Origin of the sequence: Mesorhizobium neociceri (assembly GCF_013520985.1) — a bacterium.
GTDB classification, from domain to species: Bacteria; Pseudomonadota; Alphaproteobacteria; order Rhizobiales; family Rhizobiaceae; genus Mesorhizobium; species Mesorhizobium neociceri.
On record NZ_JACDTY010000011.1, the window covers coordinates 54,783 to 163,959 of the forward strand.

General features: G+C 63.5%; 115 protein-coding genes and 3 pseudogenes (2 of these 118 only partly in view). 59 read left to right on the plus strand and 59 right to left on the minus strand.

Annotated elements, in window-relative coordinates:
* Positions 1-422, plus strand: the 3' portion of a protein-coding gene (locus H0241_RS21405) for a TetR/AcrR family transcriptional regulator (protein WP_181059832.1). Its footprint begins 211 nt before the window's first position; 422 of the gene's 633 nt are visible here — the last part of the coding sequence; its start codon lies beyond the left edge, outside the window; its stop codon occupies positions 420-422.
* A 49-nt stretch (positions 423-471) separates the two neighbouring features.
* Here the strand turns inward: H0241_RS21405 and H0241_RS21410 are convergent, their stop codons facing one another.
* On the minus strand, positions 472-969 hold the full coding sequence (locus tag H0241_RS21410; protein WP_181059833.1) for a MarR family winged helix-turn-helix transcriptional regulator: 498 nt from the start codon (positions 967-969) through the stop codon (positions 472-474).
* A gap of 95 nt (positions 970-1,064) precedes the next feature.
* Here H0241_RS21410 and H0241_RS21415 point away from each other — a divergent pair, with 95 nt between their 5' ends.
* A complete protein-coding gene (locus H0241_RS21415; RefSeq protein ID WP_181059834.1) occupies positions 1,065-1,232 on the plus strand; it encodes a hypothetical protein in 168 nt (55 codons plus the stop codon).
* Positions 1,233-1,515: 283 nt separating this feature from the next.
* Here H0241_RS21415 and H0241_RS21420 read toward each other — a convergent pair whose 3' ends face one another.
* From H0241_RS21420 to H0241_RS21430, 3 genes are all read right to left on the minus strand, one after another.
* Entirely contained in the window at positions 1,516-2,955 is a 1,440-nt protein-coding gene (locus H0241_RS21420; protein ID WP_181059835.1) for a GMC oxidoreductase, read from the minus strand.
* Positions 2,952-3,122 (minus strand): hypothetical protein, encoded by a 171-nt coding sequence (locus H0241_RS21425; protein ID WP_181059836.1) that lies wholly within the window; start codon positions 3,120-3,122, stop codon positions 2,952-2,954. The genes H0241_RS21420 and H0241_RS21425 overlap by 4 nt, the downstream gene beginning before the upstream one ends.
* 178 nt (positions 3,123-3,300) lie before the next feature.
* A complete protein-coding gene (locus tag H0241_RS21430; protein WP_181059837.1) occupies positions 3,301-4,062 on the minus strand; it encodes a GGDEF domain-containing protein in 762 nt (253 codons plus the stop codon).
* A gap of 175 nt (positions 4,063-4,237) precedes the next feature.
* Here H0241_RS21430 and H0241_RS21435 point away from each other — a divergent pair, with 175 nt between their 5' ends.
* Positions 4,238-4,957, plus strand: coding sequence for a pyrimidine 5'-nucleotidase (locus H0241_RS21435; protein WP_181059838.1), 720 nt, complete (start codon positions 4,238-4,240; stop codon positions 4,955-4,957).
* A gap of 93 nt (positions 4,958-5,050) precedes the next feature.
* Here H0241_RS21435 and H0241_RS21440 read toward each other — a convergent pair whose 3' ends face one another.
* Complete coding sequence (locus H0241_RS21440; protein ID WP_181059839.1) at positions 5,051-5,896, minus strand: LOG family protein; 846 nt, start codon at positions 5,894-5,896, stop codon at positions 5,051-5,053.
* A gap of 144 nt (positions 5,897-6,040) precedes the next feature.
* Between H0241_RS21440 and dapD the strand changes: the two genes are divergently transcribed.
* From dapD to H0241_RS21460, 4 genes are all read left to right on the plus strand, one after another.
* A complete protein-coding gene (gene dapD, locus H0241_RS21445) occupies positions 6,041-6,895 on the plus strand; it encodes a 2,3,4,5-tetrahydropyridine-2,6-dicarboxylate N-succinyltransferase (protein ID WP_181059840.1) in 855 nt (284 codons plus the stop codon).
* Positions 6,896-6,967: 72 nt separating this feature from the next.
* Positions 6,968-7,330: a DUF805 domain-containing protein gene (locus tag H0241_RS21450; RefSeq protein ID WP_181059841.1), complete on the plus strand. Its 363-nt coding sequence runs from the start codon at positions 6,968-6,970 to the stop codon at positions 7,328-7,330.
* Positions 7,323-7,700, plus strand: a complete 378-nt coding sequence (locus tag H0241_RS21455) for a DUF805 domain-containing protein (RefSeq protein ID WP_181059842.1) — start codon at positions 7,323-7,325, stop codon at positions 7,698-7,700. The genes H0241_RS21450 and H0241_RS21455 overlap by 8 nt, the downstream gene beginning before the upstream one ends.
* 12 nt (positions 7,701-7,712) lie before the next feature.
* A complete protein-coding gene (locus H0241_RS21460) occupies positions 7,713-8,483 on the plus strand; it encodes a hypothetical protein (protein ID WP_181059843.1) in 771 nt (256 codons plus the stop codon).
* A gap of 53 nt (positions 8,484-8,536) precedes the next feature.
* On the opposite strand, the gene H0241_RS21465 is transcribed toward H0241_RS21460, so the two are convergent.
* The gene (locus H0241_RS21465) at positions 8,537-9,556 is read right to left on the minus strand and encodes a 2-dehydropantoate 2-reductase (protein ID WP_181059844.1); all 1,020 of its coding nucleotides are present in this window, start codon (positions 9,554-9,556) and stop codon (positions 8,537-8,539) included.
* Between the two features lie 115 nt (positions 9,557-9,671).
* On the opposite strand from H0241_RS21465, the gene dapE reads away from it, so the two are divergent.
* Complete coding sequence (gene dapE / locus H0241_RS21470) at positions 9,672-10,865, plus strand: succinyl-diaminopimelate desuccinylase (RefSeq protein WP_181059845.1); 1,194 nt, start codon at positions 9,672-9,674, stop codon at positions 10,863-10,865.
* 2 nt (positions 10,866-10,867) lie between these two features.
* Positions 10,868-11,473, plus strand: a complete 606-nt coding sequence (locus H0241_RS21475; protein ID WP_181059846.1) for a transporter — start codon at positions 10,868-10,870, stop codon at positions 11,471-11,473.
* Here the strand turns inward: H0241_RS21475 and truA are convergent.
* The 4 genes from truA to def all read right to left on the minus strand — a co-directional run bounded on the left by truA (position 11,470) and on the right by def (position 14,346).
* Positions 11,470-12,225, minus strand: coding sequence for a tRNA pseudouridine(38-40) synthase TruA (gene truA, locus H0241_RS21480; RefSeq protein ID WP_181059847.1), 756 nt, complete (start codon positions 12,223-12,225; stop codon positions 11,470-11,472). The two genes, H0241_RS21475 and truA, sit on opposite strands and share 4 nt — an antisense overlap.
* Before the next feature lie 130 nt (positions 12,226-12,355).
* Complete coding sequence (locus tag H0241_RS21485; protein ID WP_181059848.1) at positions 12,356-12,862, minus strand: GNAT family N-acetyltransferase; 507 nt, start codon at positions 12,860-12,862, stop codon at positions 12,356-12,358.
* The gene (fmt, locus tag H0241_RS21490) at positions 12,859-13,809 is read right to left on the minus strand and encodes a methionyl-tRNA formyltransferase (RefSeq protein ID WP_181059849.1); all 951 of its coding nucleotides are present in this window, start codon (positions 13,807-13,809) and stop codon (positions 12,859-12,861) included. Before fmt ends, H0241_RS21485 begins: the two co-directional genes overlap by 4 nt.
* A gap of 6 nt (positions 13,810-13,815) precedes the next feature.
* On the minus strand, positions 13,816-14,346 hold the full coding sequence (gene def, locus H0241_RS21495; RefSeq protein WP_181059850.1) for a peptide deformylase: 531 nt from the start codon (positions 14,344-14,346) through the stop codon (positions 13,816-13,818).
* Between the two features lie 103 nt (positions 14,347-14,449).
* Here def and H0241_RS21500 point away from each other — a divergent pair, with 103 nt between their 5' ends.
* The gene (locus H0241_RS21500) at positions 14,450-15,700 is read left to right on the plus strand and encodes a DNA recombination protein RmuC (RefSeq protein ID WP_181059851.1); all 1,251 of its coding nucleotides are present in this window, start codon (positions 14,450-14,452) and stop codon (positions 15,698-15,700) included.
* Between the two features lie 4 nt (positions 15,701-15,704).
* Here H0241_RS21500 and H0241_RS21505 read toward each other — a convergent pair whose 3' ends face one another.
* The 4 genes from H0241_RS21505 to H0241_RS21520 form a co-directional block, all read right to left on the minus strand.
* Entirely contained in the window at positions 15,705-16,511 is an 807-nt protein-coding gene (locus H0241_RS21505) for a class I SAM-dependent methyltransferase (RefSeq protein ID WP_181059852.1), read from the minus strand.
* A gap of 80 nt (positions 16,512-16,591) precedes the next feature.
* Positions 16,592-16,996 carry a GFA family protein gene (locus H0241_RS21510; protein ID WP_181059853.1) on the minus strand — a complete coding sequence of 135 codons (405 nt, stop codon included), beginning with the start codon at positions 16,994-16,996 and terminating at the stop codon, positions 16,592-16,594.
* A gap of 163 nt (positions 16,997-17,159) precedes the next feature.
* On the minus strand, positions 17,160-18,113 hold the full coding sequence (locus tag H0241_RS21515; protein WP_181059854.1) for a cation diffusion facilitator family transporter: 954 nt from the start codon (positions 18,111-18,113) through the stop codon (positions 17,160-17,162).
* Between the two features lie 121 nt (positions 18,114-18,234).
* Complete coding sequence (locus tag H0241_RS21520) at positions 18,235-19,044, minus strand: transglutaminase-like domain-containing protein (protein WP_181059855.1); 810 nt, start codon at positions 19,042-19,044, stop codon at positions 18,235-18,237.
* Between the two features lie 213 nt (positions 19,045-19,257).
* On the opposite strand from H0241_RS21520, the gene H0241_RS36145 reads away from it, so the two are divergent.
* Complete coding sequence (locus H0241_RS36145) at positions 19,258-19,383, plus strand: hypothetical protein (protein WP_006200611.1); 126 nt, start codon at positions 19,258-19,260, stop codon at positions 19,381-19,383.
* Between the two features lie 211 nt (positions 19,384-19,594).
* The gene (gene sugE, locus H0241_RS21525) at positions 19,595-19,909 is read left to right on the plus strand and encodes a quaternary ammonium compound efflux SMR transporter SugE (protein ID WP_181059856.1); all 315 of its coding nucleotides are present in this window, start codon (positions 19,595-19,597) and stop codon (positions 19,907-19,909) included.
* Between the two features lie 84 nt (positions 19,910-19,993).
* Here the strand turns inward: sugE and H0241_RS21530 are convergent, their stop codons facing one another.
* On the minus strand, positions 19,994-20,422 hold the full coding sequence (locus H0241_RS21530) for a DUF6481 family protein (RefSeq protein ID WP_181059857.1): 429 nt from the start codon (positions 20,420-20,422) through the stop codon (positions 19,994-19,996).
* Between the two features lie 324 nt (positions 20,423-20,746).
* On the opposite strand from H0241_RS21530, the gene H0241_RS21535 reads away from it, so the two are divergent.
* The 6 genes and pseudogenes from H0241_RS21535 to H0241_RS21560 all read left to right on the plus strand — a co-directional run bounded on the left by H0241_RS21535 (position 20,747) and on the right by H0241_RS21560 (position 26,726).
* On the plus strand, positions 20,747-21,808 hold the full coding sequence (locus H0241_RS21535) for an LLM class flavin-dependent oxidoreductase (RefSeq protein WP_181059858.1): 1,062 nt from the start codon (positions 20,747-20,749) through the stop codon (positions 21,806-21,808).
* Positions 21,809-21,920: 112 nt separating this feature from the next.
* Positions 21,921-23,090 (plus strand): AI-2E family transporter, encoded by a 1,170-nt coding sequence (locus H0241_RS21540; RefSeq protein WP_181059991.1) that lies wholly within the window; start codon positions 21,921-21,923, stop codon positions 23,088-23,090.
* Positions 23,091-23,170: 80 nt separating this feature from the next.
* Complete coding sequence (locus tag H0241_RS21545) at positions 23,171-23,998, plus strand: arylamine N-acetyltransferase family protein (RefSeq protein ID WP_181059859.1); 828 nt, start codon at positions 23,171-23,173, stop codon at positions 23,996-23,998.
* 5 nt (positions 23,999-24,003) lie between these two features.
* Positions 24,004-25,002: an LLM class flavin-dependent oxidoreductase gene (locus H0241_RS21550; RefSeq protein ID WP_181059860.1), complete on the plus strand. Its 999-nt coding sequence runs from the start codon at positions 24,004-24,006 to the stop codon at positions 25,000-25,002.
* Positions 25,003-25,174: 172 nt separating this feature from the next.
* Positions 25,175-25,687: pseudogene (locus H0241_RS21555) on the plus strand (inositol monophosphatase family protein); the annotation flags it as partial.
* A 103-nt stretch (positions 25,688-25,790) separates the two neighbouring features.
* On the plus strand, positions 25,791-26,726 hold the full coding sequence (locus H0241_RS21560; RefSeq protein ID WP_235984401.1) for a class I adenylate-forming enzyme family protein: 936 nt from the start codon (positions 25,791-25,793) through the stop codon (positions 26,724-26,726).
* Between the two features lie 4 nt (positions 26,727-26,730).
* On the opposite strand, the gene H0241_RS21565 is transcribed toward H0241_RS21560, so the two are convergent.
* The 3 genes from H0241_RS21565 to H0241_RS21575 all read right to left on the minus strand — a co-directional run bounded on the left by H0241_RS21565 (position 26,731) and on the right by H0241_RS21575 (position 30,790).
* Positions 26,731-27,735: a Bug family tripartite tricarboxylate transporter substrate binding protein gene (locus tag H0241_RS21565; RefSeq protein WP_181059862.1), complete on the minus strand. Its 1,005-nt coding sequence runs from the start codon at positions 27,733-27,735 to the stop codon at positions 26,731-26,733.
* A 111-nt stretch (positions 27,736-27,846) separates the two neighbouring features.
* Positions 27,847-29,814, minus strand: coding sequence for a tripartite tricarboxylate transporter permease (locus H0241_RS21570; RefSeq protein WP_181059863.1), 1,968 nt, complete (start codon positions 29,812-29,814; stop codon positions 27,847-27,849).
* 7 nt (positions 29,815-29,821) lie between these two features.
* Positions 29,822-30,790, minus strand: a complete 969-nt coding sequence (locus tag H0241_RS21575) for a Bug family tripartite tricarboxylate transporter substrate binding protein (protein ID WP_181059864.1) — start codon at positions 30,788-30,790, stop codon at positions 29,822-29,824.
* Positions 30,791-31,114: 324 nt separating this feature from the next.
* Between H0241_RS21575 and dnaK the strand changes: the two genes are divergently transcribed.
* The 7 genes from dnaK to H0241_RS21610 all read left to right on the plus strand — a co-directional run bounded on the left by dnaK (position 31,115) and on the right by H0241_RS21610 (position 37,192).
* On the plus strand, positions 31,115-33,031 hold the full coding sequence (gene dnaK / locus H0241_RS21580) for a molecular chaperone DnaK (RefSeq protein ID WP_112559044.1): 1,917 nt from the start codon (positions 31,115-31,117) through the stop codon (positions 33,029-33,031).
* Positions 33,032-33,058: 27 nt separating this feature from the next.
* On the plus strand, positions 33,059-33,355 hold the full coding sequence (locus tag H0241_RS21585) for a hypothetical protein (RefSeq protein WP_181059865.1): 297 nt from the start codon (positions 33,059-33,061) through the stop codon (positions 33,353-33,355).
* Positions 33,356-33,560: 205 nt separating this feature from the next.
* Positions 33,561-34,691 (plus strand): molecular chaperone DnaJ, encoded by a 1,131-nt coding sequence (dnaJ, locus tag H0241_RS21590; RefSeq protein WP_181059866.1) that lies wholly within the window; start codon positions 33,561-33,563, stop codon positions 34,689-34,691.
* 140 nt (positions 34,692-34,831) lie between these two features.
* Positions 34,832-35,437 (plus strand): phospholipid N-methyltransferase PmtA, encoded by a 606-nt coding sequence (pmtA, locus tag H0241_RS21595; protein WP_181059867.1) that lies wholly within the window; start codon positions 34,832-34,834, stop codon positions 35,435-35,437.
* A gap of 149 nt (positions 35,438-35,586) precedes the next feature.
* Positions 35,587-36,177, plus strand: coding sequence for an NADPH-dependent FMN reductase (locus H0241_RS21600; RefSeq protein ID WP_181059868.1), 591 nt, complete (start codon positions 35,587-35,589; stop codon positions 36,175-36,177).
* The gene (pyrF, locus tag H0241_RS21605; protein WP_210285025.1) at positions 36,174-36,890 is read left to right on the plus strand and encodes an orotidine-5'-phosphate decarboxylase; all 717 of its coding nucleotides are present in this window, start codon (positions 36,174-36,176) and stop codon (positions 36,888-36,890) included. Before H0241_RS21600 ends, pyrF begins: the two co-directional genes overlap by 4 nt.
* 14 nt (positions 36,891-36,904) lie before the next feature.
* Positions 36,905-37,192, plus strand: coding sequence for a DUF1330 domain-containing protein (locus tag H0241_RS21610; protein WP_181059869.1), 288 nt, complete (start codon positions 36,905-36,907; stop codon positions 37,190-37,192).
* 12 nt (positions 37,193-37,204) lie between these two features.
* Here the strand turns inward: H0241_RS21610 and H0241_RS21615 are convergent, their stop codons facing one another.
* From H0241_RS21615 to H0241_RS21650, 8 genes are all read right to left on the minus strand, one after another.
* Positions 37,205-38,461, minus strand: coding sequence for a low temperature requirement protein A (locus H0241_RS21615; protein WP_210285026.1), 1,257 nt, complete (start codon positions 38,459-38,461; stop codon positions 37,205-37,207).
* 83 nt (positions 38,462-38,544) lie between these two features.
* Positions 38,545-39,612 (minus strand): D-alanine--D-alanine ligase family protein, encoded by a 1,068-nt coding sequence (locus H0241_RS21620; RefSeq protein ID WP_181059870.1) that lies wholly within the window; start codon positions 39,610-39,612, stop codon positions 38,545-38,547.
* Between the two features lie 123 nt (positions 39,613-39,735).
* The gene (locus H0241_RS21625; protein ID WP_181059871.1) at positions 39,736-40,611 is read right to left on the minus strand and encodes an SMP-30/gluconolactonase/LRE family protein; all 876 of its coding nucleotides are present in this window, start codon (positions 40,609-40,611) and stop codon (positions 39,736-39,738) included.
* Positions 40,611-41,252 (minus strand): 2-dehydro-3-deoxy-6-phosphogalactonate aldolase, encoded by a 642-nt coding sequence (locus H0241_RS21630; protein WP_181059872.1) that lies wholly within the window; start codon positions 41,250-41,252, stop codon positions 40,611-40,613. Before H0241_RS21630 ends, H0241_RS21625 begins: the two co-directional genes overlap by 1 nt.
* A 28-nt stretch (positions 41,253-41,280) precedes the next feature.
* A complete protein-coding gene (locus H0241_RS21635; protein ID WP_181059873.1) occupies positions 41,281-42,210 on the minus strand; it encodes a 2-dehydro-3-deoxygalactonokinase in 930 nt (309 codons plus the stop codon).
* A gap of 20 nt (positions 42,211-42,230) precedes the next feature.
* On the minus strand, positions 42,231-42,998 hold the full coding sequence (locus H0241_RS21640; RefSeq protein ID WP_181059874.1) for an SDR family NAD(P)-dependent oxidoreductase: 768 nt from the start codon (positions 42,996-42,998) through the stop codon (positions 42,231-42,233).
* A gap of 170 nt (positions 42,999-43,168) precedes the next feature.
* A complete protein-coding gene (locus H0241_RS21645; protein ID WP_181059875.1) occupies positions 43,169-44,518 on the minus strand; it encodes a putative bifunctional diguanylate cyclase/phosphodiesterase in 1,350 nt (449 codons plus the stop codon).
* Between the two features lie 101 nt (positions 44,519-44,619).
* Positions 44,620-46,413, minus strand: a complete 1,794-nt coding sequence (locus H0241_RS21650; RefSeq protein WP_181059994.1) for a GtrA family protein — start codon at positions 46,411-46,413, stop codon at positions 44,620-44,622.
* A 130-nt stretch (positions 46,414-46,543) separates the two neighbouring features.
* On the opposite strand from H0241_RS21650, the gene H0241_RS21655 reads away from it, so the two are divergent.
* The 3 genes from H0241_RS21655 (at position 46,544) to gshB (ending at position 49,269) form a co-directional block, all read left to right on the plus strand.
* A complete protein-coding gene (locus tag H0241_RS21655) occupies positions 46,544-47,548 on the plus strand; it encodes a glycosyltransferase (protein WP_181059876.1) in 1,005 nt (334 codons plus the stop codon).
* A gap of 4 nt (positions 47,549-47,552) precedes the next feature.
* Positions 47,553-47,927: a GtrA family protein gene (locus H0241_RS21660; protein WP_181059877.1), complete on the plus strand. Its 375-nt coding sequence runs from the start codon at positions 47,553-47,555 to the stop codon at positions 47,925-47,927.
* A 400-nt stretch (positions 47,928-48,327) separates the two neighbouring features.
* Entirely contained in the window at positions 48,328-49,269 is a 942-nt protein-coding gene (gene gshB / locus H0241_RS21665) for a glutathione synthase (protein ID WP_181059878.1), read from the plus strand.
* A gap of 33 nt (positions 49,270-49,302) precedes the next feature.
* Here the strand turns inward: gshB and H0241_RS21670 are convergent, their stop codons facing one another.
* Entirely contained in the window at positions 49,303-50,445 is a 1,143-nt protein-coding gene (locus tag H0241_RS21670; RefSeq protein ID WP_181059879.1) for a S1 family peptidase, read from the minus strand.
* A 268-nt stretch (positions 50,446-50,713) separates the two neighbouring features.
* Between H0241_RS21670 and H0241_RS21675 the strand changes: the two genes are divergently transcribed.
* Positions 50,714-52,246: a YifB family Mg chelatase-like AAA ATPase gene (locus tag H0241_RS21675; RefSeq protein ID WP_181059880.1), complete on the plus strand. Its 1,533-nt coding sequence runs from the start codon at positions 50,714-50,716 to the stop codon at positions 52,244-52,246.
* A gap of 222 nt (positions 52,247-52,468) precedes the next feature.
* Here the strand turns inward: H0241_RS21675 and H0241_RS21680 are convergent, their stop codons facing one another.
* On the minus strand, positions 52,469-54,640 hold the full coding sequence (locus tag H0241_RS21680) for a malate synthase G (RefSeq protein WP_181059881.1): 2,172 nt from the start codon (positions 54,638-54,640) through the stop codon (positions 52,469-52,471).
* Positions 54,641-54,919: 279 nt separating this feature from the next.
* On the minus strand, positions 54,920-56,941 hold the full coding sequence (locus tag H0241_RS21685; RefSeq protein ID WP_181059882.1) for a hydantoinase/oxoprolinase family protein: 2,022 nt from the start codon (positions 56,939-56,941) through the stop codon (positions 54,920-54,922).
* A gap of 199 nt (positions 56,942-57,140) precedes the next feature.
* Between H0241_RS21685 and H0241_RS21690 the strand changes: the two genes are divergently transcribed.
* The 4 genes from H0241_RS21690 (at position 57,141) to H0241_RS21705 (ending at position 59,682) form a co-directional block, all read left to right on the plus strand.
* On the plus strand, positions 57,141-58,118 hold the full coding sequence (locus H0241_RS21690; RefSeq protein ID WP_181059883.1) for a threonine/serine dehydratase: 978 nt from the start codon (positions 57,141-57,143) through the stop codon (positions 58,116-58,118).
* 8 nt (positions 58,119-58,126) lie between these two features.
* On the plus strand, positions 58,127-58,507 hold the full coding sequence (locus H0241_RS21695; RefSeq protein ID WP_181059884.1) for a nuclear transport factor 2 family protein: 381 nt from the start codon (positions 58,127-58,129) through the stop codon (positions 58,505-58,507).
* A 129-nt stretch (positions 58,508-58,636) separates the two neighbouring features.
* On the plus strand, positions 58,637-59,062 hold the full coding sequence (locus tag H0241_RS21700; RefSeq protein WP_181059885.1) for a hypothetical protein: 426 nt from the start codon (positions 58,637-58,639) through the stop codon (positions 59,060-59,062).
* A gap of 5 nt (positions 59,063-59,067) precedes the next feature.
* Positions 59,068-59,682 carry a DNA-3-methyladenine glycosylase gene (locus H0241_RS21705; RefSeq protein WP_181059886.1) on the plus strand — a complete coding sequence of 205 codons (615 nt, stop codon included), beginning with the start codon at positions 59,068-59,070 and terminating at the stop codon, positions 59,680-59,682.
* Positions 59,683-59,685: 3 nt separating this feature from the next.
* Here H0241_RS21705 and H0241_RS21710 read toward each other — a convergent pair whose 3' ends face one another.
* Genes H0241_RS21710 through H0241_RS21725 form a run of 4 tightly spaced genes read right to left on the minus strand, consistent with a single transcriptional unit; the run spans position 59,686 to position 63,360 of the window.
* Positions 59,686-60,822: an ABC transporter permease gene (locus tag H0241_RS21710; protein WP_181059887.1), complete on the minus strand. Its 1,137-nt coding sequence runs from the start codon at positions 60,820-60,822 to the stop codon at positions 59,686-59,688.
* Positions 60,819-61,739, minus strand: a complete 921-nt coding sequence (locus H0241_RS21715; RefSeq protein WP_181059888.1) for an ABC transporter ATP-binding protein — start codon at positions 61,737-61,739, stop codon at positions 60,819-60,821. The genes H0241_RS21710 and H0241_RS21715 overlap by 4 nt, the downstream gene beginning before the upstream one ends.
* Positions 61,736-62,689, minus strand: coding sequence for an HlyD family secretion protein (locus H0241_RS21720; RefSeq protein ID WP_181059889.1), 954 nt, complete (start codon positions 62,687-62,689; stop codon positions 61,736-61,738). Before H0241_RS21720 ends, H0241_RS21715 begins: the two co-directional genes overlap by 4 nt.
* On the minus strand, positions 62,686-63,360 hold the full coding sequence (locus tag H0241_RS21725) for a CerR family C-terminal domain-containing protein (RefSeq protein WP_235984403.1): 675 nt from the start codon (positions 63,358-63,360) through the stop codon (positions 62,686-62,688). The genes H0241_RS21720 and H0241_RS21725 overlap by 4 nt, the downstream gene beginning before the upstream one ends.
* Positions 63,361-63,475: 115 nt before the next feature.
* Here H0241_RS21725 and H0241_RS21730 point away from each other — a divergent pair, with 115 nt between their 5' ends.
* The 3 genes from H0241_RS21730 (at position 63,476) to H0241_RS21740 (ending at position 65,865) form a co-directional block, all read left to right on the plus strand.
* Complete coding sequence (locus tag H0241_RS21730; protein WP_112559067.1) at positions 63,476-63,949, plus strand: CYTH domain-containing protein; 474 nt, start codon at positions 63,476-63,478, stop codon at positions 63,947-63,949.
* Positions 63,946-64,890: a CHAD domain-containing protein gene (locus tag H0241_RS21735; RefSeq protein ID WP_181059891.1), complete on the plus strand. Its 945-nt coding sequence runs from the start codon at positions 63,946-63,948 to the stop codon at positions 64,888-64,890. Before H0241_RS21730 ends, H0241_RS21735 begins: the two co-directional genes overlap by 4 nt.
* A 147-nt stretch (positions 64,891-65,037) precedes the next feature.
* Positions 65,038-65,865, plus strand: a complete 828-nt coding sequence (locus H0241_RS21740) for a C40 family peptidase (RefSeq protein WP_181059892.1) — start codon at positions 65,038-65,040, stop codon at positions 65,863-65,865.
* A gap of 87 nt (positions 65,866-65,952) precedes the next feature.
* On the opposite strand, the gene H0241_RS21745 is transcribed toward H0241_RS21740, so the two are convergent.
* On the minus strand, positions 65,953-67,332 hold the full coding sequence (locus H0241_RS21745; RefSeq protein ID WP_181059893.1) for an adenylate/guanylate cyclase domain-containing protein: 1,380 nt from the start codon (positions 67,330-67,332) through the stop codon (positions 65,953-65,955).
* 272 nt (positions 67,333-67,604) lie between these two features.
* Positions 67,605-68,405: a helix-turn-helix domain-containing protein gene (locus H0241_RS21750; protein ID WP_181059894.1), complete on the minus strand. Its 801-nt coding sequence runs from the start codon at positions 68,403-68,405 to the stop codon at positions 67,605-67,607.
* Between the two features lie 115 nt (positions 68,406-68,520).
* On the opposite strand from H0241_RS21750, the gene H0241_RS21755 reads away from it, so the two are divergent.
* Positions 68,521-69,378: an SMP-30/gluconolactonase/LRE family protein gene (locus H0241_RS21755; RefSeq protein WP_181059895.1), complete on the plus strand. Its 858-nt coding sequence runs from the start codon at positions 68,521-68,523 to the stop codon at positions 69,376-69,378.
* Between the two features lie 18 nt (positions 69,379-69,396).
* Here the strand turns inward: H0241_RS21755 and H0241_RS21760 are convergent, their stop codons facing one another.
* The 4 genes from H0241_RS21760 to H0241_RS21775 form a co-directional block, all read right to left on the minus strand.
* Complete coding sequence (locus H0241_RS21760) at positions 69,397-71,142, minus strand: SulP family inorganic anion transporter (RefSeq protein WP_181059896.1); 1,746 nt, start codon at positions 71,140-71,142, stop codon at positions 69,397-69,399.
* Between the two features lie 80 nt (positions 71,143-71,222).
* A complete protein-coding gene (locus H0241_RS21765; RefSeq protein ID WP_181059897.1) occupies positions 71,223-71,492 on the minus strand; it encodes a helix-turn-helix domain-containing protein in 270 nt (89 codons plus the stop codon).
* Positions 71,493-71,778: 286 nt separating this feature from the next.
* Positions 71,779-72,495 (minus strand): phosphatase PAP2 family protein, encoded by a 717-nt coding sequence (locus H0241_RS21770; protein ID WP_181059898.1) that lies wholly within the window; start codon positions 72,493-72,495, stop codon positions 71,779-71,781.
* Positions 72,496-72,502: 7 nt separating this feature from the next.
* Positions 72,503-72,844, minus strand: coding sequence for a hypothetical protein (locus tag H0241_RS21775; RefSeq protein WP_181059899.1), 342 nt, complete (start codon positions 72,842-72,844; stop codon positions 72,503-72,505).
* 141 nt (positions 72,845-72,985) lie between these two features.
* Between H0241_RS21775 and H0241_RS21780 the strand changes: the two genes are divergently transcribed.
* Positions 72,986-73,255, plus strand: coding sequence for a hypothetical protein (locus H0241_RS21780; RefSeq protein ID WP_181059900.1), 270 nt, complete (start codon positions 72,986-72,988; stop codon positions 73,253-73,255).
* Between the two features lie 134 nt (positions 73,256-73,389).
* Entirely contained in the window at positions 73,390-73,614 is a 225-nt protein-coding gene (locus H0241_RS21785) for a hypothetical protein (RefSeq protein ID WP_181059901.1), read from the plus strand.
* Between the two features lie 12 nt (positions 73,615-73,626).
* On the opposite strand, the gene H0241_RS21790 is transcribed toward H0241_RS21785, so the two are convergent.
* From H0241_RS21790 to H0241_RS21800, 3 genes are all read right to left on the minus strand, one after another.
* The gene (locus tag H0241_RS21790; protein ID WP_181059902.1) at positions 73,627-74,307 is read right to left on the minus strand and encodes a GNAT family N-acetyltransferase; all 681 of its coding nucleotides are present in this window, start codon (positions 74,305-74,307) and stop codon (positions 73,627-73,629) included.
* Positions 74,304-74,789, minus strand: a complete 486-nt coding sequence (locus H0241_RS21795) for a MarR family winged helix-turn-helix transcriptional regulator (RefSeq protein ID WP_181059903.1) — start codon at positions 74,787-74,789, stop codon at positions 74,304-74,306. The genes H0241_RS21790 and H0241_RS21795 overlap by 4 nt, the downstream gene beginning before the upstream one ends.
* Positions 74,790-75,075: 286 nt before the next feature.
* Positions 75,076-76,278 (minus strand): flavin-containing monooxygenase, encoded by a 1,203-nt coding sequence (locus H0241_RS21800; RefSeq protein ID WP_328824781.1) that lies wholly within the window; start codon positions 76,276-76,278, stop codon positions 75,076-75,078.
* Between the two features lie 119 nt (positions 76,279-76,397).
* Here H0241_RS21800 and H0241_RS21805 point away from each other — a divergent pair, with 119 nt between their 5' ends.
* Together H0241_RS21805 and H0241_RS36455 are read left to right on the plus strand one after the other, a co-directional pair.
* The gene (locus H0241_RS21805; RefSeq protein WP_181059905.1) at positions 76,398-77,429 is read left to right on the plus strand and encodes a phosphatidylglycerol lysyltransferase domain-containing protein; all 1,032 of its coding nucleotides are present in this window, start codon (positions 76,398-76,400) and stop codon (positions 77,427-77,429) included.
* Between the two features lie 75 nt (positions 77,430-77,504).
* Positions 77,505-77,634: pseudogene (locus H0241_RS36455) on the plus strand (GIN domain-containing protein); the annotation flags it as partial.
* A 36-nt stretch (positions 77,635-77,670) separates the two neighbouring features.
* Here the strand turns inward: H0241_RS36455 and H0241_RS21810 are convergent.
* Both H0241_RS21810 and H0241_RS21815 read right to left on the minus strand, forming a co-directional pair.
* Positions 77,671-78,450, minus strand: coding sequence for an ABC transporter permease (locus tag H0241_RS21810; protein WP_181059906.1), 780 nt, complete (start codon positions 78,448-78,450; stop codon positions 77,671-77,673).
* Entirely contained in the window at positions 78,447-79,391 is a 945-nt protein-coding gene (locus H0241_RS21815; protein ID WP_181059907.1) for an ABC transporter ATP-binding protein, read from the minus strand. Before H0241_RS21815 ends, H0241_RS21810 begins: the two co-directional genes overlap by 4 nt.
* A gap of 249 nt (positions 79,392-79,640) precedes the next feature.
* Between H0241_RS21815 and H0241_RS21820 the strand changes: the two genes are divergently transcribed.
* The gene (locus H0241_RS21820) at positions 79,641-81,002 is read left to right on the plus strand and encodes a cytochrome ubiquinol oxidase subunit I (protein ID WP_181059908.1); all 1,362 of its coding nucleotides are present in this window, start codon (positions 79,641-79,643) and stop codon (positions 81,000-81,002) included.
* A gap of 1 nt (position 81,003) precedes the next feature.
* Positions 81,004-82,008 (plus strand): cytochrome d ubiquinol oxidase subunit II, encoded by a 1,005-nt coding sequence (locus tag H0241_RS21825; RefSeq protein WP_181059909.1) that lies wholly within the window; start codon positions 81,004-81,006, stop codon positions 82,006-82,008.
* A gap of 244 nt (positions 82,009-82,252) precedes the next feature.
* Here the strand turns inward: H0241_RS21825 and msrA are convergent, their stop codons facing one another.
* From msrA to H0241_RS21845, 4 genes are all read right to left on the minus strand, one after another.
* Complete coding sequence (gene msrA, locus H0241_RS21830) at positions 82,253-82,984, minus strand: peptide-methionine (S)-S-oxide reductase MsrA (protein WP_181059910.1); 732 nt, start codon at positions 82,982-82,984, stop codon at positions 82,253-82,255.
* A gap of 124 nt (positions 82,985-83,108) precedes the next feature.
* Entirely contained in the window at positions 83,109-83,405 is a 297-nt protein-coding gene (locus H0241_RS21835; RefSeq protein ID WP_181059911.1) for a hypothetical protein, read from the minus strand.
* A 77-nt stretch (positions 83,406-83,482) separates the two neighbouring features.
* On the minus strand, positions 83,483-84,184 hold the full coding sequence (locus H0241_RS21840; protein WP_181059912.1) for a DUF1223 domain-containing protein: 702 nt from the start codon (positions 84,182-84,184) through the stop codon (positions 83,483-83,485).
* A gap of 262 nt (positions 84,185-84,446) precedes the next feature.
* Positions 84,447-84,818 (minus strand): endonuclease domain-containing protein, encoded by a 372-nt coding sequence (locus H0241_RS21845; protein ID WP_181059913.1) that lies wholly within the window; start codon positions 84,816-84,818, stop codon positions 84,447-84,449.
* A 146-nt stretch (positions 84,819-84,964) separates the two neighbouring features.
* On the opposite strand from H0241_RS21845, the gene lepA reads away from it, so the two are divergent.
* The gene (gene lepA / locus H0241_RS21850; protein ID WP_181059914.1) at positions 84,965-86,770 is read left to right on the plus strand and encodes a translation elongation factor 4; all 1,806 of its coding nucleotides are present in this window, start codon (positions 84,965-84,967) and stop codon (positions 86,768-86,770) included.
* Between the two features lie 209 nt (positions 86,771-86,979).
* Here the strand turns inward: lepA and H0241_RS21855 are convergent, their stop codons facing one another.
* Both H0241_RS21855 and H0241_RS21860 read right to left on the minus strand, forming a co-directional pair.
* On the minus strand, positions 86,980-87,633 hold the full coding sequence (locus tag H0241_RS21855) for a hypothetical protein (RefSeq protein ID WP_181059915.1): 654 nt from the start codon (positions 87,631-87,633) through the stop codon (positions 86,980-86,982).
* Positions 87,605-88,510: a DNA-processing protein DprA gene (locus H0241_RS21860; protein ID WP_181059916.1), complete on the minus strand. Its 906-nt coding sequence runs from the start codon at positions 88,508-88,510 to the stop codon at positions 87,605-87,607. The genes H0241_RS21855 and H0241_RS21860 overlap by 29 nt, the downstream gene beginning before the upstream one ends.
* A gap of 185 nt (positions 88,511-88,695) precedes the next feature.
* On the opposite strand from H0241_RS21860, the gene H0241_RS21865 reads away from it, so the two are divergent.
* From H0241_RS21865 to H0241_RS21890, 6 genes and pseudogenes are all read left to right on the plus strand, one after another.
* Complete coding sequence (locus tag H0241_RS21865; protein ID WP_181059917.1) at positions 88,696-89,208, plus strand: hypothetical protein; 513 nt, start codon at positions 88,696-88,698, stop codon at positions 89,206-89,208.
* A gap of 40 nt (positions 89,209-89,248) precedes the next feature.
* Positions 89,249-89,998 carry a hypothetical protein gene (locus H0241_RS21870; protein ID WP_181059918.1) on the plus strand — a complete coding sequence of 250 codons (750 nt, stop codon included), beginning with the start codon at positions 89,249-89,251 and terminating at the stop codon, positions 89,996-89,998.
* Between the two features lie 112 nt (positions 89,999-90,110).
* Complete coding sequence (locus H0241_RS21875; protein ID WP_235984404.1) at positions 90,111-90,518, plus strand: hypothetical protein; 408 nt, start codon at positions 90,111-90,113, stop codon at positions 90,516-90,518.
* A gap of 71 nt (positions 90,519-90,589) precedes the next feature.
* Positions 90,590-91,219, plus strand: a complete 630-nt coding sequence (locus H0241_RS21880) for a CDGSH iron-sulfur domain-containing protein (RefSeq protein ID WP_181059919.1) — start codon at positions 90,590-90,592, stop codon at positions 91,217-91,219.
* Between the two features lie 290 nt (positions 91,220-91,509).
* Positions 91,510-91,881, plus strand: coding sequence for a hypothetical protein (locus H0241_RS21885; RefSeq protein WP_181059920.1), 372 nt, complete (start codon positions 91,510-91,512; stop codon positions 91,879-91,881).
* 87 nt (positions 91,882-91,968) lie between these two features.
* Positions 91,969-92,335 (plus strand): annotated as a pseudogene (locus tag H0241_RS21890) (endonuclease domain-containing protein).
* 118 nt (positions 92,336-92,453) lie between these two features.
* On the opposite strand, the gene H0241_RS21895 reads toward H0241_RS21890, so the two are convergent.
* Positions 92,454-92,774, minus strand: a complete 321-nt coding sequence (locus tag H0241_RS21895; RefSeq protein ID WP_181059921.1) for a hypothetical protein — start codon at positions 92,772-92,774, stop codon at positions 92,454-92,456.
* A gap of 167 nt (positions 92,775-92,941) precedes the next feature.
* Between H0241_RS21895 and mbfA the strand changes: the two genes are divergently transcribed.
* Positions 92,942-93,925: an iron exporter MbfA gene (gene mbfA, locus H0241_RS21900; protein ID WP_181059922.1), complete on the plus strand. Its 984-nt coding sequence runs from the start codon at positions 92,942-92,944 to the stop codon at positions 93,923-93,925.
* 160 nt (positions 93,926-94,085) lie between these two features.
* On the opposite strand, the gene H0241_RS21905 is transcribed toward mbfA, so the two are convergent.
* From H0241_RS21905 to H0241_RS21915, 3 genes are all read right to left on the minus strand, one after another.
* Positions 94,086-94,430: an antibiotic biosynthesis monooxygenase family protein gene (locus tag H0241_RS21905; RefSeq protein WP_181059923.1), complete on the minus strand. Its 345-nt coding sequence runs from the start codon at positions 94,428-94,430 to the stop codon at positions 94,086-94,088.
* Positions 94,427-94,783, minus strand: coding sequence for an NIPSNAP family protein (locus tag H0241_RS21910; protein ID WP_181059996.1), 357 nt, complete (start codon positions 94,781-94,783; stop codon positions 94,427-94,429). Before H0241_RS21910 ends, H0241_RS21905 begins: the two co-directional genes overlap by 4 nt.
* Before the next feature lie 86 nt (positions 94,784-94,869).
* On the minus strand, positions 94,870-95,073 hold the full coding sequence (locus tag H0241_RS21915) for a DUF1127 domain-containing protein (protein WP_181059924.1): 204 nt from the start codon (positions 95,071-95,073) through the stop codon (positions 94,870-94,872).
* 69 nt (positions 95,074-95,142) lie between these two features.
* Between H0241_RS21915 and H0241_RS21920 the strand changes: the two genes are divergently transcribed.
* Positions 95,143-95,817, plus strand: a complete 675-nt coding sequence (locus tag H0241_RS21920) for an ArsR/SmtB family transcription factor (RefSeq protein ID WP_181059925.1) — start codon at positions 95,143-95,145, stop codon at positions 95,815-95,817.
* Between the two features lie 231 nt (positions 95,818-96,048).
* On the opposite strand, the gene ligD is transcribed toward H0241_RS21920, so the two are convergent.
* Complete coding sequence (gene ligD, locus H0241_RS21925) at positions 96,049-98,562, minus strand: DNA ligase D (protein WP_181059926.1); 2,514 nt, start codon at positions 98,560-98,562, stop codon at positions 96,049-96,051.
* Positions 98,563-98,574: 12 nt separating this feature from the next.
* The gene (ku, locus tag H0241_RS21930; protein ID WP_181059927.1) at positions 98,575-99,441 is read right to left on the minus strand and encodes a non-homologous end joining protein Ku; all 867 of its coding nucleotides are present in this window, start codon (positions 99,439-99,441) and stop codon (positions 98,575-98,577) included.
* 353 nt (positions 99,442-99,794) lie between these two features.
* Here ku and H0241_RS21935 point away from each other — a divergent pair, with 353 nt between their 5' ends.
* The 6 genes from H0241_RS21935 (at position 99,795) to H0241_RS35755 (ending at position 105,223) form a co-directional block, all read left to right on the plus strand.
* Positions 99,795-99,935, plus strand: a complete 141-nt coding sequence (locus H0241_RS21935) for a hypothetical protein (RefSeq protein ID WP_023672040.1) — start codon at positions 99,795-99,797, stop codon at positions 99,933-99,935.
* Positions 99,936-100,114: 179 nt separating this feature from the next.
* Positions 100,115-100,540, plus strand: coding sequence for a thiol-disulfide oxidoreductase DCC family protein (locus tag H0241_RS21940; RefSeq protein ID WP_181059928.1), 426 nt, complete (start codon positions 100,115-100,117; stop codon positions 100,538-100,540).
* A 60-nt stretch (positions 100,541-100,600) separates the two neighbouring features.
* Positions 100,601-102,316, plus strand: coding sequence for an SDR family oxidoreductase (locus H0241_RS21945; protein ID WP_181059929.1), 1,716 nt, complete (start codon positions 100,601-100,603; stop codon positions 102,314-102,316).
* Positions 102,317-102,455: 139 nt separating this feature from the next.
* On the plus strand, positions 102,456-102,830 hold the full coding sequence (locus H0241_RS21950) for a YciI family protein (RefSeq protein ID WP_181059930.1): 375 nt from the start codon (positions 102,456-102,458) through the stop codon (positions 102,828-102,830).
* Positions 102,827-104,074, plus strand: a complete 1,248-nt coding sequence (locus H0241_RS21955; protein WP_181059931.1) for an RNA polymerase sigma factor — start codon at positions 102,827-102,829, stop codon at positions 104,072-104,074. Before H0241_RS21950 ends, H0241_RS21955 begins: the two co-directional genes overlap by 4 nt.
* A gap of 198 nt (positions 104,075-104,272) precedes the next feature.
* Positions 104,273-105,223 (plus strand): NAD(P)-dependent oxidoreductase, encoded by a 951-nt coding sequence (locus H0241_RS35755; RefSeq protein WP_181059932.1) that lies wholly within the window; start codon positions 104,273-104,275, stop codon positions 105,221-105,223.
* Between the two features lie 205 nt (positions 105,224-105,428).
* Here H0241_RS35755 and cysK read toward each other — a convergent pair whose 3' ends face one another.
* Both cysK and H0241_RS21970 read right to left on the minus strand, forming a co-directional pair.
* A complete protein-coding gene (gene cysK / locus H0241_RS21965; RefSeq protein ID WP_181059933.1) occupies positions 105,429-106,409 on the minus strand; it encodes a cysteine synthase A in 981 nt (326 codons plus the stop codon).
* Positions 106,410-106,583: 174 nt separating this feature from the next.
* A complete protein-coding gene (locus tag H0241_RS21970) occupies positions 106,584-107,201 on the minus strand; it encodes a LysE family translocator (protein ID WP_181059934.1) in 618 nt (205 codons plus the stop codon).
* A gap of 221 nt (positions 107,202-107,422) precedes the next feature.
* Here H0241_RS21970 and H0241_RS21975 point away from each other — a divergent pair, with 221 nt between their 5' ends.
* Positions 107,423-108,373: a hypothetical protein gene (locus tag H0241_RS21975; protein ID WP_181059935.1), complete on the plus strand. Its 951-nt coding sequence runs from the start codon at positions 107,423-107,425 to the stop codon at positions 108,371-108,373.
* On the opposite strand, the gene H0241_RS21980 is transcribed toward H0241_RS21975, so the two are convergent.
* Positions 108,352-109,177 carry the 3' portion of a PQQ-dependent sugar dehydrogenase gene (locus H0241_RS21980; RefSeq protein WP_181059936.1) on the minus strand. It continues 518 nt past the right edge of the window, so 826 of the gene's 1,344 nt are visible here — the last part of the coding sequence; its start codon lies off the right edge, out of view — the gene reads right to left on this strand; it ends in the stop codon at positions 108,352-108,354. The two genes, H0241_RS21975 and H0241_RS21980, sit on opposite strands and share 22 nt — an antisense overlap.

Consider the following 109,177-nt stretch of genomic DNA (forward strand, 5'->3'; position numbering starts at 1 on the left):
ACGACATCATCGAGTCCGTGACGACGCTGCTTTCCGAGGCGAAGTTCATGGAGGGTGGCCTGCAGCTGCTTGCTCGACGTTTGATAGCGGTTCTCATGGATGAAGAGTTGTTGAAGCTGCGGCGCCTAATTATCGCCAACGCGGACCGAATGCCGCAGCTTGGCCGCAGCTGGTACGAAAAGGGCTTCGAGCGCATGCTTGGCTCAATGGCGTCCTGCTTTCAAAGGCTCACCAGTCGAGGACTGATACAAACCGGTGATCCCCATCTGGCAGCCAGCCATTTTTTTGGAATGCTTCTTTGGATCCCCATGAACGAAGCCATGTTCACGGGAAGCAACCGGCGTTCCAAGGCCGAACTTGAACGACACGCGGATGCCTCGGTGGAGGCGTTTCTTGCCGCCTATGGGGTCCAGCCGAAATAGTCTCGTCCCTGCCGGCATATGCAGTGACACCGCAAACACATAGGCATCCCTATCGCCCGGGGGTGTCCGGCCCCTCGGCCTTCAGCCGCGCCAGCTGGTCGCGTTGCAGGTCGAGTGCGGCGTGGACGAAGCGCGATATGGTGGCCAGTTCCGCGTCGCTGAAGGTAGCGACGACTTTTTCGCCTTCGCGCGCGATGGCGCCGTAGTAGCGCGCCGACAGGTCGCGTGTCGCGTCGGTCGCCTCTATCACCACTTTGCGCCGGTCCTCGAGACTGCGCGTGCGGGTCAGGTAGCCGCGCGCCTCCAGCCGGTCGATCAGCGCGGTGACGGCGGCCGGTGTCAGGCCGGTTACGGTGGCTATGGCGCCGGCCGATTGCGGGCCACCGTAGAGCAGCCCGATGCAATGGCGTTCGGCCATGTTCAGCCCAAGCTTTGCCCCGACCGCTTCGTCATAGGCCTGCGTGGCGTCCTGCCATTGCATGATGGCCAGGCCGATGGCCGTCGTCATGTCCTCGCGATTCCGGCTTGACGAATTTATTTTGATCATCTAACTATCAATCTGTCTAACATTTAGACCATTGCATCAATATGCGGCTCTGGTTCCGACATAGCAAGAGCCTGCCGCCAGAGAAGGAGTGAAAAATGAGCTTGATTCAACAGCGTGCGCCGCTCTCCCACGAGGAAGAGTACAAATACGCCGAGATGGCGATGAAATGGTACGGCTGGGGCTCGCCCATCGGCCTCGGCATCCTGCTGGTGGCGCTGGCCGCAGCGGCCGTGCTGGTGCGCATCGCCGTCTACGGCTTGTAAGAACAGGACCTGTAACGATGGTGTCCTCTGCAACGGAAACATTGCCGGTCGCCATCATCGGCGCCCGCGTCGCGGGATTGGCGCTCGCCGACCTGCTGCGCCGGCAGGGCTTGGCGTCATCCTGTTTGAGACGCGGCCGCGGGAAGCGCTGAGCGAAGGCGCCTTCCTGACGCTGACGCCCAACGACATCAACGCGCTGCGGGCGCTGGGTCTTTGCGAGCGCATTGCAGCACTCGGCCCGCTCGAGCGGCCGTCGATCTGATCGGTGTAGCGGGAGGTCGAATTAGACGCCGACCACTTTGCTCAGATGGTCGCCGAGCCGGCAGGCAAGCGCGGTGATCGTCGTCGTCGGGTTGCATTCGCCCGAGGTGCAGAACACCGAGGAGCCGCCGACATAGAGATTGTCCATGCCGTGCACCTTGCAGTTGGCGTCGACGACGCTTTTGGTCACATCCGTGCCCATGCGCGTGCCACCCATATGATGGTGGCCGGCCAGTTCCTCATCGGTCGGATAGTCCTGGCCATTGGCAAGCCAGTCCATAATGCGGACGCGGCCGAGGTCCTTCTCGATCAGCGTCGTTCCGAACAGTTTGAGCCCCTCAAGAATGGTGCGGCGCTCCAGCGGCAACTTTTTCCAGTGCAGCTCGATGCGCGGCACGCCGGCATGGTCGACATCGGTCTTCGACAATTCGATCTGGTTCGAAGCCAGCGGCGCCTGTTCCCAGGCGACATAAAGCTGGGCCGCACAGCGCAGGTTCTGGCTGAGCTGATAGGCCACCCATTCGGCGGCGTCGGGCGCGGTGCAGGCGAGGTCGGCAATCAGGCTCTTGACGCCGGCATAGGGCGTCTCGATCAGCCTGATGCCGAAATTCATGATCTGCAGGCGCTCCATGGCGGCAAGCGTCGGCGAGAAGAAGGCTTCGTTGACGGCATCGACCTCGAACTCGCTGTAGTCGGCCAGGATGGCATTGCCGCCCTCGAAGGTCGGATGTTCCATCCAGTAGCGGCCAAGCGCCGTGGCGTTCGGCACCACGCCACCGTTCGAGCGCTGGTTCGACCACAGAAGCAGCCGCGAATTCTCCAGCCCGCCGGTGCAGACGATGAAATAATCGGCGCTGAAGGCGCCGGCATCCTTGCCGTTCGACCACAACCTGGCGCCGGTAACCTTCTTGCCGTCGCCGGCGAGTTCGGTGGCATAGGTGTTGAGCACGAGGGCGATGTTCTTGCTCTTGTCGAGTTCGTCGGCGAATTTCTCGCCAAAGCGCACGGCCGGGCTCTTGATCAGCTGCACCCAGCGTATGTCGTCCGAAATCGGCACATCGGGCCGGAAGTCGGGAAGCTCGAGAATGTCGTGCACCTCGGGCAGAAAGGGCTCGATGTCGGCGCGGCTGATCGGCCAGCCGGTGTCCGGCGCCCAGGTCTTGGGCTCGAAATCCTGCTTGTCGAGCACCCGGCACCAGCCCGCCCAGTGGTTCGACGATCCACCCATGAAGCGCAGCCGGGTGATGTCGAGGTCGAAATAGGGATCGCCGACCGTCGTGCCGCGATAGAACTCCTGCGATTCGTCGCTGAATTCGCGCGAGCCGGCTTCAAGCACCACGACCGGAATACCGGCGGCCCCAAGCTTCCTGGCGATGGTGGTGCCGGCAGGCCCGGAGCCGAGGATGCAGACCTTGGGTTTGAAATCCGAGGCGCGATACGCCTCGTAGCTGTCGAAGATCATGCCAGGTCGCTCCGCTTCAGGACCCAGCCATTGACCACGACGATCTCGTCGGGGTCGGCATCGGGGCGGTCGCTGTCAGGCAGCTTGCGAAACAACTGTAGCGCCGGCATCGCAATCAGCGCCTGCATGATGGCGCGGCGCGATATTTTCTTGATGAAGAAACTCATGACACGTCTCTCGATGGGGGCTTCGATCCACGCATGGCGTTCCCTGAACGGCACACGTGCCGGCCAGACAGGCCATTTCCGTGCCAGTCCTAGCCGGTAAACGGCTTACAACCGGGTAAACGGCGTGGTTGCGTGAAAAACAATGTTAGCAAATCCTTAGCAAGCATAGGCGGGCGCCTCAGGCGGCTTCGGAAATGTCCCGGTCCAGGATCGATAAATTGCGGCCACGGTGCTTGGCCTCGTAAAGTCGGAGGTCGGCAGCGCGCATCAGTTCCGAAACATTGGCATCCTCACCGCAAGTGATGCCGCCAATGCTGACGGTCAGCGGCACCGTGCGCTCGTCGACCGGGCGGAAGCGGATCAGCTCGACTTCGCGGCGAATGCGCTCGGCAACGCGCCTCGCCTCCGCGCCGGTGGCGCCGACCAGGAAGGCGCCGAACTCCTCGCCGCCGATGCGGCCGAGCACGTCGCCGCTGCGCACGCCGCGCTCGATGGCGCTGGCGATCAGCAGCAGCGCGTCATCGCCGGTCAGATGGCCAAAACTGTCGTTGATCGCCTTGAAATGGTCGGCGTCGATGATCAGCAGCGCGCCGCGATCGGATTTGCGCCGAGAGCCGTCGAGCGCGGCAAAGAAACTCTCGCGGTTGAGCATGCCTGTCATGTCGTCGCGGCTCGCCTTCTCCGACAGACGCCGGTGCGCGGCGGCGAGCTGGGCATGCGCGCGGGCAAGGTCGCGATGCGCGCCTTTCAGCCTGTCGCTCTGCCAGAAGGTGCTGGCGCAGGCGATCCAGGCGAGCGCCAGCGGGCACACCGTCGACGTCAGCCAGATGGTGCGAGTGACCGGAAAACCCATGGCCGGAACGATAATCAGCGTCAGCAAAAGCGAGACGGCTACCGAGCCGAACGCGACGGCGGCGGACTTTAAAAGTATGCGACTCATCGCGGGCTCCCACTGAACCGTCTCTGTGCCAGCAAGCCCTGAAGGCCACCTTTCGGGGATGGCTAAAATTTGAATGGAGAGGCCATTTTTACAACTCTAGATGCGTATAGGTTGTGGATAAGTCCAGCCGCAGAAAGGGGTTCGAACGGCAGATATTTCGTGCCATAAGGACGCCATGACCACGTCGCCCGATCCCGCCCGCTTCGCCCATGTCACCGACTGGGTGTTCGACCTCGACAACACGCTCTATCCGCACCATTCGAATCTGTTTTCGCAGATCGACGTCAAGATGACGGCCTATGTCGGAGAATTGCTGACGCTGCCGCGCGAGGAGGCGCGCAAGCTGCAGAAGGAACTCTACCTGGAATATGGCACGACGCTGAACGGGCTGATGACGCGCCACGGCATCGACCCCGACGACTTCCTCGAAAAGGTGCACGACATCGACTATTCGTGGCTGGTGCCCGATCCGGTGCTGGGCACCGCCATCCGCCAGCTTCCCGGGCGCAAGTTCATCTTCACCAATGGCGACCGCAGGCATGCCGAGCGGACCGCGCGCCAGCTCGGCATACTCGACCATTTCGATGACATTTTCGATATCGTCGCCGCCGGGCTGAACCCCAAGCCGGCGCGCCAGACCTATGAGAAGTTTGCCGAACTGCACGCCGTCACCGGCCACAATGCAGTGATGTTCGAGGATCTCGCCCGCAATCTGGAGGTGCCGAAATCGCTCGGCATGACCACAGTGCTGGTGGTGCCGCGCAATTTCGAGCCGACCTTTGCCGAGATCTGGGAACGCGACCCGGCCAATGAGGACGACGTCGATTTCGTCACCGACGACCTTGCGACGTTTCTCACGGCGATTGTGGAGGGGGTAGAGGAATTGAAGAACTGAGGAATTGAAGAACTGGGGAACGGAGGAAGGATCCGGACCCCCTTTTTCTTCAGTTCTTCAGTTCTTCAGTTCCTCAATTCCCCAGTTCCCACCCTATTCCCCTAACTTATAGAACCGGCTGATGATGCCCCAGGCCTCGTCGGCGGTGTCGACGAAGTCGATGATGTCCTGGTCGCCGGGCGTGATGGTCCCTTGTTCCGCCAGGAAATCGAGATCGATCGCCCTTTTCCAAAAGGCCTTGCCGAACAGGATCACCGGGACGCGTTCCATGCGGCCGGTCTGGATCAGGGTCAGCGTCTCGAAGAATTCGTCCATGGTGCCAAAGCCACCCGGAAACACCGCGACAGCCTTGGCGCGCATGACGAAATGCATCTTGCGGATGGCGAAATAGTGGAAGTTGAAGCACAGCTCCGGTGTCACATAGGCGTTCGGCGCCTGCTCGTGCGGCAGGACGATGTTGAGGCCGATCGACGGCGCACCGACATCGTCGGCGCCACGATTGCCCGCTTCCATGACGCCTGGCCCGCCACCGGTGACGACGACGAATTCACGGTAATAGGACGTGGCTGACTGCTGCGAGCAGAGGCGGGCGAATTTGCGCGCCTCCTCGTAATATTTGCTGTTGTGCTCGAGGTTCTTCTTCTGCGTCTCGTTCTTGGCCGCCCAGGCCTCGCCGCCGGGCTCGGGAATGCGCGCGCCGCCGAACAGGATCACCGTCGAGCGGATGCCGCGTTCGGCAAGGATCATTTCGGGCTTCAACAGTTCCAGCTGCAAGCGCACCGCGCGCAATTCGCGGCGCGTCATGAAGTCGGGATCGTTCCAGGCGAGACGATAGGTGTCGGCGCGCGTCTGCGGCGTATCGGGCACGCTTTTCGAGCGCTCCAGATCCTCGTCCGAATGTGGCAGCGGCGTCCATCCCGCCTTTTCCATAGGAGTCATATGCTTTACCCGTCCCAACAGTTCACTTGCGCCGTCCCATGGCGCACGCGCGATTGACCCCCAATACGCCTTAACATAGGGTCCGCGCGATTTTCAAAACAGGTTAAGGCGATGGCCTTAACAGCGCGGTAACGGAGCGAAATCATGTCGAAGCCTGATCTGGCGAGCCTCGAAAAGACCATCGAGAAGGCCTTCGAGGAGCGCGACACGATTTCGACCGCGACCCGCGGCGAAACGCGCGACGCCATTCAGACTTCGCTCGACCTGCTCGACCGCGGCACTGTGCGCGTCGCCGAGCGTCAGGCCGACGGCAAGTGGCATGTCAACCAGTGGCTGAAGAAGGCGGTGCTGCTGTCGTTCCGGCTCTACCCGATAGAGATCATCAAGGGCGGCCCCGGCCAGGCGGTATGGTGGGACAAGGTGCCATCGAAGTTCGACGGCTGGGGTGCCGTCGATTTCGAGAAGGCCGGCTTCCGCGCCGTGCCGTCTTCAATCGTTCGCCGTTCGGCCTATGTCGCGCCGGGCGCGGTGCTGATGCCGTCCTTCGTCAATGTCGGCGCCTATGTCGACAGCGGCACCATGGTCGACACCTGGGCCTCGGTCGGCTCCTGCGCCCAGATCGGCAAGAACGTGCATCTGTCGGGCGGCGTCGGCATTGGCGGCGTGCTGGAGCCGATGCAGGCCGGCCCGACCATCATTGAGGACAATTGCTTCATCGGCGCGCGCTCGGAAGTGGTCGAGGGCTGCATCGTGCGCGAGGGCTCGGTGCTCGGCATGGGCGTCTTCATCGGCCAGTCGACCAAGATCGTCGACCGCGCCACCGGCGAGGTGTTTTATGGCGAGGTGCCGCCGAATTCCGTCGTCGTCGCCGGCTCGATGCCGGGCAAGGCCTTTCCGAACAACGAGCCGGGCCCAGGCCTCTACTGTGCCGTCATCGTCAAGCGCGTCGACGCCAAGACCCGCTCCAAGACCTCGATCAACGAATTGCTGCGCGATTGATCTTTTTTGCAAACGGACGCACCTTCCGCCGGCGCGACATTCCGTCGCGCCGATTCAGCATGGAGGGGTGACATGGACTGGAAATATCTTCTGACCAGCTTTGACGGCCGCATCAATCGCGCCAAGTTCTGGGCGGCGATCGGTGTTTTTTTCGTGATCGGCATCGTCGCCTTGATCCTGGATTCGATCCTGGGCACACGCATGGATCTCGGCGGCGGCGCCCAGATCGGTATCATCGGCATCATCGTTTCGCTGGCGTCGATCTATTTCGCGCTCGCGGTTTATGCCAAGCGTTGGCATGATCGCAACAAGTCGGGGTGGTGGACCCTGATCCTGTTTGTGCCTTTTGTTGGTGCGATCTGGTTCATCGTGGAATGCGGCATTCTCGAAGGCACTCGAGGCGCCAATCAATACGGACCGGATCCGCTTGCCTGAAAAATCAGACCTCTTTTGGCTTTTCTTCAAAACCTCGGGCCGCGTCAGCCGCGCGGCCTATTTTCTTGGCCAATTGCTGCTGGCAGTCATCCAGCTCTTCCCGCTTTATCACTTCAAGCTAGCGCCCGAAGGCAGTCCTGAGAGCGAGGTGTGGCTCTCCATATTCGTTGTGGTCGTATTGGCAACGGCGTGGCCTACCATCGTACTGAATGTGAAGCGCCTGCACGATCTGGGCAAGTCAGGCCTGTTCGTGCTGGTTTTGTTTGTGCCCCTGGTGCAGTTGGTCGCCATTCTGCTGTTGTATGTGTATCCTGGCCAACCAGGTCCCAATCTTTACGGCCGGCAGACCAATGGCCCGGCAAACTCCTGAACTCCGACGGCCATGCGCTACCGCACGCTTGATCCGAAACTGATCATCGACACCGCCGAGCGGCTGGAGGAGCGCGTCGCCGAGCGTTTTCCCGAGGCCGGCCTGCGCGGCGTCGCCGCCGAACTGGTGTCGTTGTCGCGCGACCTGGCCAAGGCGGCGCAGGCGCTCGAAGCGCCGATCTGGTGGTTGCGCGGCGCCATCGTCGCCGCCGTTGCCGCCGGCGCGCTGATCTTCCTGTTCGTCGGCACCATCCTGCCGCTCATCCATATCTCGCAGGCCGACGATGCGGTGCAGTCGGTGCAAGGCATCGAAGCCACGATCAACATGATCATCCTTGCCGTGCTCGGCCTGCTGGCGCTGATCCGCACCGAGGAGCGCATCAAGCGCAAGCGGGTGTTTCGCCAGCTGCATGGGCTGAGGTCGCTGATCCATGTCATCGACATGCACCAGCTGACCAAGGATCCGGCCGCATTGTCTGCAAGCTTCAGGCCGACCGCGCATTCGCCGGCGCGTATCACCAATGCCGCGGACTTGGCGCGCTATCTCGACTATTGCTCGGAAATGCTGTCGATCACCGGCAAGATCGCGGCGCTGTTTGCGCAGTCGGTCAATGACGATGTGGTCATCGACGGCGTCAATGACATCGAGAACCTGGCGTCCAACCTGTCGCGCAAGATCTGGCAGAAGATCACACTGATCGAGAACCATCCGGCGGCGCACCCGCTGCCGGCGCCAGGCCCGGCGAGCAAAGCGCCGGCTCCGAGGCGTGCACCAAAGCTGTGACGCGGCAGTGCCGGCATGCCTGCTTTTCCCGGGCTCATGTAGCGGCGAGTAGGCTATCCCGTGACAGCTTCCGGCGTCAGCCCGGGTGGTCCGCGCTTTTCCAGCTCGGCTTGCCGCACCAGCGCGGTGACGCGCTTCAGCAAAGGCGCCGGCGTGCCGGCCTTTTCGGCGAGGCTCAGGACCGTCCCCTGCAGGTCGCCGATCTCGGTTGGCCGGCCGCGCTGGAGATCGTCCCACATGGAAGAGCGGGCCTGCGGGTCGATGGCGAGCATGCGGCGGGCCACCAGCCGGAACAGCCAGTCCGGCAGCCGGAGCAGTTTCGGCAGCAGGCCGGGACGCAGGCCGCCGATCCGCACCGGGGCGATGTGTGACGCCTTCATCGCCGCCAGCGCCTCGTCGATCTGAACGGCAAGGATCAGCCGCCAGCGGCGATCGGCAAGTTCGCTCGCCAGCGGCAGGCCGGACAGCGCGACAAGCGCATTGTTGAGGTTGATCAGCAGCTTGCCCCACTGCACTGCTTTCATGTCGGCATGGGTTTCGACGGCAAGGCCTTCGACATCGAGAAGGCTGGCAAGGCCGGCCATACGATCTTCGATCATCACTTTGCCGTCGCTGGCGCGATGCACGTGAAGCGGCAAGTTGCCTTCGGCCGACTGGACGACATTGAACGGCACCATGCCGGCCAGCACCAGTCGAGAGCCCAGCCTGGCGCGTAACCGGTCGGCATTGCCGACACCGTTCTGCAGGCTGACCACCACGGCATCGCCGCGAGCGTGTGCGGCAATGAGCGCCGCCATCTCTTCAGTGGCGCCGTTCTTGACCGTCACCAGCACAACGTCGGCATTGGCCAGGGCGGCGGCCGGATCGGCGGTCACGGAAAGAGCGCCCGGCTTGATGGATCGGTCGCGGCCGTCGAGGTCGGTGACGCGCAGCCCACCGTCCAGCACGGCCTCCGCGATGCGCGACCGCGCCAGAAACACCACCTTGCGTCCTGCCAGCGCCAGGCAGCCGCCGACATAGCAGCCGATGCTGCCGGCGCCGGCAATGACGATGGTCTTTTCGGCGTTGGCCATGCGATAGTCTCGTGTTGGCCTGCACTATACGACATGAAAACCATAATGTCGGCGGCAGGACCGGTCACCATCTCTGGTCGTGACAGGCCTTTCGCTTTCGACTATCGCTTTGCCCATGAAACTGCCGACCGATCCCGCCGCCAACCTCGCGACCCTCATACGCTGCGCCTCCGTAACACCTGCCGAGGGCGGTGCGCTGGCCGCGCTGGAAGGCATGCTGAAGCCGCTCGGCTTTTCCGTCGAACGCCCGGTGTTTTCCGAAGACGGCACACCCGACATCGAGAACCTTTATGCACGCCGCTCCGGCAATGGGCCGCATCTGATGTTTGCCGGCCATACCGACGTGGTGCCGGTGGGCGACGAGGCGTCGTGGACGCATCCGCCCTTCGCCGCCGAGATCGCCAAGGGCGAGATGTACGGCCGCGGCGCCGTCGACATGAAGGGCGGCATCGCCTGTTTCATCGCGGCGGTGGCGCGCCATGTCGAGACAAAGGGCGGCCCGAAAGGCTCGGTCTCGCTGCTGATTACCGGTGACGAAGAGGGCCCAGCCATCAACGGCACGACAAAACTGCTCGACTGGGCGGCAGCCAAGGGCGAGAAATGGGATGCCTCGATCGTCGGCGAGCCGACCAATCCGGACGCGCTCGGCGACATGATCAAGATCGGCCGGCGCGGCTCGATGTCAGGCAGCGTCACCGTTAACGGCCGCCAGGGCCATGTCGCCTATCCCTTGCTTGCCGACAATCCGGTGCGCGGACTGATGAGCCTGGTCGAGGCCTTGCTCCACCCCGTTTTCGACAAGGGCACGAAGGATTTTCAGCCGACCAACCTGGAAGTGACCTCGATCGATGTCGGCAATCCGGCGACCAATGTCATTCCGGCCAGAGCGACAGCCACCTTCAACATCCGCTTCAACGACAGCTGGACGGCCGAGACCGTGCAGGCCGAGATCCACAACCGTCTCGACCAGGCGGCCAAGCGCAAGAAATACCGGGCGGGCAAGAAGACGCCGGTCGACTACGAGCTGGTCTGGCGCGACCGGCCGAGCCATGTCTTCCTGACGCGCGACGACAAGCTGATCGAGACGCTGCGCGGCTCGATAAAGGCGGCGGTCGGCAAGGAGCCGGCGCTGTCCACCTCCGGCGGCACCTCGGACGCCCGTTTCATCAAGGACTATTGCCCGGTGGTCGAGTTCGGACTTGTCGGCAAGACCATGCATATGGTCGATGAACGCGTCGCATTGGCCGACCTCGAGACGCTGACCCAGATCTACCAGCGCTTCATCGAAGACTGGTTCGAGCAAGGCTGATCATGCTTTCGGTTGACGAGACCTCTTCATCGCTTACCGGCGCCTGGCGGCTGATGCTCGGCAAGGCCGACGGCTTGCGGCTGCTCGACCTGTCGGCGGATGGTTTCTGGAATTCCTTCTTCGCCATCGTCGTCGCCGCGCCGGCGATGATCGTCGGCTGGGTCGGCACGGCCAACGAGATCGGCGACCCCAATGCGTTCGCCGGGCGGCTGGGCATGTTGATCCGCCTGGCAACCGTCGACCTCGGTTCGTGGCTGCTGCCGCTGGTTGTTCTTGCCCTGGTCGCGTCGCGCGCCGGCATCGGCGACCGCTTCGTCCACTACGTCGTCGCCAGCAACTGGGCGTCGGCAATCACCGCCTGGATGCTGCTGCCATCGGCGTTGATCCGGCTTTTCCTGCCGTCCGGCAACCCGGTTGCCGAATTGGTGTGGCTGGTTCTGGTGGTGCTGTCGCTGGTACTCACCTGGCGGATGACCAACGCCGCGATCGGCAAGGGCGCGGCTGTCGGCAGCGCCGTGTTCGCAGGCATGTTGGTGGTGTCCCTGGCCGTCTTGTTCGGCCTGGTGGCGTTGCTCGGCATCACTGTACCGACAGCGGCCCCCGCTTAGGACCCATCCGGATAATCGACGCCGATGAGGAAAAGCCCGTCGGGCGGCGCCACCTGACCGCAGGCGGCGCGGTCTTGCGCATCGAGCGCTGCCTTGAGGTCGGCTGCCGTCCAGCCGCCGTCGCCGACGCGTTTCAGCGAGCCGACCATGGAGCGCACCTGGTTGTGCAGAAATGAGCGCGCCGAGGCCTTGACCTCGATCAGGTCGCCTTGGCGGCTCACATCGAGCCGCTCCAGCGTCCGCACCGGACTGTTGGCCTGGCACTGCGTTGAGCGGAAGGTGGTAAAGTCATGTCGGCCGAGCAGGACTTTCGCCGCTTCGTGCATGGCGTCGGCATCGAGCCGTTTTGGCACCCACCAGACCTTGCCCTTTTCCATCGCAGCCGGCGCGCGCCGGTTGAGGATGCGGTAGAGATAGTGGCGTCCGGTGGCCGAGAAACGGGCGTCGAAATCGTTGGGGACAACCGTCGCCTGCAGGATGGCGACGCGCGCGCCCGCCGCTTGCAGATGCGCGTTGATGGCGTCGCGCACCTTGTCGTTTGGCCACGTTTTGGCGAGGTCGACATGCGCCACTTGGGCGGTCGCATGCACGCCGGCGTCGGTGCGGCCGGCGGCGCGCAACCGCACCGCCTCGCCGCTGAATTTCTCGATCGCCTGCTCTATCGCCTGCTGCACCGAAGGCTGATCCGCCTGATGTTGCCAGCCGGCGAAGAGGCTGCCGTCATATTCGATATCGAGACGAAAACGCGGCATGGGCGATCTGCACTCGCCTAGAGCCGGAAGATCTCAGGTCGATTCGACCTGAGATCTGAACCCGGCTCTAGATCAAATAGACAGAGCATGATGTCGTCCGAAAACCGCTTCACACTTTTCGGCATCATGCTCAGGCGGCGAGTGCGGTAAAGGCCTGGGCGTAGACCAGCTTGCCTTTTTCGGGTGCGTCACCCCAGGCCAGCGCTTGCAGCGCTTCACCCTGGTATTCGCTCTCGAAGTTTTCGGCGCGCGCATGGTTGTAGCCGAAGCGGCCGTAATAGGCCGGATCGCCCAACACAACGGCCAGCGTCTCGCCGGCATCCCTGAGGCGGATATGCGCCTCGCGGATCAGCGCGCCGCCAATGCCCGAGCCGTGGAACGACGGTTCCACCGCCAATGGCGCCAGTGCCACGGCTGCAAACTGCTTGCCGCCGTTCTGGACGAACAGCCTGGAAAACAGGATGTGGCCGACCACCTGGCCGTCTTCTTCCGCCACCAGTTCGACAACGGCGTCGCCGCCAGTAACCAGCGCGTCGACCAGCCCGGCCTCCGCCTGCTGGCCGAATGCGTGTTCTTCGACGAGGCGTATGGCCTCGCGGTCCCGTGGCGTCGCGCCGCGTATCGACATCATGCTCATGAGAATTTCATTCCTTTTTCGATCTTGGCCCCGCGCAGAAACTCCTGCGCGGCAGCGGGCCTTCCGCCCGCCCGTTGAACTTCGACCAGTCTGACCGCGCCCGACCCGCAGGCGACCGTCAGCCGGTCATCGAGAATTCCTCCCGACTCGCCCATGCCTTCCGAAAGCGCACCTTCAGAAAGCGTCGAACGAAGCAGTTTCAGCCGTTCTGTGCGGCCGCCAATGTCGGCCTCGCACCAGGCGCCAGGGAATGGCGACAGGCCACGAATGTGATTGTGGACCTCGCCAGCCGGCCGCGTCCAGTCAATACGCGTCTCCGATTTATCGATTTTTCTGGCGTAGGTCACCCCGTCAGTCGCCTGCAAGGCTGATGCCAGCGTATTTGTCTCCAATCGGGACAATGCTTCCACAATCAGCGTGGCAGCAATGTTTATCAAGCGATCGTGCAGATCGCCGGCCGTCATATCGGGTCCGATGGCGCACTTTTCAACCAGTGCCACCGGGCCGGTGTCCAGGCCCTCTTCCATACGCATCACCATCATGCCGGTCTCAGTGTCGCCGGCCATGATGGCGCGCTGGATGGGAGCTGCACCACGCCAACGCGGCAAAAGCGAGGCGTGGCCGTTGATACAACCGAGCCGCGGCGCCTCCAGAATAGCCTTCGGCAACAGCAGGCCATAGGCGACAACGACGGCGACATCGGCCTGCAACGCCCGGAAAGCGGCCTGCTCCGTCTCGCCTTTCAGCGAAGTCGGCGTGCGCACCTCGATATCAAGCCGCTCGGCCTCGCGCTGCACCGGCGACGGTGTCAGCTCCAGCCCACGGCGGCCAGCGGCGCGCGGCGGCTGGGTGTAGACGGCTGGTATCTCGTGCCCGGCCTCGGCGATCGCGCGCAGCACCGGCACCGAAAACTCCGGCGTGCCCATGAAGATGACGCGAAGCGGCATCTTCCCCTATCCCACCAGCTTGCCCGGCGCCTTGTCCTTGGCGAGCTTCTTGAACTTCTTCACCACCATGTCGCGCTTCAGCTTCGAGATGTGGTCGATGAACAGCACGCCGTTGAGGTGATCGATCTCGTGCTGCAGGCAGGTCGCCATCAGGCCCTCGGCCTCGATCTCCTGCAGCTTGCCGTCGCGATCGAGATATTTCACCCGCACCGAAGCAGGGCGCTCGACCTCGGCGTAATAGTCGGGGATCGACAGGCAGCCTTCCTCGTAGACCGAGCGGGCGTCGGCGCTTTCGAGGATTTCTGGATTGATGAAGACATGCGGCGCCGGCGTCTCGTCTTCCTTGGCGAGGTCGATGACCAGCATGCGCAGCGGCTCGCCGATCTGGATTGCGGCGAGACCGATGCCCGGCGCGTCATACATGGTCTCCAGCATGTCGTCGGCGAGTTTGCGCAAGGGCGCGTCGACGCGTTCGACCGGTTTGGAAACCTGGCGCAGGATCGGATCGGGAAGGATGATGAGCGGCTTGATCGACATGGCGTCTCACCTAAAACGTCGCAGGAAAAGCGTCAACCGGTGCGGTTGGCGCCCGTTCACGTTTTGATCTGTGCCAGGACAGCGAATCGGCTATGCTGGCGGCATGAACGACCTGAGCGCCATCCTTTCCGAACCCGTCGCCCGGCTCGGGGCCACGACCATCACGCTCGGCCATGTGCTGGCGTTCGGCGCGATCGTGTTTCTCGGCCTGTTGCTGGCGCTTGTCGTCGCCCTTTGGCGGTCGGCCAGGGCGCGCACCATCGCAGCCGCGGAAGCTGCAGACCACGCCCGCGACGCCGAGGCGCGGATGGCCGGCATTTTGCAAAGCCAGGCCGAGATGCAGGGCCGCATGGGCGCCATCGCCGACGTGTTCGGCGCAAGGCAGGCCGAACTCAACCAGTCGATCGGCCAGCGGCTCGACGCCATGACCGGCCGCCTCGGCCAGACCATGACCGAGCAGACCAAATCGACGCATGAAAGCCTGGCCAAACTACAGGAAAGGCTGGCGGTGATCGACACCGCGCAGGGCAACATCCAGTCGCTTGCCGGCCAGGTCGTGCAATTGCAGGCGATCCTGTCCAACAAGCAGACGCGCGGCGCTTTCGGCCAGTCGCGCATGGAGGCGATCGTCGCCGACGGCCTGCCGATGGGCGCCTATGAATTCCAGGCGACGCTGTCGAACGGCAGCCGTCCGGACTGCCTGGTCAGGATGCCGAACGGCGCGCCACAGCTTGCCATCGACGCCAAATTTCCGTTGGAAGCCTGGAATGCCATCCGCGCCGCCGACGGTGCGGAACTGCAGAAGGCCGCGGCCCAGGCCTTCCGTCGCGACATCGAAATCCATGTCCGCGATATCTCGGAAAAATATTTGATCCAGGGCGAGACGCAGGACACCGCCTTCATGTTCGTGCCGTCGGAATCGGTGTTTTCCGAAATCCATGAGAATTTCGACGCCCTCATCCAGAAGGCACACCGCGCCCGTGTCATCATCGTCTCGCCGTCGCTGCTGATGCTGTCGATCCAGGTCATCCAGGCAATCCTCAAGGATGCCCGCATGCGCGAGCAGGCGCATCTGATCCAGGGCGAGGTCATCCGGCTGATGGAAGACGTCGCCCGCGTCGACGAGCGGGTGCGCCGGCTGCAGACGCATTTTGGCCAGTCGGCCAAGGATATTGACGAGATACTGGTATCGACCTCGAAAGTGACCAGGCGCGGCCAGAAGATCGAGGCGCTGGAGTTTGGCGAAAGCGAAGCCGAAATGCGCGGCGGGTCTGCCAAGGCCGAACCCGGGGTGCGAGTGGCGGATTCCAAGACGGGCCAGCTCCGGCTCCGTGTCGTCGAAGGCGACGATTAGAGGCCTAGACCGTCGCCACGATTACGTGTGCCTGGATTTTGGCCGCAACCTCGCCGCTGCCATGTCTGGCCGTCATCGCGGCGGCGACATGATCGGTAGCGGTTTCCAGTTTTCCTCTGGCCTCGATTTCGTTGCGAAGCGGAGTTCCCTGGCAATAGGCAACGGCCGGAAGGCGCGGCGAGGAGGCACGGCTTTGTTCGGCTCTCGTCTCGATCGCCACACGCGAGAAACCTGCATCTTCCAGTTCGCCGCGGATCAGCGCCGTGTCATGGTAGCCGTGCGGCGTGCGGACTAGAAAGCGCGGCGGATCGTCCGGAAAAATCTCCGCAAGAGCGTTCGTCACATCATTGGCGAATACATTCTCTTCGATGCGATCCCATACGTTGAACAGGAAATGGCCTCCGGGCTTCAGGACCCGCTTTGCTTCGCGATAGCCGGCGGTTCGGTCGGGAAAGAACATCGCGCCGAACTGACAACAAACGAGATCGAAGGCCGCATTTTCAAACGGCAGCGCCATCGCATCAGCCTGGCGCCATTGGATGCGACTGCCGGGCGCTTGCCGCGAAGCGGCGTAGTTCAGCATCGGCTGGTTGAGGTCGGTCACGATATAGCTTGCATCAGGGGACAGTTTTGGCGCCAGTGCGCGGGTGACAACCCCGGTGCCCGCGGCGATCTCCAAAACGGCGCTGGGTGACAGGGACGCTGCCCGCCGTGCCATATCCGCGGCGAATGGCTCGAAAATCAACGGCACCATGTAACGGTCGTAGTTTTCCGGAATCGAGCCGGCAAACACCTTGTCCGTTTCCGACATTGCTATCTCCCGCCACCCATTTGATGGCGAGCCTAGCACATCATCGTCGGGTTTGGGCGCGTTCAACCGAGAGGCAGACGCTACTGCGCCTCTACGATGCCTATGCCCTCGAATTCCGGAAGCCAGTGCAGGGCCGATCGGTGCCATTTCTGTTGCGTCGGAACCAGATCCTCGCGTTGCCGCGCGGTTCCCGCCCTGATCCCATAGACCTTCGGGCCGTCGCCAACCGACGTCGCGTAAAGATGCGAACCGCAGTCGCCGCAAAAACCTTGCGCGCGCTTGGCGCCGCTCGATCCGGTCTTGATATAGACCTTCGGCGTGCCCTTGGTGATCCGGTAGTGATCCTCAGGCGCGGGAACGGTGACACGAAAGGCGGTGCCGGTCAGTTGCTGGCAGTCGGTGCAATGACAGATAGAGGTCTTTTCCGGGTCGACCTCTGCTTCATAAGTGATGGCGCCGCAATGGCACCCGCCGTCGATTTTCATGGTTGCTCCTCCGAATTCGTCGACTGATCTTAGCGAGACCAGGCGATGGGGCCAACGGTGGACTTCTGGTCCAGGACTAGAGCTCGTTGTTTTGACGCAATTCCCAAGGGAAAGCGCTACGCGCTTTTCCCGGAAAACCGCTCACACTTTTCCTGGAATTGCTCTAGTCCGATGCCGCCTCGACCTGTTTGCGCCGGTGTTCCCAGGTTCCCGTCGTCTGCGGTTTGACGAACAGCCTGGTGATTTCCGGCACCTCCTTCTTCAGCAGTGCCTCCAGGCGCTCGACGCAGGCCTCGATCTCCGGCGCCGTCAGATGGTCCTCGAATTCGATGCTGAGGCCGGCGACGATCTGTTGCGGCCCGAGATGGACGGTGAGAACGCCGTTGGCCCGCTGCACCGCCGGATCCTGCTGGGCGATGGCCAGCATCTTGGCCTGCACCTCCGGCGAGGCCGGCTCGCCGATGAGCAGGCCCTTGCTTTCGCGCGCCAGGAAGATCGCGGTGGCGCCGAGAATGACCGCGATGCCGATGGAGGCGGCGCCGTCGAGTTCGGGCATGTCGAGGAGTTCTGCCGCCAGGATGCCGGCGAAGGCGACGACGAGGCCAAGCAGGGCGGCGCTATCCTCGAACAGCACGGTGTAGACACTCGGATCCTTGCTGGACTGCACGGCCTGCAGCCAGCTTTGCTTGCCCTTTTGTTGGCGGAACTCCTTCAGCGCCACATACCAGGAGCTGCCCTCGAACAGGACGGAGAGGCCGAGCACGATGTAGTTGATCTTGGGATTGGCGACCGGTTCGGGCGCCATGATGTGGACGACGCCTTCGTAGAAGGACACCCCTGCGCCGAGCGCGAAGACGAGCAGGGCGACAATAAAGCTCCAGAAATACAGTTCGCGGCCATGACCTAGCGGATGCGTGCGGTCCGGCGGACGGGCGGCGCGGTGCATGCCGTAGAGCAGCAGGCCGCCATTGCCGGTGTCGACCAGCGAGTGCACACCTTCCGACAGCATGGCCGAACTGCCGGTGAAGAAGGCGGCGGCGAATTTGGTCAGTGCAATGGCGAGATTGCCGGCGAGCGCCGCGTAGATGACCGTCTTCGACCCGCCATGCGCTGCCATGCTGTATTGTCCGTCCAAGCCACCCAATGTAGCGGCCCTGCCGCCGAAGCTCCACAGGCTTCACAACGCACCAATCGCCCGGTCGTTCAGGGTCTTGGAGGCTCGCTAGCGGAAAAGGCGTCTATTCGATGATCTCGTCCGTCCACACCTTGAAGCCGGCCAGCGTGCCGGGCCCGAAGATATGGGTCAGCGGCACGTCGGCGGCGTCGCGGCCGGAAGCGATCAGGATGCGGCCGATGCGCGGGGAATTGTTACGCGGATCGAAGACATGCCAGCGACCGCCGAGATAGACCTCCATCCATGCGGCGAAATCCATACTCACCCAGGGTTTGGGCAGGCCGATGTCGCTGATGTAGCCGGTGCAGTAGCGGGTCGGGATGTTGAGCGCACGGCAGAAGGTGACGGCGAGGTGGGCAAAGTCGCGGCAGACGCCGCTTTGCTCGCGATAGGCCTCGGCCGCGGTCCGCGTCGGCCGCGCATTGCCGTAGCTGAAGACGATGTGGTTGTGGACGAAATCGCAGACCGCCTGGACGCGGGCAATGCCGAGCGGGGTGTTGCCGAACAGCCGCCAGGCTTCATTGGCCAGCAGGTCGCTCTCGCAAAAGCGGCTCGGCAACAGGAACAGCAGTGTGTCCGACGGCAGGTCGCGGACCTCGTGCTGCCAGGCCATCAGGTCGCCCATCTCGAAGGTGCCGGGGTCGCGGATCACGGAATCGGTGCCGAAGGTAAAGCGGCCGGGCGGGGCGACGAAGCGGTTGCACCAGTTGCCGAAACTGTCGCGGTAGCTCTGGATCGGCACCGGCGGGTTGGAGGTGAGGAAGTCTGGGCGCTCGAGATCGGAGGCTCTGGAATAGTGGACGTTGAGCATCGCGATCAGCGGCGTTTCCTGCGGAAAATCGAAACTCATCTCGCTGCCGATGCGGATTCGCATTGTCGTCCTGACCGGACTGCCTGATCATCGCCGGGCGAAGGCATGGCCGATGCTGCAGTGCGAAGACAACCATGGCACGGACCGGCATGGTTTACGAGCAAATTAGAAACCGGTTGAAAGCGGCCGGCTGGCGCTGGCGACAAGCGGCTAGCCTCTTGCAGTCCCGGCGTTCTCTTGTTTCACTTGGGCTCCCAGCAACTGGAGGACCGAATCATGGCTAAAGGTGCGATGAAGGCGGGCAAGGAAGCCCGCAAGCCGAAGAAGGACGCCAAGAAGCCCGCCGCGGCTCCGGCGCTCAAGGCGCCGCCCGTCAAGGCGATGAGGCTCAAGGAAAAGTAAGCCCGGCAACCGTTGAGATCCGGGTAAACCGTTTCGGCGCAGATTTCGACACCGGCGGCATGAACAATGCTGCCGGTGTTTTGTTGAGCGGGCAGGCGAAGCCGCCTATATCGAGGCGGCGAGGACGACCTCGCGCCTTCCCCAAAAAACCGGCCGGGACGACCCGCCATCCTCATGGAATGGAGTGCATCCCCGAATGGAGTGCATCCCCATGTCGTGGATTTTTCTGTTTTTCGCCGGCCTGTTCGAGATCGGCTGGGCGATCGGCCTCAAATACACCGACGGCTTCTCCAAGCCGCTGCCGACAGTGCTCACCGTCGCCTCGATGATCGTCAGCCTGGGGCTGCTCGGCCTGGCTCTGAAGACGCTGCCCGTCGGCACCGCCTATGCGGTGTGGACCGGAATCGGCACGGTCGGTACCGCATTGCTCGGCATCTGGCTGCTGGGCGAGCCGGCAACCGCGATCCGGCTCGGCTGCATTGCGCTCATCGTCTGCGGCATTATGGGGCTGAAGCTCGCCGCCTGAGTTAAGCAACGACAGATCAGCACACAAATACGTTCAGGGCCGCTGGAGGGCGACCCTGATGTCCGATCGTTTCGATCGAAGCGGTTAGCGGGCGGAGAAGCCCGGAGGCGTCCTGCCGGTGCGCTGCTTGCGCGCCGCATAGCGTGCGTCGCGCTTGGCCTTGCGTTCGGCTTCGTCGGCCAGCAAACGGGCGATGCGCTCGTTCTCTTCGGCTTCCTTGATCTTCGCTTCAGCCTGCGCTGCCTCTTCGGCCGCAATCCGCGCCGCTTCGGCTGCTGCCTCGCGCTCGGCCTTCTCGACCGCCTCGCGTGCCAGCTTTTCCTGCTTCAGCCTGGCCTTTTCGGCCTCGCGTATTTCGCGAGCCGCCAGAATCGCCTTGCGTTCGGCCTGTTTGGCCAGAACCGCAGGATCATCAGCCGCCGGCTTTGACTTGAAGCGCTCCAGAAGCGCCTTCTTTGCCTCGTTCGCGGCATTGCGCCGCTCGAAAATGTCTTTTTCCCTGTAGATAGCCAAGTCCACTTCCCTGAAGTCAATTCGCGACGCTTACATACGCGTGAAAACCGAGAGTTCAAGCGCCAAAACGGAATGCCAGCCATGAAATTCTATGCTGTTGCAGCCAAGAGACGCGCTTTCCCGGAACTGACGCCGACAGAAGCTGGCTGAAACCGACATGCACTGTTCACCATCCGCCCCTCTGGCGGCGGAGCGGCTCGGTCGCTACCTCTAAAGCGCGTTCGCGCTTTAGGTCCTTTGTTCTGTGCATGTCGTTCTCTCAAAACCGTGACCACTTTTGAGCGACATGCATAGCCGCAAAACCCAACCATTGGATGACAGATCATGGAACTCGGTCTCTACACTTTTGCCGACGTCAGCCCGGAGCCCGGACCCGGCGCGATCGGCCCGCATGAGCGGCTGCGCAACCTGATCGAAGAGGTGGAACTGGCCGACCAGGTCGGCCTCGATGTCTTTGGTCTCGGCGAACATCACCGCCCCGACTATGCCGCTTCGGCGCCAGTGGTGGCGCTAGCAGCCGCTGCCGAACGCACCAAGCGCATCAAGCTGACCAGCGCGGTCACTGTTTTGTCCTCCGACGATCCGGTGCGCGTCTTCCAGCAGTTCGCGACGCTCGACCTTCTGTCGGGCGGCCGGGCCGAGATCATGGCCGGGCGCGGCTCGTTCATCGAATCCTTCCCGCTGTTCGGCTACAATCTCGAAGATTATGACGAGCTGTTCGCCGAAAAACTCGACCTGCTGCTGGCGATCCGCGACAATGTGAAAGTCAGCTGGTCCGGCAATCTGCGCGCGGCGATCAACGACCGCGGCGTCTACCCGCGCCCGTTGCAGGACAAACTGCCGATCTGGATCGCCATTGGCGGAACGCCGCAATCTGCCGCCCGCGCCGGCGTGCTCGGCCTGCCGCTGGCGCTGGCCATCATCGGCGGCGAGCCGGCGCGGTTCGCGCCGCTGTTCGATATCTACCGCGAGGCCGCCAAGCGGGCCGGCACTGACCCCTCGGGGCTCGCCACCAGCATCAATGTGCACGGCTTCATTGCCGAGACCACCGAACAGGCGGCCGACGATTTTTACGGCCCGCAGGCCGAAGTGATGAACCGCATCGGCCGCGAGCGCGGCTGGGGTCCGACCTCGCGGGCGCATTTCGACCAGTCGCGCGGCCCGAACGGGGCGCTGTTCGTCGGCAATCCGGAGCAGGTGGCCGAAAAGATCGTCGCCCAGCACAAGATCTTCAACAACGACCGCTTCCTGCTGCAGATGGCGATCGGCACCATGCCACACGCCAAGATCATGAAGGCAATCGAGCTCTACGGCACCAAGGTGGCGCCTATCGTGCGCAGGGAGACGGCGAAGGCCGTACCGGCGGTGACGGCCCCAGCCGCCTGATCCCCGGCAGGCACGCATTTGGCGGCCTGCCGGCTAACGGAACCTTGAAGCCGACTGGACGTTTCCGTCGACGGGCAGCGCCAATTGCGGCGCTGCCCGTGAGGGGAGCATGATGAAAGCCGACCACACAGCTTCGGGCGCAGGCGCCGCCGAAAGCCCCGACCCGCGCGTTGCTGCCCGTGCGGATACGCATCTGATGCGGTCGCTGCTTGTCGGCATCTTCCTGTTCATGGCAATCTATGCGCTCTATTTCGCCCGCGCTTTCTTCATGCCGGTCATCCTCGCCTTCCTGTTGACACTGACGCTGACGCCGATCGTGCGCTTCCTGCGCAAGCACGGCGTGCCCGAAGTGGTGTCGGCGACATTGCTGGTGGTGCTGTCGGTCTGCATCTTTGCCACCGCCGGCTATCTGCTTAGCAGTCCGGTCATCGACCTCATCAACAACACTTCGGCGATCGGCCAGCAGTTGAGCGAGCGGCTGGCGCAGTTCCGCCGCCCGTTCGAGAGGATCATGCAGATCGCGCATGAGCTGGAAGGTCTGGCCGAGACCTCGCAGGAACCTGACGTTCAGAAGGTTGCGGTGGCGCAGTCCGGCATCCTGTCTTCGGCGGCGGGCAACATCCTGTCGGCCGGCACCTCGATCACCATCATCTTCGTTTTGTCGCTGTTTCTGCTGGCGTCCGGCACGATGTTTTATGAAAAGATCATCCAGTCCTTCGCCAGGCTCAGCGAAAAGAAACGGGCGCTGCGTGTCGTCTACGACGTCGAACGCGAAATCTCGAACTATCTGCTCACCGTCGCCGTCATCAATGTCGGCCTCGGCACGGTGATCGGCCTCGGCCTGTGGGGGCTCGGTATGCCCAACCCGCTGGTCTGGGGAACGATGGCGGCGCTACTCAATTTCCTGCCCTATGTCGGCGCGCTCATCACCATCGTGCTGGTCAGCGTCATTGCGCTGATCAGTTTCGATAGCATCTCCTATGCGCTGCTGGCGCCTGCCTTCGTTTTGTTGTGCGATGTCGTCGAGGGCCAGTTCGTGACGCCTATGGTGGTCGGCCGGCGGCTGGAGATCAACGCGGTGGCGATCTTCATCGCCATCGCTTTCTGGTCCTGGCTGTGGGGCTTTGTCGGCGCGCTGATGGCGGTGCCGCTGCTGGTCGTCATCAAGGTGTTCTGCGACCATTTCGACGGCCTCAGCCATGTCGGCAACTTCCTCGCCGCCCAGCAGACGGTGGTGGTGGAAGAGGACGCTGTAGAGGAGACCGGCAAGGCCAAGGCGTAGAGGCCGGTATTGCTTGTCGTCTCTTGTTTGTCGTCTTCCGATGGAGTGCCTATATCGAGCCGGTCAAGCCGGACCCTGCCATGAACGACGCTTCCTTCGACCTCGACGCCTATTTCGCCTGCATCGGTTATCGCGGTCCGATCGATGCGTCGCTGGCCACGCTGACGACCCTGCACCGCCAGCACCCGCAGGCGATCCCGTTCGAGAACATGGATCCGTTGCTGGGCATCGCGGTGAAGCTCGATCTTGCTTCGCTGCAGGACAAGATTTTCGCGCGCCGCCGTGGCGGCTACTGCTTCGAACACAATCTGATTTTCATGCATGCGCTGAAGGCGCTGGGATTTGAGGTCAGCGGCCTCGCCGCCCGGGTTCTGAGGGGTCAGCCGGAGGACGCCATTACCGCGCGCAGCCACATGCTGTTGCGGATCGAGCTCGACGGCGGGACCTACATTGCCGATGTCGGCTTTGGCGGCCTGACGATGACCGCGCCGCTATTGCTCGAGCCGGGCCTCGAACAACAGACCCCGCACGAAACGTTCCGCATCATCGAGACATCCGGCAATTTCCGGGTGCAGGCCAATGTCGGCGGCGACTGGCAGACACTCCACCGCTTCGACATGCAGCCGGCCTATGAGGTCGACTATGCGGTTGCCAATCATTACCTGTTGACCCATCCGAGCTCGCACTTCCTGTCCTCCGTCGTCGCGGCGCGCGCCTTGCCCGACCGGCGCTATGCGCTGCGCAACAACCGACTGTCGACGCATCATGTCGGCGGCCGCAGCGAGCAGCGCGAGATCGCAACGGCCACCGAATTCGCCGACATCCTGGAAAGCCAGCTCGACATCATCATCCCCGACCGCGCCGCCTTCGAAACCAGGGTCCGGCAGTTGAACATCGTAAAGGCTTGAAGCCCATGACCGCACTTTCCGTTCTCGACCTGTCGCCGATCGTCGAAGGCAGCGACGCCTCGCGCTCGCTGGCTAATTCGCTCGACCTTGCCCGCCACGCCGAGCGGCTCGGCTACAAGCGCTACTGGCTAGCCGAGCACCACAACATGCCGGGCATCGCCAGTGCGGCGACCGCCGTCGTCATCGCCCATGTCGCCGGCGGCACCAAAACCATCCGCGTCGGCGCCGGCGGCATCATGTTGCCCAACCATGCGCCGCTGGTGATTGCCGAGCAGTTCGGCACGCTGGCGGCTCTGCATCCCGGCCGCATCGATCTCGGCCTCGGCCGCGCGCCCGGCACCGACATGGGCACGGCCCGCGCGCTGCGCCGCAACCTCGAGGCATCAGACAATTTTCCCCAGGATGTCGTCGAACTGATGGGCTATTTCCAGCCGGCCGAAGAGGGCCAGCGCATCCGCGCCGTGCCCGGCGAAGGCCAGAAGGTGCCGGTCTGGATCCTCGGCTCCAGCCTCTATGGCGCGCAGCTCGCCGCCATGCTTGGCCTGCCCTATGCCTTCGCCTCGCATTTCGCGCCGGCCGAGCTCGACCATGCGCTGGAGATCTACCGCTCGCGCTTCCAGCCGTCGGAACAGCTGGACAAGCCCTATGTGATGCTCGGCCTCAACGTTTTCGCCGCACCGGCCGACGCAGAGGCAAAACTGCTGTTCACCTCGCTGCAGCAGGCCTTCGTCAATCTGCGCACCGGGCGGCCGGGGCGCTTGCCGCCGCCGGTCGAGGGTTATGACCAGACCTTGGAGCCGATGGCGAAGACCATGCTTTCGCAGGCGCTGTCCTGCGCCGTCGTCGGTTCGCCCGAAACCGTTCGGCAAGGCATCGACGCCTTCGTGCGCCGCACCGGCGCCGACGAGCTGATGGTGACGGCGCAGATCTTTGATCATGCAGCCCGTGTGCGTTCCTTCGAGATCCTGGCCGAGGCGCATAAATCGCTGTCGCAGGCCGCCTGAGCAATTCCAGGAAAAGTGTGAAACGGTTTTCCGTCCGGAATTGCGTAAAAACAAAAAGGATGGAGCCGCTTTTGCCTGACATGTGCGTCTGCTAAGGGCAGGCGCCTTTCTCAGCCAAGAGTCGCCTTCCTCAGCCAAGAGTCTTGCCGTGACCCATGATCTCGACCAGCGCATGCGTTTCGCCATCGATCTGGCGCGCCGCGCCGGCGAACTCGGCCTGAAATACTTTCGCGACCTCGAAAACCTGACCATCGAGAGCAAAGGCCATCAGGACCTGGTTTCCGATGGCGACCGCGAGGTGGAACTGTTCATCCGCGCGGCAATCGCCGCCGCCTATCCGCAGGATGGCATCGTCGGCGAGGAACATGATGCGGTTGCCGGATCGACGGGTCATGTCTGGGTCGTCGACCCAATCGACGGCACGGCGAATTTCGTGCGCGGCATTCCGGCCTGGTGCGTGGTGATCGCCTGCGCCAGAGACGGCGAGGCCGTCGTCGGCGTCATCCACGAGCCGTCGACCGGCGAGACCTTCCACGGCCGTCGCGGCGGCGGCGGCTTCGTCAACGGCCGGCCGATCAAGGCCAGTACCGCCGGCTTGAGCGAAGGATCGGTCGGGACCGGGCTGTCGAACCGCGCGGAGACCAGCCATGTCGCCGTGCTCGTCGGCCTGATCATGGCAGAAGGCGGCGTCTTCTTCCGCAACGCATCGGGCGCGCTGATGCTGGCCTATGCGGCGTCCGGCCGCCGGGCGCGTGACCGGGCACCGGCGCGGATTGACCGGGACCGTCATGCGCCTGCTGACCCCGATGGTGATGTCCTATTCGGCAACGCGCCATCAGGTGTTCAGCTATCTGCGCCATGGCGGGACGATCAACTTCTTTCCGCCGCTGTTCACGCCGTCCGAACTGATCGAGGGTCTGCTATCGTTTCAGGCCAGCGGATCGGCATTGCCGCCGCCGGTTATCACGCGGCTGGTGCGCGAAGTGGGCGAACGCTCGACCCGACCGCTGCCGGACCTTGCGGTGCTTTTCAGCATCGGCGGGCCGGCAACCGTCGAAGACAAGCTGGCGGCCTACCGCAATCTTTCGCCGGGATATCGCATAAATTATGCGTCGAGCCTGACCGGCGGCATCACGACGCTGTCGGGTGCCGATGTGCTGGCCAAGCCCAGCACTGCCGGGCGTCCGTTTGCCGATGTGCGTGTCGAAATTCTCGATGCGGACGGGCGCGTGCTTGGCAAGGGCGAGAGCGGACTGATCAAGGCGTGGACGTCGACGATGGTTTCGGCGGTGGTGTCGGCAGGCAACAAGCCGTTCGTCGACCCCAAGGTCATGGGCGACGGCTGGGGCATTCCCGGCGACATCGGCTTTGTCGACGAGGACGGCTTCCTGACCATCGTCGACCGCGAAGCCGACATGATCGTGCGCGGCGGCGTCAATGTCGCGCCGCAAGAATTGGAGAAGCTGATCCGCACCCATCCCAAGGTCAGGGATGTCGCGGTCGCCGGCTTTCCCGACGCGACGATGGGCCAGGAGATCGCCGCCTTCATCGTCGCCGATCAGGGCAGCGTGGCCGAGTTCGAAGCCTTCCTGCGCGCCAACATCTCGCCTGACCGTCGGCCGCGCGAGGTCCGGCTGGTGCCGTCGCTACCCTACAGCGACAATGGCAAACTGCTGCGCCGCCGCCTTGTCGAGACTCTGTCGCCGGCTGCCGCCAAACAATAGCGTTTTACTTCAAAAGGTCTCTGGCTGCCTCGAACACCGCCGGATCCGCCTTGAGCTCCTGCGCCACCTGCGTGGCTATTTCCTCGCCCGGCGTGATGTCGACGGTGATGCCGCCCATTTTGGCGGCATCGGCCAGGAAATCCGGATCCTTGCTCATCTCGACATAAGCCTTGCGCAAAGCGTCGAGCGTATCGCGCGGAATGCCGGGCGGCGCCATCAAGGGCAGATAGAAGCCGCGCGAGAACTCGATGAACTGGGCTGCCCTGCGCGTCAACGGGTCCTTGATCTGGTCGGAGAAATGCGGAAGCGTCGGCGCAGCCGCGACGGTACCCGGACCGATCGTGCCGAGGATGTTGAACTGGTCGAGTTTGTCGGCAATGCCGTAATAGGGCAGTGCGCAAAGACCCGCGACTTCGCCGCGCTGGCTGGCGACGAGGATGTCGGCCGATCCCTCGAAGCCGGTGACGATGCCGAATTTGGCGTTGAGGCCGTTCTTCACCATAGCCGCGGCGATGTAGCTCAGGCTGTTCTTGCCGGAGGCGCCGATCAGGAACTCCTGGGTCAGGAATTTTTCCACCGTGTCGATGCCCGAGGCCTTGCTGGTGACGCAAAGGCAAGGCTCGGACGACAGCGCGCCGATCCATTGCATGGTGAGCGGGTCGAAATTGGCGTTGGCAGGATCGAATGTCGGCGCGAACGGCATGGCTTCGCTGACCGAGGCGATGACGCTGCCATCGGCGGGTTCGCTGCCCAGCATCATCTTGGTCAGCTTGAGACTGCCGCCGCCGGGCACGTTCTGGACGATGATATCGGGGTGGCCAGGCAGGAAGCGGCCGAGATGGCGCGCGATAAGACGCGACGACAGATCGTAGTTTCCACCCGCGCCATAGCCTACCTTGATGGTGATCGTCTTGAACTCGACGGCTTGCGCTGCCGTCAAGGCGGCGAGCATCCAGACAAAGCCGAGAAGAAACGCGCGCGGCAACCGCGCAACCGTCGGACAGTTCATGTCGTACCCCCAAAAAACCCGGCAATATCATAGCGGCGGGGAAGTCGATGGGAAGCACCTGCACGAAATAAGGCTCGCCGCTTCGCCACCGGGATGAGCGGCGGCTGTTCCTCAGAAGGCTTTGAAAAGACCGGCCAGCCAGGGCGCCGGCCAGGGCTGCGAGGCCAGGAGATCGAACACCGCGTAGATGCAGAGCGTTGCGCCGGCGGCGACAGCCAGCGCCATTTTCGGCGACCGTGACCCGAGCATCCAGATGCCGCCGGCAACAAAGACGAAGGTGGCCGCGAGATGCCCCGCCAGCAGGACCAGAAAGGCGAGCGCCAGGCAAAGACCAAGCACGGTGAGATTGCCCTTCAGGGCCGGCCCGTCGGAAGGCTGCCATTCGCCGGCCGGCGTCATGCCGGCTCCGGGGGAGACCGGCTTTCGCCAGCGCAGCACGGTCTGGACGGTCGTCAGCAGGGAAAACAGCGTCAGAAGGCCGGCGGTGATGGCCGGGAAGATGGCGGCTTCGAAGGGAAAATCGAGCATCGCCGTGATCACGCCCGCCAGGCCCAGCAGGGTCAGCGCGCTGCTGGCGGCGATGTCGGGCAGCACCGGCGGCAGGGCGCCGGTGCTGCCGCGCGCCTTGATCCAGGACACCGTCTGCCTGACCACGCCGGCAATGGCGAGGCCAAGCAGGATGAGCACCAGCGGCTGTTTCAGCCACGACCAGCCGGAAATCTGGTAGGCGAGGAAGAAATAGTTTTCGAGACTGGGGCCGAGCACGAAGCCCAGCGAAAAGGCCGAACGCGGCCAGTTGAGCTCCTTCATTCCCATGCCGACCGCGCCGACCAGCATCACCAGCAGGAAGTCGAAGGCGCTCATATTGGTCTGGTAGGCGCCGACGACGATGAAGGTGACCACCAGCGGCACCAGGATCGCTGCCGACACTTGAGCGATACGCGCCAGCTGCCTGGTCAACAACAGGCAGGTGACGGCGCCGACGATGTTGGCGACAGCGATGGAGAGCACCATTGAAATGGTGAGCGCGGCGTTCTTGCCGAGCATGTCCGGACCGGGGACAAGGCCGTGGATGACGAAGGCACCGAGCAGGATGCTCATCGAAGCCGATCCCGGCACGCCGAAGGCGATGGTCGGGATGAGCGAGCCGCCCTCCTTGGCGTTGTTGGCGCTTTCCGGCGCAATGACGCCGCGCACATTGCCCTGGCCGAATTTCGGCCCCGGTCCCGGCCGGCGCGAAGCGTGGCCATAGGCGATCCAGTCGAGCACGGCGATGCCGATGCCGGGCACGGCGCCGAGCAGCGAGCCGATGGCGCTGCAGCGCAGCACCAGCGGCCATTCGCGCAGCGTATCCCTGATGCCTTGCCACATGCCGGCATAAGTCGGGCGCTCGGCGTTGCCCTGGATCGAGCCGCGCAGCAGCAGCGAGGCGAGTTCGGGCAGGCCGAACAGGCCGAGGAAGACCAGCGAGATCGGCAAGCCGTCCCAAAGGTAGATCTGGCCGAAACTCCAGCGCTCGATGCCGGCAATGCTGTCGATGCCGATGAAGGAGGCGAGCATGCCCAGCATCGCCGCCGCCAGGCCCTTCAACGGCTGGCTGCCGGCGAGGATGGCGACGATGGAAAGGCCGAAGGCGCAGATGGCGAAGAAATCTGGCGTCTTGAGATAGAGCACCAGTGGGCGCATGACGGGAATTGCCGCCGCCAGCACCAGCGCGCCGAACACGCCGCCGATCATCGAGGCCGAATAGGAGGCGCCGAAAGCGCGCGCCGCCTCGCCCTTCTTGGCCATGGCATGGCCGTCAAGCACGGTCGCCGCGGCGCCGACCGAACCCGGAACGCCGAACAGGATTGCCGGAATAGTGTCCGAGGTGGTGGTGACCGAGCCCATGCCGAGCAGCAGCGCGAAGGCGGCGTAGGGATCCATATTGTAGGTCATCGGAATCAGCAGGGCCATGGCGAACAGGCCGCCAATGCCCGGCACGACACCGACGACGAGACCCGCGAACACGCCGATGACCAGCATGAGCATGCGGAATGGCTGCGCCATCTCCGCAATGGCGGTTAGGATCAGATCCACATCAGGCCTATTTCACGAGTTCCCGGGCAGCGGCGAAGACCGCAGGCGTGGCTTTAAGCTGTTGCGCGACCAGCTGGCTGATCGCTTCGCCGGATGTCGGGTTGAGGGTGAGGTCGCCAAGCTTTGTGGCATCGGCGAGAAAATCGGCATCCACAACCATGGCGGAATAGGCCTTGCGCAGCGCGTCCACGGTCTCTTTCGGCGTTCCCGGCGGGGCGATGAGCGGATGGTGGATATGCAGCGCCGATTCGATGAGATCGGCCGCCTGACGTGCCGTCGGGTCGGCGATGGTTGCCGAAATGCTCGGCGTCGCGCCGGAACCGCCCTGCCCGAACGTGCCGATAATGTTGATCGCGGCGCGATCGCTCCTGAGCAGGGAGCTGGAGACCCCGCACATGCCGGCAATCTCGCCGCGCCGCATGGCCAGTTCGATGTCGGCGGTGCCGTCGAAGCCGGTGACGATCTTGTACCTGGCCTTCATGCCATTCTTGGCCAGGGCGGCGAAGATGTAGGTCGTGCTGTTCTTGCCCGTCGCTCCGATCAGGAAATCCGACTGCAGGAACTTTTCCATCGTGTCGATGCCGGATTGCTTGCTGGTCAGGCAATAGGCCGGGTCGTTGATCAGCGAACCGATCCACTGCAGGGCGAGCGGATCGAAATTGGCATTTTCGGGATCGAGGATCGGGGCGTAGAACATCGCTTCGCTGACCGAGGCGATGACGCTGCCATCGGCCGGTTCGCTGCCCACGACCATCTTGGTGAGCTTCAGGCTGCCGCTGCCTGGCACATTCTGGACAATGATGTTGGGATTTCCGGGCAGAAACCGGCCGAGATGACGGGCAATCAGCCTGGATGTCTGATCATAGCCGCCCCCTGCGCCATAGCCGACCTTGATGGTGATTGTCTGGAATTCGACCGCCTGGGCCGGCGGGCAAGCGACCCATGAAAGGCTGGCAACGGCAAAAAGGGGGAGCAATCGCCCAAAAATCCAACGCATTATCCAGGTCCCCAAACGATATGGCACTATAGCTGCGGCAAAAACGATGAGAAGCGGCCTTTTCGCCATAATGCTGCCCGCTCGGCCGCTTCCTCCCCGACGGAGGGTCGATTCGGCGCCAGGAGACGCATAGTGGACGCCATGCGCAGAATGCTTGCGCCCGATGCCGCCTGTTCTTATATACGCGCCAAGCCGCCCAGCGCCGGAATGCCGGTAGCCGGAGCGGAATTTCTTGTGAACAGGGGCTTTCGTCGGAACGCCTTCACGGGTCCTGAGAGCCTGCTTAGCGGAGAGACTAGAAAAATGGCAAAAGTAATCGGTATCGATCTCGGCACCACCAACTCCTGTATCGCCATCATGGATGGCAAGGAACCGAAGGTGATCGAGAATGCGGAAGGCGCGCGCACGACGCCTTCCATCGTCGCCATCAGTGGCGACGGCGAACGTCTCGTCGGCCAGCCGGCCAAGCGCCAGGCGGTCACCAATCCTGAAAACACCATCTTCGCGGTCAAGCGCCTGATCGGCCGCCGCTATGACGATCCGGTGACGGAGAAGGACAAGAAGCTTGTCCCCTACAAGATCGTCAAGGGCGACAATGGCGATGCCTGGGTCGAGGCCGGCGGCAAGAAGCAGTCGCCCAGCCAGATCTCGGCCATGATCCTGCAGAAGATGAAGGAAACGGCGGAAGCCTATCTCGGCGAGAAGGTCGAGAAGGCGGTCATCACCGTTCCGGCCTATTTCAACGACGCCCAGCGTCAGGCCACCAAGGACGCCGGCAAGATCGCCGGCCTCGAAGTGCTGCGCATCATCAACGAGCCGACGGCTGCCGCGCTCGCCTACGGCCTCGACAAGAAGGATGGCAAGACCATTGCCGTCTATGACCTTGGCGGCGGCACGTTCGACATCTCGGTGCTCGAAATCGGCGACGGCGTGTTCGAGGTGAAGTCGACCAATGGCGACACCTTCCTCGGCGGCGAGGATTTCGACATGCGCCTGGTCGAGTACCTGGCGGCCGAGTTCAAGAAGGAACAGGGCATCGACCTGAAGAACGACAAGCTTGCCCTGCAGCGCCTCAAGGAGGCGGCTGAAAAGGCCAAGATCGAGCTGTCGTCGACGACGCAGACCGAGATCAACCTGCCCTTCATCACCGCCGACGCGACCGGCCCGAAGCACCTGACGCTGAAGCTGACGCGCGCCAAGTTCGAGCAGCTGGTCGACGACCTCGTCCAGCGCACCATCGAGCCGTGCAAGGCGGCGCTCAAGGATGCCGGCCTGAAGGCCGGCGAAATCGATGAGGTCGTTCTGGTCGGCGGCATGACCCGCATGCCCAAGATCCAGGAGATCGTGAAGCAGTTCTTCGGCAAGGAGCCGCACAAGGGCGTCAACCCGGATGAGGTCGTCGCACTCGGCGCCGCCATCCAGGCCGGCGTGCTGCAGGGCGACGTTAAGGACGTGCTGCTGCTCGACGTGACCCCGCTGTCGCTCGGCATCGAGACGCTGGGTGGCGTGTTCACCCGCCTGATCGAACGCAACACGACCATCCCGACCAAGAAGAGCCAGGTGTTCTCGACCGCTGAAGATAGTCAGTCGGCCGTGACCATCCGCGTCTTCCAGGGCGAGCGTGAAATGGCTGCCGACAACAAGGCGCTCGGCCAGTTCGACCTGGTCGGCATCCCGCCGGCGCCGCGCGGCGTGCCACAGATCGAGGTCACCTTCGACATCGACGCCAACGGCATCGTCAACGTGTCGGCCAAGGACAAGGGCACCGGCAAGGAGCACCAGATCCGCATCCAGGCCTCGGGTGGCCTTTCGGACGCCGACATCGAAAAGATGGTCAAGGACGCCGAAGCCAATGCCGAGACCGACAAGCAGCGGCGTGCGCTGGTCGAGGCCCGCAACCAGGCCGAGGCGCTGGTGCACTCGTCCGAGAAGTCGCTGAAGGAATATGGCGACAAGGTTTCGGAAACCGAGCGCACGGCGATATCGGATGCGATCACGGCCCTGAAGACCGCGGCCGAAGGCGACGACGCGGCCGACATCGAAGCCAAGTCGCAGACCCTTGCCGAAGCTTCGATGAAGCTTGGCCAGGCGATGTATGAGGCCTCGCAGAAGGAAGCGGCGGAAGCCGACGCCAAGGCGGACGCCGCCAAGGATAGCGACGTGGTCGACGCCGATTTCGAAGAAATCGACGAAGACGACGACAAGAAGAAGTCGGCCTGATCTGACTCACGTTATCGGAGGCGAGATATGAACTTATTCGTTGAGTCAGACTTAACTCACGAAGGGGTTCGTCGTTTGCTCGCCTCCAAAGACGATTCTGAAATGCGGCAGCTGAGAATTAGTACCGACGGAAGAATCTACATATCTGACGACGTCGGCGCGACGAACCTTGCTGGCGTCCTTGTCTACTTTGAGACTTGGTCGGCAGAAGGCTACTGCGGCGAAGATGCATCAAAAGATGCATCCTATGTTGACGAGATTCTCGGCGATCTTCAGTGGATTCGAAGAAAGAACTACAAGGGCTATTTCGACGGTCGATACTAAGCACGCTTCAAGGGTTGCAAAAAGCCCGGCGCAAAGCCGGGCTTTTTTGCAACCCTCGCCGGAAAAATGTGGTCGTGGCTAGAAAAATGCCGGCAAAGCCGCGCCGGCACTGGCATCCCGGCCCCATCGCACCTAAATCGACACAACGTGCCGGCAAACGACGCGATATGCATCAAGACGTTGAATATCCGGACTGCGGGAAAAGATGAAAGCTGATTTCTACGAGACGCTGGGCGTGCAAAAGGGCGCCGACGAGAAGGAGCTCAAGAGCGCTTTCCGCAAGCTCGCCATGCAGTTCCATCCCGATCGCAATCCCGGCGATCATTCCTGCGAGCACAAGTTCAAGGAAATCAACGAAGCCTACGAGACGCTGAAGGACCCGCAGAAGCGCGCGGCCTATGACCGTTTCGGTCACGCCGCCTTCGAGCAGGGCGGCATGAATGGCGGCGCACAAGGTTTTGGCGCCGGTGGTTTCGCCGACATTTTCGAGGATATTTTCGGCGACATGATGGGCGGGCGCCAGCGCCGCTCCTCGGGCGGCCGCGAGCGCGGCGCCGATTTGCGCTACAATATGGAAATCACGCTGGAAGAAGCATTTGCCGGCAAGACCGCGCAGATCCGCGTACCGGCCTCGATCTCGTGCACGGAATGCTCCGGGACCGGCGCCAAGCCCGGTACCCAGCCGGTGACCTGTTCGATGTGCCATGGCCACGGCAAGGTACGGGCGACGCAAGGGTTCTTCTCGATCGAGCGCACCTGCCCGCAATGCCAGGGCCGTGGCCAGACGATCAAGGACCCGTGCCCGAAATGCGCCGGCCAGGGCCGCGTCACCGAAGAGCGCTCGCTGTCGGTCAACATTCCGGCCGGCATCGAGGACGGCACCCGCATCCGGCTTGCCAATGAGGGCGAAGCGGGCCTGCGCGGCGGCCCGTCGGGCGACCTCTATATTTTCCTGGCGGTCAAGCCGCATGAATTCTTCCAGCGCGACGGAGCCGACCTCTATTGCAAGGTGCCGATCTCGATGACGACGGCCGCCCTTGGCGGCTCGTTCGAAGTGACGACGCTGGATGGCAGCCAGACCAAGGTGAAGGTGACCGAAGGCACGCAGAACGGTCGCCAGTTCCGCCTCAAGGGCAAGGGCATGCCGGTGCTGCGCCAGCCCAATGTCGGCGACCTCTATATCCAGACCGCGGTCGAGACACCGCAGAACCTGTCGCGCCGCCAGCGCGAGCTCTTGGAAGAGTTCGAGCAGCTGTCGTCAAAGGACAATTCGCCCCAGTCGAGCGGCTTTTTCGCCCGCATGAAGGACTTTTTCGAATCCTTCGGCGAGCGCTGATTTCCAAGCAATAGAGTTGCAGACGACTGCTGCGCCCGGCACGCTTCCCGAACGTCATCAACATCTTATGCCAGATCGCGCCTTGCCTTGTCCCACCTAGCTGCTAAGTAGCGTTCGGGGGGTGGCTGAGGAGAACTTGCATGGCACGTGGTCCCGGATTGCGGAAAGCACTGGCTGAAAAGTTCGACGACGAGCTGAAATTCTTCAAAGGCTGGATCGACAAGCCGAAGTCCGTCGGCTCGATCGTCCCGACAAGCTCCATCACCGCCCGCAAGATGGCCTCGATCGTCAATCCGAAGTCCGGCCTGCCGGTGCTCGAGGTTGGCCCAGGCACAGGCGTCATCACCCGCCAAATTCTTGCCTTGGGCGTGAAGCCCGAAAACCTCTACGCGGTCGAATATTCCACCGATTTCGTGCGCCATCTGCGCCAGCTCTATCCCGGCGTCAACGTCATCGAGGGCGACGCCTTCAATCTCAACGCCACGCTGGGCGACAAGCGTGACATGGTGTTCGATTCCGTCGTTTCCGGTGTGCCGCTGCTCAACTTCCCTGTGGCACAGCGCATCGCCTATATCGAAAGCCTGCTCGACCGCATCCCGGTGGGGCGGCCCATCGTGCAGCTGACCTACGGGCCGCTGTCGCCGATCCCGCCCGGCCGCGGCAACTACACGGTCAAGCATTTCGACTTCATCTTCCGCAACATCCCGCCGACGCAGTTGTGGATCTACCGGCGCGAGAAACATTAGAGCGACGTGCGTCCGCTCGGACGCACAAAGTACGCTCTAACAGTTTTGAATCTACGCATCGTGCTTTCCAAAAATCGGATTCGATTTTTGGGCCGATGCGTTGATTTGAGCTGTCAGCGGCTGTACCTGTCCCGGGACAAGGTTGGCCAATGGCAGTGATTCCGAAAATCCTCGTCTTCGCCGGCTCGATGCGCAGCGGCGCCTTCAGCGGCAAGACCGCCGATGTGGCGCAGAAGGAGCTGGCCATGCAGGGCGCCGAGGTGACGCGCATTTCGCTGGCCGACTATCCGCTGCCGATCCTGGACGAAGATCTCGAAAAGGAAAAAGGCGTTCCCGACAATGCCGTGAAGCTTGGCCGGCTGATCGCCGCCCATGACGGGCTGCTGATCGCGACGCCCGAGTATAATGGCTCGATCCCGCCGCTGCTCAAGAACACGATCGACTGGGTGAGTCGGGTGCGTACGGAAAACGGCCCCGCGTTCAGGCCGTTTGTCGGCAAGGTTGCCGGCCTGTGCTCGTCTTCCAACGGACATTTCGCCGGGATACGCTGCATCAATCATCTGCGCGCCGTGCTGGTGCGCTGCCAACTGGAAGTGGTGACGCCGGAATGCTCGGTACCGGATGGCGGCAGCGCCTTCGACGCCGACGGCAATTTCAGGGATGAGAGACTGAACAAATCGATGGAGCACCTATGCCGCACGCTGATCGAAACCTCGCATATGCTGTCGACCCGGGCATGATCCACGCGACGACCATGCAGGCCCAAACCATGAGAGACAGGCTGATCGTCGGCCTCGATGTGCCGACGGTGAAAGAGGCCGAAGAGGCGGTGCGCGCGCTCGACGGCGTCGTCTCCTTCTACAAGATCGGCTATCAGCTGGCCTTTGCCGGCGGGCTCGACTTCGCCAGGGAGCTGGCCAGCGGCGGGACCAAGATCTTCCTCGACATGAAGCTGCTCGACATCGACCATACGGTGGCCAAGGGCGTCGAGAACATCGTGCGCATGGGCATGACGATGCTCACCATCCACGCCTATCCCAAGGCGATGCGTGCCGCGGTGGAAGCCGCCAAGGGCAGCGATCTCTGCCTGCTGGCGGTCAGCGTGCTGACCTCGATGGACGAGCAGGACGTGATCGACGCCGGCTATGAATACGACCCGCACACGCTGGTGCTGCGGCGCGCCGAACAGGCGCTGCATGCCGGCATGGGCGGCGTCGTCTGCTCGGCCGAAGAGGCGGAAGCGGTGCGCCGCATCGTCGGACCAGACCTGGCGGTGGTGACGCCCGGCATCCGGCCCAAGGGCAGCGACCATGGCGACCAGAAGCGCGTGGTGACGCCGGCGCAGGCGATCCGCAACGGCTCCAGCCATCTCGTCGTCGGCAGGCCGATCGTCGCGGCAAGCGACAGGCGCGCGGCGGCGGAAGCCATTCTGGAAGAGATGCGTTCAGCGTAACGAGGAGAAAAAAGATGCCCAAGGGATACTGGATCGCACGCGTCGATGTGCGCGATGCCGAAGGCTACAAGGACTATGTCGCGGCGTCGAAGCTGGCCTTCGAGCGCTTCGGCGCAAAATTCCTGGCACGTGGCGGCGAGCACGAAAAGGCCGAAGGCCAAGGCCGCGCCCGCAACGTCATTATCGAATTCGAATCGCTGGCGGTGGCGCATGATTGCTATCACTCGCCGGAATACCAACGCGCCGTCGCCATCCGCCAGAAAGTGGCCGACGGTGAGATCGTGCTGGTCGAGGGTATCTGAGATTCCTCTGACCTAGTGCTGCCCCGATTTCTGGTCTGCGAACACCTCCGCCTGATGGCGGTGCCCCAGCATCTCATAGCCGACCACGCTGACGGCCGGCGCCAGCGTCAGGACGATGAGGCAGACCGCCATGTCGATGCCGGCAAGTGCTGCGATAACGGCAAGAGCGACAACCGCCGCCGTTCCCGCCAGCAGCCAGACATGGAAGGGATCGAAGCGCTGGACGAGATAATAGTAGAGCGCATAGATCGCCGCCAGGAACACGCCTAGCGGAATGGCGACGCAGAGCAGCGTTGCCACCGGGCCGATATGGGCCTTGTGCTCAATGAAATAGGCCGCGACATGCAGCCCGGCGCCGGTGGCGACGATGGCAGCGACGATCAGCATCTGGCCATAGCCCCAGACAAAAGAACGATTGCGGTGTTGGTGCAGCACCGTCCCCGAAGGCAGCATGTAATAGACCCACCACATGCCGAAGGTGAGGCCCATTCCGGCAACGCCGATCAAGGCCGCGTCGAGGTTCCAGCCCTGCTCCTCGACCACGGCGGACAGCGTAGCCAGCGTGCCGACCACCCCTTCGCCGAGCGCGATGATGGCGAACAGGCTGTAGCGCTCGGCCACGTGGTGCGCATGCCAGGGCGTGCCACCATCCCGGCGTTCGGCGATCACCGGCCCGGCAAGCTCGATGAGAAGCAGGATCGCACCGAAAGCCAGGCTTGTCTCCAGCGAGAAATCGACCAGGATCTGTACCACCCAGCCGACCTGGGCGATGGCTATGGCTATGGCGTAGGTTAGACAGGAACGCCGCCGCACGGGGTCCTGCCGCGCCGCGCGCAGCCATTGGAAGATCATGGCAACGCGCATGATGACGTAGCCCAGCACCATCACCGAATTGTTGAGGTGTTCGCCATGCTCGATGGAGGCAAACATGCGTGGCAGGCCGATGGCCAGCACCAGCACGCCGATCATCTGCACCATGGTGACGAGGCGGAAAATCCAGTCGTCAGTGTCGTAGGCCGAGGAGAACCAGGAGAAGTTGATCCAGGCCCAGCAGATGGCGAAGCTGGCAAAGCCGAAGCCGAGCAGCGCTGCCGCGTAGTGCCCTTCCGCCAGAGCATGCGCCAGTTGCGACGAGGCAAGGCTGAAGGCGGTGACGAAGGTCAGGTCGAACAGCAGTTCGAGCGGCGTGGCGACGCGATGCGCCTCATGCGGGTCGCGCCCGGCCATGCGTCTGATGTGATGATGGAGGGTGCTGGCTGGCGTGTTCATCGCGCGACCTTCCTTAAGGACTGTGACGCGAGACTAAAGGTGGAGCAGAGACCGTCAAGGCGCAGCTGATTTGCGCGACCTGTTCAGATGGACCGGCGGCTCAGCCGGTTCGCCGCCGTCTGCGCCATCGCATCGGCCAGTGTCATGCCCCATTGCTGCCGGCAATAGGCACGGAAATCGAAGCAGGGCAGGCCGGGGCAGACCTCGAACTCGATGAGGTGGACATGATCGTCGGCCTCGACCCTGAAATCGATGGAAAACACGTCGCGCAGACCAAGCCCGCTCACCAGCCGCTCGGCGATACGGCGGATGGTTGCGGCAGCGCCCGGCTGGGTGTCGACGACCGGCTCCAGCACCGGCTCGCTGTAGTTTCCGGCCGCCTTGGCGGCCTCGCCAGTGTCGCCGTAAAGCGCCATCGAGTCAGCCATGGTCTGAAAATCGCCACCAGAGTCAACGAAAACGATGCCGAGCGCTTCCGCGCCAGTGTCCGGGTCAATGCCGAGGAAACTGGCGCGGACATTGCGGCCGGCGACATAGGGCTGGACGACGACATCGTCGCGATAGGCGGCATAGACACGCTGGCTAAGCTCCAGCGCATGGGACAGGTCATGGCAGCGAGAATCCGGCCAGATGCCGACCTTGGAGCCGAGTCGGTTCGGCTTGACGAACCAGCCAGCTTCCGAGGGCGGCGGCTCGGCCAACCAGTGGCCATCGCGGGCGAGGCCCGCCTGCGGCACCGGCAGGCCGAGCGCGCCGAGCACGGCGCCGGAGCGGAACTTGTCCTGGCAGAGCGCGAACAGTGCATCGTGAGCACCGATGGTTCTGAGCCCGTTCAGCCGGGCAAGCGCGGGCGCCGCCGCACCTCGGAAATATGCGATGCCATCGGTCAGCGTCCACACCAACGTGGTTGCCGGATCGGCGTTGGCCAGCGCCGCTGCCGCGTCGTCCAGCTCGACCGGCAGGAAGGCCAGGCCGCGCCGCTTGCAAGCCGCGACTAGCTCATCGAATTCAGGTGCAAGGTCGGTCGACTGTGCCAGATAGGACGAGATTTCGAGCGCACGTTCGGCGGCAAACCCATCGGCGACCAGCCGGTCGAGACAGGCCTTTTCCGGTTCGTGGACGAGGATCAGAGTCGGCGTTTTGTGCGGCATCGAATGGACGGCTCCCGGCGATAGAAGCGGTTACCATCGCACGGTCGGCGCGAACGGCTTTCAGGAAACCGACCGGGCCGGGCGGTTGCGTGACAACCGGACAACGAAGCGCCGGCGCGCCTGTCAGGCGATCAGCACGCGCGGCTCGAAGCGGCCGTTGACCGGGATGTCGAGCAGGAACGTCATGCCGGCCTGCGGGTCGAGCTTGCGCTGCTTGTCGTCCTTGCCCTTCCAGGCCGAGGTTACCGCCAGCCGGTCGGCCTTGGCGCCGACAAAGGCCGGACACGAGGACTGCCCCGCCGGCATCGGGATTTCGCGCAGCAGCGTGCCGTCGGGCGCATAAGCCTTGACCGCCTTGCCGCCCCAGACGGCGTTCCATAGCACGCCGTCGCGGTCGACGACCGAGCCGTCTACATAGCCCTTCGAGGAGCGATGGTCGACGAACACTTTGGACTCGCCGACCGGCAGGCCGGTCGCCGGATCGCAGGCGACGCGCATCAACAGGCCAGTCGCGGTGTCGGTGTAGTAGGCGACCGTGCCATCCTCCGAGAAACAAATCGAGTTCGACACGGTGATGCCGGTGTAAAGCGTGCGCAACTCGCCCTTGAAAAACCAGTAGATCGAGCCGGCACCCTTGCCCTCGTTCTTGGCCATGGTGCCGACCCAGAAGGCGCCGCAAGGGTGGACGCGCGAATCGTTGGAGCGCGTCAGCGCATTGTCGGCCTCGATCGCCGTGTGCAGCGTCAGCGTGCCGGTCGCCACGTCGCGAACATGCAGGCCAGTCTCGGTGGCGATCAGCTGGCGCTCGTCGTCGACGATGGCAATGGCGCTGGCCATCTGGCCGAGCTCGTGGACCTTCAGCGCGCCTGAGGTGACACCCTGCTCAAGCAAGAGCCCGTTGACGATGTCGAACCAGTAGAGCGTATCGGTGGCGGGATCGTAGCTCGGGCCCTCGCCGAGTTCGCAGACATGGTTCGAGAAAACCGAAACGTTTTCCATCATGCCTCTCCGCCGAAGGCTGCATCCCAGGCCGCCACCGCCGCCCGGGCGCGCGTGGCCACCTCGTGAACGCTCATGCCGGGTTTGAACAGGCTGGAGCCGAGACCGAAAGCGGTCACCCCGGCTGACTTATAGCCGGCAAAGTCTTTCTCAGAAACGCCGCCGACGGCGCCCACCACGGTATCGGCCGGCAGCACGGCACGCATTGCCGAGATGCCACCGGCGCCGAGCACGCTTGCCGGGAAGAATTTCAGCGCCGAAGCCCCAAGCCGGATCGCCATAAAAGCCTCGGTGGGCGTGAACACGCCAGGCATGGTGACCATGCCATGGTGCATGGCGCGGGCCATCACCCCGGCATCGATGTTGGGGCTGACCAGCAGTCTGCCGCCAGCCTTGTGCAGCGCATCGACATCGGCCGTCGTCAGCACCGTGCCGGCGCCGACCAGCGCCGTTTTGGGCAATGCTGCAACGATGCTGGCGATCGATACAAACGGCTCCGGCGAATTGAGCGGCACCTCGATGGCTTCAATGCGGGCGTCAAACAGCGCCTGGCCGATGGCGACAGCCTCGCCGGGCTTTAGCCCGCGCAGAATGGCGACAAGACCACGCTTGAGCTTCGGGAAAGGTGCGGTCTGGGTCACGCGGTCACTCCGCTCTGGTGGGTCATGTTCATTTGGCGATCATGCCATTTTCGCGCGCCGCTTCGATCAGGCCGGCACGAACCGCCTCGTCGGCGTCGACCGTCCTGACGGCAAGCCCGGCAAGGTCAAGCGCCTGCCGGTAGAGAGTTGCAAGCGCACCGGAGGCAACCAGCACGATTGCGGTGGTGCTTTCGCCATGACGGCGGCCTGCCGAGGCGATCTCGCCACCAATCAGCAGGCCGGACAAGCAGGCGGCGGCTTCATCCGCCTTGAGGTCCTGCAGCAGGCCCGCGGCGCGGATCGAGAACAGCCGCGAGGTGACATCGCCACCTTCGGCCAAAGCCTTGCGGCACCAGTCCTGGAAGAACGGATTGTCCGGGGTGACCGGCTTCGGGTTCTCGCCCAGCGAATGGCGCAGGATCGAATGCTGGGCCAGAACCGAGAACAGCTCGCCGGTCGGCCAGGTGCAGAAACCATCGACCGCCCCATCCTCGACCAGAACCCATTTCGAGTGGGTGCCGGGCATGCAGACGAGGTGGCGTCCCTTAGCCGGCAAACCGACGCCGGCAAGCTGGGTTTCCTCGCCGCGCATCACATCCGGCGCATCGGCCAGCCGCTGCGCCAGGCCGGGCACGATGCGGATGTCGCGGCTCTGGCCGGGAATGCGGACAGCGCCGGCGAGAATGGCGCCGATCGGCGCAGGCACCGTGACGTAAGGCGCCTCCAGCCAGCCCTGGCGCGAGCCGGCCATGCCGCAGATGATGACGGGCAACGTCGCCGGTGCGCCGAGCGCGGCCAGATGGCCTTCGAGGATGGTGGCAAAACCCTTCTGCTGCGCGGTGATCAGCCCGTCATCGCCGCGGCGTTCGGCAAGCACCCCACCCGCCGCGTCGACCAGCCAGACCCGCATGCGGGTCGTGCCCCAATCGACGGCGGCGACGGCCGGCGTCTTCCCCATTGGATTCTGGTTCGCCGGGCTCACAGGAAGCCTCCGTCGACGATCAGCATTTGCGCCGTCAGCATACGCGAGGCGTCGGAGGCCAGGAACAGCACGGTGCCGACGATATCATCGGGCTGCATGACCTGCTTGATGCATTGCTTGGCGACATGGGCGGCAAGGCCCTGTTCGGTGACCCAGAGTTCTTTCTGCCGTTCGGTGATCACCCAGCCCGGCGCAATCGCGTTGACCCGGATGCCGTCGACACCGAGCTTGCCGGCAAGCCCCTTGGTCAGGCCGAGTATGCCCGCTTTGGCGGTGGTATAGGCCGGCATATCTGGGTGGTTGATGAGATAGGAGGTCGAGGTGAAGTTGATGATCGAACCGCCGCCGGCTCGCTTCATGCCGGGCGCCACCGCCTGCGCGGTGAAGAAATGCGGACGCAGATTGACGGCAAGATTGTTGTCCCAGAATTCGACGGTGACGTCGGCGACATCGTGGCGTTCGTCCCACGCGGCATTGTTGACCAGCACGGTGACGTCGCCATGCGTCTCAGCCGCCTTGGCCGCAGAAGCACGCAACGCCTCGACATCGCGCAGATCGGTCTTGAGGTAGAGCGGCCGCCGGCCGAGCGCCTTTTCGACGCGGTCGGCAAGCATCATGCTTGGGCCATCGGCGATGTCGATGAAGGCGACATGGGCGCCTTGACGCACAAAACCTTCGGTCAGTGCCGCGCCAATTCCGGAACCGCCACCGGTGATCAACACCGAGGCTCCCCTAAGGTCGGCAAAATCCGCCGATGGCATCATATTTTCCTACTCCCGATCCGGTCGGCGCGCATCCTAGCCAGCCAAGTCCGGGGAGCAAGGGCGAAAACGTTAATATCTTCGGCTTATGTCAGACAAAAGGACGCAAAATGGCGGACGAAGCCCGCCCGCCCTGGAACCGCTGACTTGCTCGATGCACGGCAGACCGCCGGTCAGATCGCCTTGGCGTAGAGGGCGCCGCGATAGGAATCGCGGAGGTAGCCGAGCGTGGCGTCGGCATCGACCGGCTTGCCGAACAGGTAGCCCTGGCCGCCGGCGCAGCCGAACTGGACGAGGCGGTCGGCCTGTGCCTCCTCCTCTATGCCTTCGGCGACGACATCCATGCCGAGCCCTTCGCACATAGCGAGAATGGCGCGGATGATGTGCTCCGAAGGACGGTCGTCGAGGATGGAGGAGACGAAGGCGCGGTCGATCTTGAGCTTGTCGAAATGGAATTCGCGCAGGCGGCCGAGCGAGGACTGGCCGGTGCCGAAATCGTCGAGCGAGACACGAATGCCGACGCGGCGCAAATCCTCGACGATCTTCTCCGCCGAGGCCGGATCATTCATCAGGCCGGTTTCGGTGATCTCGATCTCCAGCCGGCGCGGATCGAAGCCGGTGCGGTCGAGGATCGACAGTATGTGCAGGCCGGTGTTCTGGTCGACGAGCTGCGACGGCGACAGGTTGAAGGACAGGAACAGGTCCTTCGGCCAGCTGCGCGCCGCTTCGGTCGCCTTGCGCAACACCAGCTGCGACAGCGGGCCGATGATGCCGCGCTCCTCGGCGATCGGAATGAACACGGTCGGCGGGACGACGCCGAGGTCGCGATCGGTCCAGCGCGCCAGCGTCTCGAAGCCGATGGTGCGGCGGGTGTTCAAATCGACGATGGGCTGGAAATGGGGTTCCACCTCGCCGGCCGAGACGGCGCGGCGCAGCGCCTGTTCGATGCGGGTGACGCGCTTGGCCGCCTCTTCCATCTCGCGTGTGTAGACGACGACGCGGCCACGGCCCGAACGCTTGGCGTGGTAGAGGGCCGTTTCGGCCTTGTTGACGAGGATTTCCGTGGTTTCGTCGCCGGAATAGAACAGTGAGCAGCCGACCGAGGCCGAGAGCCTGGCGGTGCGTTCGCCGACATCGTAGGGAGCCGACAGGATTTCGATCATCATGCGCGACTTCTCGGCCGCGGCTTCCTCCGAGAACACCATCGGATAGAGGAAGGCGAATTCGTCGGCGCCGATGCGGCAGACGGTGGAATGGCTGTCCATCGAGGCGCGCAACCGCATCGCCACCTGGATCAAGATGTCGTCGCCGGCCTTGTGGCCGAACAGGTCGTTGATCGGCTTGAAGCCGTCGAGGTCGAGAATGCCGACGGTGAAAGGCGCGGGATCGTCCGCACGGTCGCTGATCAGGCGGTCGACCTTGTCGAAGAAGCGGCGATGGTTGCCAAGCCCGGTCAGCGTGTCGGTGAACGCCAGATCGGTGTTTTCCCTGCTTGCCTGCCCGGTGCCAAACGTCGTTTGCATCGGTATCCCTGTTTTTTGACTTGCGAAATTTGCGCTGAGACTGGCAGCAAAGCGTTTAGGAACCGTATCGCGAAATCGATTTTTCGCTGGCGAATGATGCTTTAGCGGACGCGGTAGAGCTCGACCGGGTTTCCGCGCGTCTCGGCCACCGGTTCGAGCCAATCGGGGACGCTTCCCTGCATCAGCTGGGCCAGGAAGCCTTGCGGCGCCTTGGCGGCGAGCACCTTGCTTTCGGCGCTGCCGCGGCAGAGCGCCACCAGGCCGACGTGATGATCCGCCGCAATCGTCCTCGCCTGGTCCGCCGATCCGAGGAAGGCATCGAGCGCAAGCAGGTCGCCGGCGATGTTGCGATGATAGGGGCCGGCAAAGACCCGGTGCCCGGAATAGGTCAGGATCGGCGAGCCGAGATTGGAAATGGCCAGCACCGTGGTGTCCGGCAGCCCGGCCAACGCCGCGAAGGAGACCTTGCGCGTGCAGGCCGGATCGCTTTCGGCATCCTTTGCCTCGACGGAGACCTTGTTGGCCTCGAATACCCTCGTGGTCGCGGCGGCAGCGCCGGCCCAGACGGCATTCACCGACACCAGCCAGACCGCCGCCATGCGCAGCGACACGCTGCGCGAAGGGCTGATCCTCGCCCGCTCGCGCCAGCTTGCGACCCAGGCCGACAGCGGGATGACGGCCAAGGCGATCGAGAAGGTCGAGCCGCGGACCTGCCAGGCGCTAACGATGAAGGCGACGACCAGCAAGGCGCCGACAAGGCTGTCCTCGCGGCGCCACGGTCCGCGCAGGCGAAGCGCCATCAGCGCGATCGCCACCAGCGGTGTGACATAGCGCGCCGCCACCGAGGCCGGGTCGTTGACGGCGATGTAGAACAACGACTGCGCCTCGTCGATGTGGTCGAGCCACAATTCCTTGAGGCGCGGATCGAGGTTTGCGTAGGGAGCCGCAAGGCATTGCGGAAACAGCGCCACGACAACGGCGCCCAGCACAAGCGCGAGCAGGCCGAGCGAGAGCAGGCGGCGGCTGGCCGTGCCATTGGACGCCTTGAGCGACGTCACGACGGCAAGGCCCAGTCCGGCGATTGCCGCCACCACGAATTGCACGGCCGAGAAGGCATCGCATTGCGCCTGGCCCCAGGCCGATGGCGGGATGGTGGTGACGAAGACGAGCACCGAAACCCCGGCAAAGCCCAGACCGAAATCCCTTGCGATCCGGCGTTCGCCGCCGGGATCGACGACAAACAGCAAGGCGATGCAGGCGCCGATGGTGGCGACATAGGGCGCGGTTTCCATGCCGACGGCCAGCGTCAGCGCCGCGCACAGGCCCGAAATCAGCGCCGCCCAGCGGCGCGTGGGCGCCTCGAGCAGCAGGCTGAGGCTGGCCATGGTCAGCATCAGCTGGACATTGTGATGATCGAGCGCACCCGGCAAGAAGATGCCGATGAAATGCAGCGCCGCGGCGCCGATGACGACGGCCGGCAGTACAGCGCCGGCACCGGCGAAGCTGCGCGCGGCACGGGCGAGGAAGAACACCGCCAAGCAAAACAGCAGCGCCGGCCACAGCACCTGCGCGATCGCCTCGGCCGTGGCCATGCTGCCGGTCAGCGCCGAAGCGGCGAGGATGATGGCGGCGAGCGGCGCATCGACCAGCCGCGACCAGTGCATGACGAAGCCGCCTTCCAGGCCCATCCTGTACTGATGCAGGTCGAACCAGCCCTGTCCGGCCAGCATGTCGCGGACCTCGACCAGCCGCAGCAGGCTGTCATTGTCGCCGCCGGCATTGCTCAACTCGCGAAAGCCGGTGGCGGCATTGACGGCCAGCGCCACCAGCATGGCAAGCAGCGCCAGCATCATATCGGACTTCCAGGAGGAAGCACCCGCCTTGGCTGCGTTCATCATCATGGCCTTTGTCGGAAAGACGTTCAGCTTAAACCTAGCCTTAACAGCTTCAATAAATAGTAAAGTCGCCTGAGCGAGGCCGCATTTGAGCGCGGCCGGAGGCTCCGCCGGGCATCGGGAGACGGAAATGCCGCACGAAGTCCGCCACGAGCCGGCCATTGCCGTGCTCCTGCCTTGCTACAATGAGGAATTGACCATCGCCGAGGTGGTGCGGCGGTTTCGCGAGACGCTACCGTCGGCCGCGATCTATGTCTACGATAACAATTCCAGGGATCTGACCGCGCTCAAGGCGCGCGCGGCGGGCGCCATCGTCATCCGCGAGCCGCGCCAGGGCAAGGGCAATGTCGTGCGGCGCATGTTCGCCGACATCGATGCCGATATCTATCTGATGGCCGACGGCGACGGCACCTATGCACCGGAAGATGCGCCGCAACTGATCAACATCTTGCAGACCGAGCGCTGCGACATGGTGGTGGGCACCAGGCGCGGCGTCACCGACGATGCCGGCCGTTCGGGCCATGCCTTCGGCAACCGCATCTTCAACAGCCTCTACAAGCGGCTGTTCGGCACCGACTTCACCGACATCTTCTCCGGCTACCGCGTCTTCTCCAGGCGTTTCGTCAAAAGCTTCCCCGCCGTTTCCGGCGGCTTCGAGATCGAGACCGAAATGTCGGTGCATGCCTCGCAGCTAAAACTGCCGGTCAACGAGATCGCGCTCGACTATGGCCGCCGGCCGGAGGGATCGTCGTCGAAGCTGTCGACCTATCGCGACGGCGCCAGGATCCTGTGGATGTTCGCCATGCTGATGAAGGAGACGCAGCCGCTGCGCTTCTTCGGCGCCTTCGCGATATTTTTCATGGCATCGAGCCTTACCCTGATGACGCCGGTGCTGATCGAATTCGCCCAGACCGGCCTCGTGCCGCGCATGCCGACCTGGGTGCTGTCGGTCGGCCTGCTGCTGCTTTCGACGCTTGCGATGGTGACCGGACTGATCCTGGATTCGGTATCGCGTGGACGCGCCGAGCAGAAGCGCATCTTCTATCTCTCGGTCCCGTCGGGCCGGGTCGAACGACGCGAGCGCACGAGCGAAACCCCGAAAGCCGAACCGGGCAAGACGCCCCGGGCCGCCTGAGGCCGTGGGCAGGCTCGCCCGCTTCGTCTTTGCCGGCGCCGTCGGCTTCGTTGCCGATGCCGCAGCTCTCTGGCTGCTTTTGGCGGTGACGCCACTCGGCCCCTTCGTCGCGCGCGTGCTGTCGATCGGCTTTGCGCTGTGCGTCACCTGGCAGATCAACCGGCACCTGACGTTTTCGCCGTCGCGTCGCGGCGTGGCGCAGGAGGGTGCGCGCTATGGCGGCGTCGGCATCGCCACCAGCATCGTCAACTATCTCGTCTATTGCGCCATCCTGTTCGCGCTGCCGGCAATGCCGCCGCTGGCGGCACTTGCCATCGCCTCGCTGGTGGCGATGGCGCTGTCCTTCCTCGGTTACTCCCGGCTGGTCTTCGACCGCTGAGACCGTTTGGAAATTCTACGCTGGCGGCCATCTGAAGGCGTTTTCTGCGCTTCCTACAGCGCCGCGCGTCCTTGGGACGCGCAAAGGACGCTGTAGCACTTTGATTTTGCACATGATCCTTTCCGAAATCGAGATCGATTTCGGGGTCATGTGCGGGCTCACGGACCCAAACGTCCGCTGCGCTCCGGTTCGCGAAAACACCATCATCTGACTCGCCAGAGCGAATTTCGAAACGGTCTCCCAGCGTTTGCACCAAGCGAACCGCTACAGAGCTGTAGGCTCTGGCCGATTGGCAGAAGCCGCCAAGTTCCGTATATCGGCGGCTTGCCTTGCCGCAATTCCGGACGGAAAACCGCTACGCACTTTTCCTGGACTTGCTCGACCCGCTGGAGACCAGAAGATGCCCCTGAAAATCGCCGTCCAGATGGACCATGTCTCCACTGTCTCGATCGCCGGCGACACGTCGTTTGCGCTGTCGCTGGAGGCGCAGCGGCGCGGCCATCAACTGTTCCATTACACGCCCGACCGGTTGTCGATGCTGGGCGGCAAGGTGTTTGCCCGCATCGAGGAGATGAAGCTCCGCGACGAGAAGGGCAATCACTATACGCTGGGCGACAAGGTGCGCACCGACCTGTCGGAGATGGATGTGATCCTGTTGCGCCAGGACCCGCCCTTCGACATGAACTACATCACCACGACGCATATTTTGGAGCGCATCCACCCGAAGACATTGGTCGTCAACGACCCGGCCTGGGTGCGCAACAGCCCGGAAAAGATCTTCGTCACCGAATTTCCAGACCTGATGCCGGAAACGCTGATCACCAAGGATCCCCAGGAGGTCGCCGCCTTCCGCAAGGAATTCGGCGACATCATCGTCAAGCCGCTCTACGGCAATGGCGGCGCCGGCATCTTCCATCTCAAGGAAGACGACCGCAACCTCGCCTCGCTGCTCGAAATGTTCGCCCAGCTGTCGCGCGAGCCCTATATCGTCCAGCGCTATCTCAACGACGTGCGCAAGGGCGACAAGCGCATCATCCTGATCGATGGCGAGGCCGTCGGCGCCATCAACCGCGTGCCCGCCGACCACGATTCGCGCTCCAACATGCATGTCGGCGGCCGCGCCGAAAAGACCGAGCTGACGGAGCGCGAACGCGAGATCTGCGCCCGCATCGGACCATCCCTGAAAGAACGCGGCTTCATCCTGGTCGGCATCGACGTCATCGGCGACTACATGACCGAGATCAACGTGACCTCACCGACCGGCGTGCGCGAAGTGCAACGTTTCGGCGGCGCCGATATTGCCAGCCTGTTCTGGGATGCGGTGGAAGGGAAGCGGAAGTAATCCGCCTCTCGTCGTCAATTGCCTTCGCAGCCATTACGCGTCAGGTAGATTTGATGCAAGATCGAGGTTCATCACTAGAAAGTCGCGTGTTAGCGCTCGGTGGATGACACTTGGGCTTTCTACCGGCAAGAAATCAGCCACAATCAAAATCATTGAAGCCGCATCGGCCGCCGTTTTCAAAGGCTCGACTAGACTAGCATACTCGCCATGGAACGAGACTTCATGCACGCCCTTTCCAACAATCGAGTAGGAAGTTTTTACGTGTGGGACAGCAGCCAAGGCCGCATCTAGTGCGCGTCGCGCCACTCGTTCATCTGGGCAAGCCAACTGCATTCGAGTCCTGTGTCCATCTCTGTCGGTCTCAACCCATGCTTGGGCCCAACTGTGCTCCGGCTTGCCGAAGTAGGCTACTTTCCGAGTGAACAAGCCGTCCCAGGTCAAGGCTACAGCCCTAGGCAATAGCTCATGAGCAGCCAGACATTCGAGGATCGGTTCGACCGTCAAGACAGTCAAGTAACCGAGTTCCTCGGGTGAGTGGTTTTTAACCAGACTTGCAGTTACAACCCCCAGCGCAAAACCCCATTCGGACATTACGACGCCACCACTAAAGCCGCCCTTTGGGGGGACGGACACAATGAAATGAACGAAATTCACATTGATTAGATCAATTACGGCGTTGATCTGGCCTCGGGCTGCCACCAGCACCGAACGTTTAGAAAGCGGGATCGGGGGGAAGCCAAGTACAAGCACTTCATTCAGAACAAAATCATGGTCCGTGATCCAATCATCGAGGTGGGAGCCGAGCGGTACCGCCGGTAGGCCGGAGAGCTGGGGTATCGAGAAAACTGCCACATCCGTCATCGGATCCGGGTGACCCAATCCATGCACCTCCAGTTTATCGAAGCCTTCAATCGTTTCCTCGTCAAAATCTTCGTCACCACCCAAATGGCTTATTCGATAGCCATCCAACTCGACACGACATTTGGCTTGTCCATCCAGTACGTGTCGAGCAGTGACGAATGATCCATCGCCCACGTGGAAGGCCGTTCCTATGTGTTCGTCGCCGTCCACGTCAGTCGTGATGATTGCTACCAACGCCGCTCCGTATTCACGATAAAGCTGCTTGATTACGTCTGTACGCTGAGCTGTCTGATGTTTCGACTCTTGATCGCTCATATCGTGCTCCCGAGCATAATTGGCTTCGCGATCATCGCCACGTTTTTGTTCAACTTACAACGCTGCTTCGCGGTCGACATCGCCAGCCTGTTTTGAACGAGGGGACGAAGAGGCACCTTCCATCCGATCATTCCCGAAGGAGTATTTGAGACTTGCGTTCCTGTAATGTTCTTGCCTTAGCCTGAAATCTATGGTTGTCTTCGCCTGACATCGCGCGTGGCCTGAACCACAAAGACCCGAGCGAGCCGGTATCCGGGGGTGGGGCAAAATGGTGGCGCGGGTTCGCACGGTTGCTTTCCAGGGCATCGAGGCCGTGCCGGTCGATGTCCAGGTGATGATCGCGCCGGGCAAGGTCGGCATGCAGATCGTCGGTCTGGCCGACAAGGCGGTGGCCGAAAGCCGCGAGCGGGTGCAGGCCGCACTGCATGCCTCGGGCCTCTCGATGCCGTCGAAGAAGGTCACGGTCAACCTGGCGCCTGCCGACCTGCCCAAGGAAGGCAGCCATTACGACCTGCCGATCGCGCTCGGCCTGATGGCGGCGCTCGGCGCCATTCCGGGCGACATGCTGGCCTCCTATGTCGTGCTCGGCGAATTGTCGCTCGACGGCACCATTGCCGCGGTCGCAGGCGCCCTGCCGGCGGCGATCGGCGCCAATGCGGAGGGCAAGGGCCTGATTTGCCCCTTCGGCTGCGGGCCGGAAGCGGCCTGGGCGGGCAAGGATTTCGACATTCTGGCGCCGCGCAGTCTGATTGCGATTGCCAATCATTTTCGCGGCACGCAGGTGCTGTCGCGGCCCGAACCCGGCATCCATGTCTCGGCGCGCGACCTGCCCGACCTCTCAGACATCAAGGGCCAGGAGAGCGCCAAGCGGGCGCTGGAGGTAGCAGCCGCTGGCGGCCACAATCTGCTGATGGTCGGACCTCCAGGTTCGGGCAAGTCGATGCTGGCGCAAAGGCTGCCGTCGATCCTGCCGCCGCTGGCGCCGAAGGAACTTTTGGAAGTCTCGATGATCGCCTCGGTGGCCGGCGAGCTCGGCGAAGGCAAGCTCACCGACCGGCGGCCGTTCCGCGCCCCGCATCATTCAGCCTCGATGGCGGCGATGGTCGGCGGCGGCTTGCGGGTCAGGCCGGGCGAGGTTTCGCTCGCCCATCACGGCGTGCTGTTCCTGGACGAATTTCCCGAATTCACGCCGCAGACGCTGGACGCGCTGCGCCAGCCGCTGGAGACCGGCGACTGCATGATCGCGCGCGCCAACCACCGCGTCACCTATCCGGCGCGCATCCAGCTGGTGGCGGCGATGAACCCGTGCCGCTGCGGCATGGCCGGCGAGCCCGGCTATCGCTGCTTGCGCGGCGAGCGCTGCCGCACCGACTACCAGGCGCGCATCTCAGGCCCGCTGCTCGACCGCATCGACCTCAGGATCGAGGTGCCGGCAGTCTCGGCCGCCGATCTGATCCGCCCGGACCGGGCGGAGAAAAGTGCCGCCGTAGCCCAGCGCGTGGCCCGTGCCCGCACCATCCAGCGCGAACGCTTCGAGCGGCTCGGCGTCACCAGCGCGACCACCAATGCGCATTGCTCGCCGGCTATCATAGAGGACATCGCCGTGCCGGATGCGGCTGGGCTGTCGCTGCTGCGAGACGCCAGCGAAAAGCTCGGCTTTTCCGCGCGGGCATATCACCGCGTGCTGAAAGTGGCGCGCACGCTGGCCGATCTCGAAGCCAGCGAAACCGTCGGCCGCATCCACCTGGCCGAGGCGATTTCCTATCGCATGATGTCGGAGCGCGTGGCGCAGGCGGCGTAACCCTCCCCCTTGAGGGGAGGGTGGCCGCGAAGCGGCCGGGTGGGGTCGCCGAAAAGTGCTCGACCTTTATGAAACTGAGCGAGGACGAGGCTCAGCGATGATATTGCTTCGAGTGTGTCGTCTGGAAGGGGTTCCGGCGCGCTTCACGCACGACCCCACCCGGCCCTTCGGGCCACCCTCCCCACGAGGGGGAGGGGGACGCCGGCACGCCCGGCCCTCGGTTCAGCTCCGCTCTTTCGCCTTCAGCTCCAGCCGCCGGGCGTGCAGCACCGGCTCGGTGTAGCCGTTGGGTTGTTCGCGGCCCTTGAACACCAGATCGCAGGCGGCCTGGAAGGCGGTGGAGGTGTCGAAGTCGGCGGCCATCGGCCGGTAGAGCGGATCGCCGACATTCTGCAGGTCTACCGTCGCCGCCATGCGGCGCAGCGAATCCATCACCTGTATCTGCGAGCAGACCTTGTGGTGCAGCCAGTTGGCGATGTGCTGCGAGGAGATGCGCAGCGTGGCGCGGTCTTCCATCAGGCCGACATCGTTAATGTCGGGCACTTTGGAGCAGCCGACGCCCTGGTCGATCCAGCGCACGACATAGCCCAGAATGCCCTGCGCATTGTTGTCGAGCTCGCGCTGGATTTCGTCCGGCGTCCAGTTCGGCCGCACCGCCACCGGCACCGACAATATGTCATCGAGCCTGGCCTTCGGCCGGCTCTTCAGCGCCGCCTGGACGGCATGGACGTCGACCTTGTGATAGTGGGTGGCGTGCAGCGTCGCCGCCGTCGGCGACGGCACCCAGGCGGTGTTGGCGCCGGCCTTGGGATGGGCGATCTTCTCAACCAGCATCGCCGCCATCAAATCGGGCATCGCCCACATGCCCTTGCCGATCTGGGCGTGGCCGGCCAGCCCGCATTCCAGGCCCGTGTCGACATTCCACGCCTCATAGGCGGAAATCCAGGCGGCCTGCTTCATGTCGCCCTTGCGGATCATCGGCCCGGCTTCCATCGAGGTGTGGATCTCGTCGCCGGTGCGGTCGAGGAAGCCGGTGTTGATGAACACGACCCGCTCTTTTGCCGCGCGGATCGCCTCCTTGAGGTTGACGGTGGTGCGCCGCTCCTCGTCCATGATGCCCATCTTGATGGTGTTTTTGGCCATGCCGAGCAGCGCCTCGACGCGGTCGAAAATCTCGACGGCAAAGGCGACCTCCTCGGGCCCATGCATCTTCGGCTTCACCACATACATCGAGCCGGCGCGGGAATTCATCCGCCGACCGCTCGCGCCGACATCGTGCAGCGCGATCAGCGCCGTCAGCGCCGCATCCATGATGCCTTCCGGCACCTCATGGCCGTCGCGGTCGAGAATGGCGGGATTAGTCATCAGGTGGCCGACGTTTCGCACCAGCATCAGCGAGCGGCCGGGCAGGCTCAGCGCGCCGCCATTGGACGCCGTCCAGGCGCGGTCCGGGTTGAGCTTGCGGGTGAAGGTCTTGCCGCCCTTGCTGATTTCTTCCGCGAGGTCGCCCTTCATCAGGCCGAGCCAGTTGCGGTAGACCACGACCTTGTCCTCGGCATCCACCGCCGCGACCGAATCCTCGCAGTCCTGGATGGTGGTCAGCGCCGATTCCAGGATGACGTCGGCAATGCCGGCCGGATCGGTGCGGCCGATCTGGTTGGCGCGGTCGATGAGGATTTCAATGTGCAGGCCATTCTGGACCAGCAGGATGGCTTCCGGGTAGGCGGGGTCACCGCGATAGCCGGCAAACTGTTTCGGGTTGGCCAGCGTGGTGCCGCCGGCGCCGGCGCTGAGCCGCAACGTGCTGCCAGAAACCGTCAGCCCGTTGACGCCGGCCCATTTGCCCGAGGTGAGCGGCACGGAATCGTCGAGAAAACTCTTCGCCCAGGCAACCACTTTGGCCCCGCGCGCGGGGTTGAAGCTCTTGCCCTTTTCGGCGCCGCCGGTCTCGGCGATGGCGTCGGTGCCGTAGAGCGCGTCATAGAGTGAACCCCAGCGCGCATTGGCGGCGTTGAGCGCATAGCGCGCGTTCATCACCGGCACCACCAGTTGCGGCCCGGCGACGACGGCAATCTCGGGGTCGACATTGTCGGTCGAGACAGAGAAGGCCGGGCCTTCCGGCACGAGATAGCCGATCTCACGCAAGAAGGTCTTGTAGGCCTCCATGTCGATCGGCGCGCCATTGGCGCGGTACCAGGCGTCGAGCTTGTCCTGCATGGCGTCGCGTTTGGCCAGCAGCGCCCGGTTCTTCGGCGCCAGATCATGCACGATGGCCGAAAAACCGTTCCAGAAGGCGTCGGCCGCAATGCCGGTGCCCGGTAGCGCTTCGCCGGCGACAAAGTCATTGAGTTCGCGGGCAATCCGCAATCCGGCGATCTCGACGCGATCGGTCATCAGGGCTTCTCCAGATGAAAGGCTTTGCGGCCTTTGGCATGTCAGGGGTGAAGGGTCAATTCAGCTTAGGGTGAAGGTGGGGATTTTGAAGCTGCTGATCTCCCCCCTTGTGGGGGAGATGCCCGGCAGGGCAGAGGGGGGCGCGAAGGATCGCCGACCTCACAGCAACAGATCGAAAACGGCCATGCCGTGCGATTGAGCCCGTTGAGAGGCTGGCGGGACAGCGCCCCCCTCTGGCCTGCCGGCCATCTCCCCCACAAGGGAGGAGATTGCTCATCTTCACACCGCAATCCTTGGCCGGCCCGACGCCACCGCAACCACATGCGCCTCGATGAACATGCGCTGAGCCTCCACCGTGGAGACGCGGAACTCGGTGGCAACTTCAATCTCAGCGTTGTCCGTGCCGGCATCTTTTGCCCGTTCCGCAACAATCGCCCGCACATCGGCCTCCGCTGCCGCGATCGCCTTCGCTTCGTCGGTGAAGTCGCGCACGGTTTGTCCCGACGCGAGGCGGAACAGGCCCTCCTTGGGCTGGCTGACGCGGGCTTCGGCCGAGACGCGGACCTGGCCGACGACGGCGCCGAGCGCGTTGGCGACGTCGGTATCTTCCGGCACCACGCACTCATTGCCGATCAGCGGCGGCAGACCGGCATAGTGCAGCGGCGCCGAGGCGCCGAGGCCGATGACCGGACGATCAAGCGCGACGCTTAAGCGCGCGATGCCAGGATGCGCATCGACGGCGCGCTGCACCAGCGCATGGGCGACGGTGGCGGCGCCGTCGAGCCCGTCCTCGGCAAAAGCGGTTTCCAGAATGTATTCGGCCGACCAGCGGGTCAGCGTCAGCAGCACGCGTTCGGAAATCACCTCGGGAGAGGCGGCGATGTTCTGGCCGCGGCCGTCGCGCTTGCGGGCGAAGAGCTCGGCGCCGAGCCGGGCGGACGCCTGATCCCAGTTGGCCTGCTTGCCCAGCACATGGGCGGCGTCCGACGGGGTGAAGCCCGAGATATGCACCAGCCCGCGCGACACCAGTCGGTTCAGCGTTGCGTTCTGGGCGTTCGAGATCAACAATTTGTCGATGGCGAGCGGAACAGCGCCGATCTGCTCATAGAGTTTGGCCTCAGGCGCGGTCAGCCCGGCCGCGAGCCTGTCCGGCACGCCGGTGCGCAGCGCGAAACGGCCATCCATGCGGCCGGGATTGGGTGCGCGCAGCTGGCGTTCGAGCTCCGAGGTCACGGCAACACCATGCATCATGCCGGCCAGCGCCAGCGGCACCAGGCGGCGCGGCCCGAGCAGGATCTTTGGGTTGAGCGCGCCGTCTTCCAGCGCCACTTCGGAATCGCCGCCGAGACCGAAGGTGCGCATGGCGACCGCCTCGACCATGGTGCGGAAGCCGCCGACGGTGGCGCCTTCCGGGTCGAGTCGGGGCCGGCCGCCGTCGAGCACGGCAACGTCGGTGGTGGTGCCGCCAATGTCCGAGACCATGGCGCTGTCCAAGCCCGTCATGTGGCGGGCGCCGACGAGGCTGGCGGCCGGACCGGACAAAATGGTTTCGATCGGCCGCTGGCGGGCAAAGGCCGCCGAGACCAGTGCGCCGTCGCCGCGCACCACCATCAGCGGCGCTACGATCTTGCGCACCTCGAGAAAGCCTTCGGTCGCCGCCACCAGCCGGTCGATCATCGAGATCAGTCGGGCGTTGAGCAAAGTGGTGAGCGCCCGGCGCGGGCCGCCGAGCTTGGCCGACAATTCGTGGCTGGCGGTGACCGGCAGGCCGGTCTTTTCGCGAATGAGGTCGCGCGCGGCCAGTTCATGCGCCGGATTGCGGGTGGCGAAATAGGCGCAGACAGCAAAGCCCGACACCGAGGCGCCGAGTTCGGCGAGTGCGGCTTCCAACCCCGACAGATCGAGCTTGGCCGCATTGCCATGCACATCATGGCCGCCAGGACAAAACACCACCGGGTCGGTGCCGAGCGCGGTCTTCAACCCGTCGCGGGCAAGGTCGGCCTCGGTAAAACCGATCATGATCAGCGCCACACGGCCGCCCTGGCCCTCGACCAGCGCATTGGTGGCGAGCGTCGTCGACATCGACACCAGCTTGATCGCCGCCGGGTCGGTCGCGGATTTCTCCAGCACCGCGTCGACCGCGCCGGAAATGCCGACGGCAAGGTCATGCCGCGTGGTCAGCGCCTTGGCCTTGGCCAGCACCTTGCCTTTTGGCCCACCTTGTTCAGACCACAGCACGGCATCGGTATAGGTGCCGCCGGTGTCGATACCGAGGAACAGGGGTTTTGGCTTGGCGGTCATTTTCTGGCGGTCCGGAATTCTGCTCCCCCGCCCTTAGCTGATACGGCCCCGCGGATAAAGGCGGGAGAGGTGGGCCAGTTTGACCCGTCTCCTCGCGAGTCATGCCCGCCAAACTTTGTAACGGTCACATTTTTTCGTTGGTGCATGGCCTGCCTTTGCGTGCACCATGCGCCGATCTCATCCCTGTCAGGACTTCACCATGACCAGCCTCCCCGGCATAGCCGACATCCACGCCGCCGCCGCGCGGCTCTCCGGCCTGATCGTCGAAACGCCCTTGATCGAATCGCCGGAACTCAACAAGCGCTTCGGCGGGCGCATCCTGTTCAAGCCGGAGACGCTGCAGCGCACCGGCTCGTTCAAGTTCCGCGGCGCCTACAACAAATTGTCGACGCTGAGCGAGGAAGAGCGCGGCCGTGGCGTCGTCGCTTTCTCCTCAGGCAACCACGCGCAAGGCGTCGCCGCCTCCGCAGCCATGTTCGGCGTCAAGGCGGTCATCGCCATGCCGGCCGACGCGCCGGCGATGAAGATCGCCAATGTCCGCAAGATGGGCGCCGAAGTGGTGCCGTTCGACCGTTTTCGCGACGACCGCATGACTGTGGTGCGCCCCTATATCGACAAGGGCATGGTGCTGGTGCCGCCTTACGACGATCCTGCCATCATCGCCGGCCAGGGCACGATCGGGCTCGAACTGATGCGCCAGGCGAAGGCGCTCGGGGTCAGCCTCGACGCGGTAGCCATCCCCTGTGGCGGCGGCGGCCTGTCGAGCGGCATTTCGATCGCCGTCAAGGATGCCTCACCCACCACCGCAGTCTGGGGAGTGGAGCCTGAGCATTTCGACGACACCCGCCGTTCGCTGATCGAGGGAAAACGGGTCTCGAACGAGCCCGGCCACAGCTCGATCTGCGACGCTATCCTGGTTGCCGAGCCGGGCGTCATCACCTTCGAGATCAACCGCAAAAACCTCGCTGGCGCCATCGCCGTCTCCGACAAAGCGGCGGCGCAGGCGATGCGCGACGCCATGGCCCATCTCAAGCTGGTGGTCGAGCCCGGCGGCTGCGTCGCGCTGGCGGCGCTTTCGTCGGGCGAGATCGAGCTGGCGGGCAAAAGTGTGGCCGTGGTGCTGTCGGGCGGCAACGTCGATTTCAGCACCTATGCCGAGATCATGGCCGCAGCCTGAGAACCGATATGGCAGACGCTGACATAAGAGCGGCCCTCGATCGCCATTGGGCGGCGTCCGATGCCAATGATTTCGAGGCCGAGCATCATATCTATCGCGAAGACGCGACGCTCGACTATCCGCAGTCGGGCGAGCGCATTCGCGGCCGGCGCAACATCCAGTCGTCGCGCGCCGCGCAGCCGAACCAAAAGCACTTTACCGTGCGGCGGATCACCGGCTCGGGCGAACTCTGGATCACCGAATATGTCCTGACCTATGACGGGATCCCGTCCTATACGGTGAGCATCATGGAGTTCCTCGATGGCAAGGTGGCCCGCGAGACCCAGTATTTCGGCGATCCGTTCGAGCCGGGGCCTTCACGCGGGCAGTGGGTCGAGCGGATACCTTGAAACACGGCGGCGGTAGCATGACCGGCCACCGCCCGCTCGCTGCCTAGGTAGCTCGCTCGAACACTTAGCTCTGCGTCTTGCAAAGGTGGTAGGTGCGCGTAATTTCGTTCGGGCGAACACGAGTGCACGATGGGTTTTTCAATCTACCACCACACGAAGCGAAAACTGCTCGGTCATGGCGTGAGAAATACGGACGATGGCAGTCTCACTCTCGCCGACAAAAGGCTATTTCTGCTTTTCATCAAACTCGAAAGAGCGCAACGGCGGAAATGCTTCGAAGCCGTTCAGGCAGCAGTTCATGCCATTGAGATTTATACGGGCTCTATTGGAAAGCGGCATGTGGCTATTTTCGCCTACATGTATCTAAGGTTTTCTGATGGAACACCCAAAATGACCCATCTCGACGAGACCCTGGAGGGCGGTGGTGTCAGGAAGACAAAGGATTACATACGGCCGGTTGCCGACGAAGAGATCGTCATCGCCGAATGGGGGCGAGTCAAATTCAACCGATACGAAAATAGCTTCTTTCGCGCACTGAATATCAATCGGCGGTAAGGCCTATGAGTAGCAACAGGGCCGACATCTACCACCCGCTCGACCGCGCCGACCTGCCGGAGGATACGGCCGATCTCGCCCGCTATCTCATCGGCAGGCTGGTGGTGCGGGAGTTGCCGGAAGGCGTCGTCAGCGGCCGCATCGTCGAGACCGAAGCCTATGTCGTCGGCGACGCTGCCGGCCATGGCTATCGTGGGATGACGCCGCGCAATCGTTCGCTGTTCCTCGAGGCCGGGCACGCCTATGTCTATCGCGCCTATGGCGTCTCCTGGATGCTCAATGTTTCGAGCGAGGGACCCGGGACCGGCACCGGCGTACTGATCAGGGCGCTCGAACCGCTCGAAGGCATTGTCATCATGCGGCTGAACCGGGGTGTCGAGCGTCTGCGCGACCTGGCACGCGGACCGGGACGGCTCGCCCAGGCGTTGCGGATCGATCGTTCGCTCGACGGCCTCGATCTGTGCCGGCAAGGCCCGCTATGGCTGGCAACCGATGAGCATCAAGCCGGCGCCATCGGCCAAGGCATCCGGATCGGCATTGCCAAGGATGCGGACCGCACGCTGCGATTTTATGTCCGGGGCTGCCCCTTCGTCAGCGGTCCGAGATCGCTCAACCCTTGAGAGCTAATCCAACGTCCGCCTGAACCGCACCAACGCGACGCCGGCAAACAAGCCCACGAAAGCGACCAGCCAGGCGATCTCGCCCGCCACCGCCGGCAGTTCGGCGCCCTTCAGCATCACCGCGCGGGTGATGCGCAGGAAATGCGTCAGCGGGAAAATCTCGCCGAAGGTCTGCGCCCAGCCCGGCATGCCGCGATAGGGGAACATGAAGCCGGACAGCAGGATCGACGGCAGGAAGAAAAAGAAGGTCAGCTGCAGCGCCTGCATCTGCGTGCGGGCGATGGTCGAGATGGTGTAGCCGAGCAGCACCAGCGCCAGCACGAACACCAGCACGGCGCTAAGCAGCAGCGATATTGAGCCCGCGAAGGGGATGGCGAACAGAAGCTTCGACGCCGACAGCACCACGACCACCTGGACGCCGCCGACCACCAGATAGGGCAGCACCTTGCCCAGCATGATCTCGAACGGGCTGGACGGCATGGCCAGCAGATTCTCCATCGTGCCGCGCTCGGTCTCGCGCGTCAGCGCGATCGAGGTCATCATCACCAGGGTCATCTGCAGGATGACGCCGAGCAGGCCCGGAACGATGTTGTATTGCGAGACGCCTTCCGGATTGTAGCGCTGGTGCACGACCACATCGAGCTGGCCCCTGGCGTTTTCGGCCGCCGCCTCCTGCATGCCTTGCGCCCGAAGCAGCGCCTGGCTGGCCACTTTGCTTAGCGTCGAGATGGCGCCGCTGGCGGCGGCCGGATCGGTGGCGTCGGCCTCGATCAGGATTTGCGGGTTGTCGCCGCGCTCCACCCGGCGGCCGAAATCGGCAGGGATGGTGACGACGAAGGCAACATCGCCGCGCGCCATCAGGAATTCAGCTTCCTCGGCGCTTTGCGCGACATGGTCGAAGCGGTAGTAGCCGGTCGTCTGCAGGGCCGCGACAATGGCGCGGGTGTAGGGGTCGTTGCTGGTCGCCACGAGTGCGGCAGGCAGGCTTTTGGGATCGTTGTTGATGGCATAGCCGAACAGCACCAGCTGTAAAAGCGGCACGCCCAGCATCATGGCGAAGGTGATGCGGTCGCGCCGCATCTGGATGAATTCCTTGATCAGCAGCGCACCGAGCCTGGCGAAGGAGAAGACGCTGTTCATGCCATATTGTCCTTCGAGCCGGACATGAACTGGATGAACACATCCTCGAGGCTGGTCTCGCCGGGTTTTACGGTCACGCCCTTGTGCTGCTTTTCGACATCGGCAAGCGCCTTCTCGAGCTTTGCCTTGTCGGAGCCGACGACATGCAGCGTGGCGCCGAACGGCGCCACCTGGTCGACGCCGGGCCGCCCCTTGAGCGCATCGGCTACCTGGTCGAGGCGTGGCCCCTGCAGCACGAAGGTGGTCAGGCCGGCATTCTTCACCACCTCGTCCACGGTGCCGGTGGCCAGCATCTTGCCATAGGAGATATAGCCGATGCGGTGGCAGCGCTCGGCCTCGTCCATATAGTGGGTGGACACCAGCACCGTCAGCCCGCCGCTGGCGAGGCGATGTATCTCGTCCCAGAACTCGCGGCGCGCCTTCGGATCGACGCCGGCGGTCGGCTCGTCGAGCAGCAGCAGCTTCGGCTTGTGCATGATGCAGGCGGCCAGTGCCAGGCGCTGCTTCCAGCCGCCCGACAGCGTGCCGGCGAGCTGGTTGCGGCGCGTCGTCAGGCCGAGCTCTTCCAGCGTCTTCGCTACATGCTCCTCGACCGGCTTCAGCCTGTAGAGCCGCGCCACGAATTCGAGGTTTTCGCTGATCGTCAGATCCTCGTAGAACGAGAATTTCTGCGTCATGTAGCCGACTTCGCGCTTGATGCGGAGCGACTCGGTGTGGATGTTGAAACCCAGCACCGTGCCTTCGCCCTCGTCGGGGGTCAGCAGGCCGCACATGATGCGAATGGTCGTCGTCTTGCCGGAGCCGTTCGGGCCGAGGAAGCCGACGATCTCGCCTTCGGCCACCGTCATCGTCACATGGTCGACGACGGTCTTGTCGCCAAAGCGCTTGACCAGGCCATGAACGTCGATGGCGTTCATTTTGCTGCGGCCGCCAGCTCGACATCGACGATCTGGCCCGGCTGCAGCGCTTGTGCATCGCCTTCCGGCCGCGCCTCGACGAGGTAGACCAGCTTCTGCCGGTTCTCGAGCGAATAGATCACCGGCGGAGTGAATTCCGGATCGGGCGAGACATAGCTGACGCGCGCCTTCACGCCCTCGCCGCAGCCATCGCAATGCACGGAAAGCAGCGTGCCGACCTTGATCGACGAGAAGGCGCTTTCGGGGACATAGACGCTGAGCTTCACGGCGCCGTCCGGCAGCATCGAAATGACCGGCGCGGTCGGCCCGGCAGTGTCGCCGGGGTTGCGGATGACATCGTTGACGCGGCCGGGCGAAGGTGCCGCCAGCACCCGCTTCGACAGCCGCCATTGCGCCTGTTCCAGCGCCGACTGCGCCTGCTTGACCTGGTTGTCGGCCGCCTTGATGGTTTCGGGCCGCGCCGGCAGGCCGCCGACGGCGAGATTTGCCTCCGCCTGGCCGACCTGCGCATTGGCCGTCTCCAGCGTCGCCGACGCGGTGTCGTAGTCGGCCTGCGTGCCGGTGCCGCGCTTGAACAGATCGCTGGCGCGGTCATAGCGGCGCCTGGCGTCGGTGGCTTGCGCGCGGGCCATGTCGACCTCGGCCTTCAGCACGGCGATCTCTTCCGGTCTTTTGCCGACCTGCAGGTCGGCAAGCTGCGCCTGCGCCTGGGCGAGTGCTGCCTCAGCCTGGGCGACGGCGATTTTTGCGTCGGCGCTTTCCAGCGTCACCACCGGCGTGTTGGGCTCGACACGGTCACCGCGCTTGACCGTGACGGTCTCGACCTGCGCCACCTCGATCGGCGCCAGCAAGACATAGTCGCCCTCGACATAACCCACGGCGAGCGGTGCCGCCGGCGCGCAGGCGCCGAACAACTGCGCCGCAAGCGGCAGGGAACAGAGAAAACTCATCGCTTGCCCTCCTTGCGGGCGGCTGGATTGCGTGCGTCCAGCATGGCCTCGAGGTTGTTGGTGGCGACCGCCACCACCTTGGCGGCTTCCGCGGCGCCGATCTCGCGCCAGCCCATCCTGCGCAGCACGGCCTCGCGACCGATGCGGAAATAGATGACCTGGCCGATCAGGGTGAAAACCGTGAGCTTGGTGGCCTCGCTCTCGGCAGGCTCACCGGTCGCCTGTTCCCAGACCTGGCACAGCCGCCGATGCGTCGGCTCGAACACGCCGGCATAAATGCGGTCGAGCGCCGCCGTCGGATGCGAGAGCTCGCGGAGTACAAATTGTACGATCTCGCCGGCCTCGGGACTTGCGACGATGAACCCAACCATCCGTTCCAGCGCCGCGAACAGCTGCGCCCTGGCAGCTTCCGGCGTGGACGGAGCCGGCACAGTTCCGATTGCTTGTCCAGCGATTGCCTGGATGGTCTCGACAATGTGGTCGGCGGCGGCCGCGCGCAGCCCTTCCTTGCCGCCGAAATGATAAGCGATGGAGCCGATATTAGCCTTGGCCTCCGCCGCGATCTGGCGCGTCGAGGTACCGTCGAAGCCTTGTCGCCCGAACAGTTTGAGCGCGGCCAGCACCAGCGCCACGCGCGTCTGCTCAGCGGGCGATGTTTCCTGGCGGGACATTTTTTCGGGTGCGGGTTTGACCATCTCGCTGTTTTAATCAATCGATTGATTAAAGTCAAATTGATTCTCTGTGCCGGCTTGCCATGTCGGGCCGCAAACGCTTTAGTGCGCGGCCATGGGCAAGGAAGTCGAACGCAAGTTCCTGGTCTCCAGCGCCGAGTGGCGTAATCTGGCCGAGGCGGATATCCGCATTCGCCAGTTCTACCTTGCCGCAGCACCTGGCCGCACCGTGCGCGTGCGCATCAGCGACGGCACTTCGGCGAAACTGACGCTCAAATTCGGCAGTCGTGCCCGCGAGCGCGACGAATACGAGTATCCGATCCCGCTGGCCGATGCCGAGGAGATGCTGGCCTTCGCCATCGGACATGTCATCGAGAAGACACGCCACCATGTTAGGCATCGCGGCTATCTCTACGAAGTCGATGTTTTCGGCGGGATTCTTGCTGGCCTGGTGGTGGCCGAGCTCGAGACGCCGGAGGATGTACCTGACGAAATGCTGCCTGATTGGCTCGGCCGCGAAGTGACCGGCGAGCAGAGGTTTTACAACGCGTCGCTCGCCCTTGGGGGGATTCCGGAGATCGCCGCATGAGTTTTCGCATCGACCCGCGCTTGCCGCTGACCGGCGAGGTCAGGCGCATCCTTGGCGAGGAAATCGGCAAGGCGCTTGCGCATCTGGCCGTCGCACACGACCGGCCGGAGCAGGCATTGCACAAATGCCGCAAGCGGCTGAAGAGCGCGCGCGCCTTGCTGCGCCTCGTTCATTCCGGAAACGAAACATTTTGCCAGACCGAAAACCAGTGCTACCGCCAGGTGGCGGCCCTGCTTGCCGGTCCGCGTGAAGCGACCGCGCTGGTCGAGACCATCGACCGGCTGGCGGCCGCCTTTCCCGAGCAGGTTGCCGGCGGCGGCCTCGACAGCGTGCGCGACCGGCTCATTTCCCGCCAGCATGAAATCCATGCCGGCGCCGGCCTCGACGCCGCCATAGGCGCTGCCACCGCCGCCTGCGAGGAAGGCCTGGTCCGAATAGAGCGGCTGCTGCTGCCGGATTTGCCCGAACATGCCGCTGACGTGCTTGCCGACGGCGCCCGCAAGACCTTGCGCCGCGCCAGGAAGGCGCTGGACAGAGCGGGATCGCGCGGCTCGCCTGAGGATTTCCACGATCTGCGCAAGGCGGCAAAGACCCACTCGATGCATCTGTCGCTGCTCGGCCGGCTGTGGCCGACGCCGATCAAGGTACGGCGCAAGGCCGTCGACGAACTGGGCGAAAATCTCGGCGAACTGCACGATGTCTTCGTCATGCGCGCGCTGCTCGAAGCCGACGACGAAGCGCTCGGCGAAGCGCAGGACACAAAGCTCCTGGGCAAGCTTTTGAAGCGCTCGGAAAAGAGCCTGAAGAAGAGCTGCCTCGCCGGTGCGGCCGAACTGTTCGGCGACAGTCCCAAGCGCTCGACGAAGAAACTTGCCCGCAATGCGCGCGACGACCTCGCCGGCCCGGCGCCCCAGGAACACGCAAACGCGACGGTCGGCTGACAGCCGCTGGCCCTCGCCCGCCGGCCCGTGCTAGAGCATGATCCCGAAAAGTGGCATCCGGTTTTCGGAAAAGATCATGCTCAAACAAAAGGCTAGAGCCCCATACCGATTCCATCGGAATGGAACAGGCTCTAGTTACACTCTACCATGACCGCGCCTCGCGACAGGCTTCTCGACCGGCTTGGCCGCTGGCTTGCCGGCCGGCTGCAGGATGAATCTTCCGGCTATGAGCCGTACACGCCGTCCGACGCCTTGACGCTGCGCCGCGCGCTGGAGCCCGGCGACATCCTGCTCATCGAGGGCAATCAGAAGATCTCGGCAGTCATCAAGTACCTGACCCAGTCGACATGGTCGCACGCCGCCTTCTATGTCGGCGATGCCTTGCCTGTACCGGTGGACGGATCGGAACGTCCCCGCCTGATCGAGGTGACGCTCGGCGAAGGCTGTGTCGCCGTGCCGCTGTCGCGCTACCGCACCTACAACACGCGCATCTGCCGGGCCAGCGGGCTAACGCCGGAAGACCGCGACAAGGTCGTCGCCTTCATGATCGGCAAGCTCGGCCTGAAATACGACCTCAAGAACATCTTCGACATGCTGCGCTTTTTCCTGCCGGCGCCGCCAGTGCCGGTACGCTGGCGCCGCCGCATGCTGGCTTTTGGTTCCGGCGATCCGACGCGCGCCATCTGCTCGACGCTGATTGCCGAGGCCTATGGCGAGATCCGCTATCCGATTCTGCCCGAGATCACCCGCGCACCCGGCCGCGCCTCGGCGCAGTCGAACTATATGCGCAGGGAAATCCTGCACATCCGTCACCACTCGCTCTACACGCCGCGCGACTTCGACCTGTCGCCCTTCTTCCGCATCGTCAAACCGACGCTGGAATATGGTTTCGACTACCGGGCGGTGGCCTGGGAGGATAAGGCAAGCACGGAAGCCGCAGCCGCGAAGGCTGGCGCCATCGCCTCGGACACGTGATGGCTTTCGGCCTGGGTCACGACACGCCCTATGGCGCGGCCTACCGCTATCCGGCCGAGGTTCAGGCGCTCCACATGGCGGCCTATATCACGCCGAAACCGCAACAGCGCCCTGGTTTTCGGCTCTGTGTTCGACCCAGACATGGACCGGTTCGTCCCGGCCGCGGATGCTCACCGGTCCATGATCGCGCGCATTCAACTGTGTCGCGGGCGATTCCGCCTTCGCGGCCTCAATCAGTCGTGACCCAAAGCAAATATTCGCCTGAAGCTCACGGCAGAGCGCCTGCAAACGGCTGGCGACGTTGACGGTGTCGCCTACCACCGCGAAGGACAGATTGCGCTCGCTGCCGACCGCGCCGATGACGACTGCGCCATATTGTGCACCGATCCGAACGTCCAGCGGCGGGTATCCCCTGGACACCCTCTGCACATTCCAGTCTTCGAGAGCAGCGATCATCGCTTCGGCGCACTGGATGGCCCTTGTCGCGTCGTCATGGCTGGCTTGCGGAACCCCGAATGTCGCCATGATGCAATCGCCGATATAGTTATCGACGGTGCCATGGTGGTCGAAAACGACCTGCTCCATGCGACGGTGGAACTGACGCAGAAGTTCGAATACGGCTTCGGCCGGATGATCCTCGGAATAGTGCGTGAAGCCGACGATGTCGGCGAACAGCACCGCGATATCCTGCCGGCGGACCGGGCCGAAGGGCTCGTCATCGGTGGCGAGCTGGTCGACGACATTGGGCGAAAAATGCCGGGCGAGATTGGCGCGGGCGCGCTCTGCCTTGACATAGTCATCCGACAGATGTCGGGAACGAGAGACGACCAGCGCCATGATCGCGCCGATAATCAGCACAATCAACACGTTGGTCGCCTGCGCGAATGTATCGACGAAATTGGGGTTGAGATAGAGGTTCAGTCGCTCTGTCATCGGCATCGAATAGAGGTTCGTCGCCGGAATGACGGTTCCCGGACGAAAAATCACCCATCCCACGCCGATCGTCCACGTCAAGGCCGCGAGCGCGCCGAGATAGAGCGCCAATCGTGTCGAAAGGGTCAGCGCGCCAAGGCATACGAAAATCAGCAGGAATTTGAAGCTGCCCTCGCGCAGTTGCATCGCGGCCGGCGCGATTTCCTGGGAAAACGGGTTGGGCGTTACCAGCAGAACGGTCAACAGAATGATGTCCAGCGTGCCGACGAGGTACCCGATCCACCATCGCGCCGTGGCGCGACGGCGCGCAAAGAGAAACTGGATCAGGCCGACGAGCTGGAACAGCACGAGGCCCGCCAGCACGAAGAGCAGCGAGGCATCCCAGCGGCTGATCAATGAAAAGAAGCAGGAGATCACGGCGAGCGATGCCGTACGCGCCCAGAACTGCAATGCAGCACCCTGGCGTTCTGCGCGCTCCCGCAAATTTTTCAGGCGCGAATAGCGGCGAAGTTCAAGTGTTGGCGCGGTCGGCATAGGATCACTTCGATTTCGCGAGGACGTGTCAGGCATTCGGCAAACCCGCCCTCTACTGGCAAATCAGTGCGCGAACTCTATCATGAATGCGGTTTCATGTTTGAAACGCGGCTGCGAAGAGCAAAAATGTCCGGACAAAGATTATGGTGAAAACCGGAGCAGGATCAGCGGAGGCTTCCCTGTTCAGGTCACCAAAATGGTGGCAGTCGGCGCCGCCGGAGTGGTGCGCGACAAGCCGCCGGATGCAATCCTGCTCGGGATGATTGGCCGTGTCAGGCCGGCAAAGGACGGCGTCCCTTTGCAGGAGCGGCGGGCCGGTCGGGCGCCCCGGCATCCCTAGGGTGCGGGCCGATCGGCATGATTGCGGGAAACGGCGTTGCGCCGAAGGCAAACGTCCATTTGTAGCCGGTCAGCCCGTCTTCCGGCGTCGTGTGCTGATCGTGATGGGCGAGTAGCTTGACGCGATCGGCCAGTTCCTCGGCCTCGCGCTTGACCATCTCCGCCGTCTCCGGCCGCATCCGCCTGGAGAAAGAGACGAAGGTCGCTTCCCGCTCCAGATGGGTGATCGCCCAGCCGATGAAATTCTTGTTGGTCATCTCGAACAACGGCCTGAGCGGCCCCTCGAAATTCCAGTGGATCGGCGTGTCGACCAGCAGCCGCGCCGACAGCCCGCTGCCGAGCGCAACCAGGCCGAGCGCTTCGAGATCGCGCAGATAAAGGAACATCGAGGCTTCGCTCAGCCCTTGCGAGCGCATGACGCCCTCGGGCGTGAATTTCTCCGACAGCATGACGAAGATGAACAGCAGCGCCGGCCGGCCGGCGAGCTTGCGCTCGATCTCCGGCGCGATGCGGTTGACCGGTCCCGGTCCCCTGTTCATCGAACCCAGCACGTTTTCAAGCTCGACGCCGGCGGCGGCGCAGATTTCGACCAGCCGGTCGAGCTTGCAGTTGCGCTCTTGAAAGATGCGCTTCACCGTCGGCTCGGAAACACCCATGCGCTCGGCAAGGTCGCGATAGGTGACGCCCTTGGCCTTCAGCGTCCGCTTCAGCGCCTCGAAGATCAGGCCGTTCATGGGATGCACCTCTTTTGCACTATTTGGTATCGGGTTCCGATACTAGCGGCAATCGGCCTTCCAGAAAAGTATCGAAATCTCTAGCTCTCCGCTCGTCATCACAGGAGACCTCGCCATGAAAACCCTCATCCCCTCGATTTGTGTCGCCGCCTTCGGCATCGCGCTTGCATCCACCGCCGAGGCTGGCGAGACTTGGCGCGCTTCCGGCTTCCAGCAGCCGGAATCGGCGCTGTTCGACGCCGCCAACAACCGCATCATCGTCTCCAACATCGTCGGCAATCCCGGCGAGGCCGACGGCAACGGTTATCTCTCGGTGCTGTCGCTGGACGGCAAGATCGTCACCCAACACTGGACCGACCGCATGGATGCACCGAAAGGCTCGGCAATCTCCGGCGGCAAGCTCTACGTCGCCGATATCACCAAGGTACGCGTCGTCGATCTCGCCAGCGGCAAGCTCGTCTCGACCATCGATGTGCCTGGCGCCGTCTTCCTCAACGACGTGACGTCGGACAGTTCGGGCAAGGTCTATGTCACCGACATGCTGGCCGATGCGATCTACCGCATCGACGGCGACAAGCCCGAGCTGTTTGTGAAGGACGCGATGCTGGCCGCGCCCAATGGCGTCTTCGCCGATGGCGGCCGGCTGATCGTGGCGTCCTGGGGCAAGGGCATCAAGCCCGACTTCAGCACCGCCGAGCCCGGCGGCCTGCTGTCGGTCGACCTCGCCAGCAAGGCCGTCACGCCGCTGCCCGGCGCGCAAAACTTCGCCGACCTCGACGGCGTCGTCGCCATCGGCGACAGCATCTACACCACCGCCTACATGACCGGCACGCTCTATCGCTACAAGGGTGGCGGTGTTCCGGAAGTTGTGGCGCAGTTCAAGCCGGGCAGCGCCGACATCGGCACAGACGGCAGGCGGATATTCGTGCCGCTGATGAACGAAGGCGAGATCGCGGTGCTGAGCCTAGATTGACGGCGCACACTTGCCGGCTCAGCCAGCGGGTGCGGCTTTGAGCTGCGCCCGCGCATCCTCGATCGAGGCGGCATAGGTCACCAGCGGGCGCTTGACGCCGTGGTTGATCAGCATGCGCCGCGTCTGCGGCGAGGCGCCGGCGATGATAAAGCGCACCCCGGCGCGCTTCGCCTTGTGGGCCGCGCCCCCGATGACATTGGCCGCGGTGGAATCGAAGAACGGCACCGCCGAGCAATCGAGGATGAAGTTCTTGCGCTGGTCGGCTATGCGGTCCAGCACCGTGCCGACGGTCGAGGCGGCGCCGAAGAAGAAGGCTCCGGAGATGCGATAGACGACGGTATCGGCGTCACTCGCCTCGCTGGCATCGTAGGCGCCGCCGCTGCTGTCGGCGACATCGTCCTGCACCAGCGGCAGGTCCGCCTCCACGGCGATCGACTTGGCCATGCGGTCGATGAACAGGATCGAGCCCAGCGCGAAGCCGACGACGATGCCTTCGGTGAGGTCACGAAAGACGACGATCAGGAAGGTCGCCATCAGCACCAGGGCGTCGCCGCGCGAAGCGCGCAGCAGCGTGGCGAAGGCCTGCTTCTCGAACATGTTCCAGCACACCACCGCCAGCACGCCGGCAAGGGCGGCAAGCGGGATGTAGCTGGCCAGTGGCGCGGCCACCAGCATGAAGACCAGCAGGAACAGCGAATGCAGCATGCCCGAAACCGGTCCATGCGCGCCGGCCCGCACATTGGTGGCGGTGCGGGCGATGGTGCCGGTGGCGCAGATGCCGCCGAACAGGGCAGACGCGATGTTGGCAAAGCCTTGCGCGACCAGCTCGCAATTGGAACGGTGGCGGCGTCCGGTCATGCCGTCGGCGACCACGGCCGAGAGCAGCGATTCGATAGCGCCGAGCAGGGCAAAGGCCACCGCATCCGGCAGCACCGCAATCGCCTTGTCGAGGCTGAGCGCCGGCAGCGCCGGAAACGGCAGGCTGCGCGGAATGCCGCCATAGCGGGTGCCGATCGTTTCCGCCGGCAGGGAAAGCAGCGCCACGACAAGCGAGGCCAGCCCGACGGCGATCAGCATGCCCGGCCAGCCGGGTCGCCAACGCTTCACGCCGACAATGGTGGCGATGGTCAGCACAGCCACCAGCGTTGCCGAGATGTTGAGCGTGCCGGCCGCCTGCCCGATCGCCATCAGCTTCGGCAGCAACGGCCCGGGCTCAGGCCCGGCAAGCGTCAGCCCGAACAGTTCGACGATCTGGCCGGAGAAGATAATGATGGCGATGCCGGCGGTGAAGCCGACCGTCACCGGGTAGGGGATGAATTTGATGTAGGTGCCGAGCCTGAGATAGCCGATGGCGAGCAGGAAGATGCCGGCCATCATCGTTGCCAGCAGCAGCCCATCGATGCCTTCGCGCTGCACCGTCGCCGCCACCAGCACGATGAAGGCGCCGGCCGGGCCGCCGATCTGGAAGCGGCTGCCGCCGAGCGCCGAGATGATGAAGCCGCCGACAATTGCCGTGAACAGGCCGCGCTCCGGCGTCACGCCCGACGCGATCGCAATCGCCATCGACAGCGGCAACGCCACGATGGCGACGGTCAGTCCGGCCATGAAGTCGGCCTTGAACTGCGGCAGGTGGTAACCCTCCCGCCAGACCGTCACCAGCTTGGGTGTGAACAGCTCGGAAAATGTCGGCTTTGCCGACTTCTGGGCCGACTTCTGGGCCGGCTGCTGGGTCGGTCGATGCGCTGCCTGACGGATCTGATCCATGAACTGCCCTTCCGCTTGCGTGAAGGCGGCGGGATCGTCGGCAGGACTGTCCGCGGTCGCCGTCGCGACTGTATGCCGGCTCAGCCTTGCGGGTTCGGCGGCGCGACCGGTTTGAGGCGTACGCCTCGGCCGCCGCGCTCGCTGGTCTGGTTCTCGCTGATCAGTTCCACCCCGGCCTCGTCGAGTGCCTGGATGACCTTCATCAGCGTGTCGACCACGCCCCTGACCACGCCACCGCTCGCTTCCATGCGCTGGATGGTCGGAAGCGAAACCCCGGCGCGCTCGGCGAGCGTCTTCTGATCGATGCCGGCCAGCGCCCTCGCGGCGCGCATCTGCGCGGCAGTGATCATCGGCCCGAACCCCCGTCTGAGTCTGCGGTTTCTACGTATAATACAATCACTGTGATGTTTCAACCATCATAAAGCATACATTAAACATGATCCATCGATGGAACCGGATGGCGGGGAACAGGATAAGCATGCTACGCACCTGCCCTGGTTCTCATTGGCGGAACATATCAGTTGAAGATTTTCAAGACCTTGATGACATCGGCAGCCTTGCTGTCGGCGGTTCTTCTGCTGGCAGGCTGTGGACACGGGCTGATCAACCGGCTGATCTGATTGTCGCTCCGCAGCGTCAGTCATCAAGCTCGCTGTCACTGTTCGCCACTACCTTGCGCCGCTGCAGCAGCCGCGCCGCCAGCCAGCACAGCATCGCCCAGGCAAAGCCGGCGCACCAGCCAGCCAGCACGTCGGATGGCCAGTGGACGCCGAGATAGACGCGGCTGACGCCGACCAGCAGCGTTGTCAGCACCGCGAGGCAGAGCACGAAGATCTTGGTCGTGCGCCCCGGCAGGAAGCGCGCCGCCAGCGAGCCGAGTGTGAGATAGGTCACCGCCGAGACCATGGCATGGCCGCTCGGAAACGACAGCGATGTCTCGGTGACGAGGTGCGAGACGAGATCCGGGCGTGGCCGGTCGATGCCGGCTTTCAGCAAGGTCGACAGCAACTGCCCGCCGGCGACCGCCGCCAGGACGAACAGCGCCGTCCCCGCCTTGCGAATGAGCAGGAGATAGACGATCACCGCCGTTACGATCAGCGTCAGCACTGCCGAGCTGCCGAGGCTGGTGATGTCGCGCATCGCCCCTTCCAGCCAGAGCGGTCCAACCGGGACATCGGGGTGGCCGGTCTGGCGAAAGGCGAGCAGGATCTCGGTATCGAAAGCATGCGGGGTGGTGTCGCGCGCCACCTCCATCAGCTCCTCGAATCCCCAAAGCCCGGCGGCGATCACCAGCCCGGCCAGCAACACCGGAAATTCAAACCAGTTGGTGAGCGTGCTCGAGGAGATCTTCATCGGGGTCCTACAGTCGCCCTTGCAGATAGGGCCCGAGCGTGATCAGCGCCACCGCGGCGATGGCCAGCACGATACCAGTCGCCTGCAAGGCATTGACGCGTTCGCCGAAGAACACCAGCGCCACGACATTGACCGATACAAGCTGGATCACCGCCGACAGGCTGAACGACACCGACATGCCGAACTCGCGGACCAGCCGCAGCATGATCAGATTGCCCAGCGTATAGAGCGCCAGCGTCACCACGATCTTGCCGAGGCTCGGCGCCAGCCCCCATTGCTTGGCCGCGGTTGCCGCAAGCAGGAAGATCACCGTCGAAATGACGAGCTGCGCCAGTCCCCAGAAACTCACTTTTGTGCCTCGCTGTCGTTGTGGCAGCCCTTGTTTCGCAAGCGCGCCGGCGCGTCAAGCAAGGGCGAGATTTTGCGGAATGTGCTAAGATTCGCTCTTGGGCAAGAAGGAGGCAGAGGTTCTTGCAAGGGGAGGGAATACATGGTTCGCATTTTTGCACTATCAGTCGCTTTCGCCACACTTGCACTTCCGGCCCTCGCCGGGGACACAGTCGATACCGCAAAAGTGACCTGCAAAGAGTACCTCGACAGCGATCACAATTTGATGGTGGCGATGGAGGCGGCGTTTCACGAGGCAATGAAGAACGACCCTAAGCTCGGCTCGCTCAATCAGGCCGCCTTATCCCTTGTGATGTGGGACAATTGCGCCGGCAAGACAGACACGAAGGTAATCGACGCCCTTCGGCAGTGATCGGTCCAGTGCAGCTTTGCCGAACTGCCGGCCTCATCGGCAAAGAACGTGTGAAGCGCCGCTAGGCTCACTCAAGCCTCGGGAAAGATTGGACATTTAAACGTGGCGCTCTAGGTCTTCCGGAGGAGGCTGCCATGCCAAAGTCTGTTTATGACCGTGGCCTGCTCAGGCCTGACGACATCGCCAGGCTGCAACGCGTGTTCGACGAGGCCTGCCGCAGGCGCGACGTGCATCCCGATTCGGCCGAGGCGCGGGAAGTCGCGCTGAACCTGCTCGCGCTCCACAATGCCGGCATGGTCGAGGAAGATATGCTTATGGAAACCGTCGGTTTCCGCCGGTTGGAGCCGAAATCGGCCTGAGGCAAAGGCAGCCTAGCCGGCCCGCTGCACGACGGCCACGTTCATCTCTGACCTCAGCTTGAAGCCGATGGATTCGTACAATCCGATCGCGTTGGCATTATTGGCATAGGCGTGCAGATAGGGCACCTCGCCGCGCGCCATGATCCGGTTGGACACGAACACCGACAGCAGCCTGCCGAGGCCGCCGCCGCGAAAGTCCGGATGCGAGCAGACGCCGCTGAGTTCGCTGTAGCCGGGCTGCTTCATGCGCTCGCCGGCCATTGCCGCCAGTCTGCCGCCGATCTTCACCCCCCAGAACTCCCCCAGGCTCAGCGCCTTAAGCGTGAACGGGCCCGGCTTGGTCAGCGACGCCAGAGCGAGCATCTCGGCTGCATCGTCCAGCGTCAGCTGCTGCACGCGCTCGTCCGACACGGCCGGCAAGGGCGTCTCGGCGACCATCTGCACGCCGAAGGCGGTCGCGGTCGCGGTCAATTCCGGCGGCAGGGCAATGGGATCCGCCTGAAGCATGAACACGCTTTCACCTGCGGCAACGAGCCTTGCGAGCGCCTGCAGGCTCTCAGCGTCATCTGCGCCGGAAGCCGCGAACGGGACGATCGATGAGGGATAGCGCCTGGCGAGCTTGTCACCTTGCGCGAAGGCCTGCTGACGCGTGGCTAGCGCGCTCCAGACGGGACGGTCGAGGACATGGCTCATCGCACGGCATCCTGTTTCACACGACGATCGAGCGGGGCCGCCTCCAGCCCGTCCTCTATTGCCGAGAGTTGTTCGAGAAGCGGCCCTGTTAGGCCTTTGCACAGGTCGGCGACGGCATTCTCGATGCGAGGCCATACGTCCCGCTTCGCCTTGTCGACCAGACGCTGACCATTCCCTGTCAGTGAGACCATCCTGCGGCGCTGATCGCCGTCCGACTGGATAACCTCGACCAGGCCCAGTTCAGCCAGCAGCGCCACGCTGCGCGTCACGCCCGGCTGGGTGATGCCGAGCGACTGCGCCAGCTCGCCGACAGGCAGTGGTCCCAGCCTGTCGAGCGCGGCGAGCAGAGGATACTGGCTCGACTGCACCGGCACCTCCAGGCCATCGAGCATGCGCTGCGTATCGGCCTGTAGTTGCTCGCCGATGCGTTTCAGCCTGCTGCCGAGCGTGAGGTAGCCGAGAGATCGAATGATGTCTTCCATGGGTGAGTCCGCTGGTTATTCATTACATGTTATATAATAAGGCAAGAAAAGAGAATCAAGGCTGCCATGATCAGGGGGCCGGAGCCTCTTAGCTTCGTCATCCCTGGGCGGAGCAGCCGCGTAGCGGCGTTGCGAAGACCCTGGGATCCATTCCGTGACCTTGACCGTGGAGTGCAGCGGAGCAGAACCTGCACCGCAGCGGCGCTCATGTGTTGCGGCATGGATCCTCGGGTCTGCGCCGCGTCGCTTCGCTCCTTGCTTCGCCCGTGGATGACGAAGGGACGGGCTACGACCCTCTGACGATCCGCCGGGCAATCGCTTCGGCCTGCAGGCCGGCGCTGTGGAAATAGCTGGCCAGGCTCGGGCGCATGCCGATGAACCACAGGCCGGGCTGGCCGCTCGGCGTGCCGCCATTGGCTTTCGGCACGCCCTTGGCGTCGAGCACGCCGAGATCGCCCAGCATGGTTTCCAGCCCGGTGCGATAGCCGGTCGCCGCGATCACCACATCCGGCGAGATCACCGTGCCGTCAGTCAGCCGCACGGCCTGGCCTTCGAAGGCCGCCACCGGCGCCACCACCGAAATCCGTCCGGCTTTCAGCGCGGCGACGGCGCCGTCGTCGACGGCAATCGCGATCTGCTCGACGCCGAGCCGGCTGGCGCCGCCCTTCGGCGCCGGCGGCAGGCCGAAGCGGATGAGGTCGCCGAACACAAGCCTTTGCGTCGCGGCGATCACGGCGTCGGCAATCCACGTCGGCAGCATCGCCATGAAGCCGCCGAAGCGCGCCACGGCAACCTTGCCGATCCGTTTCGGCATCAGCGATGGACCCTGCCTGGCCGACAGCCACACGGCTTCTGTGTCGGCGCAGGCAAGGTGGTTGAGCACGTCGAAGCCGGAATTTCCGGCGCCGGCCACCAGCACTTTCTTGCCGGCATAGTCCTCCGCGGTGCCGAAATCGGCGGCGTGGATCAGCTTGCCGGTGAACGTCGCCTTGCCGGGCCAGTCCGGCGTCCACGGCAAGCGATCACGACCTGTTGCAACGATGACGTGACGTGCGCTCAGCACGCCTTGGCCGGTATGGACGAGCCAGTGGCTGCCGCTGCGCTCGATCCGCTCGACGGCGGTGCCGAATTCGACCCTTATGCCACGGGTGCGGGCAAAATCCTCGAGATAGCCGACGATGACATCCTTGTTCGGAAAGGCGGCGGTGCGCGGCGGAAAGGCAAGGCCGGGCAGCGCCGACAGCGCGCGATGCGTGTTGAGGGTCAGCTTCTCGTGCCGCCGCCGCCACGGCTCGGCGATCCGCTGTTCCTTGTCCAGCACGACGGCCGCCATGCCGCGCCGGCCAAGCGCGTCGGCAGCGGCCAAGCCGGCCGCTCCGGCGCCGATGACGATCACCGTCTTGTCGGGTCCTTTCGGCCCCGGGACGATAGGCATCGTTTCGCTTGTCGTTGCCGCCATTCGGTCGAGATTCCCTTTTAGCTGCGCCATGGCGACCCGTCCTATATGGCACAGCGGCCATATGATCGATAATGAGGTCGCGTCAATGCGACTGATTCGAGGCCCTGGGGGCAGGCCTCTGTTTATCATCGGCCCGCGGAAGCTCGACCATGCCCTCCTTGCGTATCTTTCTCGACAGACTGCTGGAGGGCGCCGCAGCCAAGGTGCCGCGCCAGGATTTGACGCATGTCGAGCGGCTGGCGCTGGTCCGCCGGCACGGCGACTTCTCGCTGGCCTATTCGACCGCCGTGCAGCAAAAGCTCTCGTATTTCGGCGACGCCGACGGCTATATCGCCTTCGGCACCAAGATGAAGCACCATTTCGCGCTCGGCGACCCGGTGGCCCATCCATCGGACCGACCCGACTACATAAGACGCTTCGTCGAAGCCGCCGACAGCCCATGGTTCGTGCAGATCGGCGAACCGACGGCGCGCGTGCTGTCCGGGCTTGGCTACAAGGTCAACCGTCTCGGCATCGACACGCGGCTGGAGCTTCCCGCGCACGACTTTTCCGGCAAGCGCAACGAAACCGTGCGCTATTCCGAACGCTGGCTCCTGAAGAAGGGGTTTTCCTTTGGCGAGGGAGCGGTCTATCTCGACGAGGTCCAGCGCCTGTCGCAGAACTGGCGGGCCGACCGTATCGTCAAGCGCTGGGAGATGGCCTTCCTCAACCGCCCCTTTGCCGATCATCTCGGCATCGATATGCGCCGTTTCGTGCTCTACAGCCCGGAAGGCGAACTTGTCGCTCTGCTCGATTTCGATCCGCTGTTCAGGGACGGCAAGGTGATCGGCTACACCACCTCGTTCAAGCGCAAGCACATCGACGCCTCGCCGCATGCCGAAATCGGGCTGACCAAATTCGCCGTCGACCGTTTTCGCAATGAGGGCCTTTCCGTCGTCACGCTCGGCCTGTCGCCGATGCTTGACGTCGGGGCCAATGAGTTTGCCGAATCGAGCTTCTGGCGTAGCGCCTTCGAGCGCGCCTATGAATCGCCCTGGGTCAACCGCAGCAAGTTCAACCTCAAGGGCCAGGCGGCGTTCAAGCGCCGCTTCCATGGCGTCGAGGAGCCGACCTACATCGCCTTCCGAAAGGGGACGCTGGTCGAGATGTTGGGACTGCTGCGCCTGATCAAGGCGATCTAGCAAGATCCGTGGCGGCCAACGCGGCCGATCTGCCCTCAGCAAAACTGTAGATTTTGACCGACGCCACCAAGCAGTGCCGAGGTGACCGCGCAGGCGGATGCGGATGTCTCGATTTCCGGCAGCGGCGATGTCGATCTCTACGGCCACCCGATCCATGAAGCGTTCGCAGATCAGAGGCAGCGGCAGCATCACCAATGTGCCTTAGCCTCTACCGTCCGCGTCGAGCTTTGCCGGCTACCGTTCAGTTGCGCAGCCGGTAGCCGGTCCTGAAGATCCAGGCGACGATGGCGATGCAGATGGCCAGGAACACGACCGTCATGCCGAGGCTGACGCCGACCGATACGTCCGACTTGCCATAAAAACTCCAGCGGAAGCCGCTGATCAGGTAAACGACCGGGTTGAACAGCGTCACCGTGCGCCAGGCCTCGGGCAGCATGTTGATCGAATAGAAGCTGCCGCCGAGGAAGGTCAGCGGCGTGATGATCAGCAGCGGCACCAGCTGCAATTGCTCGAAGCTTTTCGCCCAGATGCCGATGATGAAACCGAACAGGCTGAACGTCACCGCGGTCAGCACCAAGAAGGCGAGCATCCAGACCGGGTGCTGGATATGCAGCGGCACGAACAGCGAGGCCGTCGCCAGGATGATCAGGCCGAGAATGATCGACTTGGTCGCGGCGCCGCCGACATAGGCGATGACGATCTCCAGATAGGACACCGGCGCGGACAGAAGCTCATAGATGGAGCCGACGAATTTCGGGAAATAGATGGCGAAGGAGGCGTTGGAGATCGACTGCGTCAACAGCGACAGCATGATCAGGCCGGGCACGATGAAGGCGCCATAGCTGATGCCGTCGATCTCGGTGATGCGCGAGCCGATCGCCGAGCCGAAGACGACGAAATAGAGCGATGTCGAGATCACCGGCGAGACGATGCTCTGCAGCACGGTGCGGAACGCACGCGCCATCTCGACCCGGTAGATCGCCCATACTGCACGAAAATTAGGGACTGCACGCCAATTCATGGGTCTTGCCTCAACAGATTGACGAAGATCTCCTCGAGCGAGCTGTTTTGCGTGTCCATGTCGCGGAACTGGATGCCGGCCGCCTCGAGCTCGCGCAGCAGCGAGGCGACGCCGGGGCGTTCGCTCTGATTGTCATAGGTGTAGGTCAGCTGCCCGCCATCCGGCGACAGCTCCAGCGCATAGCGCGAGAAAGCGTCGGGAATGGCGGTGAGCGGCGAGCGCAGCTCCAGCACCAACCGCTTGCGGCCGAGCTTGCGCATCAGCTCGGCCTTGCCCTCGACCAGGATGATCTCGCCGCGGTTGATGACGCCGACGCGGTCGGCCATCGCCTCGGCCTCTTCGATGTAATGCGTGGTGAGGATGATGGTGACGCCGTCGTCGCGCAGCCGGCGCACCATCGCCCACATGTCCTGGCGCAGCTCGACATCGACGCCGGCGGTCGGCTCATCGAGGAACAGCACGCGTGGCTCATGCGACAGCGCCTTGGCGATCATCAGCCGCCGCTTCATGCCGCCCGACAGCGTGATCGCCTTGGCGTCCTTCTTGTCCCACAGCGAGAGGTCGCGCAGCACCTTCTCGACGAAAGCAGGGTTCGGCGGCTTGCCGAACAGGCCGCGGCTGTAATTGACGGTTGCCCAGACGCTCTCGAATGCATCGATGGTCAGTTCCTGCGGGACCAGCCCGATCAGGCTGCGCGCGGCGCGGTAATCGCGGTTGATGTCATGGCCATCCACGGTAACGGTGCCGGACGAGCGGTTGACGATGCCGCAGACGATCGAGATCAGCGTCGTCTTGCCGGCGCCGTTCGGACCCAGCAGCGCGAAGATCTCGCCGCGTTCGATGTCGAGATTGATTTCCTTCAGCGCCTTAAAACCGGTGGCGTAGGTCTTGGTGACCCCGGAAATCGAAATGATGGAGGGCGAATTATTAGTGGAAGACATGGGGCGGGAAACGACTGCCTGAAAGGGATTTTTATTGCGCTGAATGTCGGTGCGCACGGCCGGAAGTCAATGCCGCTGCTGACAATTGTGGACAAACATTCCCTTTTTGCCGTTTCGGCAGGGTAGCGAGGGACGCTGACGGTTTGGCCCGGTCTGCTGCGACAACGCGCCCCGCGTGGCGCCACGCCGCTTTGACCGCGCCGCGTCCGCGGCCTATTCTTCGGCCAACAACAGCAGCCGGAGCCCGCCATGGACCCGCTCATCCTGTCGCGTATGCAGTTCGGGGCGAACATTTCGTTCCACATCCTGTTTCCGACAATCACGATTGCGCTTGGCTGGGTGCTGCTGTTCTTCAAGCTCCGCTACAATGCCACCAATGATTCCGCCTGGATGCGCGCCTATTTCACCTGGGTGAAGGTGTTCGCGCTGTCCTTCGCTATGGGCGTGGTGTCGGGCGTCACCATGAGCTTCCAGTTCGGCACCAACTGGCCGGGCTATATGGAGCATGTCGGCAACATTGCCGGGCCGCTGCTCGCTTACGAAATCCTCACCGCCTTCTTCCTCGAAGCGGCCTTCCTCGGCATCATGCTGTTCGGCTTCCGCCGCGTCTCCAACCGCGTCCACACGCTGGCCACCGTGCTGGTCGCCGGCGGCACCACCTTGTCCGCCTTCTGGATCATCGCGCTCAATTCCTGGATGCAGACGCCGGCCGGCTTCGAGATGATCGACGGCAAGGCGCATCCCGTCGACTGGTGGGCGATCGTCTTCAACCCGTCCATGCCTTACCGTCTGGTGCACATGCTGATCGCCTCGGGGCTCACCGTCTCGTTCCTGATCGCCGGGCTGTCGGCGCTGCGCTATCTCACCGGCGACCGTTCGGAATCGATGTGGAAGGCGCTGCGCACCGGCGTCTTCACCGCCGCGATCCTGATCCCGATCCAGATCCTTGCCGGCGACCAGCATGGGCTGAACACGCTGGAGCACCAACCGCAGAAGATCGCCGCCATGGAGGCCAACTGGAACACCGGCCCGCACGTGCCGCTGGTGCTGTTCGCGTGGCCCGACGAGGCGGCGAAGGAAAACAAATTCGAGATCACCATTCCCGATGGCGCCAGCCTGGTGCTGCGGCACTCGACCAGCGGCATCGTGCCGGGGCTCAACGACTATCCCGGCCTCCATCCGCCGGTCCTTCCGTTGTTCTGGGGCTTCCGCATCATGGTCGGCACCGGCATTTTGATGCTCATCGTCTCATGGTCGGCGACCTTCTTCCTCAAGCGCCGCCACAGCCTGCCGAAGCCTCTGGCCATGCTGATGGTGCCGATGTCGCTATCCGGCTGGCTGGCGACGCTGGCCGGCTGGTACACCACCGAGATCGGCCGCCAGCCCTGGCTGGTCACCGGCGTGCTGAAGACGGCGGACGCCGTCGGCCCGGTCGCCGGCAGCCATGTCGCGCTGACGCTGGCGATCTATCTCATCCTCTATGTGCTGTTGCTGATCGCCTATCTCGGCGTGCTGGTGCACCTGGCGCTGAAGGCGGCCAAGGACGGCGATACGTCGCCGCTACCGGGCGTCATGAAGACGGCGATGTCGCAGCCGGCTGCAGGAGAGTGACATGAGCTTCGACTGGCCAACCGCGCTCCCCCTCATCTTCGCCGGCCTGATGGGCCTCGCCATTTTGATCTACGTCATTCTCGACGGCTTCGATCTCGGCATCGGCATCCTGTTTTCGGTCGCCGAAGATGCCGAGCAGGACACGATGATCGCGGCCATCGGCCCGTTCTGGGACGCCAACGAGACCTGGCTGGTGCTGGCCGTCGGCCTGCTTTTGGTCGCCTTCCCGATGGCGCATGGCGTCATCCTGACCGCGCTCTATTTGCCGGTCTTCGTGCTGCTCGTCGGCCTCATCCTGCGTGGCGTCGCCTTCGATTTCCGCGCCAAGGTGCCGGCCGGCAAGAAGCATCGCTGGAACCGCATCTTCTTCCTCGGCTCCATCATCGCCTCGCTGGCGCAGGGCTATATGCTCGGCGTCTATGTGCTCGGCCTCGATGTCGGCCTTGGCGGCATCGCCTTCGGCGCGCTGGTCGCGCTCTGTCTGTCGGCCGCCTACGCCGCGATGGGCGCCGCCTGGGTCATCTACAAGACCGAAGGCGAATTGCAAAAGAAGGCAGTCGCCTGGCTGCGCACAGCGCTGGTGGTGACCGCGCTCGGCATGGCGGCGGTGTCGCTGGCCACACCCTTCGCCAGCCCGCGCATTTTCGCCAAATGGTTCGTCTGGCCGGAAATGCTCTATCTGTCGCCGCTGCCGATCCTGTCGGCGCTGCTGTTCCTGTGGCTGTGGCGGCAGACCTTCCATCTGCCCAAGCCCGACGACCGCCATGCGCTGCGGCCGTTCCTGACGCTGGCCGCCATCTTCGCGCTCGGCTTTGCCGGGCTGGCGTGGTCGTTCTACCCCTTCGTCGTGCCCGACAAGCTGACCATCTGGCAGGCGGCGTCGGCAACCGAAAGCCTCGCCATCATCCTCGCCGGCACGGTCGTCGTGCTGCCGGTGATTATTTTCTATTCGTTCTATGCGTACCGGGTGTTTGGTGGGAAGGCGACGGATCTGACGTATGATTGAGGGCGCTCGCTAACGGCGGCTGGCGTAGGCACCCCCTCTGGCCTGCCGGCCATCTCCCCCTCAAGGGGGGAGATCAGATGGCACTTCGGCTTTCGCCAATCGCCAACGGCGGTAATGAGGCAGAACAGTTAAGCTGCTAATCTCCCCCCTTGAGGGGGAGATGCCCGGCAGGGCAGAGGGGGGTGCTGTCCCGCCAGCGTCTCCGGGAGGGCGTCGCCGCCCTCCGCACCGTCCCAAGCAACCCTCAGCTCTTGCTTGCCGTCAGCACCAGCACCGGCTTTTCGCTGTACAGCCCCGGGAACAGCGACTTCAAATTGGCCACCTTGGGCAGGTCGTTGTAGACGATGTAGGGGTAGGTCGGGTTGAGCGTCAGAAAATCCTGATGATACTCTTCGGCCGGATAGAAGGTTTTGCCCGTTTCCAGCGTGGTGACGATCGGCTTGTCAAACACCTTGGCCTGGTCGAGCTGGGCGATGTAGCTCTGCGCGATCTTCTGCTGCTCGCCATTCTCGGCAAAGATCGTCGAGCGGTACTGGGTGCCTGAGTCCGGACCCTGGTAGTTCAGCTGGGTCGGATTGTGGGCGACCGAGAAATAGACCTGCAGCAGCTGGCCGTAGGTCACCTTGGACGGATCGTAGGTGATCTCGACCGACTCGGCATGGCCGGTGCGACCGCTGCCCACCGTTTCGTAGACGGCGTCATCCTTGGCGCCGCCGGTGTAGCCGGAGACGGCCTTGGTCACGCCCTTGACGTGCTGGAAGACGCCCTGCACGCCCCAGAAGCAGCCGCCGGCAAAGATCGCCGTCTCGCTGCCGCCGGCGGCCTTTTCGTCCATTGCCGGCGGCGGGATCACCACCGCGTCCTCGGCCGAGCGCGCCGGGCTCTGCCAGAAGGTAGCCGCCGCCGCGGCGACCATGAGCGCCGCAAGCGCGCTCCTGGTGAAGATCGGCGTTCTCGTCTTTGCAATGTCGGTCATGTCTGATCTCCCTTGTTGCTGTTCATTATATACGAAAGAAGCCGCCGCCGGGTTCTCACTTTGCTGTGCGCCGGCGCCGGCTTCCCTCCTCAACCGCCAACCCCCGGCTGGTTGAGGGTTCGGCTTATTGCGCAGGCGCCATCGCGTCCGCCGGCTTCATCGCATCCGTTGCGGGCGCCATTGCATCGGCCGGCTTCATGGCGTCGGCCGCGGGCTTCATCGCATTCGTCGTCATCGGGTCGGCGGGCTTCATGGCATCGGTCGCCGGTGCCATGGCATCCGCAGGCTTCATAGCGTCCGCCGGCTTCATCGCCTCGGTGGCCATCGGATCGGCCGGCTTCATGGCGTCTTCGGCGCGGGCGCCGGCGGCGAAGGCCGTCATCGAAAGCGCAAAGGCGAGCGCGGTCAGGGTCTTGGTCATGGTATTTCCTCTTTGAAGAGGGCGCGCGGATGCGAGCCCGGTTATGCCGCTCTTTGCGGCGTTGGGTGAAAAAGAAATCAGTTGGCGGCCGCGGCCAGGATCGGCCCGCCGCCGGGTGACTGCACCAGCACCGCGGTGCTGAGGCCGCCGGAGGCTGCCGGCAATGGCAGCGAGGTGGCGTCGCCGCTCCAGCTGCCGAGCTTGGTCAGCGAGTGCACGACATTGGCATGCGGCAGCGTGCGCCCGGTGTTCTCGCCGCGCGCCACCGGCACTTCGATGACGCCCTTGTTGTAGCGAACCAGCCAGACATCGGCCTTGCCGCCCGGTGCGGAACCGGCGCCGATGGTGATCTTGCCGCCATCGAGCGACAGCGACGGCCCCTTGGTATGGCCGCTAGAGGAAATCAGCTGCTCGATTTCGCCGGGTGCGGCACCCACCGCATCGGCATCGCCATTGACCACGACCTGCGGCGTGAACGGGCCGGAACGGCCGAGCGACGGCTCATAGCGCACCTGGCGCTGCGTGAATTCCTCGCGGCCGAACGTGTCCTTCCAGCCGAGATAGTCCCAGTAGGTAACGTTGAACGACAGCGCCAGGACGTTGGGCTGGTCCTTGACCCTGATCAGATTGGCATTGGCCGGCGGGCAGGACGAGCAGCCCTGGCTGGTGAACAATTCGACCACGGTGAGCGGCTGGGCGAATGCGGTGCCGCCAAGCGTCATCAGCGCCGCGCCTGCGGCTGCCAGCATCGCGCTGCGTTTGAGGTTAAATCCAGTCATCAGGGGTCTCCGTTGCGGCGGCCGTTGCCGGCCATATCCCCACTTCGCCCGGCTAAGCGGCTTCGTTACAGCGCTCACTGGTTTGTGATTGGGGCGCCGGAGCGCCCTTACCTTCTCCCCTTGTGGGAGAAGGTGGATCGGCGCGCAGCGCCGAGACGGATGAGGGGTGTTCCAGGGAACACCAACGTCTCACTCCGCTGGAACACCCCTCATCCGTCGCCTTCGGCGACACCTTCTCCCACAAGGGGAGAAGGGAGAATCATCACCGCCACGGCTGCAAGTTTGTGTCCCTTACATAGGCGATGACTGTATCGCAGACGGCATCCAAATCCTTCAGCACATCATCATTCCAGAAGCGCAACACGCGAAAACCTCTCGCATGCAACTCAGCCGCGCGGATTCGGTCAGTCTCCGAGTCGGCGTGTTGGCTACCGTCAATCTCGACGATCAGGCCGGCCTCAACACAGACGAAATCGGCAACGTACTTTCCGATAGGAGCCTGGCGCCGAAATTTGATCCGGTCGAGCCTGCGGTCACGCAGTTCGTGCCACAGCTTGCTTTCGGCCTCGGTCATCTCGCGCCTCAGCGCACGGGCGAAGCTGCGTTTGGCAGGAGGGACGGGTTGGTGCGGCATGGCGTCAGACTAGCCAACGTCTCGCTCCGCTGGAACACCCCTCATCCGTCTCGGCGCTGCGCGCCGATCCACCTTCTCCCACAAGGGGAGAAGGGAAGAGGGCGCCCCGCTTGCCCCTGCTTACAGCCCCTGCTAAAGCGCGCGCCATGAGCACGCCTCTCGACCACATCCGCAATTTCTCCATCGTCGCCCATATCGACCATGGCAAATCCACGCTTGCCGACCGGCTGATCCAGTCCACCGGCGGGCTGGAGCTGCGCGACATGAAGGAGCAGGTGCTGGACTCGATGGACATCGAGCGCGAGCGCGGCATCACCATCAAGGCGCAGACGGTGCGGCTGAAATACCGCGCCAACAATGGCGAGGACTATATCCTCAACCTCATCGACACGCCCGGCCACGTCGACTTCGCTTATGAAGTGTCGCGGTCGCTCGCCGCCTGCGAGGGCTCGTTGCTGGTCGTCGACGCCTCACAGGGCGTCGAAGCGCAGACGCTGGCCAATGTCTACCAGGCCATCGACAACAACCACGAGATCGTCGTGGTGCTGAACAAGGTCGACCTGCCGGCCGCCGAGCCAGAGCGCATCCGCGAGCAGGTCGAGGAGGTCATCGGCATCGACGCCTCCAACGCCGTGCTGATCTCGGCCAAGACCGGCTTGGGCATTCCCGATGTGCTCGAAGCCATCGTCCACCAATTGCCGCCGCCGCGCGAAGGCGACGCCACCGCCCCGCTGAAGGCCATGCTGGTCGACAGCTGGTACGACGCCTATCTCGGCGTCATCGTTCTGGTGCGCATCATCGACGGCGTGCTGAAGAAGGGCCAGACCATCCGCATGATGGGCACCGGCGCCAAATATCTGGTCGAGCGCACCGGCGTGTTCACGCCCGCCCGCATCAATGTCGACGAGCTTGGCCCCGGCGAGTTCGGCTTCTTCACCGGCTCGATCAAGGAAGTGGCCGACACCCGCGTCGGCGACACCATCACCGAGGACAAGCGCGCCACCGCGCACGCCTTGCCCGGCTTCAAGCCGGCGCAGCCGGTGGTGTTCTGCGGCCTGTTCCCGGTCGATGCCGCCGATTTCGAGGATCTGCGTGCCGCCGTCGGCAAATTGCGCCTCAACGACGCCAGCTTCTCCTATGAAATGGAAACCAGTGCGGCGCTCGGCTTCGGCTATCGCTGCGGCTTCCTTGGCCTGCTGCATCTGGAAATCATCCAGGAGCGGCTGGAGCGCGAGTTCGACCTCGACCTGATCGCCACCGCGCCCTCCGTCGTCTACCGGCTGCTGCTCAATGACGGTTCGATGAGAGAACTGCACAACCCCGCCGACATGCCCGACGTGGTGAAAATCTCCGCCATCGAGGAGCCTTGGATCCGCGCCACCATCCTCACCCCCGACGACTATCTCGGCGGTATTCTAAAACTCTGCCAGGACCGGCGCGGCATCCAGGCCGACCTGTCCTATGTCGGCAAGCGCGCCATGCTGACCTACGATCTGCCGCTCAACGAGGTCGTCTTCGACTTCTACGACCGGCTGAAGTCGATCTCCAAGGGCTACGCCTCCTTCGACTATCATCTGACCGACTATCGCGAGGGCGACCTGGTAAAAATGTCGATCCTGGTCAATGAGGAGCCCGTCGACGCGCTATCGATGCTGGTCCACCGCACGGCGGCGGAAAAGCGCGGCCGGCAGATGGTCGAGAAGCTGAAAGAGCTGATCCCGCACCACCTGTTCAAGATCCCGGTCCAGGCTGCGATCGGCGGCAAGGTCATCGCCCGCGAAACCATCTCGGCGCTGCGCAAGGACGTGACCGCCAAATGCTATGGCGGCGACGTGAGCCGCAAGCGCAAGCTGCTGGACAAGCAGAAAGAGGGCAAGAAGCGGATGCGCCAGTTCGGCAAGGTGGATATCCCGCAGGAGGCGTTTATCCAGGCCTTGAAGATGGGGGATTAAGCGGTCCGGCCTTCGGCCGGACGCATCGACCCGGTGGGTCGATGCGAGCGCAAATCCGGGTGGGAGCTGCCGCAGGCAGCGGGTCCCACCCCGGGGGTTACGGCAGTGCGGTGACCTGATCGCGCGCAGCGCGGCCCTGAAGCTACAAGCCGGAAGATCAGAAGCCGTGCGTCAAGGCTCTATTCCATGCCGCATACCGAGGCTGTTGATCACTCCCCAAGAATGTCAAACAGTGACGATTGATCGTCATCGTGGACGACGCGGGCGAGAAAAACCCCCTTAATTTCAACATGTGGGTAAGCCTCGTGCAGAAGTGCTTGCGCCGCCTTGAAAGAAGCGCCTCTCGCGATCACATCGTCAAATACAGCTATCGTATCAATAGCTTGCGGTAGATGAGGGGTTTGGAATGTCCAACCTGCCTTCAAGCTTTCAGGGTCTGGGCGATGATTAGTATCATGAGCCGCAATGCGCTCTTGGTGTTGTATTATACAATTAATAGTCGTGGCATGAGCGCCAAAACTCCTGTTGATTAGCCTCAAAAGCCTATCGTCATACGCAGGATGCCCGATAGGCTTGCTACACGGAATTGGACACCAAGCAATTTTCGGCAACCTTTCTTTGAGCACCGCGCTACGAAGCTTTTCTGCCCAATAATCAGTAGACCGAGCCTTGTGTTTATAGCGGTGGACATTCTCGTCCCGAATCGTCGGACTCATTTTGAAGTTTAAAATGTGGTTATTCGTCTCTGACTTATAGCCTCCGTGCGCGGTATATTCTCCGAGGTATAAGACGTAATCATCCGGCACTAGGAAGCCGTGATCGCCTCGTGTTAGGTCATCGATCTTTGTAAAGCGCGCTGACATTGGCTAAAATATCTTCAATACCCGAAACTCGGATCGCGCCGAGTTCCTCAAATCTATGGGGCCATGTTATATCGGGCCTACGAAAACAGCTTTCAAGAATCAATAACGGTCGACCTTGTGCTAAGGCCGCCCGTGCTTGCGTCAGTGTCCCAGAGGTTTCCCCAGCTTCTACTATAACAGTCGCATCAGTTAAGGCACTCATCGTTACGTTTCGTTCAGGGAAAAAGGTGCGGGTCTTATTCAAAGGCATGGCCTTGTACGCCACGACCGGGACTTGAGATATCAAAAGATGCTCTCGAGATATCTTCTCATGAATAACTCTATTCTCACGCGGATAGGACGTAGAAATCGGAGTGCCAACTACTGCAATTGTCGGGAACTTTAGTTCTATTGCTGTTTCATGGACGATTGCATCAATCCCTTTCGCCAAGCCGGAGACGGGGATAATTTTTTCAGAAATTAACCCTTCAACTATTCGTCGGGCCTGCAAAATGCCAGCATCACTGGGTTCGCGAGTTCCTACCACCGCGACGGAAGGTTGCTCCGATAGAGCCCAATAACCTTGATAATAGAGCAGCTCAACAGGATGTTTCGCCACTCGAATTTTGCTGGGGTATTCACCAGCGCCGTGTATCCTGACGCCATATGGGGCTGAGCTGAATTTCCGGATCTGCTCGTCTGCTAGCTCGGCATATTTGATTGCAGTGGGATACGGGACAAAATCAGAGGGGACGGCGAAAGGTGCGCCGCCAAACTTGTCTGCGATCGACTTAAATGATGCCGCATGATCCAGCCACAGGGCCTCGTAAGCGCCCATTTCCAACCAAGGGGAAATGGGCTCAGAAGACTTAAGATCGAATTGCTTGGCTGCGGTCATTTTATCTATTTAGGGCTGCATCGCCGATTGTTCGACCGGAATCCGGTCAAGGCTTATCATTGGAACAAAACGAGAACATGCACAAGAGAATTTATATCCTAGTATTTGCAATTAGTTACGTTGCATCTTGACGCGGATCACCATTGGACAACGCTCTGCTCGGAAGTACCCTGGGGAAACATCACATGCGCACCGCTCTAGACACCGCCGCCTCTCTCGGCCTCGCCATCGGCGGCGCCTTCGGCCTGGCCGGCACTTTCGTCACCAGCGCGCCGCTGCGCGAAACGCTGTGGGCGATCGACGGCGTGGCGCTCGTGGTGGCCACCGCGCTGCTGACGATGAAATACCAGCGGCTGGGCAATGACTGCATAGCTGCGGGCTTCCTCACCTTCCTCGCCGGCGAGAGCCTGCTGCTTGCCGGCAATGCGGCGGGGCTGGAGGCCAGCGTGCCCTCCTATGTCGGCGGCATCTCGCTGTGGGCGGCAGCGCTTGTCCTGATCGGTGCGGCGAACACCTTTGCGCTGTGGATGCGGCTCACCGGCCTCGTCGCCGCCATCCTGTTTGTCGTGACCGTGGCCATGGTGCTGTGGGGTGCGCCGTTGCTGCCGACCTCGGCGCCGCTGCCCGCCGCCGGCTATCCGTTCCTGGTGCTGACTTTTGCCGGCTGGATCTGGACACTTGTCTGGCCCAGGCAGTAAGCAGGGGGCATGCAGAAATGACGGGGCGGGGGATCTCGATTTGCGCAAATATCTCTTGCCGTTCCTCAGCTTCTGCCTCGACTACGCCTGGGTGAACGCGGCGGTCGTTCTGGCCGACCGGTTGTTTCCCGATGTTGGCGAGGCCGTTCTCGGCCAGCCGATGTCATGGTCGGCGCGGCAGCTCGTTTCGGTGATCCTGGTCGCTCTTGTAAGGGTGGCGCACGCCTCGGTGGGCGAATGGCTGCTTTCCTACCCGCTCAACGAGCAGCCGGAAGGCCAGCGTCAATGGGCCAATGTGCTGCTCGGCACGCTCGGTGTGCTCTCCGGCATCTGGTATGCTCTGCACCTGACCGAAGGCGATGACGGCATGCCGTTCCTGTTCATGGTCGAGCAGACGCCGCTGAAGATTGCGGCGGTCGCGCTCTACAGCGCCGTCTGCAGCTGGTGTGGCGCCATGCTGCTGCGGTTCACGCCAAGGGCGAAGTTTTACAACGCCCTGCTGTTCATCTCGTTCATCCCATTGACGTTGATAAACCAGATGTTCTCCCATGACGCGCTGATCGCCTCGATGGTGGCGCGCGCCGCCAGGGACGGCCGCACCTTCCCGCTGGAAAAGGCGGAGGCGTATGCCCGCCTGGGGGTCTACTACGCCGTCGTGCTGATCGCGGTGATGCTGGCGATCCTGTATTTCTGCCGCGAGCGGCCGACGGTTACTGACGAAGGCGCCGGGATCGTAGGCGCTCCCCCTTCTCCCCTTGTGGGAGAAGGTGTCGCCGAAGGCGACGGATGAGGGGTGTTCCAGGGAACGTCAGCGCCTCACTCCGCTGGAACACCCCTCAACCGTCTCGGCGCTGCGCGCCGATCCACCTTCTCCCACAAGGGGAGAAGGAAGAAGCGCTCGCATGTGGCGCTTCTCCCCCGACCGTGCGAGCGTGGCGTCTCCGATTCGGGACCCCACCGCCATGCTCCGCCTCACCCTTGCCGCCCTTCTCATCGCCACCCCGGCGCATGCCGCCGACATGGCGTTCTTTGTCAAGAACCTGCGCAGCCAGGCTGTTGCGGTGGAGCTGTTCAGCCGTGACCGCAAGATGTCGTGGCCGGGCGACGACCAGGTGTTTCTGATCGAACCGAACTCGCAGAAATCGGTGCCGATCTCGTGTTCCCAGGGCGAAAACATCTGCTACGGCGCCTGGGTGAACGGCAACGACGCGATTTCCGCCGGCGTCGGGCCGGACAACGATCAGCCGTGTGACACCTGCTGTTTCATCTGCGTGGAGAAGACGACGGAGACGATCGATCTGGTTGAGTGAGACGCTCGGCGAGCTTGACGCCCTTGCCGCCATCGCCCTAGCCTCTTGTCACCCACCACGAGGAAAGTTCCATGGCAGGCACGGTCGAAGGCGAGAAGATCGACGTTACTTTCAACGGCAAGCGCTGCATCCATTCGCGCAATTGCGTGCTCGGCAACCCGCATGTCTTCGTGCCCAATGCGCCCGGCGAGTGGATCCACCCCGAGGCGGCAAGCGTCGAGCAAGTCGTGACACTGGCCGAAAACTGTCCGTCCGGCGCCATCGGCTATTTGAGGAAGGATGGCGGGCCGCAGGAGAAGCCGCCGGTGGTCAACACCGTGCGGCTGCGCGAGAACGGGCCGTTGACTGTGCATGCCGAGATCGTGCTCGGCGGCGAGACCTTCTTTCGCGCCACGCTCTGCCGCTGCGGCGCCTCGCAGAACAAGCCATTTTGCGACAACAGCCACATCAAGGCCGGCTTCACAGCCACCGGCGAGCCGCCGCTGAAGGACGCGCCGGCAACGCTGGAGGCGCGAAATGGCCCGCTGACCATAACGCCCACCACCAACGGGCCATTCAAGGTCGAGGGCAATGCCGAAATCGTCACCGGCACCGGCCACACGATCGACCGCACCACCCGCGCCTTTCTGTGCCGCTGCGGCCATTCGGCCAACAAGCCGTTTTGCGACGGCAGCCACAAGAGAGTGGGGTTTGTGGGGTAGGCGCCGAAACCGCTAATCTCCCCCCTCGAGGGGGAGATGTCGCCGAAGGCGACAGAGGGGGTCGCCTCGCGTGAAGCGCTAACCTCCATCTGCCGCAGGAAGGTCGAGCCCAGTCGGACCAACCCCCTCTGGCCTGCCGGCCATCTCCCCCTCAAGGGGGGGAGATTAGCGCTCGCTCGCCTCCGCCAATCCCCCCAAAATCAGTCAGGCGTCACCCTTCAATGTCACCCCGCATCATGCCATGCTCGCCCTCTCGGCCGAGGGGGCCGATTCTCAATCCGGGGAACGTCATGTCTTTCACCATCACCCGCCGCATCGTCGTCGCGCTCTCGCTTGCCGCGCTGTTTGCGCCGTCGGCCTATGCCGCCGACATCACCTTCGCCATCAAGAACGGCCATCCCAACGCCATGCGCGTCGAGCTCTACAGCCAGGACCGCGACTATGTCTGGCCGGGCGACGGCAAGGACTTTTACCTCGACGATGGCGAGACCAAGCAGATCCCGGTCTCGTGCAACGAAGGCGAGTCCATCTGCTACGGCGCCTGGGTCGACGGCGACGAGGAAACCTACTGGGGCGTCGGCCCCAACAACAAGGAAAAATGCGAAGACTGCTGCTACACCTGCGAAGGCGGCGAGACGGAAGAGATTGATTTGGTGCCGTAGGTAGTACAGCCAACCTCCCCCCAAGTGGGGGAGATGTCCGGCAGGACAGAGGGGGGCGCCGTAGAGTACCAACCTAGACAACCACCCATGCCGCACGCACCATTGCCGCCTCGACATCGCGCAAACGCCAGATCAATGCGCAAAGTCCTGACGTCAGCCGAGCTCAACCTCTGGAACGAACTTCGGGCGCACCGGCTGGATGGGGCTTGGCTTCCGCCGACAATTTCCCATCGCCGGCTACATTGTCGACTTCGCTTGTCCCGAGAAGAAGCTGGTCATCGAAGTCGATGGCTCCCAGCATGCGGGTGTGGCTGCCGGTGATGAAACGCGGACAGCGCGACTCGAACAAGATGGCTGGACAATGCTGCGGTTCTGGAATGACGACGTCATCCGCGACATCGACAATGTCTGCCAGCATATTGTGATTGCGGCGGGGCTTGGAGGCGCATCCTGAGCGAATGACGGTGCCCAGGCTTTAGGCAGGGGAGGTCTGCGGGACAGCGCCCCCCTCTGTCCTGCCGGACATCTCCCCCACGAGGGGGGAGATCGGGTTTCGCCTTGGCTTTCGCCAATCACCCTAACAGCGCCCTTTGCCGCTTCGACCCACCCGCCTTGCGCCAGGAATTGAACCTATGCGTGGCGGCGGCGAAGGAGATCTTCATCTGCTGGGCGACGGAATAGCGCGACTTGCCTTCGTCGAACATGCGGTAGCAGCACTCGACGCCCTCTTCGGTCAGCTTGCCGTCAGGGGCCTTGTTGTGCGGATTGGCGGGGTCGAATTTTTCGACCTGCTGTTCGACCAGGCCTTTCAGCCGCTGCAGGTCGGCCTCGATGCTGGCGATGAGATCGAGGACGGGTTTCGGATCGAAGTGCTCGTGCGGCTTTGCCGTCATCTCTGGGATACCTTTCGCTTTGCGTGTGTCCCAACCTATATAGGTGAACATTCGCTGATAATGAAGGGCGCGCCGCGCTCCGGCCCTTCAACACTTCTTGACCGGCAATTGACCGGCGACGTCACAGCGCCTAGTTTAGAACTATTCTAAACTAGGGTGAATTTATCATGCTTTCCCGCGTCTTCGGTTTCGGCCGCCGTCCCTTCGAATCGCTGTCGGAACAGGAGATCCTGGCGCTGGCAATTTCGTCCGAGGAGGATGACGGGCGCATCTACCGCGCCTATGCCGACGGGCTGGCGGACACCTTTCCGCAATCGGCGAAAGTGTTCGAGGCGATGGCGGAGGAGGAAGACGGCCATCGCGATTCCCTGATCGAGCTCTACCGCAAGCGTTTCGGCGAGCGCATTCCGCTGATACGGCGCGAGCATGTGAGGGGCTATTACGAGCGCAAGCCCGACTGGCTGGTGCGGCCGCTGGGCATCGAGCATGTGCGCAGCCAGGCCGAAGAAATGGAGCAACAGGCCTATCGCTTCTACGTCGAAGCGGCCAAGCGCACCAGCGACGCCTCGACCAGAAAACTGCTCAACGATCTCGCAGCGGCGGAGCAAAGCCATGAGAATTCGGCGCATCGGCTGGAGCAGAAACTTGTGCCGGGCGAGGTGAAGGACGAAGAGGAAAGCGCCGAGCAGCGCCAGTTCATCCTGACCTATGTGCAGCCGGGGCTGGCCGGGCTGATGGACGGCTCGGTGTCGACGCTGGCGCCGATCTTTGCCGCGGCGTTCGCCACGCATGACACCTGGCAGACGCTGCTGGTCGGCCTTGCCGCCTCGATCGGCGCCGGCATTTCGATGGGCTTTACCGAAGTCGCTTCCGACGACGGCAAACTGTCGGGCCGCGGCTCACCGCTCAAGCGGGGGCTCACCGTCGGCGTCATGACGACGCTGGGTGGGCTGGGCCACGCACTGCCCTATCTCATCCCGCATTTCTGGACGGCGACGGCGGTTGCCGCCGTGGTGGTGTTCTTCGAATTGTGGACAATCGCCTTCGTCCAGAACCGCTACATGCAAACCCCCTTCCTGCGCGCGGCGTTTCAGGTGGTGCTGGGCGGCGCGCTGGTGTTTGCGGCAGGGGTGCTGATCGGGAATGCGTGAGGTTCTTCCCTTCTCCCCCTGTGGGAGAAGGTGGATCGGCGCGATAGCGCCGAGACGGATGAGGGGTGTTCCAGCGGAGTGAGACGTTGGTGTCTTCTGGAACACCCCTCATCCGTCGCCTTCGGCGACACCTTCCCCCACAAGGGGGGAAGGGGGAGCCTCATCCATTCACCGCCCTGCTATCCGCCGGCGCTCCATCCCGCTCCGTCAGCCCATAGTCCCGCACCACATGCGCAATCCTTAACCGGTAGCCGGCAAAGATTCCGCCGCGGCCGGCCTTTTGCGCTTGCCGGTGCTCCTCGGTGTTGCGCCAGGCCTTGACCGCTTCCTCGTCGCGCCAGAAGGACAGCGACAGGACGCGGTTGGGGTCGACTAGGCTCTGAAACCGCTCGATCGAGATGAAACCGTCTATGCCGTCGAGCAGCGGCCGCAGCTCCGCAGCGATGCCCAGATACGCATCGCGCTTTCCCGGCGCCGGCTCGACCTCGAAGATGACAGCGATCATGCTTCCTCCTTGACCGCGGTCTGGAACAGCTGTAGCGGTCCATGCGGCCCCGACACCAGCTTCAGGAAGATGCGGTCTTCTTTCAAGATGAACTTTTCCCGGCGGGCGAATTCGTAGTTCGCCTTGCCGGCGGAATCGGCGGCGAGCCGGGCGCGGTAGGCTTCGTAGGCGGCCAGGCTGTCGATGTTGTAGGCGGCGTAAGCGGTGGTGGCCGAGCCCTCATGCGGTGCGTAGTAGCCGATCAGATCGGCGCCGCAGCGCGGGATGGCCTGACCCCAGGCCTTGGCATATTGCTCGAACGCCGCCTTGCCGAACGGGTCGATCTCATAGCGGATGAAGCAGGTGATGGTCATGGTGATCTCCTTGGGTTTCTGCATCAATGGTTCGAGCGGCGTCGAAACGTTGTGCCGCCGGGTCTGCTAGGCAAAGGCGCCGGCGGTCAGGCCTGCCAGAACGATTTTGCGCATTCGCGGCGCACATCCTCACGGCTCAGGCCAATGTCGCGCAGCAGATGATCGTCGACCTCGGCGAGGTCGAGCCGCTGCAGATGGCGGTCATACCAGCGGGCGAGCAGCCGCCGATGCAGCCAGGTGACGAACGGGAACGGCTGGCGGCCGGCGAGTGGGGCGGAAGCGGTTGGCATCGGCGTTCTCCTTGATCTCGCCTGACAATAATGATTATCTGACAAGAATGCTTCGATGGAGACCTAACTATGCGTGAAGGACCCGACATTGCCCGCATCGCCAGCCTGGTCGGCGATCCGGCGCGGGCAAACATGCTCAATGCGCTGATGGGCGGCACAGCTTTGACGGCGAGCGAACTGGCGCTGGAGGCCGGCGTGTCGCTGCCGACGGCGTCGTCGCATCTGTCGAAATTGATGGAGGGCGGGCTGCTGACCTTGGCCAGCCAGGGCCGGCATCGCTATTACGGCCTCGCCGGGCCGCAGGTGGCGGGGATGATCGAGGCGATCACCGGCGTGGCCGAAGCGGTCGGCCCCAAGCGGGTGCGGCCGGGTCCGCGCGACGGCGCCATGCGCGTGGCCCGCGTCTGCTACGACCACCTCGCCGGCGAGCAGGCGGTGGCGATGCTGGACCGGCTCGTCGCGCGCGACATCCTTTTGCGCAACGAGAACGAGATCAGGCTGGGGCCGTCGGCGACCTCGCATTTTTCGGCCATCGGCATCGATGTCGACGCCAAGCCGCGCCGCCCGGTCTGCCGCGCCTGCCTCGACTGGAGCGTACGCCGCTCGCACCTTGCGGGAACGCTGGGCGCGGCGATCCTGGACAAGATCCTGGCGGAGAAATGGGCAAGGCGCGAGAAGGATAGTCGCGCGGTGGTGTTTTCACCGCCGGGGAAACAGGCGTTTGAGCGGGTGTTTTTGATGTAGTTGCCGGGGGGACGATCTCGCTGCGTCGGCGGGACAGCACCCCCCCTCTGCCCTGCCGGGCATCTCCCCCTCAAGGGGGGAGATTAGCAGCTTCGTGGTATCGGCCGTCTCGCAGCGTCAGTGATTAGCGAAAGCCGAGGTGACATCCAATCTCCCCCCTTGAGGGGGAGATGTCCGGCAGGACAGAGGGGGGTGTGAAGGATCGCTACGTTCGTGAACGTCCGGGCTGGCTTACCCCCGCTTCAGCACCTTCGCCTGCTTGAAGAAATCCACCCACGGATCGGCCTTCTCCAATTGCTTCAACGTCGTCTTGCCACCGATCGGGAAGGAATTCGGCGCCAATCCCGTCTCGATCTCCGCCCACGTCACCGGGATCGACACCGTCGCCCCCTTCTTGGCGCGGGAAGAATAGGGCGCGACCGTCGTCGAGCCCCTGCCGTTGCGCAGATAGTCGACGAAGATTTTGCCGGTGCGCGCCTTCTTGGACAGCGTTGCCGTATAGCGGTCGGGCGCGGCCTGCTCCAGCGCCTTGGCGAAATCATGGGTGAACGTCTTGACCGCCTCCCAATCCGCCGAGGGTTTCAGCGGCACCAGCACGTGGTAGCCCTTGCCGCCCGACGGCTTGACGAAGTTCGGTAGCGACAATTCATCGAGCTTGCCTCTGATGTCGAGCGCCGCCCCGCGCACTGCCTTGACGTCGACGCCCTCGTCGGGATCGAGATCGAAGATGATCTGGTCCGGCTTTTCCAGTTCGTCGGTCTTGCAGCCCCAGATGTGAACCTCGACCACGCCATACTGGACCAGAGCGGCGATGCCGTCGAAATCCCGGATGAACAGGATTTCCTCGCCATCGGTCGGATCCTTCATGCGGGCGATCTTGTCGCTCATGCCGGCCGAGGCGTGTTTCTGGAAAAAGCGCGGTCCGCCAATGCCGTCCGGCGCCCTGACCAGGCTGAGCGGCCGGTTGACGACAAACGGCTCCATGCGCGGCCAGACCAGCGCGTAGTGCTCGAGCAAGGCCTGCTTCGATATCTTTTCGTCGGGCCACAGCAGCTTTTCGGGATGGGAGAGTTTCACGCTGGTGGTCATTGCCCCGGCTTTGGTCCCGGCAGCCTTGCCGGCGCTGCTTGCCGCCGGCTTTGCCTTGCTGTCGGCCTTCGATGGCTTTTCCTGCACGACTTCCTCCGCCGGCTTGTCCTCGCGCAGTCCCTGGAACGACGCATGGCGTATTATACGATCCGACGTCCAGCTGCGGAACTCCACTTCGCCGACAAGTTCGGGCTTGACCCAGACCAGGCCCTTGCCCTTCGGCACGGCGGCCGCGAAGGGCGAGGATTTGGCCTTCAGCGCATCGAGCTTTTTCTTCAGATCGGTGGCCCCCTTGACCGAAAAACCGGTGCCGACACGGCCGGCATAGTGGAGCTTGCCGCCTTCATGGTAGCCGACCAGCAGCGAACGCAACCCGCGCCCGGTCTTTTCCGATGGCAGATAGCCGCCGATGACAAACTCCTGGCACGCCGTGCATTTCGACTTCACCCAGCTCGGACCACGGCCGCCGCGATAGGGTGCATCGGCGCGCTTGGAGACGATGCCTTCCAATCCCATACGACAGGCATGCTGCAGCATGATCTTGCCGGGCTCGGCGAAATGATCGCTGAAGCGGACGGCGGCATTTTCGGCCGTCTCGCCAAGAAGCTCCTGCAGAGCCTGCTTGCGCTCGACCAGCGGTTCGCGGCGCAGATCCTTGCCGTCGAGCCGCATCAGGTCGAAGACGTAGTAGGTGAAGCGGTTGGTGCGATTGGCGGACAGATCCTGCTGCAGCAACGCGAAGGAAGAAACGCCGCTGTCGGCCAGCACGACGATCTCGCCATCGATGATGGCGTCGCTGCATTTCAGCTGGGCGAGTTCCGCAACGATCTCAGGGCCGAATTTCTCTGTCCAGTCGAGGCCGGTGCGGGTCAGCAGCCGCACCTCGGTGCCGGCGATTTGCGCCTGCATGCGGTAGCCGTCGAACTTGACTTCGTGCAGCCAATCCTTTCCCGGCGGCGCCTCGCGTTCCAGCGTCGCCAGCTGCGGCTCGATGAAATCGAGACGCTTGCCGCGCGCCGCTTTCGCTTTGCCAGCGGTGGCCGGCTTGTTGGAGTGCCAGACTTTCGGCTTCTTGCCGTCGGCGGTCTTGCCTTCCGCGACCTGCTCGATGGTCAGGCCCGATTTCACCGATTTCGGCGCGTCCTTCAGAATGTCCTCGCCGGGACGGGCGGCGGCATCGCCGGATTTGATCAGCAGCCAGTTGTCGCGCTTTTCTCCCGCGCGCGGTTTCAGCCGCACCAGATGCCACAGGCCGTTTAGTTTCTTGCCTTTGAGCTCGAAGGAGATGTGGCCTTTCTTCATCGCCTTGGCGGGGTCGATCTCGGGCGTCCACGTGCCTTCGTCCCAGACGATGACGGTGCCGCCGCCATACTCGCCCTTGGGGATGGTGCCTTCGAAGGGTGCATAGTCGATCGGGTGGTCCTCGACATGCACGGCCAGCCGCTTTTCGTGCGGATCGAGGCTTGGGCCGCGCGTCACCGCCCAGCTCCACAAGACGCCGTCATGCTCAAGGCGGAAGTCGTAGTGCAGCCTGGTCGCGTCGTGCTTCTGGACGACGAAGATGCCACCGGCGTGCTTGCCGCGCGTGACCTTGCCGGCAGGCTCGGCGGTTTTCTTGAAATCGCGCTTGGAGTGATATTGTTCGAGGCTGGCCATGGACGCCGTCCCTCACGCCGATTTGCGCTTGGGCGCGGCAGCTTTCGCCTTGGCGCGTTTGGCCGCCGGCCTGGCCTTGCTGGCCGCGCCTTTCGCCGCGCCGCCATCCGACAGGCTCTTCTTCAGCGCGTCGAACAGATTGACCACGTTGGACGGCTTGGGTGCGGCCTGTGGCTTCGGCGCCTTCTTGCCGGCCTTCTTGGCGCGGATCAGTTCGAGCAGCGCGTCCTCATACTTGTCCTCGAATTTCGACGGATCGAACTTGGCCTTCTTCTTGTCGATGATGAGTTCGGCCAGATCGGTCATTTCCTGGTCGGTCTTCACCGCCTTGATCTCACCGAAGACGGTCTCCGGCTGGCGCACCGTGTTGTCATAGCGCAAAGTTGTCAGCACCATGCCCTTGCCGAGCGGCTCGATGACCACCGGACGTTCTCTGGCGTAGAGCACGATCCGCGCCAGCCCGGCCATCTTCTTGCCAGCCATGGCGTCGCGGATGACGGCAAAGGCTTCCTCCGACACCTTGTCGGCCGGCGCGACATAATAGGGCGTGTCGAGATAGATCTGCTGGATCGAGGCTTTGTCGACGAAGCCGTCCAGCGCCATGGTGTGCGACGACTCGATCTGCACCGCGGCGATCTCGTCTTCCTCGATATGGACGAAATCGCCGTCGTCCAGTTCATAGCCTTTGATCTCGTTGCCTTCGTCGAGCGGCTTGCCGGTTTCGGCATCGACATAGATGCGCTTGACCGTGTTGCCGGTCTTGCGGTTCAGCACCCGGAACGAGACCTTTTCGGTGTGGGTGACGACGTTCGTCAATTCCACGGCGCAGGTGACCAGCGACAGTTTCAGATAGCCCTTCCAAGCGGGGCGAGGTGCCATGGCAAAACTCCTGCGCGATGCGATTCAAGCGAGAACGGGCCAAGCCCGTTCCGGTTCCGGGCGCTGCTAAGGGCTTTTCAGCCGTGCGCACGGAAATTTCGCAGGGCTCGCCGAAATTGAAACAGAACCGCGCCCAAGCGACATCCAGACGAAACATATGTGATGCAAAAGTCACAATGCCGGAAATGGCGACGAGCCACACCGAAAGACCCCGACAAAGCCGCATTCCGGCCATGAAGCATGGGGTTTTCGACCAAAGATTAACATCGTGTTCACCGACTATTCACGCCTCGACGCTATGATCCCCGCAATCGGACGGGACATCCGAAAATCGGGACAGGGACTTAAGTAAAATGAAATTCTGGGGCCACATCGCCGGCTACGCCGCCGCCATCCGCGAGTTCATCGCGCCGACCTATCGGCCGGAGCGCTACTACATGCGCGGCCCAGGCCCGGCCTGCGCCCGTCGTGGCAGTTCGCTCGGCGCGCATTGATCATGACGTTCGAAAGCCGTCACGACAGCCGGATCTGCAGACCGGGCGCCGACCACCGCGCAACCACCTATCGCGCCGAGCGCCCCGCGCTGGCCGCGAGAAGCCGTGCGACAACGCCGCGGCTTTGATCCCGCTGCCGGCAGGCTTAGTGTCGCCTGACATGAGCCGCCGGATGTCCCGTGACTTCTTCTCCTGAACCCTTCGATGCCAGCCAACCGTTGATCGTTTTCGATGGCGTCTGCGTGCTGTGCTCGGGCTTCGTGCGCACGGTGGTCAGGCTCGACCGCAAAAACGGCTTCCGCTTCGCCACCGCGCAGTTGCCTTTCGGCGAGGCGCTGTTCCACAAATACGAACTGCGCACCGACAGTTACGAGATCAATCTGGTCCTCATCGGTGCCGCGCCCTTCATGCGGCTGGACAGTTTCATTGCCGTGATGGCCGAGCTCGGCTGGCCATGGCGGGCGGCGAAAGCCCTGCTGCTCATACCGCGCCCTTTGCGCGACTGGCTCTACGAACGCATCGCCAAAAACCGCTACGCCATCTTTGGCAGCAAGGACAGTTGCGAGATCCCGTCCGCAGCGATGCGTGCGCGGATGATTGGCTAAGCCCATGCCCAAAGGTGACCTCGGTTTTGGGAAAACGACAGGCATGGAGGCGATAGCACGATGAGGCTTCTGGTCGTCGGCGGCTATGGCATTTTCGGCGGCCGCGTCGTGCACTTGCTGGGAAGCGAGCCGCGCCTGACGCTGATCGTCGCCGGACGCTCGCTGGCCAGGGCCGAAGCCTGGTGCAAAACCCGCACCGGCGCGGCGGCGAAGCTGGTGCCGGCGCGCTTCGATCGCGATGGCGACCTCGCGGCACAGCTCTGCGCACTCAAGCCCGATTGCGTCGTCGATGCCAGCGGTCCGTTCCAGGCCTATGGCGCGGACCGCTACCGGCTGATCGAGGCCTGCATCGCGCAAGGCATCAATTATCTCGACCTCGCCGATGGGTCGGACTTCGTCGCCGGCGTCTCCGCGTATGACGACGCGGCGCGCAAGGCAGGCCTGTTCGTGCTGTCGGGCGTGTCGAGTTTCCCGGTGCTGACCGCGGCGGTCGTGCGTCGTCTCTCCGCCGACATGGCGCGGGTCGATACGATCCGCGGCGGTATCGCGCCGTCGCCCTATGCCGGCGTCGGCGAAAACGTCATCCGCGCCATTGCCGGCTACGCCGGGCAGCCGGTCGAACTGAAGCGCGACGGCGACAAGGCGCAAGGCCATCCGCTCACCGAGCAGATGCGCTACACCATCGCGACGCCGGGCAAGCTGCCGCTGAAGAGCACGCTTTTTTCTCTGGTCGACGTGCCGGATTTGCGCGCGCTGGAAGAACTGTGGCCGCAGGCCAAAACCATTTGGATGGGTGCCGGGCCGGTCCCCGAAATCCTGCACCGCGCCCTGATCGGCCTTGCCTGGCTGGTGCGGATCGGACCGGTGCGGTCGCTGTTACCGCTGGCGCCGTTGATGCACTGGGCGTCGAACCGGCTGCGCTGGGGCGAACATCGCGGCGGCATGTTCGTCGCGGTGGAAGGAACCGGCAAGGCTGGCGAACCGGTCAAACGCTCCTGGCACCTGCTGGCCGAAGGCGATGACGGGCCGCTGATTCCGGCCATGGCGGTCGAGGCGCTGGTGCGCAGGACGCTGGCCGGACAGGCGCCGGTGCCGGGCGCGCGAGCGGCGGTGCGTGACCTCGATCTCGACGACTATCAGGCACTGCTTGCCAGCAAGACGATCCATTCCGGCTTCAGGGACGACACCGCCGACGTCGAAAAGCCGCTTTATCCTGGAGTGGTCGGCGACGCCTGGCATGATCTGCCCGAAGAAATCCGCGCCATGCATGAGCGCGTGGGAACAGCCGAAGGACGCGGCAGCGTTGAGCGCGGCGCGGGAATTCTTAGCCGGCTATCTGGCTGGCTGGTTGGATTTCCTCCCGCCAGTGCCGACGTACCGGTCCATGTCCGCTTCGATGCTGGCAAGGATGGTGAGACCTGGACGCGAACGTTCGGCGCACAGGCTTTCGCCAGCGACCAGTTCACCGGCCGAGGCCGGTCGCAGCGGCTGTTGTGCGAGCGCTTCGGTCCGCTGAGCTTCGCCATGGCCCTGGTTGCCGAAGACAACCGGTTGTCGCTGGTGCTACGCCGCTGGAGCTTTCTCGGCGTGCCGCTGCCAATGTGGCTCTGCCCGCGCTCGACCTCCTATGAGAGCGTCGAGGACGGCCGCTTCCGCTTCCATGTAGAGATTTCGCATCCGCTCACCGGCATGATCGTGCGCTATCGCGGCTGGCTGGAACCAGCCGACTCGCAAGGCTCCAGACAACCCCAGGAGTCTGTCGCGCTGGGCAATTAACGCCATCGGCAAGCCAGCGTCCTTGCGCAATACGCCGCCAGGGACGAAGATTTTTCCAGCGCCTGTCGAAATCGGGTGAGGCCGCGCGACATACGTTCGGCCCGCAACGATGCGGCCCTGAAAAACACGGGAGATAACCATGCAGTACCTGCTTCTCATTTATGGAAACGAAGCCGCAATGGCCGCCGCACCGAAGGAGGCGGCAATCCAGATGAGCGCCGCCTATGGCGCCTACACCGAAGCGATGAAGAAGGCCGGCGTGTTCTTGGCCGGGGAGCGGTTGAAGCCGACGAAGATAGCGACCACTGTGCGGGTGGCCGGCGGCAAGACCAATGTGATTGATGGCCCCTATGCCGACACCAAGGAGCAGCTCGGTGGCTACTATTTGATCGAGGCGCCCGACATGGACGCGGCGATCTCGTGGGCGGCGCGCTGTCCGGGTGCCGGCACCGGCACGATGGAAGTGCGGCCGATCTGGCCGATGGCAGAATACATGCCAGCATACACTGCGTGACAGCCGGTAGACCAGACACTGCACGGGCGGCGGCGGAAGCTGCTGCCCGGCAGAGCTACGGCAAGCTGGTTGCCTATCTCGCCGCGCGCACGCGCGACGTGGCTGGCGCCGAAGACGCGCTGGCCGATGCCTTTGCTGCAGCCCTTGAACGCTGGCCGCGGACCGGCGTGCCGGAAAAGCCGGAAGCCTGGTTGCTGGCGGTGGCGCGGCGGCGCAGCATCGACGCGGTCAGACGCCGGCTCACCAGCGAGGCGGGCCGCGACCACCTCAAGCTGATCGCCGAGGAGATGGAGGCGCGCATGACCGACGAAGACCTGCCTGACGAGCGGCTGCGGCTGATGTTTGCCTGCGCCCATCCGGCGATCGAGGCCGGCGTGCGGGCACCGCTAATCCTGCAGACCGTTCTGGGCTTCGATGCGGCAACGATCGCTTCGGCCTTCCTGGTGTCGCCGGCGACGATGAGCCAGCGCCTGGTGCGCGCCAAATCCCGCATCCGCGAGACCAGCATCCCGTTCCGTGTGCCGGAGCGGGCCGAGCTCGGCGAGCGGCTGGACACGGTGCTGGAGGCGATCTATGCCGCCTTTGCCGAAGGCTGGTCCGACCCGGCCGGCACCGAAACGCGAGGGCGTAACCTGGCCACCGAAGGCATCTGGCTCGGCCGGCTGGTCGCCTCGCTGATGCCGGACGAACCGGAGGCGCTGGGGCTGCTGGCGCTGATGCTGTTTGCCGAAGCGCGGCGTGCGGCCCGGCGCAATGCCGCCGGGGACTATGTGCCACTGGCCGAGCAGGATCTTGCGCTGTGGGACGATGCCTTGATCGACGAAGCGGAGGCTTTGCTCAGATGTGCCGCCGGCAAAGGCGTCATCGGCCGCTACCAGCTTGAGGCGGCCGTGCAATCCGCCCACACGACACGGCGGCTGACCGGCCGGACCGACTGGATGGCAATCCGGGAGCTTTACGATGCATTGTCGGTGATTGCCGGTTCGCCCGTGGTGGCGATCAACCGCGCGGTGGCGATTGCCGAGGCCGAAGGTGCTGCGGCGGGATTGGCGGCGCTTTACGTGCTGGGTGACGACAAGCGGCTTGACGACTACCAGCCCTATTGGGCGGCCCGCGCCGGTCTGCTGGCCAGGCTCGGCAACATACCGCAGGCCAGCGAGGCCTATGACCGGGCGATCGGCCTCGAGCGCGACCCGGCTGTACGCCGCTTCCTGCAAGGAAAGCGCGCGGCGCTCCGAAATTGAGCGGCGGGAGATAGAGCCTCGAAGCCGGCAATTCGCTCAGGCCGAGTACGGCCTCCGCAACGAAGCCGCCGCCCGGACACGTATAAACGCCATTCTGCCGGGTCTGGTATTGCAACTGGTGCCAGTCTGCGCAAACCTCAGCCTCAACAGACCGGTCATCCGGCGGATGCCTGATTACCTGAACCTGGGAGGGGCGAAGTGTTCGGCGGGCCCATTACCGTTCTGATGGTCAATGAGTATCCTGACTACATTGATGCACGAGTATGGGCTGCTGAGTTGAAAACCCGTGTGCCGCAGCTGGAGTTCAGGCTTTGGCCAGACGCCGGGAACAAAAGGGACATAGATATTGTGCTGATCGACAAGGGCGCCAGTCCTGGCTTTTTTGACGCCATGACGGGGCTAAGCGCCGTCGTCTATTTGGGGGCCGGTGTCGAAGGTATTGATCTTCAGAGCTTTCCCAAGGGTGTTCCGCTTATCAGGCTCGCAACGCGTGAGCAGGCTTCGGAAGTGGTGCAGTACATCGTCCTTCGCGTTCTCTGCCAGCAACGGCATGTTGCGGACTACATGAGTCTGCAAGCCCGCAAGTCCTGGACTCCTCTCGCGCCGCGGAAGATTTCCGAGACAAAGATTGTTGTGCTGGGTGCGGGCCGGATCGGTGGCTGGGCCGCAAAGCTGTTTGCGGACCTGGGTTACGACACGGCAGTCTGGTCTCGGCATCGAAAGACGCTTCCTGGTATACATAGCTACATTGGCCGTGCCCAGCTTGCGGACGCACTCACAAGTCGGGACTACGTTATCTGTTCACTTCCCCTGACTGGTGACACTCGTGGGATACTGAACGCCAGTGCCTTTGGAGAAATGAAGCGAGGTGCCTACCTTGTGAATGTCGGCAGGGGCGCGCATGTCAACGAAGCCGACCTGATCCGCGCTCTCGACGAAGGCCAGCTTTCTGGTGCTTGTCTTGACGTGTTTGAGCGTGAACCGCTGGAAGCTTCATCGCCGTTGTGGACTCATCCCAAGGTGACCATCACACCTCATGTCGCGAGCTTCTGGATGGATTCTGGAATCGACCAGGCCGCCGATCTCTGCGGTCAAGTCGCAAGAGGAGAGCCTCTGTCCAACAAGATCGACCTCGAACGGGGTTATTAAATCGAACTAGGCTCCGATCTTCATGAAGCGCGGACATCAGCGCGTGCTTCCCCGCCTAATGCATCAGGTCCGAATCTCTCGAGCCTCTGGCCGCCGAAGGTCAACGTCCCTCCACCTTCGGCAGCTTTCACGCACCGGAAGCAGCGGCCTCGCTCAAGCAGGGTCGCCGCCGCCACGGACGCTTTTTCAGCAAGTTCAGCCGGAACTAGGCGCCAAGCCCGTCGAACAAAATCGTCGACAGATAGCGCTCGGCGAAGGACGGGATGATCACCACCAGGTTCTTGCCCTTGTTCTCCGGCCGCGAGCCGACGACGATGGCCGCCTGCAGGGCGGCGCCCGACGAGATGCCGACCGGCACGCCTTCGAGGCGGGCGACGAGGCGGGCATTGGCGACCGAATCCTCGTTGGAGACCTTGACGATCTCGTCATATATCGAGGTGTCGAGGATCTTTGGCGCGAAGCCGGCACCGATGCCCTGGATCTTGTGCGGGCCGGGCTGGCCGCCCGACAGCACCGGCGAGGCCTCCGGCTCGACGGCGACGACATGCACCGAAGGCTTGCGCTGCTTCAGCACCTGGCCGACGCCGGTGATGGTGCCGCCGGTGCCGATGCCGGCGACGAAGATGTCGACGCCGCCATCGGTGTCGTTCCAGATCTCCTCGGCGGTGGTGCGGCGGTGGATCTCCGGATTGGCCGGGTTTTCGAATTGCTGCGGAATGACGGCGTCAGGCAAGGTGGCGGCCAGTTCGTCGGCCTTGGCGATGGCTCCTTTCATGCCTTTCGGACCTTCGGTCAGCACCAGTTCGGCGCCGAGCAGCGCCAGCATCTTGCGGCGCTCCACCGACATGGTTTCGGGCATGGTCAGGATCAGCTTGTAGCCCTTGGCAGCGGCGGCGAAGGCGAGCGCGATGCCGGTGTTGCCGGAGGTCGGCTCGATCAGCGTCGTCTTGCCGGGCTTGATGCGGCCCGACGCTTCCAGCGCCTCGATCATCGAAACGCCGATGCGGTCCTTGACCGAAGCGATCGGGTTGAAGAATTCGAGCTTGGCCATAAGGTTGGCAACGACCCCCTTCTCCTTGGCGAATTTGTCGAGCCGCACCAGCGGCGTGTCGCCGATCGTCTCGGTGATCGAATTGTAGACGCGGCCGCGGCCGGGCACGCGCGGCGAAGAGACGGGCTTGTTCATTGGTTTCGCTCCCAAGTCAGGCAATTGGCATCGGCGGACAGAATAGGGCTTTCGATCGCGCAAGATAGGCTGCCGGCCGAAAATATCGAGTGGGGCGCTTGCTGAAAACGCCTGCCCTCCGGAAACGCATTTCCCGGATGGCCCGATTGGCGGAATGGATTGGCTGAAACCGATCTATTGGCGGGCCGCAATGGCTGCCGCTGCACCCACCATGAAGCCGGCGGCGGTGCGGTTCAGTGCCTTCAGCGCGCGTGGCGATTTCAGGAACCAGCGCGCCTTGGCGGCCAGCGCCAGATAGGGCACCAGCACGACGAAGAGCACGATGACGGTGAGCGCGACCAGGATGCCGTAGTCGGCGAGCGTGATGGTCTTCAGGTCGACGATGGTCGGCGTGATGGCGAGGTAGAAGATCATCGTCTTCGGATTGCCCAGCGTGACCGTGAGGCCGGCAAGGAAGCTCGATGCCAGACCACCCTTGCCTTTCCTGGCCTCGACAGTCTCGGGCGTGATCCCTGCGGTCCAGAAACGCCAGCCGAGGAAGGCGAGATAGGCGACGCCCAGCCATTTGATGGCGAGAAAGACCATGCCGAAGGTCTGCGCGACAAAGGCAAGACCGAGCACTATGGCAGTGAGATAAATGAGGTCGCCGAGCATCAGGCCGAACGACATGGCCAGCGATGAGCGGAAGCCGGAGCCGAGTGCCCGCGCCACAAGCGCGGTGACGCCGGGGCCGGGAATGGCGGCGGCGATGCCCAACGCAGCGCTATAGGCGAGAAAGCCGGTGAGGGTCATGACGGTTGCACCCCGTGAACGGCCCCTGATGCCATGAAAGCCCCCAAGGGTAAAACGGATTCGATTGCGCCAGCAGGATCGGGCGGTCGTCAGGGCGCGGTCAAAAACGAGAGATGGTTCACTTACGCAGCGGCGAAGAGCGGCTATCCCCCGTCCGCCCACCGCACGTTGCAATCCCTCTTAGCTGCGCTCTTGCGCGGTTACACCGGCAGGAGCCAGCCATGCTAGCGAAACGACTTCACATCCAGCTCATGCAATGGATGCCCAACAACTATTCCGAAGCGTGCGGTCACGTCCACGAGCTGGAATGGTATCTGTGGTTCGAAGGGCGGCAGGCTTTCAGCCTGTTCGACAAAGGACCGAGCGATGTCGTTCCGCTTCCCGGAAACTTCAACGACGACGCCCATCCCGGCGTCAGCGCCTTTCGTCCGATGATCTATCCGCTGGTCGTCAACAACCGCTTCAAGGTGCGGCTGGTGGCGATCGAGCGCGATGGGCCGCAATGGCTCGACCCCGACGACACTGCCAAGGGCGAATTCTACATCGACCTCGACACCAAATATCCGCCGGTTTCCGACTGGCGCATCATTGCTTCCGATCCGCGCAACACCACGCTCAGCGTAGAAGCGTCGTTCCAGCTGCAATGGCTGGACTATGTCGACACCAATGAGATCCCCGATACCGGCGTGCCGCGCATCATCGACAAGTCCAACTATCCATATCCGTGGGGAGCTAATGTGATGGTGTTCGAGCACTGGCTCGGGCTTGGCCGCAAGGCAGCGCTCAAGCTTGTCGACCAGAACCGCGCATCGCGCCGCGAATACTGGATGATCAATGGCAATGCGGCCCGGCGCATGGTGCAGGACGTCTATCGCTTCAACGTCAACCAGCTGGGCGTCGCCAATGACACGATCAGCAGTCTCTACGTGCCGAAGCTCACTGCCGGCCACGTCACGGTGACGCTTTACGAACACGATTTCGGTGACAGCCGCTTCGCGCAAGGCGCCAGGAAGGGCTTCGGCTCGGTCGGCCTCTTCAATCTCAGGGATGCCGGTTTCGATGACCGCGTTTCATCGGCGGAGGTGGTTCACACCTATCCCAAGGTGATACATCGGGACGTGCCTAGAGCCGAATTGCGCTATTCGCCGGCTCAGGACGGCCCGTCGACATGAGTGATGCGCCAGATCGTGCCGTTGGCGTCCTCGGTGACGATGAGCGCACCGTCCTTGGCCACCGCGACGCCGACCGGTCGGCCCCAGACGGCGTCGTCGGAGAGGACGAAGCCGGTGATGAAATCCTGATATTCACCGGTCGGCTTGCCATCGCTGAATTTCAGCCGCACCACCTTGTAGCCGGTACGCACACCGCGGTTCCATGAGCCGTGCAGGGCGACGAAGGCGTCGCCCTTATACTCTGCCGGAAAGTTGCCGCCGTCGTAGAAGGCGATGTTGAGCGGCGCCGAATGCGCCTGCATCAGCACGTCGGGCACGGTGACCGAGCCGGCGAGGTCAGGCCGCGCGCCCTTGTGGCGCGGATCCTCATTGGCGCCGATATAGTACCAGGGCCAGCCATAGAAGGCCCCGTCCTTGACCGTGGTGGCATATTCGAACGGCACATTGTCACCCAGCCCGTCACGCTCGTTGACGACGCACCACAGGGCGCCGGTTGCCGGCTGCACGGTCATGCCCGAACAATTGCGCAGACCGGTGGCGAGGATGCGGCCATTCTTGCCGTCCGGCTCGAAGGCGAGCACATCGGCGCGACCGTCCTCCTCGCCCCATGCGGTACCCAGCGGCATGGATTTGGCCCAGGCGTCAAGGCCGCCATCCGGTTCCTTCTCTATGCCCTCGGCGACATTCGATCCGGAGCCGACCGAAAGATACAGCGTCTTGCCGTCGGGCGAGAAGGCGATGTCGCGGGTCCAGTGGCCACCAGAGGGGATGTTGGAGACGATCGTCTCCGCCTCGCCTGAGGCT

Bases quoted from the DNA above. Each gene is read 5' to 3' on its own strand.
- H0241_RS21410 (WP_181059833.1), bottom strand. From the start codon at position 969: ATGATCAAAATAAATTCGTCAAGCCGGAATCGCGAGGACATGACGACG.
- H0241_RS21415 (WP_181059834.1), top strand. From the start codon at position 1,065: ATGAGCTTGATTCAACAGCGTGCGCCGCTCTCCCACGAGGAAGAGTAC.
- H0241_RS21420 (WP_181059835.1), bottom strand. From the start codon at position 2,955: ATGATCTTCGACAGCTACGAGGCGTATCGCGCCTCGGATTTCAAACCC.
- H0241_RS21425 (WP_181059836.1), bottom strand. From the start codon at position 3,122: ATGAGTTTCTTCATCAAGAAAATATCGCGCCGCGCCATCATGCAGGCG.
- H0241_RS21430 (WP_181059837.1), bottom strand. From the start codon at position 4,062: ATGAGTCGCATACTTTTAAAGTCCGCCGCCGTCGCGTTCGGCTCGGTA.
- H0241_RS21435 (WP_181059838.1), top strand. From the start codon at position 4,238: ATGACCACGTCGCCCGATCCCGCCCGCTTCGCCCATGTCACCGACTGG.
- H0241_RS21440 (WP_181059839.1), bottom strand. From the start codon at position 5,896: ATGACTCCTATGGAAAAGGCGGGATGGACGCCGCTGCCACATTCGGAC.
- dapD (WP_181059840.1), top strand. From the start codon at position 6,041: ATGTCGAAGCCTGATCTGGCGAGCCTCGAAAAGACCATCGAGAAGGCC.
- H0241_RS21450 (WP_181059841.1), top strand. From the start codon at position 6,968: ATGGACTGGAAATATCTTCTGACCAGCTTTGACGGCCGCATCAATCGC.
- H0241_RS21460 (WP_181059843.1), top strand. From the start codon at position 7,713: ATGCGCTACCGCACGCTTGATCCGAAACTGATCATCGACACCGCCGAG.
- H0241_RS21465 (WP_181059844.1), bottom strand. From the start codon at position 9,556: ATGGCCAACGCCGAAAAGACCATCGTCATTGCCGGCGCCGGCAGCATC.
- dapE (WP_181059845.1), top strand. From the start codon at position 9,672: ATGAAACTGCCGACCGATCCCGCCGCCAACCTCGCGACCCTCATACGC.
- H0241_RS21475 (WP_181059846.1), top strand. From the start codon at position 10,868: ATGCTTTCGGTTGACGAGACCTCTTCATCGCTTACCGGCGCCTGGCGG.
- truA (WP_181059847.1), bottom strand. From the start codon at position 12,225: ATGCCGCGTTTTCGTCTCGATATCGAATATGACGGCAGCCTCTTCGCC.
- H0241_RS21485 (WP_181059848.1), bottom strand. From the start codon at position 12,862: ATGAGCATGATGTCGATACGCGGCGCGACGCCACGGGACCGCGAGGCC.
- fmt (WP_181059849.1), bottom strand. From the start codon at position 13,809: ATGCCGCTTCGCGTCATCTTCATGGGCACGCCGGAGTTTTCGGTGCCG.
- def (WP_181059850.1), bottom strand. From the start codon at position 14,346: ATGTCGATCAAGCCGCTCATCATCCTTCCCGATCCGATCCTGCGCCAG.
- H0241_RS21500 (WP_181059851.1), top strand. From the start codon at position 14,450: ATGAACGACCTGAGCGCCATCCTTTCCGAACCCGTCGCCCGGCTCGGG.
- H0241_RS21505 (WP_181059852.1), bottom strand. From the start codon at position 16,511: ATGTCGGAAACGGACAAGGTGTTTGCCGGCTCGATTCCGGAAAACTAC.
- H0241_RS21510 (WP_181059853.1), bottom strand. From the start codon at position 16,996: ATGAAAATCGACGGCGGGTGCCATTGCGGCGCCATCACTTATGAAGCA.
- H0241_RS21515 (WP_181059854.1), bottom strand. From the start codon at position 18,113: ATGGCAGCGCATGGCGGGTCGAAGACGGTCATCTACGCGGCGCTCGCC.
- H0241_RS21520 (WP_181059855.1), bottom strand. From the start codon at position 19,044: ATGCGAATCCGCATCGGCAGCGAGATGAGTTTCGATTTTCCGCAGGAA.
- H0241_RS36145 (WP_006200611.1), top strand. From the start codon at position 19,258: ATGGCTAAAGGTGCGATGAAGGCGGGCAAGGAAGCCCGCAAGCCGAAG.
- sugE (WP_181059856.1), top strand. From the start codon at position 19,595: ATGTCGTGGATTTTTCTGTTTTTCGCCGGCCTGTTCGAGATCGGCTGG.
- H0241_RS21535 (WP_181059858.1), top strand. From the start codon at position 20,747: ATGGAACTCGGTCTCTACACTTTTGCCGACGTCAGCCCGGAGCCCGGA.
- H0241_RS21540 (WP_181059991.1), top strand. From the start codon at position 21,921: ATGAAAGCCGACCACACAGCTTCGGGCGCAGGCGCCGCCGAAAGCCCC.
- H0241_RS21545 (WP_181059859.1), top strand. From the start codon at position 23,171: ATGAACGACGCTTCCTTCGACCTCGACGCCTATTTCGCCTGCATCGGT.
- H0241_RS21550 (WP_181059860.1), top strand. From the start codon at position 24,004: ATGACCGCACTTTCCGTTCTCGACCTGTCGCCGATCGTCGAAGGCAGC.
- H0241_RS21560 (WP_235984401.1), top strand. From the start codon at position 25,791: ATGCGCCTGCTGACCCCGATGGTGATGTCCTATTCGGCAACGCGCCAT.
- H0241_RS21565 (WP_181059862.1), bottom strand. From the start codon at position 27,735: ATGAACTGTCCGACGGTTGCGCGGTTGCCGCGCGCGTTTCTTCTCGGC.
- dnaK (WP_112559044.1), top strand. From the start codon at position 31,115: ATGGCAAAAGTAATCGGTATCGATCTCGGCACCACCAACTCCTGTATC.
- H0241_RS21585 (WP_181059865.1), top strand. From the start codon at position 33,059: ATGAACTTATTCGTTGAGTCAGACTTAACTCACGAAGGGGTTCGTCGT.
- dnaJ (WP_181059866.1), top strand. From the start codon at position 33,561: ATGAAAGCTGATTTCTACGAGACGCTGGGCGTGCAAAAGGGCGCCGAC.
- pmtA (WP_181059867.1), top strand. From the start codon at position 34,832: ATGGCACGTGGTCCCGGATTGCGGAAAGCACTGGCTGAAAAGTTCGAC.
- H0241_RS21600 (WP_181059868.1), top strand. From the start codon at position 35,587: ATGGCAGTGATTCCGAAAATCCTCGTCTTCGCCGGCTCGATGCGCAGC.
- pyrF (WP_210285025.1), top strand. From the start codon at position 36,174: ATGATCCACGCGACGACCATGCAGGCCCAAACCATGAGAGACAGGCTG.
- H0241_RS21610 (WP_181059869.1), top strand. From the start codon at position 36,905: ATGCCCAAGGGATACTGGATCGCACGCGTCGATGTGCGCGATGCCGAA.
- H0241_RS21615 (WP_210285026.1), bottom strand. From the start codon at position 38,461: ATGAACACGCCAGCCAGCACCCTCCATCATCACATCAGACGCATGGCC.
- H0241_RS21620 (WP_181059870.1), bottom strand. From the start codon at position 39,612: ATGCCGCACAAAACGCCGACTCTGATCCTCGTCCACGAACCGGAAAAG.
- H0241_RS21625 (WP_181059871.1), bottom strand. From the start codon at position 40,611: ATGGAAAACGTTTCGGTTTTCTCGAACCATGTCTGCGAACTCGGCGAG.
- H0241_RS21635 (WP_181059873.1), bottom strand. From the start codon at position 42,210: ATGGGGAAGACGCCGGCCGTCGCCGCCGTCGATTGGGGCACGACCCGC.
- H0241_RS21640 (WP_181059874.1), bottom strand. From the start codon at position 42,998: ATGATGCCATCGGCGGATTTTGCCGACCTTAGGGGAGCCTCGGTGTTG.
- H0241_RS21645 (WP_181059875.1), bottom strand. From the start codon at position 44,518: ATGCAAACGACGTTTGGCACCGGGCAGGCAAGCAGGGAAAACACCGAT.
- H0241_RS21650 (WP_181059994.1), bottom strand. From the start codon at position 46,413: ATGAACGCAGCCAAGGCGGGTGCTTCCTCCTGGAAGTCCGATATGATG.
- H0241_RS21655 (WP_181059876.1), top strand. From the start codon at position 46,544: ATGCCGCACGAAGTCCGCCACGAGCCGGCCATTGCCGTGCTCCTGCCT.
- gshB (WP_181059878.1), top strand. From the start codon at position 48,328: ATGCCCCTGAAAATCGCCGTCCAGATGGACCATGTCTCCACTGTCTCG.
- H0241_RS21670 (WP_181059879.1), bottom strand. From the start codon at position 50,445: ATGAGCGATCAAGAGTCGAAACATCAGACAGCTCAGCGTACAGACGTA.
- H0241_RS21675 (WP_181059880.1), top strand. From the start codon at position 50,714: ATGGTGGCGCGGGTTCGCACGGTTGCTTTCCAGGGCATCGAGGCCGTG.
- H0241_RS21680 (WP_181059881.1), bottom strand. From the start codon at position 54,640: ATGACCGATCGCGTCGAGATCGCCGGATTGCGGATTGCCCGCGAACTC.
- H0241_RS21685 (WP_181059882.1), bottom strand. From the start codon at position 56,941: ATGACCGCCAAGCCAAAACCCCTGTTCCTCGGTATCGACACCGGCGGC.
- H0241_RS21690 (WP_181059883.1), top strand. From the start codon at position 57,141: ATGACCAGCCTCCCCGGCATAGCCGACATCCACGCCGCCGCCGCGCGG.
- H0241_RS21695 (WP_181059884.1), top strand. From the start codon at position 58,127: ATGGCAGACGCTGACATAAGAGCGGCCCTCGATCGCCATTGGGCGGCG.
- H0241_RS21700 (WP_181059885.1), top strand. From the start codon at position 58,637: ATGGGTTTTTCAATCTACCACCACACGAAGCGAAAACTGCTCGGTCAT.
- H0241_RS21705 (WP_181059886.1), top strand. From the start codon at position 59,068: ATGAGTAGCAACAGGGCCGACATCTACCACCCGCTCGACCGCGCCGAC.
- H0241_RS21710 (WP_181059887.1), bottom strand. From the start codon at position 60,822: ATGAACAGCGTCTTCTCCTTCGCCAGGCTCGGTGCGCTGCTGATCAAG.
- H0241_RS21715 (WP_181059888.1), bottom strand. From the start codon at position 61,739: ATGAACGCCATCGACGTTCATGGCCTGGTCAAGCGCTTTGGCGACAAG.
- H0241_RS21720 (WP_181059889.1), bottom strand. From the start codon at position 62,689: ATGAGTTTTCTCTGTTCCCTGCCGCTTGCGGCGCAGTTGTTCGGCGCC.
- H0241_RS21725 (WP_235984403.1), bottom strand. From the start codon at position 63,360: ATGTCCCGCCAGGAAACATCGCCCGCTGAGCAGACGCGCGTGGCGCTG.
- H0241_RS21730 (WP_112559067.1), top strand. From the start codon at position 63,476: ATGGGCAAGGAAGTCGAACGCAAGTTCCTGGTCTCCAGCGCCGAGTGG.
- H0241_RS21735 (WP_181059891.1), top strand. From the start codon at position 63,946: ATGAGTTTTCGCATCGACCCGCGCTTGCCGCTGACCGGCGAGGTCAGG.
- H0241_RS21740 (WP_181059892.1), top strand. From the start codon at position 65,038: ATGACCGCGCCTCGCGACAGGCTTCTCGACCGGCTTGGCCGCTGGCTT.
- H0241_RS21745 (WP_181059893.1), bottom strand. From the start codon at position 67,332: ATGCCGACCGCGCCAACACTTGAACTTCGCCGCTATTCGCGCCTGAAA.
- H0241_RS21750 (WP_181059894.1), bottom strand. From the start codon at position 68,405: ATGAACGGCCTGATCTTCGAGGCGCTGAAGCGGACGCTGAAGGCCAAG.
- H0241_RS21755 (WP_181059895.1), top strand. From the start codon at position 68,521: ATGAAAACCCTCATCCCCTCGATTTGTGTCGCCGCCTTCGGCATCGCG.
- H0241_RS21760 (WP_181059896.1), bottom strand. From the start codon at position 71,142: ATGGATCAGATCCGTCAGGCAGCGCATCGACCGACCCAGCAGCCGGCC.
- H0241_RS21765 (WP_181059897.1), bottom strand. From the start codon at position 71,492: ATGATCACTGCCGCGCAGATGCGCGCCGCGAGGGCGCTGGCCGGCATC.
- H0241_RS21770 (WP_181059898.1), bottom strand. From the start codon at position 72,495: ATGAAGATCTCCTCGAGCACGCTCACCAACTGGTTTGAATTTCCGGTG.
- H0241_RS21780 (WP_181059900.1), top strand. From the start codon at position 72,986: ATGGTTCGCATTTTTGCACTATCAGTCGCTTTCGCCACACTTGCACTT.
- H0241_RS21785 (WP_181059901.1), top strand. From the start codon at position 73,390: ATGCCAAAGTCTGTTTATGACCGTGGCCTGCTCAGGCCTGACGACATC.
- H0241_RS21790 (WP_181059902.1), bottom strand. From the start codon at position 74,307: ATGAGCCATGTCCTCGACCGTCCCGTCTGGAGCGCGCTAGCCACGCGT.
- H0241_RS21795 (WP_181059903.1), bottom strand. From the start codon at position 74,789: ATGGAAGACATCATTCGATCTCTCGGCTACCTCACGCTCGGCAGCAGG.
- H0241_RS21800 (WP_328824781.1), bottom strand. From the start codon at position 76,278: ATGGCGCAGCTAAAAGGGAATCTCGACCGAATGGCGGCAACGACAAGC.
- H0241_RS21805 (WP_181059905.1), top strand. From the start codon at position 76,398: ATGCCCTCCTTGCGTATCTTTCTCGACAGACTGCTGGAGGGCGCCGCA.
- H0241_RS21810 (WP_181059906.1), bottom strand. From the start codon at position 78,450: ATGAATTGGCGTGCAGTCCCTAATTTTCGTGCAGTATGGGCGATCTAC.
- H0241_RS21815 (WP_181059907.1), bottom strand. From the start codon at position 79,391: ATGTCTTCCACTAATAATTCGCCCTCCATCATTTCGATTTCCGGGGTC.
- H0241_RS21820 (WP_181059908.1), top strand. From the start codon at position 79,641: ATGGACCCGCTCATCCTGTCGCGTATGCAGTTCGGGGCGAACATTTCG.
- H0241_RS21825 (WP_181059909.1), top strand. From the start codon at position 81,004: ATGAGCTTCGACTGGCCAACCGCGCTCCCCCTCATCTTCGCCGGCCTG.
- msrA (WP_181059910.1), bottom strand. From the start codon at position 82,984: ATGACCGACATTGCAAAGACGAGAACGCCGATCTTCACCAGGAGCGCG.
- H0241_RS21835 (WP_181059911.1), bottom strand. From the start codon at position 83,405: ATGACCAAGACCCTGACCGCGCTCGCCTTTGCGCTTTCGATGACGGCC.
- H0241_RS21840 (WP_181059912.1), bottom strand. From the start codon at position 84,184: ATGACTGGATTTAACCTCAAACGCAGCGCGATGCTGGCAGCCGCAGGC.
- H0241_RS21845 (WP_181059913.1), bottom strand. From the start codon at position 84,818: ATGCCGCACCAACCCGTCCCTCCTGCCAAACGCAGCTTCGCCCGTGCG.
- lepA (WP_181059914.1), top strand. From the start codon at position 84,965: ATGAGCACGCCTCTCGACCACATCCGCAATTTCTCCATCGTCGCCCAT.
- H0241_RS21855 (WP_181059915.1), bottom strand. From the start codon at position 87,633: ATGTCAGCGCGCTTTACAAAGATCGATGACCTAACACGAGGCGATCAC.
- H0241_RS21860 (WP_181059916.1), bottom strand. From the start codon at position 88,510: ATGACCGCAGCCAAGCAATTCGATCTTAAGTCTTCTGAGCCCATTTCC.
- H0241_RS21865 (WP_181059917.1), top strand. From the start codon at position 88,696: ATGCGCACCGCTCTAGACACCGCCGCCTCTCTCGGCCTCGCCATCGGC.
- H0241_RS21875 (WP_235984404.1), top strand. From the start codon at position 90,111: ATGTGGCGCTTCTCCCCCGACCGTGCGAGCGTGGCGTCTCCGATTCGG.
- H0241_RS21880 (WP_181059919.1), top strand. From the start codon at position 90,590: ATGGCAGGCACGGTCGAAGGCGAGAAGATCGACGTTACTTTCAACGGC.
- H0241_RS21885 (WP_181059920.1), top strand. From the start codon at position 91,510: ATGTCTTTCACCATCACCCGCCGCATCGTCGTCGCGCTCTCGCTTGCC.
- H0241_RS21895 (WP_181059921.1), bottom strand. From the start codon at position 92,774: ATGACGGCAAAGCCGCACGAGCACTTCGATCCGAAACCCGTCCTCGAT.
- mbfA (WP_181059922.1), top strand. From the start codon at position 92,942: ATGCTTTCCCGCGTCTTCGGTTTCGGCCGCCGTCCCTTCGAATCGCTG.
- H0241_RS21905 (WP_181059923.1), bottom strand. From the start codon at position 94,430: ATGATCGCTGTCATCTTCGAGGTCGAGCCGGCGCCGGGAAAGCGCGAT.
- H0241_RS21910 (WP_181059996.1), bottom strand. From the start codon at position 94,783: ATGACCATCACCTGCTTCATCCGCTATGAGATCGACCCGTTCGGCAAG.
- H0241_RS21915 (WP_181059924.1), bottom strand. From the start codon at position 95,073: ATGCCAACCGCTTCCGCCCCACTCGCCGGCCGCCAGCCGTTCCCGTTC.
- H0241_RS21920 (WP_181059925.1), top strand. From the start codon at position 95,143: ATGCGTGAAGGACCCGACATTGCCCGCATCGCCAGCCTGGTCGGCGAT.
- ligD (WP_181059926.1), bottom strand. From the start codon at position 98,562: ATGGCCAGCCTCGAACAATATCACTCCAAGCGCGATTTCAAGAAAACC.
- ku (WP_181059927.1), bottom strand. From the start codon at position 99,441: ATGGCACCTCGCCCCGCTTGGAAGGGCTATCTGAAACTGTCGCTGGTC.
- H0241_RS21935 (WP_023672040.1), top strand. From the start codon at position 99,795: ATGAAATTCTGGGGCCACATCGCCGGCTACGCCGCCGCCATCCGCGAG.
- H0241_RS21945 (WP_181059929.1), top strand. From the start codon at position 100,601: ATGAGGCTTCTGGTCGTCGGCGGCTATGGCATTTTCGGCGGCCGCGTC.
- H0241_RS21950 (WP_181059930.1), top strand. From the start codon at position 102,456: ATGCAGTACCTGCTTCTCATTTATGGAAACGAAGCCGCAATGGCCGCC.
- cysK (WP_181059933.1), bottom strand. From the start codon at position 106,409: ATGAACAAGCCCGTCTCTTCGCCGCGCGTGCCCGGCCGCGGCCGCGTC.
- H0241_RS21970 (WP_181059934.1), bottom strand. From the start codon at position 107,201: ATGACCCTCACCGGCTTTCTCGCCTATAGCGCTGCGTTGGGCATCGCC.
- H0241_RS21975 (WP_181059935.1), top strand. From the start codon at position 107,423: ATGCTAGCGAAACGACTTCACATCCAGCTCATGCAATGGATGCCCAAC.